Origin of the sequence: Ereboglobus luteus (assembly GCF_003096195.1) — a bacterium.
In the GTDB taxonomy this organism is placed as follows: domain Bacteria; phylum Verrucomicrobiota; class Verrucomicrobiia; order Opitutales; family Opitutaceae; genus Ereboglobus; species Ereboglobus luteus.
Map to the genome: position 1 here is coordinate 3371037 of NZ_CP023004.1, position 115343 is coordinate 3486379.

Genomic DNA, 115343 nt, shown 5'->3' on the forward strand with positions numbered 1-115343 from the left:
GACCCAGCCGACGAGTCCGTCGATCGAGCTTTGCGTGGCCCCGCCTTTTTCACCGATGCCGGCGACGGCGACGCGGTTTTCAATTTCCTCGTCAACTTGCTCGAAGATGAGGTCCTTGGCGCGGTCGGCGTGGATGGCGGCGTTGCGGATGTCGTAGACAACCTGGCGCTGGAGGTTGAGGACGTCGTCGTATTGGAGGAGGCGTTTGCGGGCGGAGAAGTTTTGCTGCTCGACTTTTTTCTGCGCGCTTTCGATGGAGCGGTTGAGGAGCGGGTGCTGGAGCTCCTCGCCCTCCTTCATCGTGCCTTCCATGAGGCGCGAGGCGAGGTTGCCCTGAAGGAAGAGGCGCATGAGCTCGTCCTCGAGCGAGAGGAAGAACTTGGTGAGACCGGGGTCGCCCTGGCGCGAGCAGCGCCCGCGGAGCTGGCGGTCGACGCGGCGTGATTGATGGCGCTCGGTGCCGATGACGTAGAGGCCGCCGGTTTCCTTTGTGCTTGGCGTCAGGCAGAGGTCGTAGGCCTCGTCGCTGTCGGAGTCGTATTTTTTGACCTCGCCGGTCTTGGGTTCGGTGAGCGTGTATTGGAAGATTTTCTTCGAGGCTTTCTCGGGGTCTTCGTGCGGGCCGTAGGTGACGTTGAAACGGACGCCCTCGCCGAGTTTGATGTCGGTGCCGCGGCCGGCCATGTTGGTGGCGATGGTGACGGCGCCGCGCTGTCCGGCGCGGGCGACGATGTCGGCCTCCTGCGCGTGGAACTTGGCATTGAGCACGGTGTGCACGATGTTCGTGCGCTTGAGCATGCGCGAAAGGACCTCGGAGGATTCGACCGAGGCGGTGCCGACGAGGACGGGCTGGCCGCGTTTGTGGGCGGCCTCAATTTCGCGGACGACGGCGTTGTATTTGTCGCGGCGGGTTTTGTAGATGGAGTCGTTTTTGTCGATGCGGATGCAGGGTCTGTTTGTCGGGATAACCTGCACGGAAAGTTTGTAGATGTCGTTGAACTCGGTGGCCTCGGTCTCGGCGGTGCCGGTCATGCCCGCGAGTTTTTCATACATGCGGAAGTAGTTCTGAATGGTGATCGTCGCGTAGGTGCGGGTTTCGTTTTCGATGGCGACGTTTTCCTTGGCCTCGATGGCTTGGTGGAGCCCGTCGGACCAGCGACGGCCGGGCATGACGCGACCGGTGTTTTCGTCGACGATCATGACCTTGCCCTCCTGCACAACGTATTCGACGTCCTTTTCGTAAAGCGAGTAGGCGCGGAGCAGTTGCGAGATGGCGTGGATGTCCTCGGAAATGACGGCGTATTCGGCCTCGGCCTTGCGCTTGATGTCCTCGCGTTGCTCGGGCGTGTATTGCTCGTCCTTTTCGAGGAGGGCGAACTGGGTCGCGAGGTCGGGGAGGACGAAGGCGTCGGGGTTGTCGGGGCGGAGATAGTTGCGCCCCTTGAGAGAGAGGTCGGCCTGGTGCTGGCGCTCGTCGATGGAGTAATAGAGGTCCTCCTTCAGGGCGTAGAGTTGCGATTTTTGGAAATCGGAGTGGAGCTCGGTTTCGACCTTGTCGAGGAGCTTGCGCCATTCGGGTTGCTCGAGGAGGCGGAGGAGTTGCTTGTTGTTGGGCGCGCCGAACTTGACCTGGAGCATCTTGAGGCTGGCGGCGTGGATGTCGTCCTTGGACGCGTCGGTTTTTTCGAGGAGTTCCCTGGCCTCGGCGACGAGGTTGTTGCAAAGGCGGGTTTGCGCGGATGCGAGGCGCTCGATGCCGGGCTTGAGGCGGGTGAAGGGTTGCTCGCGCTCGATGGGCGCGGGGCCGGAAATGATGAGCGGCGTGCGCGCCTCGTCCACGAGGATCGAGTCGATTTCGTCAACAATGCAATACCAGTGCTCGCGCTGGACCTGGTCCTCCTTGCGGGTGGCCATGCCGTTGTCGCGGAGGTAGTCGAAGCCGAACTCGGAGGCGGTGCCGTAGGTGATGTCGCGCGAATACATTTCGCGGCGCACGTCGTTTGGCATTTGCTGCTGGATGCAGCCGACGGTGAGGCCGAGGAAGTTGTAGAGGTAGCCCATCCACTCGGAGTCGCGGCGGGCGAGGTAGTCGTTGACGGTGACGAGCTGGGCGTTGCGGCCGTTGAGGGCGTTGAGGTAGAGGGGGAGGGTGGAGACGAGGGTTTTGCCCTCGCCGGTGGCCATTTCGGCGATGCGGCCCTCGTGGATGGCCATGCCGCCGATGAGCTGCACGTCGAAGTGCACCATGTTCCATTCGAGCTCGTGCTCGCAAACGACGAGTTTCTGGCCGCAGAGGCGGCGGGCGGCGTTCTTGACGGCGGCAAATGCCTCGGGGAGGAGCGCGTCGAGGGTTTCGCCGGCTTTGACGCGGTCGCGGAATTCGTCGGTTTTGGCGCGGAGCTGCTCGTCAGTGAGCGACTGGTAGGAAACTTCGATTTCGTTGATGCGCGCAACGACGGGACGGCAGCGTTCGAGGAACTTGCGATAATGGCGGCCGGAAAACTTTTTAATGAGCCAGGAAATCATTTGGAATGCGGAATGATGAAAAAGACTGAATGACTGAAGAGCTGAAAGGCTGAAGGATGCGGAATGGTTGGGAAAATTGAAAAAGAAAAAAATATGCAGAGCCGCGGCGTCCGTTGCAACGGAAGAATTTTGCGGCCAAAACCGAAAAATGGAGGCGTTGCCCGGTGCGATTTTTAGCGCCGTCGCAACAGAAACGCGCACGCGCCATCGTGGCCGTCCATCCACGGGAACGATTGCACTGATTTTTCCAGGGCAAACCGTCCGTGTCCGCCGGGGCCGTGCGGGCGTTCGAGAAACGCGGTGACGACGTGCTCGTTTTCCTCGGCATCAATGCTGCACGTGCTGTAAATCAGCCGTCCGCCGTGGCGAACGCGTCGCGCCGCGGCTTCGAGCAAGGCCAGTTGCTGGCGCGCGTGCTTCGTGAAATCGTTCGGCTGCAGGCGCCACTTCACGTCCACTCGGTGGCGCATCACGCCTGTGTTTGAGCAGGGCGCGTCGAGCAGCACCGCGTTGTATTCCGCGGGCAGGTTGTGCTCGTCGAAGAGCGGCGGGCGCGCCGCGATCAAGTCGCCCTGCACCAGCGCCACGTTCATTCCCTCCGGCGCGCGCGACAGGTTTTCCTTCAATCGATCAACGCGCGCGCCCGGCAAATCCATCGCCACAAGCAGCGTTTTTTCCAGTTTTTCGGCGTCCGCGTTCGCGCGTATCGCGTCGGCAATGGCGAGGCATTTCCCGCCCGGGGCGGCGCACGCGTCGAGAATGCTCTCGCCCGCCTGCGGCGCGAGCAGCCCGACCGCGAGGCGCGTCGAGGGATCCTGCAAATACAAATTGCCCGCGATGATCGCCGCCTCCACGGAGGGCCAGTTGCCCGCCTTCACCTCATAAAATTGCTCCCATCGCGACGGTGCCAGCCATGCCAGCTCCGTCTCGGACGGCGCGCGCGAGGCCCGCCAGCGCGCATGCACCGGCGCGGGTTTCTGGTTCCACTCAAGCAATGCGCGCGCGCCCGCCGCGCCGAATTGCGCGAGCCAGCGTTGCACGAGCCAGGCGGGGTGCGAGAACCACGCGGCGAGTTGTTCCGCGCCCGCCAGTTTTGCGGGAGGTTTTTCCTCCGCAAGCGCCGCGGCGAGTTTGCGCACCACGGCGTTCACCATCCGCGCCTCGGGTTGGCTTGCGAGCGTCTTGGTTTGTTCCACCGCATGGTGCACGACGCGCGCCGCGTGCCCCTCGTCGCCGCCCTCGATCAACTCAAAGCCCGCCACCAGCAGGACGGCGCTCAATCGCGGACGCGGCGCGCGCGCGACCAGCCGCTGCAGATGCGAGTCGACGCGCCCCTTGTGCCGCAACGCGCCGAACAGCAAATGCTGGCAGCGCGCGCGTTCCACGCCGGCCACCTCGCGGGGCAGCGAGTCGAGCAGCGCGTCGGCGCGCTCGGATTTTTCGAGCCAGCGCGTGATCAGCATCACTGCGAGCGACCAGGGAGTCGTGGGCTGTTCGTTTGTGGACATTGCGCAAAGTTCGCCGCCCTTGTTCCGCAAATCAAAGAAAATCGCCACGACGGGTGAGATAAGCCGATCCATCCCGCGCCTTCCGCCCAAAACAATAATAAACAATAAAAAGGATTTTTTAAATTCCACATAAATACATCCCCATAAGAGGCCTTTTTTATCGCAATAATCTAACTTTATCTTGAGGCTGTGGGCGATGAAATCAAATTTCGCCCGGGCACTGCGCTCCGCCGTTTTTCTTGCATCTGGAATTTTCGCACTGCCGTCCCTTGCCATCGCGCAGGCCACTCCCACCGCCATTGTCGCCATAGCCGCCGGTGACAACCACAGCATGTATGTGACCAATGACGGCAGCCTTTGGGCCATGGGTAACAACCATGACGGGCAGCTGGGCGATGACACTTTCACAAGTCGGGGATCTCCCACGCTTGTCACTAACGCCCCCAATTTCACCGCACTGGCTGCGGGATCCATGCACGGACTGTGCATGACCGGCGACGGCAAACTTTACATCATACGGGGAACCTCCCCATCAACCCAATTGGAGGACGGCACCTACATCAACGGAGTCATCCCTTCGCTTGTCACCGAGGCTTCCAATGTTATCGGGGTGGCCGCCGGACATGATCACAGCTTGTATGTGACCGCCGGTGGCGAGCTTTATGCCATGGGTGGCAACCCCTATGGTCAATTGGGCCTCAGCGACACTGAGAACCGGGATTCACCCGTGCTCGTGCCCTCCGATTCCAGTGTCACTGCCGTTGCCACGGGGTATAATCACAGTTTGTTCACAACCGCCGACGGCAAACTCTATGCCATGGGAGGCAACTTCTTCGGCCAGTTGGGTGTCAGCGACACCACAAACCGACTCACACCTGTGCTCGTGCCGTCCGCTTCCAACGTCGTTGCGATGGCCTCGGGTTATAATCACAGCCTGTATGTGACCGCCGATGGCGAGCTCTATGCCATGGGGGACAATGACAGCGGCCAGTTGGGCGATGGCACCACTACGGATCGAAGCACGCCCGTGCTCGTCACCTCCAACGTCAGCACCGTGGCTGCCGGGGGTGGTCACAGCCTGTATTTGACCACTGATGGCAAGCTCTACGCCATGGGGGCCAACTACTCCGGCCAGTTGGGTGTTGGCGACACCACGAGGCGACTTTCGCCCGTGCTCGTTGCCACCAATGTCACTGCGATGGCCGCCGGGATGAATCACAGCCTGTATGCAACTACCGATGGCAAGCTCTATGCCATGGGAGACAATCACGATGGACAGTTGGGTGATGGCACCGTTACGAATCGCAACACGCCTGTGCTTGTTCTTGATCTTTCAAATCTCCAGAACACCGCGCCCGCTATTGTCACACAACCCGTCAATCAGGTTGCTCCCGCCGGGGGAACCGCAACCTTTACCATGACGGCGTCCGGCAATCCGACTCCAAGCTACCAGTGGTATCATTACTCGAATTTTGATTGGAGAGCGCTTACCGACACCGCGCCTTACAGCGGTGCGACCACCGACACGCTTGTCATCACCAACTGCCCCGCTTCGATGCACAACTATCTATATCGCTGCGTGGTAACAAATGCGGCTGGCAACGCTGGCAGTAACGCGGTCACCCTTACGGTTGGGACTGGTTCGGCACCCAAATTCCAGAAACATCCTGTCAGCAGAACTCTAACCATCGGGCAAGATACCTATTTCACTGCCGAAGCATATGGTTATCCCAATCCAACCTACCAGTGGCAGTATTCCGCGGACGGCCTGCTGTGGGCCAATCTTTCCAACGATGGCATCCACGGTGGCGTCACCACCCGCATACTCACGGTGACCGACGCTCCTGTCGCGCTGGATCACATGCGATACCGCTGCATCGCCACCAACACCAAGGGCACCGCCACGAGCGAAATGGCCATTCTTTTGGTTGATCCTGAAAACCCGTCTCCCAGCTCTGTATCCATCAGCATGTTGGCCGCCGGTTGCAATCACTCCCTGTATGTGACCGATGATGGTAAGTTATGGGCGCAAGGAGATAACTCCGAGGGGCAGTTGGGCCTCGGTAGCACAACATACCAATACGCACCCGTTATTGTTCCATCTGCTTCCAATGTCGTCGCCGTGGCTACTGGTCGTTATTCTTGGGGGCACACCCTGTATCTGACCGACGAAGGCAAACTCTATGCCATGGGAAGTAATTTTGCGGGCCAGTTGGGCGTCAGCGACACCACAAATCGATTTGCCCCCGTGCAGGTCACGGACGATGAGACCAATGTCATCGCCATGGCTGCCGGCTGGAGCCACAGCCTGTTTGTGACTAGCGACGGCAAGCTCTACGCAATGGGACAAAATCAATTCGGCCAGTTGGGTGTCAGTGACACCACGAATCGACTTGCCCCCGTGCAAGTCACTTCCGCCACCAATGTCGTCGCCGTAGCGGCCGGTGGCGGTCACAGTCTATATGTGACCGCTGACGGCAAACTTTATGCCATGGGAAGCAACGGTTCCGGCCAGTTGGGCAACAGTGGCACCACGACGACTCGACTCGCTCCCGTGCAAATCACCTCCGCCACCAACGTCATTGCCGTGGCCGCCGGAAGCGCTCACAGTCTGTATCTGACCGGCGATGGCAAACTCTACGCAATGGGTGAAAATAGTTCGGGGCAGCTAGGCACCGGCGGTATTTCTGATCGAACCACACCCACGCTTGTCACCTCCGCCACCAATGTTACCGCTGTGTTCGCGGGTGCCTCCCACAGCTTATGGCTGACAAGCGACGGTGATCTTTGGGCCATGGGCTATGAGGTGGGATCGGGAGCCGTGTATACTCAATACAGTCCCATGCGAGTTCTTTCCGCCGTCAACGTCACTGCGGCGGCTGCCGGGGCAAACCACAGCCTGTATGTGAGTGGCGGCAACAGGCTTTGGTCCATGGGAAACTGGCTGCGTAATGACGGCCTGCTGGGAGTTGAATACGCGCCGGACATCGTTTTTGATTTTTCGAACGATGCAAATGCCGCGCCAGCCATTGTCACGCAGCCCGTCAATCAAGTCTTGGAAATTGGACAAAGCGCAACCTTTTCCGTCGAGGCAACCGGCACTCCCGAACCCACCTATCAATGGATGTATTCCATATATGATGCCTCCGGATGGTATCCGCTCACCGATACCGCGCCCTATAGCGGCGTCACCACCGGCACGCTCACCATCACCAATGCCACCGGGGCAATAGATAATTTTTACTATCGCTGCATGGTGAAAAACCAAGTCGCTAGTGCATTCAGCGATTACGCCATCCTCAGAATTGGAACCCCGCCTGTTGTCACCACGCAGCCAACCAGTCAAATCGTCAAAGCTGGCGGAAGCGTGAATTTTTCCGTTGGGGCAAGCAGCTCCCATCCTCGGGGCTATCAGTGGCAATGCTCCACGGATGGCGGCGCCACATGGAATGACCTCTCATCCGACTCCATGTATAGCGGCGTTACCGAAATTTCGCTCTATGTGCGAAACACCACCGCAGCCATGGATGGCGCGCAATATCGTTGTGTTGTGACCACTGTTATCGGCTCAACAACCAGCGCTCCCGCAACTCTCACCGTCGGCACCGCGCCATCGTTCACCACGCAACCAGTCAACGCCACTATCAATGCGGGACAAGATACAACATTCACCGCCGAGGCAAACGGCTATCCGTCGCCCGCCTACCAGTGGCAGTATTCCACCGATGGCGCCACATGGAACAACCTCTCCAACGACTCCATTTACTCTGGGGCAAAAACCACAACGCTCACAATAACCGCCGCCACCGCAGCCATGAACGGCATGCGATATCGCTGCACCGCCACCAACGGCATTTACGTGAACTACAGCAGCCTGTTCGCCAACAGTAATGCTGCCACGCTCACCGTCGAATTTGCGCCGACCATCACCACGCATCCCTCAACTCGAACTGTCACTGCCGGCCAAAACACCACTTTTAGCGTTTCGACAACAGGCAATCCCGCTCCCACCTACCAATGGCAGTATTCCACTGATGGCAATACATGGGAAAACCTGACCAGCGGCGCGCCCTACAGCGGCGTCACCTACCACAGCCTCACCATCACGGCCATTCCCGCCAGAGTGAACGGGACGCACTATCGCTGCGTCGTGACCAATTCGCTGGGCACGCTTACCAGCAATGCGGCCATTCTCACCGTCAAGTCGCCGCCAACCATCCTCACACAACCTGAAAGTGCCAGTATCATGGCCGGCCAAAACGCCACCTTCACGATCGCGGCAACCGGCAATCCTCAACCTACTTACCGGTGGCAATCTTCGTCCAACGGCACCACGTGGACAAACCTCTCCAACACCGCGCCCTATGCCGGAGTCGCCACGGACACGCTCACGATAACCGAAGCCCCAGTCTCCCTTAACGGCATGCAGTATCGCTGTATCGCCAGCAATGGCGTTGGCACAAACGCCACCAGCACCGCCGCCACGCTCTCCGTCAATACCCTGCCCGCCATCACAACCCAACCTTCGGGGCAGACAGTCATCGCAGGTCAAGGCACGGTTCTTTCCGTCACCTCCACCGGTGTCCCCGCGCCCGCGTATCAGTGGCAAATCCTCGGCACTGACAGCATGTGGACATCGCTCGTCAACAACGCCACCTACAGCGGTGTTGGCACCGCCAATCTTTCCATTGCAAATATCACCGCCGCCATGTCCGGCGCTCAATACCGCTGCATTGTCTCCAACGATGTCGGTAATGTTACCAGCGACACTGTCACCCTCACCGTCGCTGTCGCACCCGGCATCACCACACAACCTGCCAACCAAACGACTCAACCCGGTCAAAACGCCACCTTCACTATCACGGCAACCGGTGTTCCCGAGCCCGAATATCAATGGCAAATTCTCGGCACAGACAGCTTGTGGACGTCGCTCGCCAATAACGCCATCTACAGCGGTGTGACAACCGCGAGCCTCGCCATTGCCAATGCCACTGCGGGCATGTCCGGCGCGCAATATCGCTGCGTCCTCAACAACATGGCCGGTGATGCCACCAGCAACCCCGCCACGCTCACCGTCGGTGCCGCGCCCGCCGCGCCTGTCATTACCACGCAACCCGCAAACCAAAGCGTCACCGCCGGCCAAAATGCCACCTTTGCCATTGCTGCCAGCGGCAATCCGACGCCGGCCTATCAGTGGCAATCCTCGACCGACGGCGGCGCATGGACGGACGTCACCGGCAACGCCACCGCAACCACTGACACACTCACCCTCACTGCCGTCACCATCGCCATGAACGGCACACAATACCGCTGTCTCGCGAGCAACAGCGTCGCCTCAAATATCACCAGCAACGCCGCCACGCTCACCGTCGCGCCCAGCCCGACGGATTTGGCGCAACAATTCAAAACGCAAGCCGAGTCCCCCGGTGTCGCGACCATCACCGTGACCGGCGCGCTCGACCTTTCCCTAGTCGATGGCGTCACTGTTGCCAGCGGTAAGACCATCGTTGGCGAGGACGCCGCCGCCACGGTTTCCGGGGCGCTCACCCTCCCGGCGGGCGTGAACAACGTCCTTGTTCTCGGCGTCAATTTCACCACCGGCGCGCTCACCATCACCGGCGCGCACGACGTTGATATTTCCCATTGCACGTTCACCGACGCGCCCGTCGTCATCAATGGCAACTCGGACAACATCGCCTTCTCGTGGAATAAATTCACCGCCACACCCGCATCCTCCGGCTCCGCCATGCGCATCGACAACTCCGGCGAGGACACCGGAATCCTCCTCTCCCATAATTATTTCGCAGACGGGCTCAAGGCCGACATTCCCGCAGCGACCAACTCCCGTGTCGTCATGTTTAACAACTACATCGCCGCCACCGGCAACACCACGGCGACCATTGCCGGCGCCAGCGCGCAAATCCTCTCCGAGCGCAATATCTACCAGGGCACCCACAACCCGCTCGCGAAACAGGGCACCGGAAAACTTCGCTCGCTCAACAACTTCACCAACGCCACCACAGGCACGCTCGACCCCGGCGCGGACACCGTGTTTGTCCCCGCCTACTCGCGCCTCATGTATCCCGCCGGCTCCGCCGCGCCGTTTGACGCCGCCGCAGTCGCCGCGCTCATCACCGGCAACGCCGGCAATACCAACGGCAAAAACTCCCCCGCGCCCGACACCACTCCCAACGCCGATGCGCGCATCACCGCCATCGTGAGCGGCGCCGGCTCGGGCACGAGCGCCAACGCGGCCAACGTCCCCGCCGTCAGCGGAGGGTTCACGCTCACGGCCGGCGCGGACAATTTTATCCCCGCCGCCAGTCAGTGGTATCGTGACAACTTCACCATTCCCGGCGCGACGGCAAACACCTACACCGTCACAAGCGCGAGCGCCGCGCACGCGGGCGCGTATGCCGTGGCGTTGACGACCCCCGCCGGCGAGATTGTGGCGTCGGGCGCGTTCATGGTAACGGTTGGCGCGCTCGCCGCGCCGGTCATCACCACGCATCCCGCGTCGCAAACGGTGACGGTTGGCGGCAATGCCACATTCCACGTCGCCGCCACCGGGGAAAGCCTGTCGTATGAATGGCGAAAGGACGGCGCGCCCATTTCCGGAGCCACGGGAGCCAGTTTCACAATCACTAATGCGCAGCAATCCCATGCCGGCGCCTATAATGTCGTCGTGCGCAATCCAGCCGGATCGGCATCCAGCAACGCCGCCGCGCTTACCGTTAACGCCGCGTTCACACCGCCGGCGATTACCACGCAGCCTGTGTCAAAAACCGTCACGGTCGGCGGCAATGTGACATTCACCGTCGTCGCCACCGGCAACCCTGCGCCCACTTTTCAATGGATGTTGAACGGTAACTCCATTCCCCGCGCAACCAATGCCAGCCACACAATAAACAATGTTCAGAAATCCCATGAGGGCGGCTACACCGTGCGCGTGAGCAACACCGCCGGCAACGTCACCAGCTCCGTTGCCACACTCACCGTTAACACTGGGGGAAATGGCGGTGACAATAATTCCGGTGGCGGTGGCGGCGGGGGAGGCGCGCCAAGCTTGTGGTATGCGGCGCTGCTCGCCGGGCTTGTCGCATTGCGCGCCGCCAAGAGGCGCGGGTGATTGTCAAGGTGGCGCAGGCATTTCTGTCCGTGCCACATTGCGCGCACATAAAAGGATGCGGGACGCCTCGGCTGCGGTTCCGGAATTCTGCCCTCTATCTTTTTGCGGGACATTTGCTGGATGCCGTCCAACCTTTCGGCAAAACATGAACGACATATCGAAACCTTTTGTTTATCTGGTCATTGGCGCCACGGGGTCGGGGCGGCGCGGGATGCTGGCGGATATTCTTGCCGAGGGGCTTGATGCCGGGGATCGCCCGCTTGTCATGCTCGCCGAAAACGAGGCGGCGGACGCAGCGGACGCCTCGCTGGGCGAGATCGCGCGCTGGCAATGGCGCGCGCAGGGCGGCGGACCGGAGGGCCTGGACGGACGCATCGAGGCGGAGGGCGTCGATATCGCGGGGCGGACGCATGTGTTTTTCGTGACTGACGGAAGGCGCAATCCGATCGACCAGATTGAGGCGTTGAAACCGTGGCTGACCGAGGCGGGCGGCGAGCTGGCGCGCGTTGTGTGCGTGGTGAACTGCCAATTGGCCGAGCAAAACCGATCGCTGATGACGTGGTATGACGCGTGCATCCATTTTTCGGACATCGTGCTGCTGGCGAGGCGCGACGGGGTGACCAACAAGTGGGTGTCCGATTTTCAGGCGCGGTATAAGAATAAATTTTATCCGTGCCTGTTTGAGTTTGTGAAAGACGGGCGCGTGCGGAATCCGTCGCTGGTGCTGGAGCCCGAGGCGCGGCGCATGTCGCATTATTTCGAGGAGGCGGATTATGAGCTCGCCGGCGGAGGCGACATCGAGGAGGGCATTGACGATGATGACAAGCCGCGCAAACGGCAAAGCGACGAGGAGATCGAGGTCACCGAGCAGCTTGACGAATACCTCGCGCGGCGCGCGGGCGGACGCCGGGTGAAGGAGATTCCGGATATCGCGAAATTTCTGGACGCAGACTAACGCTCGGCGTTGATGCGGGATGGGAACTCGGTGGGGTCGGAGGGGCGGACTTTTATCTGGAAGGGCGAGTCGAGTTTTTTCTTGGGATCGGCCATGTGGGCGACGAGGCGGTTGTTAAACTCCTCGGCGGAGTGGATGCCGACGCGCTTGAGCGCCTGGGTGAGGGCGGCGACCTCGATGAGGCGGGCCATGTCGCGCCCGGGGCGGACGTAGAGGGTGATGTGCGGGATTTTTTGTCCGAGGATTTCGTAATAGTTGTCGGCAAGGCCGGTGCGCTCCTCGATGGCGTCGGGGGTCCATTCATACATGGAGACGACGAGATCGATGCGCTTTTCGGGGCGCACGGCGCGCACGCCGAACATTTCGACGATGTTGATGATTCCGATGCCGCGGCATTCGAGGTAGCCGAAGTTGAGCTCGCGGCTGGATGCGGTGAGCTCGCGCTCGTCGAGGAGGCGGAGCACGGTGTAGTCGTCGGCGACGAGCGAGTGGCCGCGCTCGATGAGGGCGAGGGCGCATTCGCTTTTGCCGACGCCGGAGCCGCCGCGAATCATGACGCCGATGCCGCGAACATCGACCGTGGTGGCGTGCTCGGTGATGGGGCTGTGAAACTCGTTGTCGATGAAGTGCGTCGCCTGGTTGATGAACTTCATCGTGATGAGCGGCGTGCGGAAGAGGGGCAGGTTGCACTCCTTGGCGACGGCGAGCAGCTCGGGGGTGGGGTGAAAACTGCGCGTGAGGATGAGGCAGGGAATCTGGTGCTTGAACATGCCCCGGAAAATCTCGACCTGGCGCTCGGGGTTGAGCGTCTTGATAAATGTCATCTCGGCGGCGCCGAGGACTTGGATGCGCTTGTTGGCGAAGTAGCGGAAGAAGCCGGTGAGGGCGAGCGAGGGGCGGTTGATGCTGCCCTCGCGAATGACCCGGTGCAGCCCGCCCGTGCCTGTGACGATTTCCATTTTGAGTTTCGCGCCGTAGGTTTGGAAAAAGTGCGCGACTGTGATGCCGTTGATGGTGTTGGCTTTGCTCATGGGGAAGGGCGGTGGTGTGTGGTGAGGTGTGAGTGGGAACTGATTGTGACGGCCGCGCCGGCTGGCTTTACATGTTGAAGTCCTTGCCGAGGTAGAATTCGCGGGCCTGGGGGTCGTTGATGAGGTGCTCGCTGGTGCCGCTGGTGAGGACTTTGCCCTGGTGTATGAGGTAGGCGCGGTCGACGACGCGGAGGGTTTCGCGGACGTTGTGGTCGGTGATGATGACGCCGATGCCGCGCGATTTTAGTTCGAGCACGATGCGCTGCACTTCGGCGACGGAGATGGGGTCGATGGCGGCGAAGGGTTCGTCCATGAGGAGAAACTTTGGCTCGGTGACGAGCGCGCGCGCGATTTCGAGACGGCGGCGTTCGCCACCGGAGAGGGTGTAGGCTTTTTGCTTGGCGACGTGGGTGAGGTGCAGCTCCTCGAGATGGCGTTGCACGCGGGCGGGACGCTCCTTGCGGGGAATGGGCAGCAGCTCGACGATGGCGAGGATGTTTTCCTCGACGGTGAGTTTGCGGAAGGTGGACGCCTCCTGCGGCAGGTAGCCGAGGCCAAGGCGGGCGCGCTCGTGCATGCGGAGCGGGGTGGCGTCGACGCCGTTCAGGTAAACGCGGCCCGATGTCGCGGGCACGAGGCCGACGATCATGTAGAAGGTGGTGGTTTTGCCGGCGCCGTTGGGCCCGAGGAGCCCGACGATTTCGCCGGCGCGCGCGTTGATGTCGACTCCGTTGACGACGTTGCGCTGGCCATAGGTTTTGACGAGCGCCTGCGTGGTGATTTCCGCGGGCGTCGGGGTTGCGGTGGTGTCGGCTTGGGCGCTCATTATTTTGTTAACGCGAAAAAGAGTCTGGAAAGGTTTGAGGATGACAACAGGAATATGACGAAAATTGAGCGTGGCGCGCGCGTCGCGCCGGGAGTTTTTTATTTGCGTTTTCCGCATTGCGGAGCGGTGGCGTTTGCGCGTTTCATTGGCGGCAACATGCGCATTTTGATTGTCGATGATGATGCCGGCATCCGGAAAACGACGGGGATGGCGGTGGAGCTTATGGGGCACCAAGTCGAGCTGGCCCCGGGCGGCGCGCGCGCACTCAAAATAATCGGGGAGGAGCCGTGCGACGTGTGTTTTCTCGATGTGAACCTGGTCGGCGAGAACGGGCTCGATTTGCTGGAAAAAATCCAGAAGGCGCAGCCGGGAATCGTGCCCGTGATGTTCACCGCGTATGCAAACATCAGCACTGCGGTGGAGGCGATGCGCCGGGGGGCGTTTGATTTTATTCCGAAGCCGTTCACGCCGGACCAGATCCGGCAGGTGCTCGGCAAGATCGAGCGCGAGCGAAAACTCGAGCAGCGCGTGAGGCAGCTCGAGTCGCAGCTCACCGCCGGGGCTCCCGAGATCGATTTTGAGTCAACGGAGCCCGCGATGCAGCGCGCGTTGCAGATTGTGTTCAAGGCGGCGGAAACCCAGGCCACGATTTTGCTGCTCGGGCCGAGCGGCACGGGCAAGAGCGTGCTGGCGCGCGAGGCGCACCGGCGCGGCGCGCAACGCGACGGCGCGTTTGTGACGGTGAACTGCCCGAGCCTGTCGCGCGAGTTGCTCGAGAGCGAATTGTTCGGCCATGTGCGGGGCGCGTTCACCGGCGCGGTCGGCGACACGACGGGCAAGGTGGCCGCCGCGGAGGGCGGGACATTGTTTCTCGACGAGATCGGCGAGCTGCCGCTGGAGATCCAGCCGAAGTTGCTGCGCCTGCTCCAGGAGCGCGAATACGAGCGCGTCGGCGAGCCGAAGGTGCGCCGCGCCAATGTGCGCGTGATTGCGGCGACAAACCGCGATCTCGAGGCCGAGGTGAAGGCGGGGCGCTTCCGAGAGGATTTGTTTTACCGGCTCAACGTCATCAATGTGGCACTGCCGCCGTTGCGCGGGCGTCCGGGCGACTTGACGCGGCTGGCGGACGCGGCGCTGCAATTTTTCGGCGCGGGCATGGGCAAGCGCGTCAAGGGCTTTTCGCCGGAGGTGGTCGAGGCGTTCGCGCGCTACGAGTGGCCGGGCAATTTGCGCGAGCTGCGCAATGTGATTGAGCGCGCCGTGATTCTTTCGTCGGGGGAGGAAATTGCGATGGCGGATTTGCCGGAACAGTTTTCGAGTTGCGGCGGCTCCGCGGTGCAGGTGGGCTCGCCGGTGACAATCGAGCAGTTGGAAAACGAGCACATCCGCCGCATCGTCGCGTCGGCGAAAAGTCTCGAACTGGCGGCGCGCACGCTGGGGATTGATCCGGCGACGCTGTATCGCAAACGGCAGAAGATGGCGGGCGGGCAGGGGAGCGCTGAATAGGGATGGCGCGCGAATCCCATAAACACCATGTTGCGCAATAAACTTTATCTCGGACTGCTGCCGTTGCTGGCGCTGTTGATTTTGGTCGGCGTTGCGGGGATTCTCGTCAACCGCGATCTGGCGCGTTCGAGCTCGGAAAAAATCGATCGCGGTTACTCGATGGTGATGGGCGAGCATGAAATGCGCGGCGCGGCGCTCGGCATGGTCACCGCAATGCACTCGGCGCTCCGTGGCAACGTGCTGGAGGTGCGCGGCGCGTATGAGGAGCAGCGCGGCCTGTTCAAGCAGACGCTGATGGCGCAGTCGTTTTCCGCCGCGGGCACGGAGCGCGAGAAGGCGGTCAGGCAGGTTTCGCGCGCGTTTGGCCGGTTTGAAAACATAGGCGATTCGCTGATGGTGATCGGCGGCAGTTTCCAGGATGCGGGGTATGAGGATGTGGAGCGGGCGTATTTTGGCGTGCTGCATTCGCTGGATGAATTGCTGCGGACGGACTCGCGCGTCATGCAGGTCGAGTCGGAGCGCGTGGCCGGCATTGCGCGCGTGAGCATCGGCGTGCTCGTGGTGGTGATTGTGATCGGCATTGCTCTGTCGGTGCTGCTGGCGTTCAGGCTTGCGCGCATGTTCATCGGGCCGATCAGCGCATTGACGGAGTCGTCCCGCGCGCTTGGCGAGGGCAACTTGGAAAAGGACGTGCCCGTGACTTCGCGCGACGAGCTCGGCGTGCTCGCGCAGTCCTTCAACGCGATGGCGGCGAGCCTGCGCGAATATCGCGACGCGATGGCGGCGCGCGTGCTGCGGGCGCAACGCACGATGGAGGCCACGCTCACCTCGACGCCCGATCCGCTCTTTGTGGTTTCGCCGGACGGCAAGTCCGACATTCGCAACCCCGCCGCGGAGAGGCTCGCCGCGCTGCCGGAATTTGCCGACGGATTTCCCGAGCCGCTCGACGCGCACGTGCGGGAGGTGCTGCGCACGCGCGAGCATTTTCTGCCGACGGGCTACGACCAGGTGATTCCGGTGAGCATCGACCACGACGAGCGTTTTTACCTGCCGCGCATCCTTTCGGTCAGCGACAAGCTCACGGGGCGGGAGGGCGGCGCGGCGATTTTGTTGCAGGACGTGACCAAGTTTCGGCTGCTCGACGACGCGAAAAACAATCTCGTTGGGACCGTAAGCCACGAGCTGAAAACGCCGCTCACGAGCCTTCGCATGGCTGTCTACCTGCTGCTCGAGCAAAACACCGGCGCGCTGACGCCCGCGCAACGCGACTTGCTCGAAACCGCGCGCGATGACGCCGACCGGCTCCTGCGCATTCTGAACGACATTCTCGACCTCGCGCGCATCGAAAGCGGCACCGCGGCGCTCAGCCGTTGCGAGGTCGAGCCGGCGGCGCTCCTTGAGGAAATGGCGCGCGAAATGCGCCCGCTCATCGAGGATGCGGGGCAACGCTTGGAAGTGTGCGTCGCGCCGGGCGCTGGTGTTGACGGTAAGGTGTTCCTCGACCCCGACCGCATCCGGCACGTGTTTGTGAACCTGCTGGGCAACGCGTCGAAATACACGCCGGAGGGCGGTCGGATTGAGCTTTACGCCGAACCCGACGCCGAGCCGGGCGCGGTGCGCTTTGGCGTGCGCGACACCGGCGCGGGCATCGCCGAGACAGACCTGCCCTGCGTGTTTCAAAAATTCTACCGCGCGCCGGGCCAAAAACGCCGGGGCGCCGGGCTCGGCCTGAGCATCGCTCGCGAAGTCGTGCTTGCGCACGGCGGCACTATCGCATGCGCGAGCAAGGCGGGGGCGGGCAGCGATTTTTATTTCACCATCCCTCCGCGCCGCCCCGAAAACGCCGCGGCTTCTTAAAACCCAAAAATGTAAATTAGAGTTGTCACGGGCGCGGTTCCTGATGAGAACAACACCCGACCACACCCACACAACCAAGCAATATTGATGGCAAATTCGTTCCCTTACGCCGGTCCAAGACGCGGCCCATACCAACGACGCACGAACAACGATCCGTTCGCGAGCATTCGCCGTAATCAACGCATCAGAGCCGCCCAGGCCCGCGTTATCAGCCCCGAGGGCAAGCAGCTCGGCATCATGCCAACCGAGAAGGCGCTGCAACTCGCCATCCAAGTGGGCCTCGATCTCGTGGAGATCGCGCCCAATGCCCAGCCGCCCGTCTGCCGCATCATGGACTTCGGCAAATATGTTTACGAGGAGCAGAAAAAAAGTTCCCACGCCAAGGCCACCGCGGGCAAGGTCAAGGAGGTCGAGTTCACCGCGCGCATCGCCGACAACGACTTTATGACCAAGCTCCGCCGCACGGAGCAATTTCTCAACATGGGCAGCAAGGTGAAGCTTCGCCTCAAGTTTCGCGGGCGCGAACTCGCGCATCCCGAGATCGGCTTCGGCGTCATCAACAAGGCGCTCGCCGAATTGACGGAGATGGGGCATCCCGACTCGCCCCCCAAGCTTCTTGGCAAACACATCAACGTGATGCTCACGCCGCTGCCCGCAAACAAACGCAAGCCCAAGTTCCTGCGGCCCGACGACGAAGATGAGGACGATATCCCCGACGATTCTGCATCCGACGCCGACAATCCCGGCGATGGAGAAGGGGATAAATAAGACGCCCGCGCGCATGTTGCGCGGATTGCTCGCGTGCGCCTTGTTCGCGGCGGCGCACATCGCCGCGGATGCGCAGGATGCCAGCCGTCCGCTAAGCTCGCCCACGCGCCCCGGCGCGGCCTCGAGCCAGCATTCGAATATTCCGCTTTCGAAACCAACCGTCCCCGCGGCTTCCAGCGCAAGTGGCGCGAAGGCGTCTTCCAAGCCGGCAAACACCGGCGCGAAAAAGAAATCGTCCGCCTCCGGAACCGTCGTCAGCCTGGGCGGGTTGAACCACATCGACTTGGTGCCGTTTGCAAAGACGATGGGCTATTCCGCGACATGGCAAAACGACGGCAAGCAGCTTACCCTGAAAAAAGGAGGCACCCGAATCGAGATCACGGGCGAGTCGCGCGAATTCCTGCTCAACGGCACGCGGGTTTTTGCGGGCTCGGCGTTCAGAATCTATCGCCGCAGCCTGTGGGTCAGCCGCATCGACGCCGACACTCTTTTGGCGCCGATCATGGACCCGAGGCGCGGACGCAGCACCGTGATGCAGCTGAAAGTTATCGCAATCGACGCCGGGCATGGGGGCATTGACAAGGGCAAGATCAACGAGCGCCTGAAAATCTACGAGAAGGACATGGTGCTCGACACGGCCAAGCGCCTCAAAACCCTTCTCGAAAAACGCGGCTACAAGGTCGTGATGACGCGCACGGCCGACAAAAAAGTCGAGCTCGGCGATCGTCCCGAGGTCGCGGCCAAGGCAGGCGCGGATTTGTTCATCAGCATCCATTACAATTCCGTCGCGTCGAGGCCGCAGAGTGTTTCCGGCGCGGAGGTCTATCGTTTCACGCCTCGCTACCAGGTGCCGATGCGCCGCGAAAAATCGCAGCCGTCCGACGCGCTTTGGAATCCCGGCGATGCGCACGGCTTTTGGAGTTCCGTGGCGGGGATTAAAATCCAGCAGGCGCTGCTCTCGTCGCTGAAAGTTTCCGACCGCGGCTTCAAGCATGACAAGCTGGCCGTCCTGCGTCTTGCGAAGTGTCCGGCGGTTTTGGTCGAGGCGGGTTTTCTCTCGCACAATGCCGAGGCGCGCAAAATCGCCACGCCCGCCTACCGCCAGCAAATCGCCGAGGCCATCGCCAAGGGCGTTGATGCTTACGCCACCGCCGTGGCCGCTGCGCGGAAGTAGGGGGCGCGCCAGCGCGTCCCCGTGTCCGCTTGCGTTCAATGTCTCGGAGCCCGCTCTGTTTTTTGCCTAAATCCTTGGGGGAAAACATTCACGGCAGGCAAAGAATCTGGAAGAATCCGTCCGATGGAAAATATTTTGCAACAAGGATGGTCTTATTTTTCATTACTTTTTGCAAGGCAATTAATTACGTGATATATACGGCATCTGTGCATATTGAAAAACAGCTTGCGCTTTCCGGCTTACCTCCCTGCTTTTAGATGCCCATTTTTCTTATTTTCATCAACTGCATAGCACAAACGTAAAAAACATATGAATAACAAACCCTCGGACTCACCGGTTCAGCGTGAAATCAAGAATTTCCGCTCAAAGCCTTCCCGGCTTTCTACGATAAAAAGATCGCCGTTCATTTGTGGCACGTTTGCCGCCGTGGCTGCGTTGATAATGGGCGTGATGGCTCCTTTGGAGGCCGAGAATCATTATGATAACGTCGCGCCCGCCGGGACGCAGTATGTATCAATAAACAGCGCGCCCAGCACCACCACCACAGGTCAATATGTATATAGCAGCGGCACCGATGGCGGGGGCACATGGCATTATTACTACCGTGATTACCTGAACCTCGACGCCACCCTGAACGGTATCACCGGCGCGGGAACCGCCAACATCACCCACGATAACAGCGGTTTTGGCAACGCCACGGGCAATCTCAACGTCACCACCTCCGGCAACAACAGCGGCTATGCGCTGAACCTGACCAACCAGAGCCTCGACGGCACCACCACCGTCAATCTCAACAATGCCTCCTTTGTCGGCACCACCAATGGCATTCGCCTCACCACCCCGTCCACGGGCGCCAGCTCCATCACCCTGAGATCCAATGTCACTGTGAATGCAGCCACGGCATTGTATTTTAGCTCCCCGAATGGCGCGACGACAATCAACAACGCCGGCACGATTACTGGCGCCGATTCAGCCATCCAGAACACCAGCGGCGGCACCGCCGCGGTGCGCCTCGTCAACACCGGCAACCTCATTTCGCAAGGGCTTAGCGGCCTCTCCTCGGCGGTCGAGCTCTACTCGGACTCAGGCGCCATCACGGTCGAGCACAACGCCGGCACCATTGTCGCCCAGAACCAGGCCTCCACGGGCCACGCCATCGACCTCTACTCGACCTCCGGCAACCTCACCGTCACCACGGCGGCGGGCGCCACGGTCACGGCGGCGGGCAGCGGACGCGGCATCGAGGCCATTTCCTCAACCGGTGACATCAATATTACCACGCGCGGTGCCGTGACCACCGCAAACGGCGACGGCATTTATGCCGGCAGCGCGGGCGCGATCGACATCACCACCACCGGCAACGTCATCGCCACCGGCAATGGCCGCGGCATCGTTGCCGCTGGCACCGGAACCGAGGACATCAAAATTACCGCCAACGGCGGCGTCATCAGGACGGCCAATAATTCAGGCATCGTGGCCACAAACAATGCCGCCGGCGCGGGTGATATCACCATCGACACCACCGGTGCCACGCTCGACATCAATGTCAGCGGCTCCCAGGGCATCCAGGCTTCGTTCACCAATGCCGCGGCCACGGGCGACATCTCCGTCACCACCGGCGCGGGCACCATCAGGCTGGACGTCAACGGCGACGACGGCATTCAGGCCCTCAACTACGGCTCCGGCAAAGTCACCGTGGACAACAGCGCCGGCATTTACAACCAGGGCCAGCTCGCCCACCACTACGGCATTGTTGCGATTTCCGGATACAATTCCGCCACCGACGGCGGCGCGGTCTCCGTGACCAACAGCGGCCGGATCGAGACCAATGCCGGTCCCGCCATCATGGCCGGGGCGCGGAACAACGCGGACGGCGACGCCGTCACCGTTGTCAACAACGGCGTGCTCAAGAGCGAGAACCACAGCGGCATCGTCGCCACAAACGTCGGCGGGGCGGGCGCGGTCAACGTCACCAATTCCAGCACCATCGACACTTACAGCCACGGCATTGATGCCGCCGTCGCCACTGGCACGGCCACAATCACCAACGCCGGCGTCATCACCACCGAAAACGGCTCGGGTGTGCGTGTCAATGCCGGCTCCGGGCTGGCGGTCGTGCAAAACCAGAACATAATTCTCGCCCAGGGCATCGGCATGCACGGCGTCGAAATCAACGGCTCCGGCACCGTCACCAACACCGGCGTCATTGAAAGCGAAAACGTCGACGGCGACGGCGTGCGCATCACCGGCGCGGGCTACGTGGACAACCAGCTCAGTGCCGTCATCAAATCTGGCGGCGGCAACGGCATCCACATCGGCTCGGGCACGGTCTCCAACTCAGGTCGCGTCGATGCCGCGGACGGCACGGGCGTGCTCATCGACGCCGCGGGACTCGTGGTGAACACCGGCAGCGTCAACGCCGCCAGCGGCGTGTTCGTGGGCGGCGTCGCCCGCGTGGACAACTCCGGACGCATCAAGGCGACCGACGGCCACGGCGTGCGTGTCAATTCCGGCCTTGTGCAAAACCTCGGTGCGACCAGCAGCATTGAGGCGGCCGGAGCGAACTACCACGGCGTGTTCATCGACACAACCGGCACCCTCATCAACCAGGGCCTCGTCCAGGCTTCCGGCGCCAACGGCCACGGCGTGAACATTGGCGGCGACGGCGCGGTCGGCAACACCGGCGCGATCACCGCGATCGACGGCATTGGCGTGAACATCGGCGGCGACGGACTCGTCGAAAACATCGGCGCGGGCAGCAGCATCGAGTCCCGCGGCAACAACCACAGCGCGGTTGTGATCGCCGGCACCGGCACCGTCACCAACCAGGGCCTGATTCAGGCCAATGGCGCCAACAGCCACGGCGTGGACATCGGCGGCAACGGCGAAGTCGGCAACACCGGCGCGATCACCGCGATCAACGGCCACGGCGTGACCATTGGCGGCGACGGACTCGTCGAAAACATTGGCGCGGGCAGCAGCATCCAGGCCGGCGGCGCGGATCATCACGGCGTGTTCATAGCCGGTTCCGGCACCGTCATCAACGAAGGCTCCATCAAGGCCACCGGCGCCAACGGCGACGGCATCAACATCGGCTCCGGCCTCGTTAAAAACGACAACCTCATCGAAGCCAACCACAGCGGCATCGTCATCAACGGCTCGGGCACAGTTTTTAACACGGCTGCCGGAAACATCTTCGCAGGAAACGGCAACGGCATCCAAATCAACGACGCTGGCGCTGACTCAAACCGCGTCGAAAACGCGGGCAACATCTCCCTCGGCGTCAACACCGGCGCGCGCGGCATCGAAGTCACATCCCAAGGCGGCAACATCGACATCATCAACACGGGCAAGGTCGCCAACCTCCACGGCACCGGCGGGGCCGGCGTCTACGCCACCACCACCGCCGCCGGCGAAATCAACATCACGCAAACCGGCGCGGGCGCCGAAATCCGCACCGGGCACGCCACGGGCATCTTCGCCGAGGCGGAGGATGGCGAGATCAACATCGTTCTTGATGGAGGCATCCTGAGGACCACCGACGCCGCGGGCATCGTGGCGCGCACCCGGGATGGCGACATCCTCATCGACACCACCGGCGCCACCGTCCAAATCAGCGCCATTGCCGCCAACGAGCACGGCATCGAAGGCGCCGCCTCCGGCGTGGGCAGCGTCCAAATCGTCACAGGCGACCCCGCCACAGTCATTTCAACCATTGGCACCGGCGCCAACGGCATCCGAGCCACCAGCGATACCGGCGCGGCCGTCACGGTTGACATGCAGGGCGGCTCAATCACGACCGCCGATCCCGACGCCACGGGCATTTACGCCGCGCTCACCGGCGCCGCCGCCACCGGCGATGTGGGCGTCCGCCTGGCCGGCTCCATCACGACCGGCGGCAATGCCTCCCACGGCATTTCCGCCACCAACGCCGGCTCCGGCGATGTCATCGTCGAGCTGACCGACACCGCCGCGATCACCACCTCCAACGGCTCGGCAGTCCACGCCACCACGGTTGACGGCGACATCGCCATCACCGGCACCAAGGCCGCCATCAACGCCGTCACCCACAACGACGCACTGCACGCCCTCAACGCAGTCTCCACCGGCACGGGCAACATCCAAGTCCTTGCCACTGGCAACTATGCCACCACGGGCGACGGCTCGCATGGCTGGAACCTCCAGTCCGACGGCGGCAACATCACCGCGATTCACAACAACGGCGCGATCAAGACCTCCGGCGAAGTTTCGCACGCCGTCAACGCCGAGACCACCGGCGCGGGCAGCGTCACGATCGGCCTTTCCGACGACACCGTGATCAGCACGGTTGACGGCTCGGCTGTCAATGCGCTCTCCGAGGACGGAGACATCATCATTTCCGCCACCGGCGCGACCATCACCGCGAACACTGTCACCGACGGCCTCGCCGCGCTCAACGCGGTCGCCACTGGCACGGGCAATGTGTATGTTAAGACACAAGGCGACTACACCACCGCGGGCGACGGCGCGCACGGCTGGAATCTCCAATCCAATGGCGGCGCTATCGAGGCAATTCACGGCGGTGGCGCAATCACCACGACCGGCGAAATTTCGCACGCCATCAACGCCGAGACCAGCGGCGCGGGCTCGGTTGTCGTTTCCATATCCGACGACACCGTGATCAGCACGGCGGACGGCTCGGCGGTCAATGCGCTCTCCGGGGACGGAGACATCACGATCGTCTCCGGCACCGCCACGAGCATCACCGCGAACACCGTGACCGACGGCATCCACGGCCTCAGCGCGGTCGCCACCGGCACTGGCGGCATCCTCGTTGCGACGCAAGGCGACTACACCACCGCGGGCGACGGCGCGCACGGCTGGAACCTTGAATCCAACGGCGGCAACATTGTCGCCTATTATGGCGGCGGCGCGCTTACGACGACCGGCGAAATTTCGCACGCCATCAACGCCGAGACCAGCGGCGCGGGCTCGGTTGTCGTTTCCATATCCGATGACACCGTGATCAGCACGGCGGACGGCTCGGCGGTCAACGCGATCTCCGGGGACGGCGACATCATCATCTCCGCCACCGCCGCGAGCATCGTTGCGAACACCGTGACCGATGGCATCCACGGCCTCAGCGCGGTCGCCACCGGCACCGGCAGCATCCTCGTTGTGACGCAAGGCGACTACACCACCGCGGGCGACGGCGCGCACGGCTGGAACCTTGAGTCCAACGGCGGCAACATTGTCGCCTATTATGGCGGCGGCACGCTTACGACGACCGGCGAGATTTCCCACGCGATCAACGCCACGACCAACGGCAACGGCGGGGCTGGGATTTATCTTTCCGATGACACCGTGATCAGCACGGCGGACGGCTCGGCGGTCAACGCGGTCTCCGGGAACGGCGACATCATCATCTCCGCCACCGCCGCGAGCATCGTTGCGAACACCGTGACCGATGGCATCCACGGCCTCAGCGCGGTTGCCACCGGCACCGGCAGCATCCTTGTTGCGACCCAAGGCGACTACACCACCGCCGGCGACAACGCGCACGGTTGGAACCTCCAAACCGACGGCGGTGCGATCACCGCGAACTACCTCGACGGCGCGATTTCCACCAATGGCGACAACTCCCACGGCATTTACGCCGAGACTAATTCCGTGGCCGACGGGGACATCACAATCAGGCACGGTGGCTCGATCACGACCGGCGGCCTATATTCCCACGGCATTTTTGCCGACGCCTATGCGGGCAGCTCTGTCGATATCGGCCTGATCGACGGTTCCAGCATCACCACCGCCGACGGCTCCGCGATTGTCGCCTACACCGATGACGGAGACCTCCTCATCCGCGGCGACGACGTGACAATCAACGCCAACACCATCACTGACAATGTTCACGGTCTTGATGCAACCTCCTACGAGGCGGGCAATGTGTCCGTCATCACCAGGGGCAACTACACCACCGCCGGCACCGACGCGCACGGCTGGAACCTCGTTTCCCACGACGGCGGCAATGTTTACGCCGAAATGCTCTCCGGCACAATCAAAACCGCTGGCGCGGGCGCCATCGGCATCAACGCCCAAAGCCTCTCCGGCACGGGCGATGTCACCGTCGTCTCCAATGCCGTCATAAACACCACGGGTTCCGGCGCGCACGGCATCGTGGCCGGATCCGCCGATGGCGTTTCGACTATCATCAGCAAGGGTGCCGTCACGACCACCGGCGACTACGCCAATGCGCTCGTGGCCGCGTGCCGCATCGCTGTTGTCCAGCTTGAGGCCAATGCCAACGCATCCGGATTCAACGCTTCCGCCATCGTTGTCGAGCCCTCGTTCAGCTCGACGGTCAACATCCTCGCCGGCATCTCGGCGCACGGCGGCTGGGGCGCCGGCGCGGCGGGCATCATCCTCGACGACACCGGCCCCGTCACGGGCGGGCACACCGTCACCAACGCCGGCTACATCGGCGCGTCCTCCGACAACGCCATCACCATCCTCGGCAACAGCGACGTGACCGTGGTCAACACCGGCACCATCGTCGGCACCATCACTGGCGGCACCGGCCACCACACCATCGTCAACACCGGCGAATGGCACCACCGCAGCCACGCCGACACCACCGGCGCCTCCGGACGCGACACACTCGGCGTTGCTGTCTCCCACCTTGGCGACGGCATCAACACCATCATCAACACCGGCACGATGCACGTCGTCGGCGCTGATGAAAGCGATGTCGTCACCGTGGATGACACCGGCAGCTACCATCCCTTCCTGCACACCCAGCACGCCCTCGCCGCCAGCGGGGCCGCCCACGCGCACGTCCTCCGTGTCGCCTCCTTCCACAACCAGGGCGTCCTCAACCTCGCCAACGGAATCACCGGGGACATCCTCCTCCTTTCCGAAAGCGCCGTCGCGGGCGACGCCGGCTCCGGCGTTTACATCTCCGACAACGGACGCCTCACCATCGACTTCGTTTACAACGAAGGCGGCGCGAACTCGCTCGTTGACATGCTCGTTGTTGACAGCACGCAAGTCGCCGGTGGCGCCACCATCATCACCGCCAATCCCGTCGGCGGCCCCGGCGCCCTCACCACGGGCAACGGCATTCCCGTCGTCGAGGTGCTCGGCGGCATGGGCGTCTCCGCCCGCGACGCCTTCGCCCTCGACAGCCGCCACTTCATCGGCCCCTTCGAATACCGCCTCTACCACGGCGCGAAAGGCGGCAATCCCGCGAACGACGGCAACTGGTATCTGCGCTCGCACTACCGCCCCTCGGTCAGCGGGCACCTCGCCAACTGGTATGAAGGCGCGGTCATGTTCAACCACACGCACCACGAGCGCGTGAGCAACGACCTCTCCGCCGCCTCCGCGACCGACGCCTCCGCCACCGGCAACGACAAGAAAAACAACGGCTGGCTGCGCATCTCCGGACGCATGAACCTCGGCGACAGCGTCGCCAAGACGCACCGCGTGAACACGACAAACTACGTTGTCCATGCCGGCTACGACATGCTCGCCACCGAGGGTGCCATCCTTGCCGGCGACCTCATTCGGGTCGGCGTCATGGGCGGCTACGGCAACTCCCAGACCGACGTCAAGGTTGACGACATCTCCATCAAGGGCTCTTCCCGCATCGACGGATTCAACATCGGCGTTTACGGAAGCTGGTTTGCCGACAAGGCCGGCAAGCGTGGCTGGTATGCCGACGCATGGCTCTCGTTTGCGACCTACGACAACCAGGTCGATGACGACGGTATGCGCCGCCTCAAGTATGACTCGCACGGCATGAGCCTCAGCGTCGAGGGTGGCTACGCATGGTATCCGAAAAAGACCGGCATGGTCTTCGAGCCCCAGGCGCAACTCATCTACAACCGCCACAGCACGGACACGCACACCGACGAAGTCGGCATGACCGTCCGCTCGCGCTCGTCGGAATACATGCGCTCGCGCCTCGGCCTCCGCGTCTATCCGCAGCGCCGGCACTTCTTCCAGCCCTTCGTCGAGGCCAGCTGGTGGCACGCCTACCAGTATGCCGAGCTTCGCTTCGACAGCCATCGCGTGAAATACAGCGTGCCGCGCGACATGTTCGGCTTCAAGTTCGGCGCCCAGGCTGATCTGGGCCGCGGCTGGACGATTTGGGGCGACGCCGGCGCGCACATTGGCACGAACTACAACTACATGGACGTGCGCGCCATGTTCGGAATCCGCTACGGCTGGTAAGCCCCGCGCAATTCCGAGGCAATCCCGCGCCTGCCATTTCGACGCCCCCGGAACCCCCGGGGGCGTTTTTTGGGGAATGCGCCGGGGCGCGATTCGGCCGGACAACAATGAAGGCTCCTTCTCTCCTTGTGCCTCGTTGTGCCAGTTCCGAATGTTGGAAACCCGACCATCAACGCCCAGGCCGTGGCCGCCGCGCGGAAGTAGGGGCGCGCACCTTACATGCGCCCAAGTATGCTAATGGCAGGGCGGTTGGCGAACTGTCGCCAACGCTCGAACCGTCGTTACCGAGCACAGGCGTCATCTGTCAACCGCAGTGTTCATCTCCCGTATTTCTCGGCGCGCTCGGCGAGCGCGCCCCACCCAAAACTAGGGCTGTTTCGGTTTAAATTGTCGCGAGGAAACGCCTTTTGGTAGGGCGAACCGTCCCGGTGAGCCACAACATCTCCGGCTTACCGGGACGGTTCGCCCTACCTCAAATGCGACAGAATAAACCAAAAAAGCTCTGGCTCATGAATGGCCTCACTTTGCGAGGATGGGCGCGAGCCAGTCGGGAGGGGGAGGGGCGTAGGGACCGTCGAGTTTTTCTTTCCACATTTTGTCGGTGAGACGTTTGGTCAGGGCCCATTCCTCGTAATAGGAAAGCACCGCGCCGGTGCAGAGCAGCTCGCGTCCGCGCCAGGGATAAAGGACAAACAATGCTCGCGCGCGTCCGGTGGCGACGCCGAGGGATTCATCGACGTTTGGATCATGCGCGACCTCCGCCCACCGCGGGGCGTTGTCGCGGGGTTTTTCCTCAGTGGATGAATGAAAATAACCCATCGCGTTGGCGAGTGTGTAGCCGAATTGAACGAGCGTGGCTCGTTCGGATTTGGTGAGTTCGATTTCGTCGAGCTGCTTGGCGAGAATGGTTTCCAACTGGCGTGAAAGGGTGGCGAGCTTGTTCCATCGGTTTTGCACACGCTCGCTACCGCCGCCGAATCCGGGTTTGTATTCTAGGGATTCACTTGTGTCGGCGTTTTCGTTCTCAAGCGGAGTAAAAACGCCATGCTGTTCGAGCAGTGCAATCGTGCGCTCAACAAAACGCACGTATTCGCGCCAGAATGCGAGGTTGGGTTCGACGAAACCGGGCGGAGGCGGACGGAGATCGCCGACGCCAGTAATGCGCATCACGGAAAGTTTTGCCTGCAATGTATAGGTGTGCCGGATTTGCGCCCAGCTCGCGAGTTGGGTCTGGCAGGTTTTTCTTTGCCAGGGGAGGCTGCCCATGAACGCCGGTGCTTCCTTGACCGGCGGCGCGTTGAGTGCGCGGAGCACGTCGATGTAATCGGCGTAGAGGCTGCGCGGTTCGCCTCCCTGCGAGAGTGTGATTTGTCGGGCTCGTTTGCACCACGACGCCCACTCTGCGCCATCGGGATCGTCCTTGATTTTGGGCATGCGCTCATGCGCGAACGCAGAGCCGAGGAACGCGGCAACGGTGAGGCCGTTAGGGCGCATATTATCTTTGAGACACGAGGAAATGATTTCGGCGTCGGGAAGCGCGTGCGTGGGCATCACGCGGAAACGGATGTCGGAAAGCGGCGAATGATTCGCTTGGGGCTCAATGCGGTTTTCGTCGTTGATGGCGGAGCGTGGCGGATTCTGGCGCGCGTCCTGAAGGAGTATTTCGCGTAGGCGGTCGAGTCTAAGCGTTGCGGGCTGGACTTTGTTCTTAACAATATCCGAAGAGGGATGGCAGGCGGATCGAATGTCGGAATTGTTGACGATGATTGTGCGGTCGGCGATGGGCCCGGCAAAGATGCTCAGGCTGGTAAAGCTGGTTATGAACTCGGGATTCCCCCTCTCATTATACCATTTCCAAGTGTTGGAAACCCTGACCATGTTCGCCCATGCCGCGAGCTCGGCGTCGTTGGTTGCCCTCATGGGGACGAGTTGCAGCCAGCGGACGGCGCGATGGTAGTCGGCGAGCGCGTCGTCATCGGCGTAGAAACTCACCGGTTCGCAGCGGCGGTAGTCGATTCTGAAAAACCGATCATCTTCGCTGTAATCGAGCCATGGAGGGCATTCCAAAACTTCGGCGTCGCGAATGAGCGCGACTTGCCGATTGATTTCAGGGAGCAGGGATTCAGAGAAATTTTCGGTGGTAGCGGGAGTGCCGAGAATCACCATCGCGGGGCCGAGGATGTGTTGAATGAGCGTGGATGGATAAACCGGTTTCTTCTTTTGGGAGGAGAAGGGTTTGCATGCATTGTAAAGGCCTTCCAAGTCGACGCGCAGACGGGTGGCGCGGCGCAGTTCGAGTTCGCGGAACGAATCCTCGAACAATGCGTGATAGGCGGCGAGGGCGGCGTCGCTGGTGATGAAACGAATGGATTCGGGCGCTTTGCCGAGTTTCAGATAGGGCTCAAAAATTTGCTTATAATCTTTTGCTCCGATGATGAGTTTGTCGCGCTGGAGTTGTTCGTGTTGCGCGGGGGTAAGTTCGGAAGCGGGAAGTTTGTCGCGCTGGGCGCTGGCGAAAGGTGAAAGCGCAAATGCGGCGGCGAGGGCAATCAGGGTTGGGCGAAGCATGGCGCGCAGTCTCCGATTTTCCCGCGGTCGATGCAAGCCGTGAGCGCGCGGTTTCGGGAAGCTCTCAGAGCTGCGTTTACTTTGCGAGGATGGGTGCGAGCCAGTCGGGCGGGGGAGGGGCGTCGGGGCTGTCGAGTTTTTCTTTCCATTCGGCATCGGTGAGGCGTTTGGTCGGCGCCCATTCCTCGTAATAAGAAAGCACCGCGCCGGTGCAGAGCAGCTCGCGTCCGCGCCAGGGATAAAGGACAAACAATGCCCGCGCGCGTCCGGTGGCGACGCCGAGGGATTCATCGACGTTTGGATCATGCGCGACCTCCGCCCAGCGCGGGGCGTTGTCGCGGGGGTTGTCGCCGGCTGCTGCGAGGTAGCCCATTGCGTTGGCGACTGTATAACCATATTCAATTAAAATGGAACGCTCGGAATTCGTGATCTCGATGTCACTGAGTTGTTTTGCAAGAATGGTTTCAATTTGGCGCGATAGAATGGCGAGGGTGTTCCAGCGTTCTGATAGGCTATCAGTGGTATCCTTATATTGAGGTTTCATTTCACCGCGTTCCATTTTGTCAGCATAAGTGCGGAGCAATGCGATGGCATGTTTGCAAGCTGTGCGCATTTCTTCCGATGTGGCAAATGCAGGACCTGATAATGCATCAACGAGTTTCTGGGTCTGTAGCTCCTTATCCATCCACATCAGCTGGCTTGCTTTGCGAAGAAGGGCCTCGTTCTTATGTGATTTCAAAATATCCAACCTGGCATCATCTTGGGTGAACCCGGACGTTTCGATTTCGTCCGCTGTTGCGCGGAGGTATTGCACGAATGCAATTACGGATGGCTCAAACACGGTTTCTGCATCAAGTAACGTGATTGTGCGTTCAACCAAACGCACATATTCACGCCAGAATGCGGGGTTGGGCTCGACAAAACCGGGCGGCGGTGGGGGGCATGCTCTATGCCACCGTAGGTTAATCCGAGTTTTGATTGTAGCACATATGTGTGCCGGATTTGCGCCCAACTGGCGAGTTGGGTTTGGCATGCTTTGATTTGCCAGGGAATGCTACTCATGAATGAGGGCGCCTCTTTGACGGGCGGAGCATTCAGAGTGCGAAGCACATCAATGTAATTGGCGTAAAGACTACGCGGCTGTCCGTCCTGTGGAAAGGTAAGGAGCCGGGCACGTTTATTTGTGGAAACCCATTTGCCAGTGTCGACTTGAGGCATTCGTTCATATGCGAAGGACGAGCCGAGAAATGCCGCGACAGTGAGGCCGTTGGGATGGATTTCGTCGGAGAGAAAAGCGGATAAAATTTCGGCGTCAGGGAGCGCGTGTGTAGGTATCACGCGAAAACGGATTTCGGAAAGGGGCGACGTATCTTTTGGGGATTTGTCCCGGATTTCATCGTTGATGGTGGTGTGCACTGAATTTTGACGGGCATTTGCGAGGAGGACTTCCCTCAACCGGGTGCACTTTTTAGATTTCTCCCGGGGACCCAAGACGGCGGCGCAGGCACGCAGGATATCCAAATTATTCACTATAATAGTGCGGTCTGCAATCGGGCCAAGGAAAGCGCTTAATCCAGTGAAACTGACTATGAAGTCGGGCAGGGTGGTCACGAATAGTGTTCTTGATGCAATGACCATGTGCGCCCACGCTTCGAGCTCGGCGTCGTTGGTTGCCCTCATGGGGATGAGTTGCAACCAGCGGACGGCACGGTGGTAGTCGGCGAGCGCGTCGTCGTCGGCATAGAAACTCACCGGCTTGCAGCGACGGTAGTCGATTCTGAAAAACCGATCATCTTCGCTGTAATCGAGCCATGGAGGGCATTCCATTTTGTCGGCAGTGCGTATGAGCGCGGCTTGACGTGTAATTTCGGGAATCAGTTTTTTTGAAAAATTATCCGTGGTCGCGGGAGTGCCGAGAATCACCATCGCGGGGCCGAGAATATGCTGGATAAGGTCGGGCGGATAGGTCGGCTTGTTGGAAGAGTGGGGTTTGCATGCATTGTAAAGGCCTTCCACGTCGCCGCGCAGGCGGGTGGCGCGGCGCAGTTCGAGTTCGCGGAACGAATCTTCGAATAGCGCGTGATAGGCGGCGAGGGCGGCGTCGCTGGTGATGAAACGAATGGATTCGGGCGCTTTGCCGAGTTTCAGATAGGGCTCGAAAATTTGGTTATAATCTGTTCTGCCGATGATGAGTTTGTCGCGCTGGAGTTGTTCGTGTTGCGCGGGGGTAAGTTCGTCGGCGGGAAGTTTGTCGCGCTGGGCGCTGGCGAAAGGTGAAATCGCGAATACGGCGGCGAGGGCAATCAGGGTTGGGCGAAGCATGGCGCGCAGTCTCCGATTTTCCCGCGGGCGAGGCAAGCCGTGAGCGCGCGGTTTCGGGCTGGGTTGCGCAATCGCGGGCTTGCGCCTTGGCGCGCGGATCGTCGTAGTGTGGGCATGACTCTTCAACGCACACCTCTTTACGACTTTCATGTGGCGCATGGCGGCCGCATGGTGGACTTCGCCGGTTGGGAAATGCCCGTCCAATACAAGAGCATTCTTGAGGAGCATAAAACCGTGCGCCGCGCCGCGGGTCTTTTTGATGTGAGCCACATGGGCGAATTCGATGTGAGCGGCGCGGACGCGTTTGCGTTTTTGCAGCGCCTCCTGACAAACGATCTTTCGAAAATGACGCCGGGGCGTATCGTGTATTCGCCGATGTGCTATCCGAGCGGCGGCGTTGTGGACGACCTGCTTGTTTACAAGCGCGGCGACGGGGATTATCTTCTCTGCGTCAACGCGGGCAATATCGCCAAGGACCTCGATTGGATCGGCGAGCAACTGGTTGCGTTGCGCAAGCCCGACGGGGCGCGTTATGACGTGACGGTCTCCAATCGTTCCGCTGACTACGCGCTGCTGGCGATTCAAGGCCCGCGCGCGCTTGAGATCGTGCAGTCGCTTGCGCCCGCCGCCGGACTTGGCGAGATCAAGTATTATCATTTTAAGGACGGCATCGAGGTTGCCGGAGTGCGGTGTCTTGTGAGTCGCACGGGATACACGGGCGAGGACGGTTTCGAGCTTTACCATGCGCCCGCCGACGCGCGCGCGCTGGCCGACGCGCTTTTCGCCGCGGGCGCGCCGCTCGGCATGGAGCTCGCCGGGCTTGGCGCGCGCGACAGCCTGCGGCTCGAGGCCGGATTCCCCCTCTACGGGCATGAGATCACGGCGGATATTTCCCCGCTCACCGCGGGGCTCGACTGGACGGTGAAGTTGAAAAAAGAAGGAGGCTTTGTCGGCAGCGAGCCGCTCGCGGCGGAGATGGAGTCGCGCGCCTCCACCGCGCCGCAAGCACAGGCGGCGTTGCGGAAGGTTGTGTTTTTCAAGACCGGCGACCGGCGCATCGTGCGCGCCGGGGCGCAGGTGCTCAATGGGGCGGGGGAGCAAATCGGCGAGGTGCTTTCGGGCACGCTTTCGCCGGTGCTCAACGAGGCCATCGGCTCGGCGATTGTTCCGGCGGCCGCGGCGCCGCATCCGTTGCTCACCGACATCCGCGGAACAAAAATCGCTTTGCAACTCGTCAAACCTCCATTTGTTCAACTAAAGAAATAAACAAACCATGAGCAACCTCCCCCAAGATATCAAATACACCGAGTCCCACGAATGGCTCAAAATTGACGCCGACGGCATCGCGACCATCGGCATCACCGACTATGCGCAAGGCAGCCTCGGCGACATCACGTATGTGCAACTACCCAAGGCCGGCGCCGCGTTCAAGGTTGGCGAGAGTTTTGGCGTTGTTGAATCCGTGAAGGCCGCGTCCGACCTTTACGCGCCGGTGGCCGGCACGGTTGTCGAGGTCAACGCCGCGCTCGACGCATCGCCCGACTTGGTGAACACGGCGCCGTTCACCGATGGATGGATGCTGAAGATCCGCATGGATTCACCCGCAAGCACCGCCGCGCTTCTCGACGCGGAGGCATACGCAAAACTGACCGCCTGACAAGGCGGTCCGCGACAAACCCGGAGCACATGATCCGTTCCCTCATATTCAGCGAAGGCAAGCTCGTGGGCCGCGACCTGGAGGTCGAGGCGCTCCGGCTTGTGCGCGCCGACAAGGGGCTTGTGATCTGGGTTGATCTTGAGGACCCGACGGACGATGAAACCAAGGCCATCCTCGAGGGCGTCTTCCAGTTTCACCCGCTCGCAATCGAGGACTGCGTGGCGCCCAGCTCGCTTCCAAAAATCGAGGATTACGACGACTACTTCTTCCTGGTCGCGCACTGCGTCGATCCCACGCGTATTGAAAAATTCAATACAACCGAGATCAATCTCTTCCTCGGGCGCGACTTCATGGTCACGTTTCACCGCGCCAGGATGCACGTCGTCCAGTCGGTGCTTGAGCGTTGCGCCCGTTTTATCGGCGGCGTGATCGCGCGCGGCCCGGACCGGCTCGCGCACCTTTTGCTCGACGCGCTCATCGACAACTTCAAGCCGGTCACGGACGAGTTGCGCAACGAGCTCGACCTGATCGAGGAGAACGTTCTCTCCGAGGAAACGGACGGACGGCGCGCCACGACCCTCATCCCCAAGCTCATCGAGGTGCGTTCGGAGATAAACCATTTGCGCCAGATTATCCGGCCGCTGCGCGAGGTTGTCGGGCGCCTGACGATGGGCGGCAGCAAAAACATACGCGCCGCCACGCTGCCTTATTTCCGCGACCTTCGAGACAACCTGATTCGCATTGATGAAACGGCCGCCACTTACGCCGACCAGCTGTTGATCTCGTTTGATCTCTACCTGAACAAATCGGACTTTCAGGCAAACGAAGGCATTAAGACGCTCACTGCCCTCACCGCGCTCACGCTCCCCGCGACGCTTGTCGGCACTTGGTATGGCATGAACTTTGAAAACATGCCCGAGCTGAAAACGCCGTTTGGCTATCCAATCGCAATCGGCGTCACCCTGGTGATTACCGCCGTGATTTGGTTTTGGTGCAAACGCCGCCGCTGGATATGACGCGCGCCGCGCGCTCTAATGAAAAATGGAGAATGTGGAATGATCACCTCGCTCGTATATCGCGGAAACAAATTCTCGGCGCTCAATCCCGCGCCGGAGACGCTTGCCGCGGTGCGCGAGGAGCCCGGCGCGCTTCTGTGGGTTGATCTCTCGAATCCGACCGACGAGGAGATCAAATTCATTCTCGACTCAACCTTCCACTTTCACCCGCTTGCGATCGAGGACTGCGTGAGCGACGCGCCCGTCCCCAAGGTCGAAATGTATGACGACTGCATGCACCTCGTCATGCACGCGGTCACTTGCGACGACGAGGAGCTTTTTAAGACGAACGAAATCGACCTGTTTGTGGGGAGGAACTTTCTCGTTTCCTACCATCGCGCCCCGCAGCCCGTGATCGAGTCCGTGCTCGAGCGCATGTCGAAGACCTCCTCCGCGCTGGTGCGCGGCCCGGATCGTTTTGCGCACACGATTCTCGACGGCATGGTTGACGGCTACAAACCGTTCCTTGAGACGCTTCGCCTTCAAGTCGAGGGGCTCGCGCAGCGCGTGATCCAGCGCATCGACGCCGAGGAGCTTTTCCCGCGCATCGTGGCGTTGCGCAAGCAACTCTCGCAATTGCGCCAGATCGTGCGCCCGCAGCGCGCCGTCGCGCTTGAGCTCGCGCAGGGCAAAAACAGATACATTCGCAACGTGATGCTGCCGTATATGCGCGACTTGGAGGAGGAACTCGGGCGCATCGAGACGCAGGCCGCGTCGCTTTCCGACCAGTTAATTTTGTCGTTCCGGATTTTTCTCAACAAAACCAACCACGAGGCGAACGCCGGCATTCGCGTGATGACCGCGATCACCGCGCTCACGTTTCCCACGATCCTCATCGGCGGCTGGTATGGCATGAATTTTCTCGACGACATGCCCGAGCTGAAAATGCGCTACGGTTATCTATGCGCGGCCGTGGCGGCGTTGCTGGGCACGGTTGGCGTATGGATTTTCATGCGCTGCAAGAAGTGGTTGTGAACGAGGCGAACCGCGGGGAAGCGCCTTGCGCGCAAGCGGTTTTTCGCATGCAAAACGCCCCCGAAACTCGTGTCTTTGCAAAACGCGCGGCCGATTACGTTTGCTTATAGGTGAAAATGACGTGCATCTTTTTTGAGGAAACGGAGTCAGACTCTGCAACCAACCCGCGCATCACATGAAAACGCCCAAACTTCTCGTTGTTCTGTGCCTCCTGTTAGCATGTCCACTCGCGGCGAATACCGTGCAAGTCGATGTGCCAAAGTTAACGCCGGCCGAAGTCGAGACGCTGGTCGGCCCCATCGCACTCTATCCCGACGCGTTAATCGGCGTCATATTGCCCGCGTCCACATACGCGACCGAAATCGTGCTTGCCGCGCGTTATTTCGAAAACGGCGGAACCCTGGATCAGGTCGAAAAACAATTTTGGGATGAAAGCGTGCGCACGCTCGCGCATTATCCCGAAGTGTTGAACTGGATGGATGAAAACCTCGAATGGACGCGGCAGCTCGGCGTGACCTTTGTCGCGCAATCCGAGGACGTGATGTCTGCGATTCAACGCCTTCGCGCGCGCGCCCATGCGCTCGGCAACCTGAAATCGACCTCGCAGCTCACCGTCATCAAGGAACCCAATTACATCCGCATCATCCCGACCGTGGCGGAGACAATCTACATACCGCGCTACGATCCCGATGTGATCTATGTGTCGCGTTATTATTGGGGTTTTGGCCCCGCCTGGTCGTGCGGCCCGTGGCTCCGATACGATTGCAACTGGGCGCTGGGCGGCGTATGGGTCGGCGCGTGGAGCCCGACCCATTTTCATCGTCCACCCTGGATTCACCACGCCGGACGGCCGCATCCGCCGCGCTATGTCCATCAGCACACATGGCGCCCGAAACCCGGGCATGGAATCGCGCACAACAGGCCGCCTCCGCACCGCCCCGGCCACGTCGAGCGCCCGCGCCGCGTCATCAGCGATCCGCACTTCAAGGATTCCGTCAAGCCATCCTCCGGAAAACGTCCGTCGCGGCATGCCGGCAATTACACGGAGCGCCGCCCGTCGTCCGGAAAAAAAGGCCCGCCTTCCGTAAACAAATCCGACGACCGCCGCCGTCCATCCCAGCCCAAGGCGGGCACGTCGACACGCCCGTCTTCAAAACAAAGGCCGGCCCGTGTCACCAACAATCGCGGCAGCTCGCGGACGGATCTCACCACAACAACAACCGCGCCTGAAAACACAGGCAGCACGCGCGTGACGCGCCAGCGCCGGCCCCGCAATACGGATGTGGACGGACGCCAGTCAACCCAGCCGCGCCAGTCTCGCGAAGTTTCGAGAACGCATGCGGACCGCGGCAACAGGGATGCCACGTCCTCGCGCAATTCCGGCGCCACGCGCAGGCCGTCGCCGCCACCGCAGCAGCAGACCGACACACCGCGCTCGTCGTCTTCTTCCTCATCCTCGTCTTCAAGATCGACGTCGTCCTCGAGCAGCAGTTCGGAGACGCAAAGCACCACCACCACGTCCAGCTCCAGCAGCAGAAACAGTTCGCGTAGCGACAACAGCAGCAGCCGGAGTTCGAGCAGTTCGGACCGCGGCTCGAGCCGTGGTTCCGAGGCAAGATCCTCATCGTCGTCATCCAGGTTTTCATCCTACCAACAGCGCTCCTCATCGGGCCCGTCGCAACGCAGCGCGCCGTCCCCGACGCCGCGTTCATCCGGGGGATCGAGTTCCCGCGGAGGCCGGCGGTAAAAAACAAAGACGTTTTTCCTGACGCAGTTTTTCAATTTGGAGCGGCGACTTGAAAATCGCCGTTCCGGCGCAAGCGCCCTGTTTGGGTATTGCCAAGATTAGGGATGCGCCATCCACGCCATGGTGCGCTTTTTTGGATTTGTCGCGAACGAGCGGCTCATCCATGAGTGTCGGATATCATGGAGTCGCACCCAAACACACGCTGGCTTGAGTGGAGCAAGCGGCTTCAAGCCATCGCCCAAACCGGACTCACTTTTACCCAGGATTTCTACGACATTGAACGCTACAAGGCGATTCGCCAGTTGGCCGCCGAGATGCTCGCCGAGGGTTCAGGCATGGAGCAGTCCGCCATACTTGGTTTGCTGGAGAACGAAACGGGTTACGCCACGCCCAAGGTGGATGTTCGAGGCGTTGTTTTTCGCGACGACAAATTGTTGCTGGTGCGCGAGCGTGAGGATGGCAAATGGACGCTGCCGGGAGGGTGGGCGGATGTCTGCGCGTCTCCGGCGGAGAATGTCGTGCGCGAGATTCATGAGGAGTCCGGGTTGCTGACCCGCGCGTTGAAAATTCTGGCGGTGTTTGATCGCGAAAAGCATGCGCACGAACCGCCGTATGCCTTTCACATTTATAAAATGTTCATGCTGTGCGCCATTGTGGGCGGAACGGAAACGGCCGGCGAGGAGACTGATTCGGTTGGTTTTTTTGGCGAACAGGAGATCCCTGAACTGTCAATCAGCCGGGTTACAACGGCGCAAATCGCCAGAATGTTTGAGCATCATCGCAATCCGGATTTGCCGGCGGATTTTGATCGGGACTGAAATGAGTGCGGCGCGTTCGAGGCGCGTCCGAATCTCATTGTCCGTCAACCGGAGCCACCTGCTCCGGCGGTGGCGACGCATGATGGCGCTGGGCTTGGTAGAGTTTTTTCTGTGCCTGGTTCACGACCATGCACACGCCGAAGATGATCACGATGATGGCGGCGATCATATTTAGCCTGCGCAGGAATCCGTGACCGAGCAGGCGCGACACCGTGTGCGCGCACATGCAAAGAAGCACCCACCAGCCCATTGAGGCGACGAAGATTCCCGAGACCAGCATCGCCGCGTGCATGTGGTTTGTGTCGGGGCCGCCCATGCCTGTCGCGGCGATGATCGTGGTCATACTGAACAGCGTGATGGGGTTCGACAAGGTGAGCACGCATGTCGAGAAGTAGGCGACAATCAGGTTGCGCTCATGCACGGGGCGCTTGACCTCCTTGATGCGCGGCGGAGTGCAAAGCAGGAAGATGCCCATCGAGATGACCACGCCGCCGCCGACGAACTGCACCGCGGTGTTGTGCGCGTCGAGAATCGGGAGTATCCACGAAAGAAAGAGCGCGCCGATCGCCCCGATGATGGCATCCGCCGTTGCCGCGCCGAAGCCCGACACGAGGCCGGCGAGCCGGCCGTCCGCCATCGTGCGGCGCAGGATTAAAATCGCGATGGGCCCGATCGCCACGCACACCGCAATGCCGGCTCCCAAACCTTGGGCGAAAGGTGTCAGGTCCATCATGGCGCCGGTTACAATAAAAACAGGCCAGCAGTGTGTTTTCTGTTGGCCTGCGGAACTAGGGAGTGCTGGGTCGTGTTACTTGGCATCCACGTAGCGTGAGATGGCGGTAACGGTGTAGGTTTCCTCGGCGTTGCCGATTTTTACGGTGATGGTGTCGCCAACTTTTTTGGAAAGAAGGGCAAGGCCGAGCGGCGTTTTGTAGGCAATGATGTTTTGCTCGGGGATGCTGTCCCATGCGCCGAGGATCGTGTAGCTCGCATTTTTGCCGGAGGCAGTCTTGACGTCCACGACGCTGCCGACGCTGACCTGGTCGGTGGTGGCCTCGGTGAAGTCGGTGATGCGCGCGCGGCCGATTTCCTTTTCGAGCTGCGCCTTCTGGGCCATGAGCACCTGCTGGTCCTGCTTGGCCATTTTGTATTCGGAGTTTTCCTTGAGATCGCCGTGCTCGCGGGCGGCGGCGATGGCGCGGGAGTTTTCCGGAATCTTCTTCGATTTGATGGTTTCGTATTCCTCGCGCTTGCGCTCGTAGCTTTCGCGGGAAACGAGGAGCTGCTCCTCCTTGCTTTCGGCATCGCTGGCGACGAGCGACTGGATGGCCGGGAAGATTTTGATGAAACGGGCGAGGAGCGACTTCTTGGTGAGCTCCTCGAAACCTTGGTTGAGGAGAAGCGCGCTGGCGAGGTCTCGGGCGGTTTCGGGGTCGGCCTCGCGGAGGAGATCGCCGATGAGCTCAAGGTCGTCGCTGAGCATTTCCGCCAGCGGAATGCGGCGGGCTGACGCGGCTTGAAGCGCCTCGTAATCGATCGCGTAGAAAATGGAGCTCAGGAGGCGGGGAGCGATGAGGTCCTGAAGGAGCTTGGCAAATTTCTTCGAGTTGCGGTTCTTGATGATCCATTGGAGAACCGGCGCGCGAAGGTTTTGCTCGGTCTGCCAGCGCTTGAGCGTCTCGGCGAGTTTTTGCGACTGCTCGTTCTCCACAAGGAAGTTGATGCATTCGGTGGTGAACTTGCCCTGGCTGTTTTTGAGGAGGCCGAAGGTGATTTCAATGTAATCGCCCGGATGGGTTTCCTTGACGAGGTCGAGGAACTTGCCCTGGAACTGGACGGGGATTTTTTCGGCGATGGAGCCGAGTTCGCGCTGGTTTGCAACGAGCGCGCCTTGCGAGGGTTCAAGCGTGGTCACGTCGACACCGGCATGGCGTGCGAGCGAGTCGCGGATGTGCGCGCCGTAGAGTTTTTGCGCGGAGTCAAGCTGGTTGCTGCTTTTTACGGCCTCGGTGACCGCGTCGAGAACCTTGCTGACATCCTTCTTGGTGTTTTTGGAGGCGGTAAGCGTGTGCAGGAGTTCCTCGGCGAGCGCGATGCGGCGGCGGGCGGAACGGGTGGCGTTAAAATCGTCCTCAATCTCATCCTCGGCGGCGATGGGCACCTCGCGAAGAATGTAGCACTCGGTTTTTTTCTCGGGAATGACGATGCGCGGGTCGCGGGCGATGGCTTTTTTGGCGGCGGTCCACCATTTTTTAAACGCGGGCTGGCCGACGACTTGCGCGAGGGTGAGCTCGAGGTCGATGGCGGTCGTGGCGTGGTTGGGGTAGGATTTCAGCGCCTCGACAATAAGCTCCGCGGGCGCCTCGGTGATAAGTTTGTTGATCGTGGCGGCTTCCGTCTGTTTGCGAACGAGGAGGTGTTTCTCGTTAAGCACCTGCATGGTGTTCACGCAAAAGGCGGGGTCCATGGAGTGGCCTTTTTTCTCAAGGAAATCGATGATGAGGCGTTGCGAGCCCTCGTTGTAGGACTTGATCTGGCCGAAACCCCAGCTGTTGTGGATAACGTAGCTGCCGGCTTTCATGGCCTCGAGCTTGGCTTTGGACGCTTTGAGCGTGGGATTTTTTGCGATGAGCGCGTTGACAGCTTCCGAATTCATAATGGTCAGTTCAGTTTTGAGAATCTGAGAGTCAAACGCTACTGCGGCGCACATGTCAACCCAGCGGCTCCAGTTCGTGAAATTTGGACGAGTTCTTGAGTTTTTTGTTTTTCAAACCCGTCGTTTTTTGACATTAGAGCGCGCGCCGTCCGGAGAAACAATGCGGGGAAAAGCGGGAATGCGTTCGGCAACACCTCATGGCGTTCGCCCGATATTGGCCAGGCTTCGGTCAACATCGCGCTCCCATTCGGTTATCTCGCGGGTTAGCCGTTCCACAATCGCCGGCTCGGTTTTTGCCAGATTGCGAGTTTCCCCCGGGTCTTGGTCCAGCCTGAACAGCGCGGGCGCATTTTCCTTGGAAAGGTGGAGCTTCCACGGTCCGGAACGCACGGCCCGCCGTCCGCGGAAACGCCAGAAAACCGACCGTTCGGGCAATGCATCTTCTTTTTGCAAGTGTTTCACCAAGCTGACTCCATCAGGATGCAGGACCTTGGTTTCGGGCAGAGGCACACCCGCGAGCTCCAGCGCAGTCGGGACAATGTCCATGGTCATCGCCACTGCCGCACTCGTCCGGCCGGCGGGGATTTGTCCGGGCCAGCGGGCGATTGCAGGCACCCGATGCCCGCCTTCGAAAAGGGACATTTTGCCGCCTTGATATGCTCCATGGTTGGAAATCTCCCCGCGATACCGCCCTTGATACTCAAGGTAACCGCCATTGTCGGAGGTAAAAATCACCAGCGTGTCACCTTCCAGTCCCAGCTGTCGCAGGGGGTCCAGTATTCGTCCGGTGCTGCGGTCCACATCGCCAATCATCTCCTGCACGACTTCGCGCAACTCCGGCCCGCCCACATGCGGCCCGAGCCGACTGTCGGCGGGATTGGTTATGCCGTAATAGCCTTTGCCCAGCTTGCGATGGGGCTCGTCGCTGGAGCGCATCCAGGGAAAATGGATGGCCGCGTGCGAAACAAAGAGAAAAAACGGACGGGCCTTGTTCCGTTGGATGAATTGAATGGAATAGTCGGTGATGAGGCGCGTGGTGTTGCCGGGCTGCTTCTCCGGCTTCAGCACTTCGTTTTCCCACCAATCGGGGAGGCCCGCGCGATTGATTTGGGCCGAGTAATCGCCTTCGCTGCAAATGAGCCCGCGGAATTCACCGAACCCGAAACGCACCGGATTCTCGTCGGGATGATGTCCGAGATGCCATTTGCCAAACAGTCCTGTCTCATACCCGGCCGCGCGCAAATGCTGCGCCAGCGTGACTGTCTTCGCGGGCAACCCATGCCGCTCCGCTGGAAATTCCATGATCGGCAATGCGGACTCAATGCCAACGCGCTGGGGATAGCGTCCCGTGAGAAATGCCGCGCGAGTCGGCGAGCACATCGGGCCGTTGGCATGAAAGTCGGTGAAACGCATTCCCTCGCGGGCCATTTTATCCAGGCGCGGTGTCGGCTTGCCGGGGTTTCCGTAGCAGCCGAGGTCGGCATAACCCAAGTCGTCCGCCAATATCACCACAATATTGGGCGGACGTTTGAGGGCAGGCGGGGAAGCGGCGCCGGCGGCCGAGGCGGCGCTTCCCGCCAATCCGGCGAGCGAGGCAATAATCAATCGGCGGCGGTGCGTCATTTGTTAATTTAGAAACGCCCGCTGATGCCCATGTTCAGGCGCGCTCCATAGACTTCGGTGACATAAGTGCGGGAGCGATCCCCCACATACCAATCGGGCGAATGATTAAAGGCATTCAGGTAATCCACAAAAAAGTTGAGCCTCGAGTTGAGCCGGTATTGGACGTTGAAATCCCAGGTCGGGTCGTCCGTCTTGTAGGTGCCTGCTGTTGCCGCCGCCGAGAAGCGGAAATAATAACTGCCCTTGAAGTGATGGGTGGCACGGAGTGTGAGCTTGCCGATTTTATATACAATTCCGGCATTATAGGTGGTGGGCACAAATTCGACCAGCGGACTTTCCTCGCCCGCGGCATTGGTGCCCGAAGTGTTGAGCCGGGTGTAGTTGGCCCAGAGTGTCAGGCCCTTGAACGGCTTCGGAAGGAAGTGAAGCGATTGATTATAATTAAGCTCCAGGCCGTCGATGCGCGCGTCTCCCATGTTGTCCCTGGTGGTGAAGGTAAAGCCCTCATAGCGTCCGTCGAACCCGTTGCCCGGACCTTCCCCGATGATGCGATGGGTCGTGGCGATGAAATCGGTAATGTCCTTGCGAAAAACACCGGCGGAAATAACGCCGGCCGGCTCCAGGTAATACTCAATGCTAAGGTCGTAGTTTTTGCTGTATTGCGGCTTCAGACTTGGATTCGAGGAAACCACGGTGCCGTCATCATCGACCCCGCCCCGGTAGGTCACGGTTGTGTAGGGAATCAATTCCTTGATTTCCGGACGTCCGCACGAGGTCGAGTAACTGGCGCGCAGCACGAAATTGCGCACCACATTGTAGGTGACATGCACGCTCGGGAAAACCTTGGAGTAGCTTCCCCTTCGCTCAATTGTTGTTTGGTCGGGATTGTATGGATCGGAAAGCGAGCCCCGCGCCTTCACGCGCGTTTCCTCGGCGCGCACTCCGGCCAGAATGGTAAGCGGTCCGATACTTGAAGTGGCCTGAATGTATCCGGCGTTAACCAGTTCCCGCGATTCGCCGGGAATCGCCTTTTTTGAAACCGTGGTGCCGTTTTCGGAAAACTGCTCCGGATGTGTCTTGAAGTGGCTCCGAAACCGATCGAAATCGAGTTGATCCATTCCCTCGTAATGCCCGTCAAAAAGGCCGTAGCTTTTCGAGCCTTTCAGAAAACCGGACAGGTTGTCGTCATTGATGCTGGTGTCGGGATTGACGCCCTGCACTCCGTCAACGCCGACGTAATACCATTTTGGCCGATAGGTGTTGAGCATCCAGCGGGTTTGGTGGCGCATGTCGAAACCGCTCTTTAGTTTCACCGGATTATTAAATACACGCAGTGTTTTTTCCGCATCAATGCGATAGTTTGTGATGTCGTCCTTGGTGCGGTCGGGTTGCTCAATCCACTCGGCCTTGTATAAATTAAAATTGCTGCCGTATGCGATGGAGGGACCTATGGTTTGCGTATACTTGGGGCGGTCGCGGTCTGTTGTGTCGATCGCCATGCCGATGCCGGGCAACGTTGCGTTAAGGGCAAGGTAATTGTTGGTTGCCCGCCCGGGATTGTAGGAAAACTCAGTGGTCACAAGACCATCCGTGAATTTTTTCTCACCGCCAAGGGCCGCCTTGAATGTTCTTTGGTAACGCCGCTCTTCCGCCGCGCACGATGTGAAGGTGGCGTTTAACAATTCCGTGAAGGTCCCGGTGTATCCGGGGGCGATGCCGGCTGTCTGATTACTCGCGGTCCGAGGGGTTTTTCCTGCTTCAATGTCGGCGCGACTGACTTTGTTATAATCGGCAACCCGGCGGCTGCCGGTTGCGTTTGTGTTAAAGCTCAGGCGTTCAGTATGGAAATTATAATAGGTTCCGGCGAGCTTCACCCAAGTGCGCAGCGTTTTGTTGAAACGGTATTCAAAGTTGGCGCTTATGCCGCCGCGTCTCCTCGTGTTGGTGTCGTCAAGATAGCGCGCGCGACTGTTGATGGGCTGGCCTTTCACGAGATACGCGCCTTGCACACGGTCGCGATGGCTCACCGTCTCGGTATAGCTCGCCGAAAAGGCGATACCGAGCCGCCTGCCGAAAAAGGTGTCCATATAGCTGATCGCGGCAGTCGGCGTAACCGGTGTGCTGGAGCGATAGGTGTTGAGGTTCGCGCCCGCGCGATAATCGATGACCCGGTTGCGATAATCGAAGGCGGATTTTGTCACGAGATTCACCGAGCCGCCCAATGAGTCCGCGGGCATGTCGGGACGGTTTCCTTTTGTGATTTCAATTTCCTTGATTGAGTCCGAGGGAATCTGGTCGACAAGCATCGCGCGGTCGCCTTGTGGCATCACACCGATGGTCGGCGAGGATGAGCGCGTGCCGTCAAGTGTCACCGAATTCATATCTGGAGGCGTGCCGCGCACACTGACGCCAATGACATCGCCCGCTTCGATATTTACCGCGAGGCCGGGTAGGTTTTGGAGGAAATTTCCCACATTGCCGTCGGCCACATTTCCGTAGGCATCCATTGAAATCACGCTGACGACATTCTCCGCGTTGCGCTGCCGTGTGATTGACGCCGCGTTTCCCTCGCGCTCGCCGGTGACGACGATTTTTTCCAAGCGCACAATCTCGTCCGCGTCCTTTAGCTCGATTGGCAAATCCACCATCGCCCCCGCAGTCACATTAACCGTCTTCGACCAAGGCATGAGGCCCGTGTAATAAACCTCGATCACGTGCGTGCCCTCGGGAATCCGATAAAATGAAAACTCTCCCTCTCGCGAGGTTGTGGTTCGCAGATTCAGCGCCCGGACGCTGACTGTCGCGCCCTCAAGATACGCGCCGGTCGCCTCGTTGGAAACTCGGCCCGTCATGGTGCCACTGCCCGAGCCGGCCGGCTGTGCCGGGATGCGCGGCAGTAGAACAAATAATATTGCAAAAAGAGTCAGCGCCGCGCGGGCCGCGGACAAAGAGAATATAGACGGTATTGGCGACTGTGGGTGCGGGGATTTCATGGTAAGAATCGGGTTTTGGGAGGGGGATTTGATTGCCGGGCGTTGAATCGATTTGCCTAGTTCGGTAATTACGCTTGTTTTTATCCAGCATTTGATTTTTATTTTCAAGCAGTGACAAACGTCCGAATATAGAATGCCCAGCCCCGCATATATTATTGTTTGATTTCGCATATTTTTAAAAACTATAAGGCGAAAATATTTTACAGTTATGACAGACGACGAACTTCGCAGACTCTCATCGCTCCGATCCCTGATCGAGGGCTTCGGCTCGCGCTGTGCCGCGGTGCAACTGGCGGGCAAGCACGAGCAGATCGACGCATTGCATGAAATTGCGAAACGCCTGAACAAGGCGGCGCGCAAGCGTGATTACGAGGGCTTCCGCAATGCGGACGCGCAATTGCACGAAACAATAATGGAGGCAGCCGGCGTTCCCTTTTTGCGCGAAGTCTGGAAAATTGTGTGGAACGGGCTCTCCGAATTTCACGAGCGCGGCTTCAAGGAATATGTCACCGACCCGCGCACGCTCATTGGCGAACATGAGTATTTGCTCGAAACAATCGCCCGCAGCGATGCCGCCGCCGCCGAGGATGCGGCGCGCTGCCATGCCGAGGCCAACTGGGCGCGGTTGGCGGCGCGCAAGCAAAAAACCAGCAAGGGCACCGAGCCGTTTCATTTCGCGGAGGCGCACATAGCCGCGCATTTGCATTGCCCGCTGCGCTTGGAGGAGGTTGCGGCAAAAATCGCCTTCACCAGCCCGGGAAATCTCTCCCGTTTGTTCAGGCAGCATTACGGTCTCAGCTTCAAGGCGCATTTGCAAAAATTGCGCATGGCAAAAGCAGCGGAACTGCTTGCATCGACCGGCCTTCCGGTCGCGACAATCGCCCGGCGCGTGGGATATCGTGATGTGTCGCGTTTCGCGCAGCATTTCCGCAGGCATTATAAAATGCTGCCCCGGGAATGGCGAAGCACGACGGCGGACGGGCGCGCGCAAGGAAACACGGTATTCTGATCACCCAGGCGCGATTGTGACTGGACCGGAGGGTAGGGCGGTTGCCAGACTGTCGCAATTCGCGGCGCCCGCAGGGCCGCTTATTATTCGCTCAACGCGGGATGAATTTCTGCACACGCCAGTTTACTATCTCGGCGATGTATATATTTCCGCTTGGAGCCACGGCGATCTGGTGCGCATAACCGAATTCTCCCGGCATTTTTCCAGGAACCCCGAATGTGCCTTCGAGTTTGCCGTCGAGTGTCAATTTCACAACGCGGTTGGCGTGTCCGTCGCACATGAAGAGGTAATCGTCGGGAGTTATGCACATGCCCCACGGCGAGCCGTATTGATCCCATTGTGTTATATATTCGCCTTCGCGTGTGAAAACTTGAATGCGATAGTTTTCGCGGTCGCCTATATAAACGCGCCCCGTGCGATCCACCACGACGGAATGCGGCATGTCGAACTCGCCGGGGCCGGTTCCCTTGCGGCCCCACGCATTTATGAAGCGCCCCTCTTTTGTATAACGCACCACGCGCGAGTTTCCGTAACCATCGGTCACGTAGATGTCGCCGTGCGGACCAAATCCGACATCGGTGGGCTGGTTGAAATTTTCCTCGGTTTCACCGGGGGTTTGCTTGCGCCCGAGCACCATGCGAACTTGGCCGGCGGGATCAATTTTAACAATCATGTGGCCGCCGCCATCGACCGCCCAGATGTTGCCCTCGGGGTCAAGTTTGACACTGTGCGGCCAGACAAACATGCGGTTGCCCCACGCGCGTCGCAAAGTGCCGTCGGGCGCAAACTCCATGAGGGGATTTTCCCCGCGGTGAAAAACATAAGCGTGCTCGCGGGAGTCGACGGCGATCCCCGGGGTTTCCTCGAAAGTGGTGTTGTCGGGAAGTCTTGGCCACAACGGATCCGGTTTATAATTCAGGCGGGGCCATTTGCTGCCGTCGACGATTCGCGCGTTTTGATAAATTTGACCAATTGCTGTTGTCGTTTCGCTCATGATAAATTTTATAATAAAATCGAAGTCTTGAAAATATGAGAGGTTTAATGGGTTGTGATCTCATGGCGCGCCACGCGCGTAACTATGTCGCGTTTTACAAAAACCAGGCCCGCGAGAATCAAAAGAACCGCGCCGACGAGATAAACAACCGAGCCGAACGCGATCGCCTCGCTCATGTTTGCCACCGGATCGGCGTGGCGGCCGTATTTTGTGGCCAGCCCGACCGCAAGCGGGCCGAGCGCGCCGCCACCCCAGCCGACCATGTTCATCAGTCCCGCGGCGCTGGCGCGGGCTCGTGGCTCGACCACATCGTAAACGGATGCGAAAACATTCGAGTCATAAAAACCCTTGCACATGCCGAAGCACGCCATCGCAACGAGGAGCAGCGTGACATTGTTTGTCAGCCCGACAAGCCCCACAAAAACAATCCCGCAGACAAGCCCGGTTGCCTGCACCAGCATGCGCCCGCCGGGATGTCGCGCCGCCCACCGATCCGCAAGAATGCCGGCGAATGGCACGCTTATCGCGCTTGCCAGATGGATGAACACACTGCCTGAAAGGCCGGCGTTTGTCAGTCGGAAGTGAAACTTTTCAACCAAGAAATAGGGCGTCCATGTGAGGAAAATTGTCGCGACAAAATTCGCCGCCATGAATCCGCCCAGAAGCAGCCACACGGTGGGTTTGCGCAATATAATCCTGGCCGTTTCGAACACGGTTGGCGGAGTCTCGTCAACCGCGGCCTGCGCTGGTTGCGGCTGCTCCGGCTGCCGGTCTTTTTCAGCTTTTAATGTTTCGGCTTCCTCGCGTTCCGCCGCACCGCGCGCGCGGTCATGCAGGAAGCGATAGAGCACGAGCGCGAGCAGCATGCCCGCCGCGCCGAACAGATAAAATCCCCAGCGCCAGCCGTGGTGTTCGGCGAACCACGCGCCGAGCCAGCCACCGCCAATGGTGCCGGCGTAAACGCTCGACTGGTGCAGCGAGAACGCGCGCGACCGCGTCTTCCGGTTGTGATAGTCGCCCATCAGTGACATGGCCGATGGAAAATAAAACGTTTCGCCGACTCCCTCGAGCGCGCGCACCGTGACAAAATGCCAGAGCTTGCTGCACCAGCCGGTCATCACCGTGATTGCGCTCCAGAACAGGCACCCGCCGAGAATGAGGTGCTTGCGTGAAACGCGATCGGCAATGAATCCGGCAAACGGCGAGCCGAATGCATACACCCACATGAACGCCGACCCAATCAAGCCGAGCTGCACCGCATCGAAGCCGAATTCTGTTTTGAGCGCCGGAAAAACGGCGTAGATCGCCTGGCGATCCGCGTAGTTAAAAAAACAAATGCACCAAAACATCGCCACCACGGCCCATTTATAATTCGGGCCGACGACACGTTGGGGTTTGCTTGGTTTTTCAGGGGACATGCGGGGATGTGTTTAAAAGGGTGGGGTGGCGCGGTTGCTTATTTGCGTTCGAGCACCACATGTTTTATGCGCGCGCGGTTCCACGTGTAGGTGATATGCACGCGTCCGTCCTGTGCCTGGATGATCGCGGGATAGGCGTAACCGTTGCGCACGGGGACATTCTCAAGTGTGATTGCGCGCTCCCATGCCTCTCCGTCCATGGAGTAATCGACGACGAGCGGACACCGCGCGCCCCATTTCGATTTGTCCGAGGCGACTCGCGGATTATACACAAGCAGCATGCCGCCTTCCCTCAGGGCAATCGCATCAATGCCGGAGTTTATCGATGCGATGCCGGTGCCGGAAAGGGGCGTCCAAGTCTTGCCTCCGTCACGCGACCACGTGCGCGATATTTCACGGTTCGCACTGCGCGAAAGCGCCATGAGTGAGCCGTCCGGTTGGATTAAAATAGTTGGTTGGATCGAGCGGAATTTTTTCGGGTCGGCGACATCATCGCTCTTTTTCCAATCGACGAGCGAGTCATCGGTTCGCTCAAAACAGATTGCCCAATCGTTCTTGTTGTATTCCCGCGCGCTCGGGCAAAGCAGCGTGCCGTCCTTGAGGCGCACCGGCTTGTTTTTGACAGGCCCCACCAGATTTTTCGGAAGGCGCGAGCGATTTCCCCATGTTGCGCCGCCGTCCCTCGAAACCAGCAACTCACCCCACCAATCCGTTGGCGAGGGGCCGACTTTGAAGAACAAAATAACGCGCCCGTCTGCCGCCCGGTAAAGAACCGGATTCCAAGTCGGGTGACGTTTGCCGTCGGATTGCACGCCGTTGGCAACCGAAACGCCTGGTGTCCATGCGCCGTTTTCATAGCGGGACACCCATATCTCCACGTCATCATGTCCCTCTTTGCTGCCGCCAAACCAAGTGGCGATGAATTTGCCGGGCGCAATTTCCACGATTGAGGACGAGTGCACCTCGGCCACGGGCGGCGCCGGTTCAATGAAACCACTCTTGACGATCTCCCATCGCGGAGCGGCGCATGCGGCGGAGAGCATCGCGATGCAATAAAAGGCGGCAAGCCGGAAGGTTTTTAACGATGTCATGGAAGGGTGCCTGTGAGTTTTGGGTTTAATTATGCAATCTGCCCGCGAATCGATCTGACATGATTTCACGATCATTAATCATGCTTATTCAAAAAGAATCCGACTGTTGCAAGCAGCGACAGGCACCAAGACCGAGAATGCTTTTCCGCGCATAAATTGATGTTCGATTTCACATATTCGCCACACCCTTGGTCGGGACAAACATCCTGTTTTGTTTGAGATAAAACATAGCCGCAATGTGTAAACTCGATCACCGCGAGCGCCCTGACGATGGCATCGTCTTTGTCATGTGCCGAGGCAATACGCTGTCTTGAGTCCATGGTTTTGCGCTGCCTAGATGCGGGCGAAACACACGGCGGCCGGCCTTACCGTTTCATGGCCAGGATTCGTTCCAGTCGCGCCGCGAGCTTGAGCACGGATTGTTCGAGTTCGGCTTGGTCCCGATGGATATAAACGTCGTGGCGCAGCAATAGCGCCACCGCGAGGCGCGGCGGATTCACAAGCGGCTCGCGCACGATGGCGGCAATGGACACATGGTCCTTGCTGCTCTCGCGGATATTCCATGCAAAACCCTTTTCACGCGCCTGCCGCAGCTGCGCGTAGAAGCGCTCGGGCGAAAGATTGGTATGGGGCGTGGTCGCCTCGTCCCCCTCGCGGGGCGCGTATTTGGGCCACTCGGACTCGGGCATTTGCGCAACGAGAACTTTTCCCGGCGACGATGAATGAATCAGGCTGTTTTGCCCGAGGCGCATGGTGTTGCCCTCGTCCCCGGCCGCGCAGACGACATAGGCGTAACGTCCGCCGAGCATGTCGACATACACGCTCGCATCGAGCGCCGCGGCGGTTTTGCGCAGCTCGGCGTCAAGGCGCATATTGTGGGCGAAGTGCGCGGCCACTTCATGCACAAACTCAAAGATGCGCGCATCCACGCCATAGCGATAATTGCGCGGGTTTTGTTGAAGAAAACCGATTTGGCAAAGCGTCTTGAGCAACCGGTGCAGGGACGACTTTGGCATGCCGAGCTCATTGGCGATCTGCGTGACGCCAAGCGCGTAGCCTCGTTGAAGCAAGAGGCGGACAACCGCTATGCCTTGCGTCAATGGTGTCGCTGTTCGTTCGTGCCGGGGTGGGGACTGGCTCATCTTGGCACTAGAGAAAGTGCTTCGCCGGATGGCGGGCAATCTTTATCCTTCCGTTCCATTGGTGGAATCCATCCGCGCGCCAACGGCGGTCCGTGCTCGTTGTCATTCGAAAAAGCGCCCCATATCTGCGGGCATGGAATCCCAACCCTGTGATTTTACCACCCCGTGCCTTGTTGTTGGCGGAGGCCCCGCCGGTTATGGCGCGGCGCTCGCCGCCGCGCGAAACGGCTGCAAGGTCATGCTCGTCGAGCGCCACGGTTTTCTCGGAGGCATGGGGGCCGCGGCGAATCTCAGTTGCTACATCAACTACCGCAGCGGCGAGGAGGATTTGAGCGAGGCGGCATACCGCGAGCTCATCGGGCAGCTGAGGGCCTCCGGGCTTTCGTATCCCGTGCGCTATGCACACACAGATTACATCGATCCCGAATTCACAAAGGTGGTGATGGAAAAAACACTCATCGGCGCGGGCGTGACGCTGTTGTATCATAGCTTGTTTGAGCGCGCCGCGCGCGCGGCGGACGGAGGCTGGTTGGTCGAGTTCGTCGCGAAAAACGCGCGCATCCGCGTGCGCGCCGATTATGTGATCGACGCCACCGGTGACGCGGATGTGTGCGCCTCCGCCGGGGCGGCGATGACACACGGGCGCAAGAGCGACGGGCGCGCGCAACCCATGTCGATGGTCACGCAACTTTCCGGTTTTGATCCCGGGGCCTGGGAGCGCGCGGGCGAGCCCATCGAGGCCGGGCGTTATGCGGTGAAATGCGATTGCTTCGCCGATCTCATCGCCCGGGCGCGCGCCGAGGGTGAGTGGACAATTCCACGCGAAAACATTGCCATGCTCTGGGCAGCCCCCGGCGATCCGACTTCTGTGACCATCAACGGCACGCGCATCAACGGGCTGAGCGCGTGCGACCCGCTTGATGTCACGCGCGCGGAGATCGAGGGCCGCCGTCAGGCGGACGAACTGGCGCGGTTTTTCAAAAAATACGTGCCCGGTTTTGAGCGCTCGCATTTGTCCCGCACCGGACCGCAAATCGGCGTGCGCGAGAGCCGGCGCATCACCGGGCGCGCCTTGCTCACCGAGGATGATGTGCGCGAAAGCCGACATCCCGATGATTCCATTACACGCTGCGCCTATCCGATCGATGTGCACAGCCCGGACAGCGCCTCCACCCAGTTTGAATCGATACCGGGCAAGCATTCCTACGGCATACCGTGGGGTTGCCTGCTGCCCGCCAGTCTCGAAAACATGGCCGCCGCCGGGCGCTGCATCAGCGCGACACATGAGGCCGCGGGCAGTTTTCGCGTCATGCCCACCTGCATGGGGCTTGGCGAGGCGGCCGGTTCGGGGGTGGCAATCGCAGCGGAGCGCGGAGCCGTTTTGTCATCAGTGCCGGCGCAGGCAGTCCGTGCCATGATGGACGGGAATCTGCGGCGCCGCGAGGCATCCGAATCCATAATCAACAAATAACTGACATGATTCCGGCTAGTAACATAAGCGGATTGGATTCCCCTGATTTTTTGATCGAGGAAACATCCTTCGACCGCGCGTCCATAGCCACAAACGGCTGCAAGTTCATGATCGGAAACGGTCGCATGGGAGTGCGCGGCACGCTTGAGGAATTTTCCAAGGAGCAGCTTGCCGCCTGCACGCTGGCGGGCGTTTACGACCAGCTTCCGGGCAAGTGGAGGGAGCCGGTCAACGCGCCAAATCCTTTTTATGTCCGCGCGTTTCACGAGGGAGTCCTTCTCTCCGCGGAATCGTTGCAACCTGTGTCGCATCGGCAGTGGATCGATATGCGCACGGCCCGGCATGGGCGCGAAACAGTTTTTCGACTGGACGGCGGACTCGAGGTTTCCATCAAGGCGGTGCGCTTTTTGAGCGCGGCGGAAACGCATGCCGGAGTCATGCGCTACTCCATTGAGGCGAGCCGCGATTGCGAACTGGTGATTGAAGCCGGGATCGACGGGGATGTGTGGGACTTGAACGGTCCCCACCTTGGGGACTTCGCGGCCTCCGAGCAGGACGGCGTGCTCGTCCTCGGGGCCCGGACGCATGAACAGGGCAGGGCGCTGGCCGTGGGCGTGGCGTATGAGGAAACACTTCCGGCGGGGAACACGCGCCCCGCGGAAATCGCGGCGCGCGCGACTTCGATCACAAGGCGCGTGACGGTGCGCGCGAGGGCCGGCGCGGCGTATTCATTTTCAGGATACATCTCGTTTTTTTGCGATACGGAAAATGCCGCCGCCAGGGTCGTCGAATGCTGCCGCGGTTCGCTGGCGACGGGCTGCGACGCGATGTTTGCCGCGCATTGCGACGTGTGGGACGGGCGTTGGAGGCGCTCCGACGTGGAGATCGACGGCGACCCGGGGGCGCAACTTGCGCTCCGGCACGGCATCTACCAGTTGCTTATCGTCGCGCCCTCGCACACGGACCGGGTGTCGATCCCGGCGCGCGGTTTGTCAGGCCAAGTTTACAAGGGCGGCGTGTTCTGGGATACCGAGATTTTCATGCTGCCGTTTTTCACCCATACGCAGCCCGAAACGGCGCGCCGGCTGCTTTCCTACCGGAGTCACACGCTGGACGGCGCCCGGCGCAAGGCGGCGGACCTCGGGTTTCGCGGAGCTTTTTACGCGTGGGAAAGTCAGGAGACTGGCGATGATGCGTGCACGTATTTCAACGTCACCGACGTTTTCACGGGGCGGCCCCTGCGCACCTATTTTCGCGACAAGCAAGTGCATGTCAGCGCCGACGTGGCCGTGGCGATCTGGAACTACTACCGGCAGACGGGCGACACGGAGTTTATTGTCGAGGGCGGAGCGGAAGTGATTCTGGAATGCGCGCGCTTTTTTCTGTCGCGCGCGTGCATAGATCCGGACACGGGGCGGCACGAGATTCGCGACGTGGTCGGCCCTGACGAGTATCATGAGCGAGTGGACAACAACGCGTTCACAAACGCCATGGTGGCGGCGACGCTGCGCATCGCGATCGACACACTGGAGCTGATGCGGAATCACGATGCGCGCGCGCTGGCGACGCTTGTCGCGCGGCTTGATTATGCGAACGATGCGAGACGCCTCGGGGAAATGGCCGCGCGCCTTTACCGTCCCTCGCCATCGCCCGATTCCGGCGTGATTGAACAGTTCGACGGCTATCATCGCATGGAGGACGCGAGTTTGGTCGAGGTGACGAAGCGTGTCATCCAGCCCAGCGAGTATTGGGGGGCGACGCACGGTGTTGCCGCGAACACGAAGATCATCAAGCAAGCCGATGTCGTGTTGATGCTCCACCTGTTTCGCGACGAGTTTTCGGAGGACGTCAAGCGCGCGAATTGGGAATACTACGAACCGCGCACCGAGCATGGTTCGAGCCTTAGCCCATGTGTGTATGCGCTCGTGGCGGCGGACATTGGCAAGACGGACTGGGCGTATCGTTACTTTCTCAAAACCGCCACCATCGATTTGACGGGCGATTCGAAGCAATACGTTGGCCCGCTCTACATCGGAGGCACGCATCCGGCGGCAAATGGAGGCGCGTGGATGGCGGCCGTGCTTGGTTTCGGAGGACTGCGCGTGTGCGACGGCTTTGTGCGCCTTGACCCGGTTTTGCCGGAGGGCTGGGAGTCGCTGGCATTTTCTTTTTGCGCGCGTGGCGACTGGTTTCGCGCGCGAATCACGCGCGGCGGAATTTCGGTGACCGCGGATGCCGCGAATCGCGCGGGCGTCGAGTTCAGGTTCGCCGGCGGCGCGGGCGCGGTGTGCGCACCGGGAGCAACCCTTTCAACGGACGTTTTGTCATGACCATGATCGCACACGATTTTATTTCCGAGGCGCGCGGGATGATTTTTGACCTGGACGGTGTCATTGTGGACACGGCCAAGTATCATTATCTCGCATGGAAACGGCTCGCGGAGGAGCTCGGGTTTGCGTTCAGCGAGACGGACAATGAGCGGCTCAAGGGCGTCAGTCGCATGCGGTCGCTGGATATTCTTTTGAAGATTGGAGGCATGGTCTTTGACGACGACGCCAGGCGGCGGCTCGCCGAAAAAAAGAACCTCTGGTATGTCGAGTATATCTCCCGGATGGACAAGTCGGAGATTCTGCCCGGGGCGGGTGATTATCTCGGGTATCTGCGCGGCCGCGGAAAACGCATCGCGCTCGGTTCCGCGAGCAAGAACGCGCCCATGATTCTTGAGCGACTCGGCATCGCCCCTCTGTTTGACGCGGTCATCGACGGCAACAAGGTGGCAAACGCCAAGCCCGATCCCGAGGTGTTTCTCACGGCTGCGCGGGCGCTCGCGCTTGATCCGTCCGAGTGCGTCGTTTTCGAGGATGCCGGGGCGGGTGTGGAGGCTGCGGTGCGCGCGGGCATGCGCGTGGTGGGCATTGGCGATCCCGCCGTCTTGAATTCGGCAAACTGCGTGGTCGGCGGACTCGACGCATTGCTGCCCAAAAATCTCCACAATAAATAGGCAACTCCTTTTCCATTCCAAAATTATGAACGCGACAGAATACCCTCACTCCACTCACCCTTGGCTCCGAATGTTTCGCTTCATTTTCACTGTGCTTCCGTTCGCGGCCGGCTTCGTCATGTTTTTCCCGGCGGTTCCCTCGCATTGCGCGGAACCGTTGGAAAACGCGGCGGCATACTCATTGTTGCGCAACGAGGACGGGAGCTCGAAACCGGGCGCGTTTCCCATGGGGTTTGTGCGCGGGGAAACGGCCCAAACAGTGCAGCTTGGCTTTAGCCAGGTGCAGGACGTGGCGATGTTTGATTCATTGGTCAAGGGCGAGAAATATCCGGAGCCGTCCGCTTATTTGCAATCGAGGGAGGGCATTGAGTATTACAGCCTGGCGCTGCCCGCGGACAGCCTGGGGCCGCTGCATCTCAGCGCGGCGGGTGAAAATGCCATCGGCACGAAACCCGTGCCCGGCATCGGACCTTTGCTCCTCGCGCACGGGCCGGATGGCAAACCGTATTCGCATCCCAAGCACAAGACGCGCGCGCTGGCGAAGAGCATCGACCTTTGCGACGTTTTCGACCGCAACACGCGCCGGTATCTGGTCAGTTATGTGCGGGAGCATGTGCGCTCCCGGGTCGGCTCGCCGATTGACAACCGCATCGCGCGATGGGGACTCGACAACGAGTGGGAGGCCCGCCCGAACTATTCCCCGGAAGCGTGCCGCTTGTTTGTCGAGTGGCTGAAACGCGCCTACCAGAATAACATCACCGAGCTGAACAGGGCGTGGGGCTCGTCGTTCACCGCGTTCGACGCGGAGCTGACCAAGGAGCTGCCGCGCGAGGATGATTACCTGCGGAAACCCGGACGGTTTCTCGACTGGTGCGATTTTCAATCCGAATATTTCATGCACGTGCTCGGCGAGCAGATGGCCGCGATGCGCGAGGCCGATCCGCGCAAGCGGGGTGTCGTGCACAAATCGACACAGATCACGCTCGAAATGCCTGCGACGAGCCGGACGCGCATGATAAACCACGGGCGTTTTGGCGACATTGCGCGGCCCCACAGCGGAGGGCTCTATGGCATCGACATGTATGGCGCCGGAGACAGGCAGGCGTATGAAATCAACTATATTTTTAATTGCATTCGCCCGCATGATCGCGCGCCGGGATTCGGTGTGATGTTGTGCGAGGCCAACAACCACGGAGGGCCGGGGCACCAGTTCGCGGGCACAATGTGGCGGCTGCTTGCGAACGGATTGAAGTCCATGATGTTTTTCACGCCCGGCTACGTGGGCGCGCCGGTGAAGAGCGACTGGGATCATTTCTCTTTCATCGACCGCGACACGGGCCGTCCGAAGGACAAGTTTTTCTACGCCGCGCGCTGGGCAAACATGGTCCGCCGCACGGAGGAATTTTGGAGCGCCGCCGTGCCCGCGCCGGGAATGCCCCGCATTGCGATGCTCGTGCCGAAACGCGATGTGCTTCTGAGCGAACGCTCCGAGCGGAACCAGAACACCGGCATGTTTTCCTACGCGCGGAACCATCGCTGGATGGTTTTCCGCTGGTTGCGCGAGCAAGGTTATTGGGTCGATGTGCTGCCCTACGAAAAACTGGGCGACGATTACCTTTCCGCTTACGATGCGCTTGTGCTCGTCGGCGCCGAACACCTCTCGCCCACGGAATGCGAGACAATCGCCCGCCACGTCGCCTCGGGGCGCGTCCTTGTCGCCGACACGATGCCGGGCTACTTCGACCAGCATCATCGCGTGCTGAATGCCTTCGCGAAAGTCGCGGGAGTCGAGGCCTCGCGCCTGCCGGATCTGGGCGAGGTGCATTTTGATATCAATGGCCGCAAGGTGTCCGCGAAAACGCCGGTTGCGGTCAACCTGCGCGCAGACGGCAACGCAAAGGTGCTTGCACGGGATGCCGCCGGAAAACCGCTCGCCTTGGTGAGCCCGTTTCACGGTGGCCGCATTTTGCTCATGCCGTTTGAACTCGGCTCACTTGAGCATGTCGAGAAAGGCAAGTCGCTCGACTCGCTGCAATCGGGCAACGCCCCCACGGCGGGCAGCGAGCCCTACGCATCATTCCCGGGCGAGTTCGACATCGGCGCGTGGCTGGGCGGATTGTTGAGAACCGCGGGGGTGAGGCCGGCATGTGCGATTTCGGGCGAAAACAGCGACAACGCGCGCATCATTCGCATCGAGCAGCCGTATGTCGATGCGAACGGAAACGTCGCCGTTGTCATTACAAATCGCGCCCAGATCGAACCGCGGGAAATAATGCGGGCGTGCGAAATCGAGCTGCCGCTGCCCGGCGGCGCATGGGCGGCGGGGCTCTGGGGCTCGGCGGAGTCGGACGAACTGCACCCCGTCTCCGTCGCGCAGGTTTCCGGCGCGTTGCATCGCGTGTCCCTGCCGGAGATCGCCAGCGCCGGGGTGCTTTATTTTTTCCGCAAACACGAGCCGCTGATCGGGATCACGAGCATCGAAGCGGAAGGCGGGGCGGTGGCGGTTGACGGCGTCACTCCCAAAATCGCACCGGGTGCCGCGCTCAAGGTGACAGCGCGTTTGTTTAACACGACGGGCGCGACGCTTTCATCGGGCGAAATGGCGTTGCGCGCGCCTTCCGGCTGGACAATCGGCGCGGAGCGCGTGCGCACCAAGGAGCTCGCCGCCGGCGAATCCGTTTCGGTGGAGTTTTCCATCATCCCCGAAAAAGACGGCAAGCGCATGAAGCCGGATTGGATTTACCCGCTGGTCGCGCGCTGGGGCACTGATGGCAAAGACCGCTCCATCGCGGCAACCCATGTCGAAAGCGCGCCGTTGCCGGAGGACATTGCCTGGCTGCTCACCGACAACGCGAACTATCCCGAGACCCATCCCTACAAAAAGAAAACCGGCGCCACCTACGCGTATTCGAAAAGCGCCATGGCCGAGGCGGACCCCATAAGCAAGGCGGGCAAGACGCCGCCCGGGCGCGCGCTACTCGGCGGTTTCGGAAGCATAGCCGGCGAACGCAACAGCTTTAACCGGGGTGGTTACGTGAAAACTTTTTATGCGCGTTACAACACGCCCAAGGTCGAGGTGACGTTCGACCTGAAGGATGTGCGCACCGTGCGCCGCGTGAACATTGTTTCCGGCCCCGAGCCGGTGCGGCCCCAGGGCATTGAGGTGTTCACAAGCGAGGATGGCAAAACCTTCGCGCTGCAAAAAACGATCACTCCCGGCGAGCCATCGCTGGAACATGTCGCCGCGCTGGATGATATTCGCGCCCGCCATGTGAAGCTGGTCGTCACCTGGCCCAAGGCGGGCGGGACTCTCGACGAAGTCGAGATATGGGGACGTTGATAAAAGGAGGGTTCCGACGTTCCGCTAATGGAATCGCTTGTTTGATAATTTGAATCATCTCCTTGTCCCGTCCCGCGACATAATAAAAATTCCGTTTATAGTAACTCCCTTCCGCTCGTTCCCCATTTTATACATCAACCCCGAATATCACTATGATTATGCCCAACCCAAAAAAAATACTCGCCGCGTTGCTGATTTTTCCATGCGCCGTATTCGCACAGGAAGCCCCCGTCGTTCCGGATGATGACGATGATATTGTCGTGTTATCCCCCTTCGAGGTAAGGGAGGACGCCAATGGGGGCTACGCCGCCACCAACGCGGTCTCCGGCACGCGCCTTAACACCAATCTGCTGGAGCTTCCCAAGACAGTCGATGTGGTGACGTCCGATTTTATCAAGGACATTGGCGCAATAGACATGGCAGGCGCCCTGCAATATACTCCCGGTGTTGTTCTTGCGGATGACAATGTGGGCTCGGACGATGCCTACGGCGGGCGTTTCTCAATTCGCGGCATACAGACCAACACATCCTATCGAAACGGTTTCCCCTCATCCTTTATTGTCGATCCCGTTCTCATCGACCGCATCGAAATAATCAAGGGGCCGTCCTCCACTTTTTCCGGCCCCATTGAGCCGGGCGGCACGCGCAATTATATAACACGCAAACCACCCGGAAAGAGCACGACATCATTGTTCAGCCGTTATGAAAGCTTTAGCCGTTTTCGCGCGCAAATAGTCAACGGCGGTCCGCTGAAAACCGACAAGTCGCTTTCCTATCGCATTGCCGGTGTGTATGAGGATTTCGACAGCTATCAGGATTTCGCCAACCGGAAGCGCCATGTCGGGGCGGGCACCCTGCTCTGGAAAATATCGTCCAAGGCCACGCTTCAAACCGATTTCCAATACGTTCGCAGCGAGGTTATTCCGAGCACCCACACGGGCATCTTCACCCTTGTAAACGGCGAGCGCACCTATCAGGACGACATCCCGCGCGAATTCAACCGCCAGGGACCGGAGGCCTTTGCCAACACCACGCAAATTTCCTCGCTGACCGACTTCACCTACAGAATAAATCACACGTGGACCGTTCGCGCCGGCCTTATATATACAAACCAGGATGTCGCCCGCCTCCTGCCCGGCACCGGCTCGCAAATAGTCATGGTCAACGGAAGGCGCGCAGTCTCGCGCACCGAGGTCACTTACATGAAGGACGCGATCAGCACCGCCGTGAATCCCCAGGTTTACGCGGTGGGCGAATTCAAATACGGAAAGATCTCGCACAAGCTGATGCTTGGCGCCGATTTTTATCATTTCGACACAAAAAACGACATATACAGAAAAACCGAGCTCACGCGCCTTTTTATAGACGACCGGGCCAATAATGATTACAGCCTCGGCAATCCGGCGGACTACGACGAGTTCAACCTGCGCCGCACACTGCACCGCTACAAGGCGCTCTCGATGAATAATATTATTCAGTTCTTTGGCAAACGCCTCACCATCATGCAGGCGCTCCGTTACACTCATCTTGATGATATTGCCAAAAACGACATGGTCACGGCCGCCAATCCCCGCGTGCAGGACACGCAATCCAACTGGGTGCAATCCTATGGGGCGTCCTTGAAAATCCTGCCCGACATGTCGGTTTTCCTCAGCTACAGCCAGTCATTCAATCCGCAGGCTCTCTTTTTCACTTATGAAGGCAACATGCTCAAGCCGCTCAAGGGCAGGGGCTGGGATGTCGGTGTGAAATACGACATTATAAAGAACAAGCTTTCGAGCACGCTCACGGCCTACGATTTGAAGCAAAACAACGCCATGATCGCCGACTTTGATCATTCGGGATATTATCTAAACAGTGGTGAAACGAAAAGCCGCGGCGTGGAGTTCACACTCCAGGCGCACCCGGTGAAACCCTGGCAGGCCACGCTCGGCTACTCGTATATTGACGCCGAGATAGTAACCGCGCCCGCGTCCCGCCCCGAGCGTCTCGGACGCGTGGCCAACATCCCCAAGCACCAGCTCACCCTGTGGAATCATTATCGCATTTCGAATGGCGCGCTCAAGGGACTGGCCGGCGGGCTCGGCGTCGTTTACATGTCCGCCCGGCGCACCCACGCCACGCTTGCCGACCAGCCCGGAATCGAGGCGCCGGGTTATACAAAATTGGACCTGAGCATTTCATACTCATTTAAACTCCGCAGGATGCCCGTCACCTTGCGCGGAGAGGTTAACAACCTCACCGACGAGAAGTATTTCTCCGCTTACAACTACTACGGCATGCCGCGCACCTATTCGGGCTCGCTGGAGCTTCGGTTCTAAGCGGGGTCGTTTACACAGTTAATTTCTCCCATGACCGCCGTTCCCGCACCCAAAGAGAAACCGCTCTCGCCGAATTACCGGTGGCTGATTCTGGGCATGCTGATTGTCATCGGCTACCTGAACCAGTTTGACCGGCAGACCGTCTCCGTCCTCAAGACGACAATCAAGGCGGCGTTTGAAATCGACGACTCCGGGTATGCGCTGCTCGTGAACGCGTTCACGGCGTGCTACGCGATCGCCTACATCGGAAGCGGCTGGGTCGTGGATCGCATCGGCCCGCGCAAGGCGCTGGCGCTGTTTGTGGCGGGCTGGTCGCTCGTGACCGTGGGTTGCGGCATGGCGCACGCATTGTGGCTGATGGTGATTTTGCGCGGCCTGCTCGGGTTTGCGGAGCCGGGACTTTTTCCCGTCACGATGCGCGTCTCCACGGTATGGGCGCCCGACAAGAACCGCGGCGTTTTCATGGCGTTCGCCACGATTGGCACGAGCATCGGCAGCATCACAGCCGTGCCGATCATCGCATGGCTGACGATTCACTTTCACTGGCGGCTCTCGTTTGTCGTGCCCGGTGTGATCGGCATTGTTTTGGCGTGGATGTGGTGGCGGTGGTATCGAGAGCCGAAGGCCCAGGCGCAAGGCGCGCCGGCGACACCCGCGGAGGCGGCGCCCGTTGCCAAACCCGCCGCGCTGCCATGGACGACACTGTGGCGGCAGCGCCCGCTTTGGGGCGTGATACTCGTGCGCCTGATCAGCGATCCGGTGTGGTATTTTTGCCTGTTCTGGATGCCGGGCTATTTGCAGGAATCGAAACATGTTTCCATCGGCATGCTCGGCGTGATCGGCTGGATTCCGTTTTTGTGCGCGACAATCGGCGGGCTGGCGTTCACCGCGCTGTCCGACTATCGCGCAAAGCTCGCCGGCTTGCGCGGCCGAAAATTCCTCGTCATGGCGACGGCCGTGCTCGGGCCGCTATGCTGGCTGATTCCGCACACGTCCGTGATGCCTACAATCGTGCTGTTCTGCGTTGTCGCGGTGTTGTGCAACGCCTGGCTCGGCTCCATCGCCCCGATCATTGCGCAAGTGTTCCCCGTGGGCAATGTCGCGAGCGTTTACGGCATAGCAGGCGCATTCGGCGCCACGGGCGCGATTGTGTTCAACTGGCTCATCGGCCAGGCCGCCACGCTTTGGGGCATGGACACACTCTTCATCGTGATGGGCTGCCTGCACCCGTGCGCGGCGCTCGTGATGGCATTTTTCATACGCAGCGGGGACATGATAAAAACATCCCGCTGAAACGCGCCCCATTTCCAACAATAACAAAACCTCATAGAGCATCATGAATATAAAACAAACCCCGAGAACGATCTGGTTAACAGTGGTCGCCGCATTATGCGCGGGCACAATCGCGCCCCTCGCCGCCGACCCCGTCCAGGCTGTCCAGGCCGACGCGTTTGTGGCGTCCACCGCCGTCGCCACGCATTGGCGCAAGGGCGGCAGCGCCACCAATCCGTTTCCGGATGTTTACATGACCAAGTTCGACGAACTCTCCAGCCTGGTGATAGATTCTGGCATTCGCCACATTCGCGACACGGGCAGCACGCCCGACTTTATTAAAAAGATACAAATGCTTTCCGACGCGGGCGTGAAGAGCATCATCACAATCCATCCCGCGGCGGGCATCCGTCCGAATTCCCTCTACTGGGCCGCCGGCGCCGCATACAGCGTCGATGACTACGTGCGCGTCGTGGGGCGCGACGTGATAGCCTATCTCGAAATGAACAACGAGCTCGACATGGCCAGCCAGCGCTCCGCCACATACTGGCGCCCGAACGACACAGTGACACTTTCGGACGACCCGGAATCGGCGAATTATTATATTAATTATATCAAGGCCGCGACCGCGGATGCGAAAGCCTCCCTCGCCGCCTCCGGCGACGGTTCAATCGCCAGCGTGCCTCTCATCGGGCCTTCTTTTGCGACGACTGAAAAGGGCCCGAACTCAAGTTACACAAGGGCGGGCGACCTGAGCCAGCATGTCGATTTCAGCAATATTCATCATTATTACCTGGGAAGGGAGCCCGAGACCTCCACGATCCGCGGCATTGATTATGTCGTGGAAAACTGCGCGCGCGAGCAGGCTCCCGGCAAGGGCATGATCGCGACCGAGGGCGGCGAAAGCACGATAGCCGGAACATCGAAGCAGATCTGGCCCGCCGTGATCCAGGGGCGCTACATGCCGCGTTATTTTCTCACCCACTTCCTGAAGGGGTTCACCGTGACGGCCGCATACGAACTCGTGGACGAAAGCAGGGGCGCGAGCGTTCCCAACACAAACAAAGAGGACAACTTCGGCCTCATTAAAAACGACCTTACGCCCAAGCCCGCGTATCACGCGGTGAAGAACATGCTTTCAGTCCTGAAAGACCCCGGCCCGTCGTTTGAGCCGGCGACACTTGACTACGCGATGAGCGGCGGAACTGACAATGTGAACACCGCGTTTTTCCAAAAGCGAAACGGCGATTTTTACCTGTGCCTCTGGCTTGGCGTTTCCAGTTATGATTCCACCGGGGATGGCTCGATTTTTGACAATCCGCCGCAGTCGGTCACCCTCGCTTTGCCCGCCGAAATCCAAAGCGCGCGCATTTTCATCCTGGACGACACCGGCGCGATGACTTCCGCCGCGGCAAGCATCGCGGGCAACGCCATCACTGTGAGCGTCACCGATCGCGTTACGATTGTCCGCCTTAGCGCGACAAGCAATGGCGGTGAGGCATCGATGCCCACGGGGCTGCGCGCGGCTCCCGCAAGCGGGCAGATCGCGCTCAAGTGGGCTCCCGTTTTTGAAGCCACATCCTATACAGTCAAACGCGCTTCCTCCGCCTCCGGTCCGTTCACCGTGGTCGCCTCCGGGCTTGCGTCGCCCGAGTATACGGACACCGGCCTCACGGATGGAACCACCGTGTATTATAAAGTCACGGCGACTGCTCCCGGCGGTGAAAGTGTCGAATCCGTGCACATCGCCGCGACGCCGTTCAAGCCTATTATCGACAACGCCGACGGTTTGCCGGAAGTGACGCTTAACGGCGCATGGACGGCCTCCACCGCCGCCCCATTTGGAAATAATAATTTCCCCGTCGATTATTATAATACCAATTTTATCCACGACGGAAATACTGCCAAGGGAACTAAGAGCGTTGTATTTACTCCGACAATCACGACCGCCGGCAATTATAATGTGTATATTCGCTGGACCGCCACGAGCGGCCGCTCCAACAACACGCCGGTTGAAGTCACAGACAGCGAGGGGACGCACCAATATACCGTGAACCAGCGCATCAACAGCGGCACTTGGGTGCTGCTCGGCACTTTCAAATTTGCCGCGGGCGCGACTGGCAATGTCACAATTAAAAACGACAGCACCAACGGGCACGTCATTGCCGACGCCGTCCGCCTCGTGCTCGACATGCCGCGTTCGCCGGCCGGTTTGACCGCCTCGACAGACGCGCCGCCGGTTGCGCTGTCATGGACTGCCGTCACGGGCGCCACGGGTTACACCGTGCGCCGCGCGACTTCGCAACACGGGCCATGGACACTGCTTGCTGACAACGTGCCCGGCACCAGCTACAGCGACGCCGGCACCGAGGCCGACACCGTTTATTATTACACGGTCTCGACCGTGGGCGGCACGGGCGAGGGCGCGCCGGGTTATCCGGTTGCGGGCGCGAGCATGCGCCCGGTCATCACCAGCGCGGCCACGAAAAACGGCGTCGTCGGCGAGCCGTTCTCCTATCAGATCATCGCCCAATATTCGCCAACGGCCTACGATGCGACTGGGCTTCCGTCGGGTTTGGCTGTCAACCAAACCTCCGGTATGATTTCCGGCACCGCCGCGACATCCGGCACCTATAATGTCGTCCTGTCCGCAAGCAATGCCGCGGGCTCCGGCACGGCGGCGCTTCTGCTGGACATCGCCTCGGAGCTCTTCGCGCCGGTCATCACAAGCGCGACAACCGCCGTCGCCCACGAGGGTGAGCAATTCCTCTACGAACTCACGGCAAGCCAGCAGCCGGACACCCTGACTGCGACGCCGATGCCCGCGGGCCTGGATTACGATCCGGCCACGTCGATGATCAGCGGCATACCGACCGCAAGCGGCACATACAACATCATGCTCTCGGCAACGAATCGCAAGGGCACCGGCACGGCCAGTCTTGAGCTCGTCGTCGAACCCGTGCGCTACCCCCCGTCGATATCCAGCCCGACGTCGGCCTCGGGCGCCGTGGGCTCCGCGTTTTCCTACCAGATTGACGCAAATTATCTCCCGTCGGGTTTTGCCGCGACCGGTTTGCCCGAAGGGTTGAGCATCGATGCTTCGACCGGCGCGATTACTGGAACACCACTCACGAGCGGCAAGTTCACCGTCACGCTCTCCGCGACCAATGGCGCCGGCGACGGCCAGGCGCAACTCGTCATCACCATCGACGGCCACGTGGAGACGGAGTCCGTGGTGAGCACGGGATTGACCGCCCCGGTTTCGGGCGTGTGCGACAGCGCGGGCAACCTTTATGTGGTCGATGGCGGCGCCATCAAAAAAATCGCCGCCGCCAACAATGCGGTTTCAACGCATGCAACCGTTCCCCAGGCGACCTGCATCGCAAGCAGCCCCGGCGAGCCGGGCGTGTTTTACGTCGGCGGCAGCGGCGGCGCGGTTAATAGGATTCTCGCCGACGGCACAGTTGTCACGCCTTCGCTTGCATCCGGTCTCGACGCCATCAACGGCATCGCCGTCGATGCCCAGGGCGCCGTTTACGTTTCCAGCGGCGACACGGTCAAAAAAATCTCCCCCGCGGGCGAAGTTTCCACGCTGGTCGACACGGGGCTCAATGCGCCCGGCGGTCTTGCGATCAATGAAAGCACGGGCAGGCTGTATGTTGCCGACACGGGTAACAATGCCGTCAAGGAAATCAACACCGAGACCGGCGCAGTCACCGCCACCGCCACGGGATTCAACACGCCCGAGGCCCTCGCGATTGATGACGCCGGACTCATTTATGTGACCGACACGGGCAGCGGCAAGGTGCTCGTCCACGATGCGGTTTCCAAAAAAACGAGCACCGTCCTCGACACGACCGCAGGGCTCAATGCCCCCGCGGGCATCGCGATTGACGGCGACGGATTTGTTTACGTGGTCGACACCGGCAACGCCTCCGTAAGCGCAATCCTCGCGAGTCCCATGACAACGGTTGAGCTTCAAAACACGTCAGCGGCGACACGCTCACGCGTCACCCTTGACGGAGCCGTGCGCGCCTCGCCTGGAGCCACCTATCAATGGTTCAAGGATGGCGTCGCGATCCCCGGCGCAACGGGCTCGACGTATGAAATCGCCTACGTGCTGCACGCCGATGCCGGGGTCTACTCCGTCATCGCGAGCAATCCTCTGGGGAAAAGCAGTGACAGCATGGTGCTGCTCGTGACCGGAGTGGAACCGCCGCTAAGCGACGATAGTTTCGAGAAGGGCGGCGGCGCGACAAGCCTCTGGATGCTTGGCGCACTGGCGCTGCTTATGGGGCTGCGCCGGATCGTTTCGCGCCGCTTCCGCTGACGATTCGCGTCGCCAATGCTGCCTCGCACCTTTCTGACGCAACTCATCCCTGCGCGCATCGACGAGGCGGCGCGGCGATTGCAGTCCCGGATATGGACGCCGCTTCCCGACGCCGTGATCGAGGTTGCTGGGACGGAAAGTTTTCGCGATCCGGACTTCCGCACGCCCGGGCAACTGACAGGGGCCGATTTCACCCCTGTTTCCCCCAATGTCGATATCCATTGGGGCCCAAAATATTCGCAACGCTGGTTCCGGCTTGTGCTTCCCGACGCGCCCGCGGGAGACAAAAGCACGCGCTACCTCGAATGGCGCGACCAGGCGGAGGCGACCTTATACATCGATGGCATTCCCTACTCGGGGCTCGATCTTGCGCATCGCTATTGCCCGCTTCCGGATGGAACGCGCGAGGCGCTGGTCGAGTCGGTGTGCATCCGCTCGGGCATCTGGCTCGACGGCACCGCCTCGCATCTGGAGGAGCAAGGCAGTCGTTACACGCCGCCGCGTCTTTTCACACGCAATGACGCAGCTTGGAACGCCTATCACGATTTGAAAGTCCTGCTCGATCTTCTCGAGGTCGAGCACCGGGACTATCAGCCGCCATCGCCCGTCGGGCCGCCGCCAAAAGTGTTTACCGATCCGGTGCGCAACACGCCGCCGGTCTTCCGGGCCAGCCCGTTGTTTCGCCGGTTGTCGCACAGACTCGATGTCGCCGTGCACGTCTTCGACCGCAAGGGACTGAATGCGTTTGCGCAGGAGCTTCGGAAAATCTACCGCGATTTTCCGGCGGACCTCGATGCGCTCCATGCCGTGCTGACCGGCCATGCGCATATTGATCTGGTGTGGTTGTGGCCGGAGCGTGTCGGCGAATTCAAGGCCGTCCATAGCTGGGCCACGCAAGTCCGCCTCCTCACCGAGTATCCCGAGTTTCGTTTCGGATATTCGCAACCCGCGAGCTACCGCGCCGTCGAACGCATCGCGCCCGCGCTGCACGAACAAGTGCGCGGGCTCATCGCGCAAAATCGCTGGGAGGCGACGGGCGCGAGCTATGTCGAAAGCGACACACAAATTCCGTGCGGCGAGGCGCTGTGGCGAAGCCTGCGCATGGGGCAGGACGAGTTCAGCCGCCTGCGGGGAACCCCCGCGAGCGTTTTCTGGCTGCCGGATGTCTTCGGCTACAGCGGCTGCGTGCCGCAATTGTTGCGCGCCTGCGGAGTCACGGGATTTTTCACGACAAAACTTTCCTGGAGTTCCATAAACCGTCCGCCTCACACATCTTTCATGTGGCGCGGTAATGACGGAACCGAAGTCGCCTCGCACCTCGTGTTGTTGCACGACTATAACGAGGCCGCCAACCTGCGCCGGCTTCGCGAAGACGCGCTGCATCACCAGCAGGCCGCCGTGCACGGCGAGTTTCTTGTCCCCACCGGTTATGGCGACGGCGGCGGCGGTCCGACCGAGGAGATGTGCGAGCGCGTGCGCCGTCTCAATAATCTCGCGGGCGCGCCTCGCGCGCAATGGGGCGGAATCGAGGAGTTTTATGAAAAACTCAATTCAATCTCGCAAAGCCTCCCCGTGTGCGCGGGCGAGTTGATGCTCGAAATTCACAGGGGCGTTTACACGACGCATGGGCGGCTGAAAACAGCGTTTCGCTCACTGGAGCGCGCCCTGCAAATCCAAGAGGCCGCGCATGTGGCCGCCGGCATGGGGCCGGTTGATTTGCATGCGTGGGAGCGGTTGGTTTTTGCGCAATTCCACGATTACATTCCCGGCAGTTCAATCTGGGAGGTTTATGAAAAGGGCATTCCCGAAATCGAGCGGCTTGCCGTCGAGGCACTCACCGCAGCGAAGCATGCGTTAATGAAAAATTGCGGCACGGAAAACCAGACGGACAAATGCTGGTTCAATCCCCTGCCTCAACCGCGCAACTGGATCGACGGCGATGCATGCTATCGCATGCAACCATTGAGCGGAGGTTCCGTGATGGCACTCGAATGCGTTAACGCATCCAATCCATGCGCTTCGTCCACGGAACTGGCGAGCGACCGGGTGCGCGCGACATTTGACGCGACGGGCGGACTGCTCTCGCTTGCGATTGACGGCGAGGCAGTCGCGCTGCGCGGCACCGGCCACCGTTTGCTCGCCTACCCGGATCATCCCGCATCGTTTGAGGCGTGGGACATAGACCGCAACACACTCGTTGATGGTTTGCCCGCGCAACCCGTCGGCGAACCGGACGTCATCAAAAACGGACTGTCGTCGGGCGTGCGATTTACCTACCGCGTGGCGGAAACAAGCACGGCTCGCGTTTTTTATCACGTGCGTGCCGCCGAGCCGGTCTTGCGCATCGACTACGAAATCGACTGGCGTGATGCGGAGTTTCTCCTGAAGGCTGTATTCGAAACCGGATACGACGGACGCATGGCGCGTTTTGGCGCGCCCTTCGGGAGCACGTTGCGAGGACAATGGCCCGGATACCCTCGCGAGGAAGCGTTGTGGGAGGTTCCCTTTAGCCGCTGGTTGACGGTTACCGACGATGCCCAGGCGAAAGGCCTCTCCGTGATCACACGGGATCGTTATGGCGCCAGCGTGCGCGACGGCGCCGTGGGTGTGACACTGGTGCGGAGCGCGTTTGTCACCGAGGCGGACCATCACCCGCAGATTCGTGAAACACCGAATCGCCCCGTTCACTCGGACATTGGCGTGCAAAGCGTGAGTCTCGCCATCGGGCGTTATCATCACGCCCAGCCCGCGAACGATCAGGCCCCGGCACTGGCCGATTCGCTATTCACACCGTGTGTGCGGTTTGATGCAGATGCGCCATGCGCGGTAGAATGCGGACTAGTGGGTATCCAAAATACAAATACACTTCAACCTTGCTGGGCTGAGCCAGGACGCGACGGAATCTGGGCCCTGCGAGTGCACGAAACAGGCGGCGAGTCCGGGGAGGCTCGGCTCGAAATCGCCAAGGACTGGTGCGCGTCTGCCTGCGCATTGGGAACACCTCTTGAAGCCATCACGGATGAAAGCTGGCACGCCGGTTCACTTGAGGTTCCTTACCGCGCCTACGAGGTAAAAACTGTGTGGTTTAAGCCAGTTGGCGGACGATCCATCCCGCAACGACGCTCCCATCAATAATCACCGCTTCTGGTCCACGCCGGTTAAAAATCGGACTAAATGATATTCCCTTATCATTTCCATCTTTTCCAACACCGTTTTCTCCAACGCATTGGGGAAAGGTGTTAAGAAGTTCAAAACTTCTCATAAATGGCTGCCCGGGCTGGGATTGAACCAGCGACCAAGTGATTAACAGTCACCTGCTCTGCCACTGAGCTACCGGGCATCAGTTTCTTCCGCCGTCCTTTTCAGAACAGCCGGTGAAGGGGCGTCATTACGGAGGGTTTGATTTTTGGCGCAAGTAGAAAAATCATTTTTTGTCACTTATCGGTTTTCACAACTGAACCAGCCCGGTTTCGCCTCAGGCCGGTTTTTTATCAGATCGGGACGTAGTCGGGGGTTTGCTCGGGCTCCACGACTTCGGCTGTCGTGAGTTGCACCAGTTCGTGGAGGGTTTTGAAGTGCGCGGCGAGGTCGTTTCCTTCGGTGCCGCCAACGAGGCGCTCAAAGAGGCCGCGTTTGCTGTCCTTCAGGCTTTGGATGCGTTCCTCGATTGTTCCGGCTGTCACCATGCGGTAAACGAAAACAGTGTTCGACTGACCGATGCGGTGGACTCGGTCAACGGCCTGCGCCTCGACGGCGGGGTTCCACCACGGGTCGAGGAGAAAAACGTAGTCCGCGGCGTGCAGCGTGATGCCGGTGCCGCCGGCCTTGAGTGAGACGAGCATCGCGGCGGCGCCTTTCGCGTTTTGGAAGGCCTGCACGGGCTTGAGGCGATCCTTGGTCATGCCCGTGATTTCGTAGCGAGGCAGGTCGGGGTAGGTGAGGGCGATGGCTTCGTGGACGCGCTCAAGGAGCATCACGAATTGCGAGAAGATGACAACTTTGTGCCCGCCGCTGATGATTTCAGCGAGTTTTTCAACGAGGAGGTTTATCTTGCCGGAGTCGGCGAGCGGGGTGTCCAGCCAGGGGAGCATGTCGGGGTCGCAACAAATCTGGCGCAGGCGCGTGAGGAGGGCGAGAAACCCGAAGCTGCGCTCGCGCAGGGCGGCGTCCATATCGTCACCGAGGCGTTGCAGTCCCTCGGCGCAGACGCGGGCGTATTCGGCGCGTTGCACATCGGTGAGCGGGCAGACGAGTTCCATTTCAACTTTCGGCGGAAGCTCGGTGGCGACTTCGCTTTTGGTGCGGCGCAGGATGAAGGGGGCGAGTTGTGCGCGGAGTCGGGTGAACGCGCCTTCGCGATCGGCGGCGAGCGCGGCTTCAAAACCGGCGCGCGTGCCAAGCAGCCCGGGCAGGAGGAAGCGGAAAATGGACCACAGGTCGAGCTGGCGGTTTTCGAGCGGGGTGCCGGAGAGGACGATGCGATGCTGGGCGCGGATGGCGAAGCAGGTTTGCGTGGTTTTGGCGACGGGGTTTTTGATGAACTGGCCCTCGTCGAGGATGGCGTAGCCGAAGCGCGCGGTGTCAAGGCGGGCGCGGTGTTTGCGGAGTTGCGCGTAGCTCGCGATCCAGACGATGCGCTCGGAGACGGCGGGGGCGCGGTCTGCAGTTTGCCGTTTGCGGTTCCAGCTTCGGGCTCGGCGGCGTGATTTGTTTCGGTGGCGTTGCCGACAAAGGGATTTCCGTTTTTCAGGACTTTGATGCGAATGTGCGGGGCGAATTTCGCGAATTCCTCCTGCCAGACGGGAACGACGCTGGCGGGGCAAACGATGAGCGTGGGGAGCGCGGGATCGTTGGCGGGGCGGACGGAGAGGAGCGAGATTGTCTGAAGGGTTTTGCCGAGGCCCATTTCGTCCGCGAGGAGTCCGTGGCAGCCGGTGTCGCACAGGTGGTGCATCCATTCAACGCCGTGGCGTTGATAGGGACGGAGGATTTCGGGGAGTTGCTTGGTGAAGGGCGCGGGGGTGGTGACGGCCCGGCGCCATGCCTCGATTTCGGGCGAAAGAGTCAGCTTGAGGCGCGCGTCATTGAATAGGGAGAAAATGAGATACGGGGGAAGCTCGCCGTCGGGGTTTTCCGCCTCGGAGATGTTGCGTCTCCAGTTTTCCAGCGTTTCGAGCCGGTCGGCGGGGAGTGTGACGATGCCCACGCCGGGGAGCAGGGTGGGCGAGGCGCCGCGCTTGGTGACGAGTGCGACCTCCTCGTCGGTGAGGAGGCGTTCGCCGGATTTGAATATCCAGCGCAAGTCGAGGGCGGCATCGTTGTCGCCGCCCCCGGCGGTTTTAGATTTCAAATTCGAAATTTCAGAATCACTGGTCGCGTTTTTTTTGCGAGCGCGCCGGGTGGCGATGGCGCTGACTTCGAGGGTTTGCGCGTTCTGGAGGAGTTTTTCCGTTTCGGGGGCGAGTTCGATTTCGTAGGCGCGCCGCCATGCGGGGAGGGTATTTTTCAGATAAGATGGAATCTCGATGATGTTCGAGAGGAGGTAGTGGCCGGTTTGTGCGTTGTAGGCGAAATGCGATTTGCGCGCGAGGGCGGCGAGTCCGATGAGCTTGGCGCGTTCCGCCCGCGTGGTTGCGGGGCGGGCGGACGAGGCGGTGTTGCCCGGTGTGAAGGCCGGGGCGCGGGGCGCGCGGGCATTGGCCGGGTCTTTCCAGAACGCCTCGAACGAGAGTCCGTTGTGGCTGGTGGCGAAGGTGAGGACGAGTGTGCGCGGAGGCGGCGCATCGGAGGTTGCCGGGACGGTTTTGCCGTTGGTTGCCGCGCCGGAGGATTGCGGCGCGGGCGCGTTGGCACCGTTGCCGTTGCCGTTGGCGGATGGCTCGGCGGGCAGGGGAGGGAGTTCGTCGCAAAGGAGTTCCTCGATTTCGTGAATGCCGGCGACCGCGATGGCGCGGGCTTTTTCGGTGTCGTCAGTCGATGCGCGGATGTTGAGCTCGCCATTTTCCCATTCGATGACGGCGTATTCATCGCGTTTTTCAATGCGGCGGTGAATGATGGCGTCCTTGTTGGTGAGCTCGAGTTCGCGGATTTCGCTGTCGCGGTAAATGCGGCGGCCCTGTTCGAGCTGGCTGTCCGTGAACACGGCGAACCAATCGCCTTCGAGTTTCTCAAACCAAAACTCGAGCGATTGCGGACTGTAGATGCGTTTTGCGGCGTGCTTTTGCATGACGCGAAAAGGTTCAACGCTAGAATCGCATGAGTGTTGAGCAATCCCTTTTTCAAGTGTCATTGTTTTTTGGGTGATAGCGAAGGCATACCCTCGGACGGAGGCGGGCGACGCGACTAAATTCATTGTAAAGCCGACGTTAATATACCGTTGCCAAGGTTTCCGCCCGACATTTGCGTTTGGGTTTCATTTTCCCAAATTATTTTTAATCTCATGCAATGGTATTATGTTTTAAACGGCGAGCGCGTCGGACCCGTTTCACAGGAGCAATTCGACCAGCTTGTGCAGGCGGGCACGATCACGGGCGAGACGCTTGTCTGGCACGCGGGCATGACGGAGTGGCTGTCGTGGACGCAGACGGCGGCGCGGATCGCCGCTGAAAGCGACTCGGCCGTGTGCGCGGTGAGCGGCCGTCTTTACCCGAAGCGCGAGATGCTTGAATACCAAGGGCGCTGGGTGAGCGCCGAGCACAAGGACGAGTTTTTCCAGCGCATTCGCGAGGGCGTGCAGCACCACACTGCGATGCCGGGCGAAGTGCGCTATGCGGGATTTTGGATTCGGTTCGCGGCGGTCATTATCGACATGATGTGCCTGTGGGCGATCAACATGGTTTTCAGCGTGGGTTTCATGTTTGTGATGATGGCGCTTGGCGGCCTCGCGTCCGCGTCTGGACGCGGTGGAATGACACCGGTCGTCGTGATTCTGCAATTGTCCCTCTATGTTGTGCAAATTGCCGTGGCGCTGGCCTATGACGTGTTTTTTATCCGAAAATATGACGCGACTCCCGGCAAACTTGCGTTGGGCTTGAAGATTCTGCGCGCCGATGGCGACAAGCTTTCGGTGGGCCGGATTATCGGGCGCAATTTTGCAAAAGGTGTCAGCGCGTTGATCCTGTGCATCGGCTACATAATGGCCGGCTGGGACGATCAAAAACGCGCCTTGCACGACATCATGTGCGACACGCGCGTGGTGCGCAAATAATCGCAACCGCCGGGGCGCGTTTAATCTTTCCACGCTTTTTTTGATTCCGTGAGCAACAAATCTCCAACACTGAACGGCCCCTGTTCTTGCGGCGGACGCTATTTGCTCACGCCGGGGCGCGCGCAATGCGAGGTGTGCAAGGATGACTACCAGTTTGTGGAGTTTCCGGCGTTTCGAGCGGAGCGCGTGGTGACGAAACCGCACGAGTTGACGGGCGGTGACGACGCGACTTGTTTCTTCCACGCGCAAAACCAGGCTGAGGCCGTGTGCTCGTCGTGCGGACGGTTTTTATGCCCCGTGTGCGCGGTCAATTTCGGCGGACGCATTTTGTGCCCGACATGCATCTCAAGCGGAAAAACATCACCGTCGAAGGTTGATCGTGAGAAATGGATGGCGGACACCACCGCGTTTTGGCTTGCGGCGCTGCCGCTGATTGCCTGGCCGCTCACGATTGTGACGGCCCCGGCGGCGTTTGTGCTGGTGTTGTTGAACTGGAACAAACCCGCAAGCATCGTGAAGCGCTTTCGCTGGCAGCGCTGGGTGGCGGGCGTGCTTTCGCTGGTGCAAATCGCCGGATGGGTGTGGTTGTTTGTGGAGATGTTTTCAGAATGAGCGCGAACGACGGCAATAATCCGCGATACAAATATCTGCACTGTCAAAATGGCGGGCTGTTTTCGCGCGGGAGCCTGTGGCTCGCGGACGACCATGTGCTGCAAATCACCTCGGTCGGACTGCATGAGCGCTACCGGCGTTTTTATTTGCGCGACATCAAGGCGATCATGGTTGGCGAAGCTTTCTCGTCCAAAGTCGGCGGTTTTATCTGCGGGGTCATCGCATTTGTCTTTGGAGTGATTTCATTTTTGACGATACTGCCGCCTGGCCCTGGAGCAGGCGCAATAGTGATTTGGTTATTTTTTGCGATTACCCTTGGACTGATGCTTTTTTTCCTATGGCGCGGGCGCACGGTGACAGTTTATGTGGTGACGGAATTGCAAACAGTGCTGTGGCGCTCCGTAGCGCGGAAATGGCAGGCGGACAAATTGATCGCGCAACTCACGCCGTTGATCAATGCGTCGCAGGCGGATTTGACGCGCGCGCAACCGACGATGGCGGAACAGGTGTCGGACGCGGTCGATGCCGCCGTTGAGCAAACGGCGATGGAGAATCAGGCCGCCGCGCAACAATCGCCAATGCCCGAACTGCCCGCGCAACCCGAGTTGCCCTCGCAGCCGGAGCTGCCGCAAATGCAACCGCGGCAAACTTCGGACTCGCAAAATCCGGACGGAGGCCCGGGCGCGGCATGAGCACGGCGGAAAATCCACCTTTGCCGTCGCGGGCCGGCGGACCGATGCGCAGGCTGCGCTGCACGCGGCACTCGGAGCGCGAGGCGGCGGCGTGTTGCGCGGAGTGCGGGCTGCCGTTTTGCCGCGAGTGCGTCTCGGAATACGAGGGGCGCTTGTTGTGCGCGGCGTGCCTGGAGAAAATCGTTGCGAACGCGAAGGCGGATGCGGACGGGAGCAATCGCGGTCTTTTCGCGCTGACGGCGAACTCGGTGAAACGCGCGGCGTCGCTCGCGGCGGGTGTGGCGTGGCTCTGGTTGTGTTTTTACCTGGCGGGTTTGCTGATCGAAAAACTGCCGCAGTCGGTGCATGAAGGCACGGTGTGGGCGCAGGCGGCGGAGGAGGCGCTGGGCGAGGAATGACGCGCAAGGGCACCACCGCACGCCGTCGCGAGACGGAGCCGTCCGCGCTGGCATTGATCGAGGAATCCGTGCACCTGCTCCGTCGCGCGCCGGCGGGCGTGTTTGTGTTTCACCTTCTCGGCGCGGGGGCGTGGGCGCTGGCGCTTTTGTTCGCGTGGGCTTACGTCTCGTGGTTCAGGCCGTCGCGCGACGAGCTTGCGCTGGGCGCGTGCGCGCTCGTGCTGCTGTATGCGTGGATGAAGGTCGCCCAGGCGGAAATGTGCGCGCGGTTGCTGGCGTTTCGCCTTGGCGCGAAGCCGGAGAAATTCACATGGCGCAGGGCGGCGCGTCTGGCGGTTTCGCAATTCAAAATCCACGCGTGGGGACCGGCGGCGCTGGCGGTGTCGGGTGTGCTGCTGCTGCCATTCGGTTATGTGTGGCTGTATTTTCAAACGGCGACGGCGCTTGGCTCCGCTCAAGTCCCGGAGCAACACGGCGCGGCTGAGGCGGATGCGCGGCAGCTTGCGAAACTCTGGCCGCGGCAGGGGCATGTGGGGCTGCTCGTGATCAGTGCGCTTTCGCTTGTGGTTTTTGCAAACGTGGCGGCGTTGTTTTACATGCTGCCTTGGCTGGCGCGCACGTTGCTCGGAATGGAAAACTTCATGTCACTGAGCGGCTGGTCGATGCTCAACACCACATTCCTCATGTGTGTGACGGCGCTCACGTGGCTCGCGATCGATCCGCTTGCGAAGGCGTTTTGCGTGCTGCGTGTTTTTCGCGGGCGCGCCCTGCGCACCGGCGCGGATTTGCGCATCGAAATCGCCGCTGTTCGAAAAACAGGACGCGCCAAAACAGGTTTCGCCCTCGTCGCGTTGGTCGCAAGCACGCTGATGTTTTCGGGTGACGCGACGGCAGCCGGGCGGGACTCCGCTTCCGATCAACAACAGCAGCAACAAGTCCAGCCTGCCGAGCTCGACCAAGCCATCGACGAAGTGCTGGCGCGCCGCGATTTTCAATGGCAGTTGCACCCGGATGAAAAGGCACGGTCTTCGGATGACGAGGCGAGCGCAATCGAGCGTTTTTTCAACTGGATGGGGAGCGGGGTGAAATCAGTTTTTCGCGCACTGGCGGATTTTATCGGATGGCTGGCGGAGTTGCTTTCGCGCGACAATGAAAGCGCCTGGCCGGTTGTTACAAAGGAACGCTCGGGCATGGGGGACCTGTCGCTGTTGAAGTTTTTCCTCTACTCGCTTCTCGCGGTGCTGGTGGGGCTGCTCGTTTGGGTGATTTTTATCACGGTGCGCGGCGGCGGGCGCAAGATCGTGGAGGCGGCGGCGGGCGGCGCGGAGATCGGGGAAAAACCGGATTTGCGCGATGAAAACGTGCAGGCGGCGCAACTGCCCTGGGATGAGTGGCTGCATCTCGCGCGCGAGCAGGTCGCGCTCGGCGAGTGGCGCCTGGCGCTGCGCGCGCTCTACCTCGCGCAACTCGCGCGCCTCGGCGCGGAGGGATTGCTGACGCTGCGGCGGCACAAGACGAATCTCGATTACGAGCGCGAACTGCGTCGCCGCGCGCTGCAGCGCGCGGGACTGCCGGAATGGTTTGCCGCGAGGCGGCGCGAGTTCGAGGCGGCGTGGTATGGCCGCGAGCAGACGGACGAGGCGCGCGTGCGCGCGTGGTTCGACGAGCTGGAGAAAGGAGCGAAAATATGAAGCGCCGAGCCTCGATGATTCTGCTCGCCGCGCTGGTCGTGCTGTTGCTCGGCGGCATCGCCGAATTGCTGCGCATGAGGATTTCGCGCGGCGATGTGTATCCGCTTTACTCGACCTATCGCGCTGACCCGCTCGGCACAAAGGCGTTTTATGAAAGCCTGGAGCTTGTGCCCGGCGCGCGCGCGCAACGGTGGCTGCGCGAGCCGGAAAAATTGCCGGCCGGCATGCGCGGGACGATTGTGTTTGCGGGGGTGAATTCCGCCGGGTGGTTGCGGACGGACCGCGTCACCGCAAAAAAACTCGACTCGCTCGCTCGCGGCGGCGCGCGCGTGGTCGTGACGTTCAAGGCGGGTTTCGGCGAGCGCGAGTTGAAGCGCTGGCGCGATTCGCGCACCGATGACGATTATTCAAAATACAATTTCGCGGGCGCGCCGGATTTTGCCGCGCATGCCTTGGAGAAGCGCGACGCACCCGAGGTCGCGCCCGAAGAAAAACCGGAGCCCCCTGAGAAAAAAGGCAGTCGCAAGAAACAGGTGTTTGTCGATGCGGGCGAGCAATGGGGCGTGAAAATCGTGACGCGCATCATCAAACCCGACGACGACGGCAGGCTGCCCCCCGCGGTGCGCTCGGAAGGACAACCGGGCGAATGGCCGGGAAGACTCGACTGGATGAGCGAGTTGTATTTCGACACGGACAAAAGCGCGGACTGGCGCGTGCTTTACACGCGCGAGGGGCGCCCCGTGATGATTGAGCGCGCGATTGGCACAGGCTCTATCGTGCTGGCGGCGGATTCGTTTTTCCTGAGCAACGAGGCGCTGCAACGCGCGCGCGCGACCTCATTGCTCGCGTGGCTCGTGACCGCGCCGGGCGGCGACGGTGTTGTTGTTTTCGACGAATACCATCTCGGCATGACTGAGGATCACGGCGTGGCCGCGCTTGCGCGGCGCTATGGGCTGACGGGGGCTGCGTGCCTGGCGATGTTGCTGGCGGTGTTGTGGGTGTGGCATCGCATGGCGCTGTTCGTGCCGCCGCCCGCCGACGAGGATGATGAGCACGCGGGTTACGAGCCGACGGCGGGCTTGGAGGCGTTGCTGCGCCGCTCGGTGCCCCGCGCGCAAGTGGCGCGTGTGTGCCTCGACGAATGGAAAAAAACGGCTTCGCCCGCCGACATTGCGCGTGTGGACAAGGCGCTCGCGACGCTGGAGCGAAACGCGTCGCCGTGGAAAATCTACACAACCGCGCGGGAAGCGCTGCGAAAATCAGGAGGGGTTTTGCCCCGCCCAAAATAGAAACCAATTTTATGAACCCAACCATTGAATCGTTTACGGAAAAACTAACTGCCGCCCGTGCCGAGGTGGCGAAAGTCGTCATCGGCCAGCAGGAGGCGGTCGAGCTTTCGCTCATCACTTTGCTGTCGCGCCAGCACGCGCTCATCGAGGGCGTGCCGGGCGTGGCGAAGACGCTGCTCGTGCGCACGCTCGCGCACGTGCTCGGCGTGCCGAGCGGGCGCGTGCAGTTCACACCCGACCTCATGCCGTCCGACATCACGGGCACGAATGTGTTTAATTTGCAGACAAACTCATTCACGCTGATTCGCGGGCCGGTGTTCACGTCGTTCCTTCTCGCCGACGAAATCAATCGCGCGCCCGCGAAAACCCAGGCTGCGCTTTTGCAGGCGATGCAGGAGCGCGTGGTGTCGATCGACCGCGAGACCTACGCGCTTGATGAGAACTTCACCGTGTTCGCCACGCAAAATCCGGCGGATTCCGAGGGCACTTATCCGCTGCCCGAGGCCCAGAAGGATCGCTTCATGCTCAAGATCAAAATGGAGCCGCCGGCGCGCGACGAGGAACTTTCGCTGGCGCGGCGCATGGTCGGAAACAACACGCCGGAGGGCGCGCTTGCCGCGGGCGAAGTGCGCGCTGTGCTTGGCGCGGGCGAACTGGCCTCAATGCGCGCCGCGCTCGACACGGTGACCTTGCGCGAGGAGCTGACGAGCTACGTGGTCGATCTTGTGCGCGCGACGCGCAGCCACGAGAGCATGCTGGTCGGCGCGGGGCCGCGCGCCACGCAGGCGTTGCTGCTTGGCAGCCGCGCGCGCGCCGCGCTCGACGGTCGCGACTATGTGACGCCGGACGATGTGCGCGGCCTTGCAAGCGCGGTGCTCGGACACCGCCTGATATTGCGCCCCGAGTTCGAAATAGAGGGACTGACAATCGACGAAGTGCTCTCGCGGATACTTGAACAAGTGGCGGTGCCAAGATGAAGAAATTGGGGCTTTCCGATTGCGCGCCACCGCGCGGTCTCGAAGTCGAAAATGGAGCGGTAACTCCCAATCGAAAATCGGAAATCCAAAATCGAAAATAACAACATGACCTTCCTCCCCTCAACACGCTTGCTCTGGCTTGTCTTCGCCGTGGTGCTGCTTGCGGTGCCGGCGGGGCCGATGCCCGGGTTGATGCCGGTGTGCTTCGCCGCGCTGGCGATCGTGGTGTTGCTGGCGTTGCTTGATTTGGCGTTGAGTTTGCGGGGAGTGCGGATGCCCGGGGTGTCGATCCCGGATGTCGTGCGGTTTTCGAAGGACCGGCCCGGCGTGATCCCGGTGAGTTTTTCCAATGAGACAGGGCGCGCGATGGAGCTGCGTTTTGCGCTCGGACTGCCGAAAGTTTTTGCGGCAAAGGACAATGAGTTGTGGGTGCGCCTGCCGGCGGGCGCAAAAAAATCGCGCGCGCAAATCGAGTGGGCGTGCACGCCTTCGCGGCGCGGGCGTTTTGCGAATGCGGCGCTGGCGTGCTGCGAGGCGGGATCGCGAATGGGTTTGTGGCGGTTGCGCGCGCGGGCGCGGCTGGAGTGCGAGTTGCGCGTGTATCCGAATTTGTTTTCCGAGCGGCGTCAGCTCGCGGCGGTTTTTCTGGATCGCGGCCAGTTTGGCGCGAAGCTGCAGCGCACGGTCGGGCGCGGGCGTGAGTTTGAAAAAATGCGCGAGTATTTGCCGGGCGACGGGTTTGACGAAATCCACTGGAAGGCGACGGCGAAGCGCGGACATCCGGTGACAAAGGTTTTCCAAGCCGAGCGCACGCAGGAGATTTATGTGGTGATCGACATGTCGCGTTTGTCGGGGCGGCTCGTCACGCACGAGGGTGTCACGCAAACGGTGCTCGAACGCTACCTGACCTCGGCGCTGGTTTTGTTTCTCGCGGCGCAGCGGCAGGGGGACCGCTTCGGCGTGATCGCCTACGATGATCGCGTGCGCGTGAGTTTGCGCGCGGGCAACGGCGCAGCGCATTACGCGGCATGCCGCGAGGCTTTGCACACGCTCCAACCGGGCGAGGTGACACCCGACATGGCCGAGGTGGCGCGTCACATTCGGTTGCGGCAACGCCAGCGCGCGCTGTTGTTTTTCCTGACCGACCTGAGCGATCCCGTGCTGGCGGAGGATTTCGCGAGGCACGCTCCATTGCTGGCACGCCAGCATTTGATGCTGGTGAGCCAGTTGCGCGGGCCGGGCGTGGAGCCGCTTTTCGCAAACAAGGGCGCGGAGGGACGCGGCGATCTTTACGCGAGGCTTGCGGGCCACATGCGCTGGGAGGAAATGCAGGCGCTGATCCGCACGCTCAAGCAGAACAACATCACGGCGGCAGTGCTTGATGACGATGCGTTCGTGGCGAACTTGGTGACGCAATATTTGCAGGTGAAGCGGAGGCAGTTGCTATGAAGGCCGACCCTCGAACAGACGGAGCACGGGGAACGGGACGGGCCGCATTGGCCCCTGTGGTTCTTCGCGCATTCTGCGTTCCTTTTTTGGAGGATTTTTCATGATCGTAAACTTGGACCAGTTTATCGAGGCGGAGCGGCCGAAATGGGAGCGGCTCGACAAAATCTTGAACCGCCTGGCGAACGATCCCTGGCGCAAGCTGCCGCTTGAGGAAGTGCGCGAGATGGAGCATTTATATCAAAGAGCCTCGGCGGACCTGGCGCGCCTGGCCACGTTTTCCGCGGAGCCGGAGACGCGCGCGTATCTGGAGAATCTTGTCGCGCGCGGTTACGCGGAAATCCACGGCGGCGCGGGCGGGCGTTCCGTCGCGCACTGGCGCCCGGGGAAATGGTTCTCGGTCACGCTGCCCGGTGTATTCAGGAAACGAATACGTGCGTTCTGGTTCGCGCTGGCGTTGATGCTGGGAGGCGCGGTTTTCGGGGGCTTCGCGGTGGCGCTTGATCCCGAAGCCAAGCAGGTGTTGATGCCGTTTTCGCACTTGCTCGGCGACCCGGCGGAGCGCGTTGCGAAGGAGGAGGCGGGCGCAGATTACAATAGGCTGGACGGCTCGAAGGGCACGTTTGCCGGTTATTTGATGACGCACAACATCCGCGTGACCTTGCTCGTGATGGCGCTCGGCATGACGTGGGGCGCGGGGACGCTGGTGCTGTTGTTCTACAACGGCGTGATTCTCGGCGCGGTGGTCGCGGACTACGTGCTGGCGGGGCAGACGACGTTCTTGTTCGGCTGGCTGCTGCCGCACGGCATGATTGAAATCCCCGCGATTCTCGTGGGCGGGCAGGCCGGGTTTGTGCTGGCGGGCGCGCTGATTGGGCGCGGCCAGAACAAGGGGCTTGCGATGCGCCTGCGGGCGGCCGCGCCGGATGTGGTGACGTTGTGCGCGGGCGCGGCGTTGATGCTTGTGTGGGCGGGCGTCGTGGAGGCGTTCATTTCGCAATACCACGCGCCGGTGCTGCCGTATTGGATCAAGATTGCCTTCGGCGTGATCGAAGGCGCGGTGCTGTTGTGGTATTTCGGATTTTGCGGGCGCAAAAGGGAAGGGGATGAAAATCAATGAGCGGCGCGAACGGTATTGAAAGACTGGATACAATCCGCGTGCGCACGCCGGAGGGCGCGGTGTTTTCCCACCGGCTGGCGAGCCCGGTGATGCGGATGCTCGCGCTGCTGGCCGACTGGATGATCGTGAGCGCGGGGTGGGGGATTGTGAGCGTGGCGATCAGCCTGCTGGCGCTTGTGAGCGTGGACGCGATGCGCGCGGTGAGCGTGATCGGATATTTTGTGGTGTCGCAGGGCTACTCGATTTTTTTCGAGTGGCGGTGGCGCGGCCTCACGCCGGGCAAGCGGATGCTGCGGTTGCGCGTGATCGACGAACGCGGCTTGCGCCTGTCCCTGTGGCAGGTGGTGCTGCGCAATTTGCTGCGGGCGATTGACGCGCTCCCGCTCGGATATTTCGCGGGCGGCGCGACGGCGTTGCTGAGCCGCCGCTGCCAGCGGCTCGGCGACCTGGCGGCGGGAACGCTCGTGATTTGGGAGGCCCCGGAACCGGCGCCTGATCCGGCGTTGCTGGGGAGCGAAAAATACAACACGCTGCGCGGCCACGCGCCTGTGGTGGCGCGTTTGCGGCAGGCAGTTTCACCGGGCGAGGCGCGCGTGGCGTGGCTGGCGCTGGCCCGGCGCGACAAGCTCGATGACGCGGCGCGCGTGGAGTTGTTTGCCGACCTCGCGGACCATTTCAAATCGCTGACCGACTTTCCCGAGGGCGTGACGGACGGCGTGAGCAACGAGCAGTTCGTGCGCAACGTGGTGGATGTGCTGTTCGTTGAGCGGCGTTCATCCGGGGCTGCGCGGTGAGCATGGAGCCGGGCCTGGCGGCATGGCCGAATATTTTGTGTTCGACCGCTTCAACGTGAATGCGAGCCCCGGGCGTTTTTGCGCGATCAAAACTTCAGATGCTTCACCGTTAAGCCCCGGTTGATGAGCTGGTTTAGTGAATCAATGCCGATCCGGATGTGCGGCTCGACATGGTCGGCGTCAACGCGCCGGTCGCTTTCCGTGGTTTTCACACCCTCGGGTGTCATCGGATGATCGCTCACGAGGAGGAGCGCGCCGGTGGGGATGTCGTTAAAAAAGCCGACGGTGAAGATCGTCGCCGTTTCCATGTCCACGCACATGACGCGGATTTTTTGCAGGTATTTTTTGAATTCCTCGTCATGTTCCCACACGCGGCGGTTGGTCGTGTAAACAGTGCCCGTCCAGTAGTCGCGCGCATAGTCGCGGATCGTGGTCGAGATGGCCTTTTGCAGCGCGAAGGAGGGCAGGGCGGGAACCTCGGGCGGGAAGTAGTCGTTGCTTGTGCCCTCGCCGCGGACGGCCGCGATGGGCAGGATGAGCTGGCCGACTTCGGCGCGGTGTTTCACGCCGCCGCATTTGCCGAGGAAGAGCACCGCCTTGGGGCGGATGGCGCCGAGCAGGTCCATGATGGTCGCGGCGGTGGCGCTGCCCATGCCGAAGTTGATCATCGTGATGCGCCCGGCGGTGGCGCTGGACATGGGTTTGTCGAGCCCGCGCACGGGGACGCCGTGCCATTCGGCAAAGAGTTGCACGTAACGCTGAAAGTTGGTGAGCAGGATGTGGTCTCCAAATTCGTTGAGCGGCACGCCCGTGTAGCGCGGCAGCCAGTTTTCGACGATTTCTTGGCGTGTTTTCATAAGGCGAGTGACGGCGGAGAAAATGGGTTGCTGTTGCGACGCAGCATGGAGGCGGGGAGATTGGTTGGAAAGGATGAAAGCGCGGCGCCCGGCGCGTCCATGCGGGCGCGCAATTTGTCATCAATAAGAATTGCGTTTTGGCGTTGCTGGAAATGGATTTGTGCATCCTTTTAAAATCCATCGCCTCGAATCCCACCCACCACTGAACCAAACCCACCCACCATCATGGCCAGAAAAAAGAAGAATCCCGTTACCGCCCCCTCACATTTGATTTGCCGGTGTCGTTGATTGCCAAAATTGACGCCAATCAGAAAAAATACGGATTCCGCTTCACAAGCGAAGTGGTGCGCGAGGCGGTCGCGAGTTTTGACATTGATCGTTGTGTTTCCGCCGGCGAGCCGCACAGGCAGATTTCCGTCCGTTTGCCCGCCGAGATGAAGACCAAACTCACCAAGGCGGCCAAAAAGAAAAAGGTCAGCATCGGTGAAATTTTGCGTCTTGCGCTCGAATCCTACGCGCCCAAGGCCGCGGCCAAAAAAGGCCGTCGCAGCTAGCAGTTTTTCGGCATAAATTGTCGCGAGGAAATGCCTTTGGGGGAGGGTTCGACCTGCCAACAAGAATTTCCCGCGCCAATGTCATGTGAACGATTTTCTCACTCCCACCGCGTGTAAATGCGCGCGGTTTCCTTGCCGTCGTTTTCGCGGGTGAGAACATGCCAGAAGGCTTTTCCGTGACCGGACTGTTCCTCGTGGACGGACATGGTGAGCTTGTCCTTTGCAAAGCACTCGTTCTTGAAGGTGATCACCAATTCCTTGAGCGCGCGGCTGGAGGCGATTTCCGGCGGCGTGCTTTCGAGCGCCCATGCGGTGAAGTGGGTGTTGTTCACATGGGCGTTGCTGTCGATGTCCTCGTTGCGCACGATGATTGGAAGTGTCGCCGCCGGTTGGACTCCGCTGAAATCGGGCATCTTGGGATTGTTTTCCTCGACGACGAACTCCGGGGTTGGCGGGTTCATGTCGATGAGCATTTGCGGTGTGCGCGCGATCCGGCGCGTGGCAATGTCGATCAACAGCCACCACGTTGCCCCCTTCAAAACGGTTTCTCCTTTTCCGTTGGTTATATAAAATTCCCTCCGGCTCATGAGTCGCTCGGAACGGCTGTGCCATGTGTGCACGGTGAGAGTGTCGCCGCCCGCGGCCTTGGCGGGGCAAAGCGGGGTGAGTTGCATGCGCGTGAGCACCCATGTCAGCCCGGCGGCGTCACCGAGGTCTTCGCTGCCGAAGGCGAGGGTGTGCGCGTCGATGCCGGCCGCGTCCTGAAAATAATCGCAGAGCTTGTGCAGGGGGATGGCTCCATCGGGGCCAAGTTCGTAATAACGGACGCGGAATTCTTCGTGTGTCATGAATGTGGTGATTTTATTTGTGGTTCAAAAGTTCAGGTCAATGCCGAGATGCGACGCGAGCGCTTGTTTTCGAATGCCGTAGAAACGGGCAAGGTCGCGCAGTTTGCGCAGTGTGGCCTCATCGCCCGCGGGGCGGGTTTTGATTGCGGCGATCATGAGATTTTTCGCGGTGTGCTCGGTCGAAATAAACTCGAACACCTTGGCGCGGTAGCCGGCGTGTTCGAGAAGCTGGGCGCGCAGGGCGTCGGTTACAAACTCGGCCTGCCGCTCCTGAAAAATGCCGTGGCGGAGCGCCTCGGCAAGGACGGGCGGCGCGGTCAGTTGCGGGCGGAGTTCTTTTTGGCAGCAGGGGGAAACGACGATCAGGCGCGCGCCGGATTGGATTCCCCTGGCAATGGCGTCGTCGGTCGCCGTGTCACAGGCGTGAAGCGCGATGAGGATGTCGAGTGTGTTTTGCGGCGCGTCGTGCGCGAGTTCCTCTTTCGCGTCCAGTTGCGCATCCGCGATGGTTCCCTGGACAAATTTCAAATTGGAAAATCCAGTTTCCCGCGCGATGCGGTTGCAAAACGAAACGAGTTCAGGGCGGGCCTCGATGCCTTGAATGCGTGCGCGCGGCCCGAGGAGCGCGGCGGTGGCAAACGTAAGGTAACCCTTGCCGCAACCCATGTCGGCAATGCGCAACGCGGAGGCGGCGTCGCGATGCGTTTTTTCATCAAGCCCCGGAATGATTGCTGGCGCTTCGATGAGCCCGGCCTCCGTTGCGAGGTGCGAAAGCAGCTCGGCGAATTTGTTTATCTGGCGAAGTTTCGCCGACATGCCCTCGCGCGGCTTTCCGTATTTGTTTGTGATGCCGAGCGCGTGCAGCCAGGGCGCGTCGAGCGGAATGGCCTGCCGTCGCGCGCGATCATGCGCGGCGGGAATGCCGCCGATGGCGGATGCCGGCGCGTTCGGAGCGGCGTCCGTTTTTTTGACGCGAAGGCGCGCGACTCCGTTTGAATCGTGCGAGAGCTGCGCGGATTGCGCGGCGGTGAAAAGGTGCGCGTCGAGAAACTCGGCGCCGATGAGTTTTTCAAGAAGGGCGAGCGCCTCGTCCGGCTGATGGTTTTTGGTTATGTCGCGCGTGGCATGGCGATAAACGAAACTGAGGTGCGGGCCGCTTTTGAGGGAAACGGGGCGGACGAAAACATTTCGCAGCGAGGCGTCGGCTCCACGATACTTGCCGAGCGTCAGTTTCGAAAGCGCGCCTTCGGAAATGGACGCGCGCAGCAGGTCGAAAAATTGTTCGCGGGCGGCTGGTTGGGACATGGGAAGTGCATTGGCACAGTGAAAAGGGAAACGCAATGCTTGACCTGAGCGCGGCAATGCGCACTGTTCTGTGTTCTTGCAGAGCAAACGCCCTCATCGTCTATCGGTTAGGACGGAAGATTCTCATTCTTCAAAGCGGGGTTCGATTCCCCGTGAGGGCGCCAATTCTGACCCTGTCATAGGGGAGTAATTACCTTGAAATGCCTTTAAATACTCTCTTAATGTGTGGACTTGTATTGATTATCCGATGCTCGGGAATGTGGCGCTGAAAATCTACCGTCAACGACATAGGCGCTCGCGCACGGGCTGGGTTTACTCCATTGCCACAAAGAGCAACGACGGGAAAAGGAAACTCATCCAGATACCCGACGAAAATGCGGCACTCAAAAAAGCGACCGAAATCGCCACCGCTCTCGCCCAAGGGGAAATCGACACCGCACTCATGCCACGGTCGGATTTGCGCGAGCTCGCGGACGCACGCAAGATATGCAGCGGCTTGGCGAAGTTGTAGGATGCGCGGCGGGCGCAGGCGGCGGCTTCGACGGGGGCGGCGACTTCGTCGACAAATCCCCATTGCTTCGCCTCGTCGGCGGTGAACCATGTTTCGGCATCCATGTGGTGCCGGCGAGGCGGGCTTCGAGATCGGTGATGGCGGAGGTGATGCGGGACTCCCGGGCTTTGAGTCGGGAGAGGGCGATTTCGGTGGTGACGTTGCCCTGGAGGTTGACGGTGGCGCCGTTGTTGAGGGAGCGCTTGATGGTGGCGCGGACATCGGCGAGATCCCCGCGCAGGCGGGCGAGGCGCTGGCCTATGGCTCCGGATTTCGTGGCGTCGGATGCGGGCACGGGTGTTCATAAATAGGGGAAGGGGCGGAACCGGGCGGCGCGACGCGCGACGCCCGAAAGGGTGAAGAGTGAAAGATGAAGGGTGAAAACGGAACTATGGCTGCGGACGGGGGATGGCGGGGCGCGAAAAGCCCGTGCCGGGTGGAGCGAACGAAACAAGTGACTTGACAATGATAGTGAGTTGTTGAAAATGATTGGCAAATGCAGCAGTGCTCTCCTAAAACCTCCTCATGTACTTCTGGTCGGCTCTACAGTCGATTGCTCGCCGTGTATGGTAGGTTGCGCGTGTCCCAGATACCACTGCCGCTTATTCGTCCAAAACCTCAGTTTTTAAAATTTTATGAAATTACTATATCTTTCAAGAAGCGTGGATCTTGGATAGACTTTGATTGCCTCCAGATATTTTCTCGTTTAGCCATCGATCCTTATCGTCGTGATTGTCTGAGGAAACAGATGGACGAAATTTTATACTATAGTTTCAGGTCTTTCACAATAAAGGAGCTACGTGCTGCATGCACCCGATACGGATTTGTCAGAGAAATCTGCAATAAGAACATAAACAAAAAAGAATTCTTTTCGCCGCGGTCTGCCGAAGCGCGGAGAGATGTTGGGTTATTAAGCCCGCAATTAACTACTATAGGGAATATTAGTAGTGGCGTGCTGGATAGGCATAGATGCCATTTAAACCCAAAACATCTCTCCAATGAAAACTGTCTTTTACTATATCATAAGTATCATTCTAAATTTCGAGAACGGCATTACCGGCCTGAATGCCGTTTGCAACAATGAGGCCCCTAGCAGCGCTGGACCATTGTTCATTATGATTGGCGCATTTGCATTAGCTGTTGCTGCAACTCGCTCCAAAAAACGCAAACTGACTCGGAAAAAAATACGGGTTCGTGTTGTATGCAAGTCATTAGGGATAGAGGTGATTCGAGAATCAGATACCTCAGATAAATATGATGATGATGGATGAGTTGCCAAACCGTCATCTCTTAATATGGACGGCTAGCTACCGCAAGAAGTAGGGGGCGGGGGGCAAGCCTTCGGCCCCGAAAATGTTTTTGAGAAAACCCGAGTTGTGGATTTTGAGCTTTCCTCAGGGCAACGATGGACAATAATCGAACCATGTATAAGGCGTTTAACCTGACAGATATTGACTACTCAAAATTCAATGGCCTTGGAGGCAGTGAATCTCATTGCCTGCGAACTCAGGACTTTGATGGCGAAATCAAAGCCTTTTTTGAAGATGGAGGATTCGATGGGTCTGGAATACAACAGGACTGGTTCCCAAAAGTGCATGCTGATATTTTCATTTCCCATGCTCACAAGGACATGGATCAAGCGACAGGATTAGCCAACTGGCTTTTTGATAATTTTGGGCTTACATCTTTTATTGATTCTCAGGTATGGGGGCATGCAGATAAGTTGATTAAAAAATTGAACGATCACTACAAAGAGCCTGATAGCAAAAACTACAGTTATGAGGCCACAAAAAAAACAAGTAGCCATGTGCATGTGATGCTAAGCACGGCTTTGAGTAAAATGATTGATGCTTGCGAGTGCGTGTTTTTCATGAATACCCCCAATTCACTTTCGGCGTCACAGATCGATGAGAAAACATTTTCCCCGTGGATTTTTTATGAAGTGACAACCGTGAACTTGATCCGCAAAAAAAAGCCGAAAGAGCATCGCTTGAAGGGAAAAAACTTTTCAGAAGCCAGGATACGGGAATCGTTGCCACAAATCAGTGTGCGCTATAATTTAGATGTCAGTAGCCAAATGGTTAAATTAACAGGTCAGGATTTGGCGGACTGGAAGGTCTGTGCAGCATACTCCGTTACATTTCGGCGGGCTCCTGAGAAAACGCACCCTTTGGATAAATTATATAAGAAAAAAGGGATACCCTTATGCTAACTATCCATCATAATACACATGCTTTCAACCATGATAGTGTTTTTCGTTGCGGTTGAGGTTGGAGGGGGCGGAGGAAAGGGCTGAAGGGCTGGATCGGAGGGCGCGGGATGACCCGATGGCGTCGAGGGCGGCTTGGGCGTGAGCGTTCCACGTAGAGCTTTATTTCAGGTGGAACAGTTGTAAATGACCATCCGGGGACCTCGTGGCAGTCGGGAGGAAAACCCGGTAAGCTGGGAGGTATGGAAACAATCAGCACGGAAGTGGTGGAGGATAAAAAAGTCGGCGCGATTCGCGAGGCCGGCGCATAGTGGACGCGAGGAGGCGGGAGGAGCTGCTCGCGCGCTTTGATGCAAGCGGCATGACACAAAAGGCCTTTGCGAAACGAGAGGGCGTAAACATCCACACGTTTGTCGCGTGGCTGGCACAATACCGGCGCGAGAATGACGGCGGCATGTCGCAATCGCGCAGGGCCCGGACGCAGGCGCGTTTCGTCGAGTTGAGCGCGCCCGCCTCATGCGTGATGGGCGCGACAACACTGGAGGTCGTGTTGCGCGACGGGCGCATCGTGCGCGGCGCCGACGCCGCTTCACTCGCCGGGCTGGCGCGGCTCTTGGAAAGCTAAGGGCGCATGCTGGCGTTTCCCGCAGGCTTCAAAATCTACCTGGCGCTCGCGCCGGTGGACATGAGAAAACAGTTTAACGGGCTGTGGCTGGCGGCAGAGCAGACGCTGCGCATCGACCCGGGGGGCGGCGCGGTGTTTGTCTTTGCCAACAAAAGGCGAGACCGGATCAAATTATTATATTGGGACGGCACCGAAGTGTGGGTGCTGGCCAAGCGCCTTGAAAAAGGGCGCTTCAACTGGCCGCGCGGCTCGGACGCGTCCCGGCTCGCGCTCACGCCCGAGGCGCTCACGATGCTCCTGTCCGGGATCGACCTGAGGGACGGCGTGCGCAGGGCGTGGTATGAGGCTAAAAACGCCGGCGAATCATAATATATAATAATCACGGAAAACGATTATTATATATAATGTCCGCCCGTGAAAAAATCATTGTCCTTTTTGTGTCGATAATATGAACACAAGCCATGCCGCCCGCCGAGCAATTATACGCCGAAAACATCGAGCTGAAACTCGAGCTGGCGAGGCTGCGCGCGCAAATCGAATATTACAGGCGCAAGCTCTTCGGCGGCGGGCAAAGCGAGAGGCTTGATCGCGCGCAAATGCTCCTTGAGCTCGGCGAGCTGGAAAACGCGGTGCAAAAGGCGGCCGAGCTCGAAACGATCACCTACAGCCGCGAAAAAAACCTCCGCGCAAAACAAACGCGAACGGTATCGCGAAGCCTTCGAAAAACTGCCCGTCACCGAGACGCTCGTCATCGAGCCCGACGAAGTGAAAGCCGAGCCCGCCGCCTATGAAAAAATCTCCGAGGAACACACCGTCGAACTGGACATCACCCCGCCCAAACTCGTCAAACGCCTTTACATACGCCCGAAGTATCGGCGCCGTGGCAACCGCGCGCACCCGCCGGTGGTTGCGCCCGCCCCGGCCCGGCCGGTTCCCGGCGGCTACGCCTCCGCGGGACTCATCGCTTATATAATCATCGCCAAATACGTTGATCATCTTCCGCTGCGCAGGCTTGAGCGCATGTCGGCGCACTGGGGCATGCAAATCCTGGCGCAAAACATGGTCGAATGGATGCGCATCGCCGCCGAGTGGTTCTCGCCAATATACAATAAAATGCGCGAGGGCCTGCTGGGTTGCAGATATATACAAATGGACGAAACGCCCGTGCGCTGCAACGACCCCGGCGCAAAAAACAACGGCACGGTGCAAACCTACCTCTGGGTGATGGGAACACCCGGCGGCGACGTCGTCTACACGCACAAACCCAGCCGCGCGCACGAGCACGCCGGGGCGCTTTTGGGCGAAAACTACAAGGGCATCCTGCAATCGGACGCATACCCGTGTTATCAAAAATACGCCCGCGAGTCACGACGAGGTGACGGCCTTTGGCTGTTTTGCGCACGCGCGGGGAAAGTTTTTCGAGGCGCAGGCTGAGCGCTCGAAACTCGCGCGCGTGGCGCTCAAACTCATCGCGCGACTCTATCGTTATGAAAACGAATGGGACGAGCAAGGCGTGCCCCGCGACCATGCGCGCGCATGGCTTCGCACGCGCCACTACACGCGCACGCTTCGCTGGCTCAAAACCCTTGCGCTGGCCCACCGTGACAAAGTGCTGCCCCAGTCGCAATGCGGCAAGGCCATCAACCTCCCTGCTCAACCAATGGGACACGCTCGCTGCGGTTACACGCGGCTCGACACCAACCTGATCGAGAACTCGATACGACCCAGCGCCGTGGGAAAGAAGAACTGGCTGTTCATCGGCCACCCCGAGGTCGGCCAGCGCACGGCGATCCTTTACTCGATCGTCATCTCCTGCCGGCGCCATGGCAAGGATCCGCTCGCTTATCTTCGCGACGTGCTCTCGCGCCTGCCGGCTATGACCAACCAGGACGACCTCGCGCCACTGCTGCCGTCCAACTGGACCGCGCTCTTTGCGAAGTGATAAGCAGGCATCCATAGAAATGGTCACCATTAATAGATACAAATGGTAACCATTGTTATTGATCACATCTATCCGTCAACATCCCGCCCGTAGGCTCTCGGCCGGTCACTTACGAACAGTTGCGCGGCGGTGAGGTGGGGGAGGATGTGCTTCCAGCTTTGGCATCCGCAGCGGGCGCCGTGGAGGATCTGTCTCAGGGAGCTGCGACCGAGGCGCGCGGCGGGCAAGGTCGGGGATGCTGCTCCCAGCAGCGCTGAGGGTGCGAAGGAAATCCGTGAGGCGTGGGTCGCGGGTGATGAAGGAGGAGCGGCGCATGGGATTTCGTGATTGAGGAGGTTTCGCTTTCGCTCGGATCAGATTTCAGAGGGGCAAATGGCGGCGATGTCGGAGCGCTGGGAAAGCGCGGCAAGGCAGAGTGCGCGGGCAAGACGACGGAGAATCGCATTGCCGATCTGGTTAGGGTCTCTTTCTTTGATATTGCAAGGTAACGGTATCATGCGCTCAACTAATCCATGAGAAAAATGACGGAGACAGAGCGACAAAAGCTGAAAGAAGAGATTTCGATTAAGGTTCAGCACAGCGAAGCAGAGGTCGAAAACGCGTGTGCGTTCGGCCACCCTGAAGAAGATTCCATAAGAATGGTTGATTTCGTGATTATCTCTGAAACCGACGACGAGGTTATTGGATATGCCATCGTAATATTTAAAGAACGCGTTGAGGAAGGGTGCGATAACAACGAGAAACTCACACCTCGCACGACATGCGTTGATTTTTCTAAAAATCGAAAAAACGGTAGTGTTAAACTCAGAGTCGATTCGCAACGTAGAGAGCTTGACCGTGGCAATCCCGAGTTTTGAAAAACGTATTTCGACGAGGTCCGTGGACATTCTGTCGACTCCGCAAAAGAGACCGGCGAGGTGAATATCGCGGATCATCGGGAGACCTTTCCGTCTTGATGAAAATCTGGCGCTTCGATTGATTGCGGTCAATGAGCCATAACGACATCATCGCCTTTGTTACCCTTATCGTCGCCATTGCCGGTGCTGTTTTCGGCTTTCTTGCCTATCGTCGTGGACGAACCCGCATTGGCATCGAAACGAAAATCTCCACCAAGTATGGTAGTGGCAATTATTCTGAATCTATCGAGGTCACAGTCACAAACCTCAATGATCACCCTATAACTATTACAGAGTTTTTTATAGGACCTCGCGACAAAAAGATAACTGCTGATAACAATCTTGCACTCGGCAGTCTGGGGAATCCACCCTTCCGGATTGAACCACGAGACTTTGTTGTCTCCTCGATTGGAGTCTGTGAAGCTAGGCCTCTTTTCAAGGCCAACCGTGTAATAATCAAGACAGCTTGCGGTCGGATTTTTATTAAAAAAGGCTGCGCCGTGCGAGAGTATATTAAACTCGTTAAGCAATGCACTGAAGAAGCCGAAAAAAAAAGAGCTGCGTATTTCGAGGCAGCGCAAAAACGTGCCGACGCTGAGTTTGCCGCATCCCAGCGTTATAGTATTGATAATCGTGCTCCATTTAGGTGACGCGGACGTCTGTAGTGACGGCTTGCCACCGAATCGCGCCCATCCCGCTACCTTCACCGCGAAAGTCTCGCTGGTCTGGGTGCCGGAGAGCTGGTCCAGGTTATCGTTCATGTGTTCCAGCTCCTTTCCTTGTTGCAATCCCACGCCAGAAAAGCGCGGAACGAGCTGAAGCAATCGGCAACTTCGAGGTAGCGCTTGTATCGTTGCTGTGAGCGCGTGAGCTCTGGCGGCTTCGGACTCTGCAATGCAACAGCATCGATTCCAGCCTGCGTTACCGCAAACCAGTGCATCCCTCCGGCCAGTTTTCGCGGGCCGTGGTCAATCATGAGGCCGGCGTCAACCAGCGCAACCAGATCAGCAACCCCATCACATTCAGGGCCGATTATATAACGGTTCCTATATTGCTTACCGCGCCCGTATTGATCGACTCCATGCGAGTGTTGCAGTATGTGGATTTGCTCCGGTGTTAGTTTCATTTTAACAATAGGACGGATAGGACCAGTAAGACTGAACGGGGCAGTTAACGGGTTGGTGAATGTTGCACGCAGCGCCTGTGTTTGTATCGGTCGAGGCTCATCGCGAATCGCAGCGACATGGCGGCACATTGTATGGCTTCTTTTCGCATAGCCTCGGGGCTGCTTTTGTGCGGCTCATAGGTGAGTTGAAGGGCTTCTTTTGTGAGCTCACCAAACTCTTCTCCAATGACGGCGAGGGCGTGGAGTGGATCATCTGGCCATGTGGGGAACTTTTGCGTGGCGCGCGTCACTTCGGCCATAATTTCGTCCACAACATTGATTTCGTTTTTGCTGTTTTTATTTTTAGTTTTCATGGGAAAAAGGGGCAGGTTTTTTTAATTTCGATGGCCTGACGGTCCGCGGCGTGGCGCGCGGCTTTGCGCTCGGTATAGGCGCGTGATCGCGGCGGCGCCGGTTATGGCGACGCCGGCGCGCAGGGTGCTGGATGCGGACGATGGCGGCTTCATGTGGCGGATGGGACTATGGGCGCCGATGGCGTGAGCGCGGGGGATGACGCGTCCGCGGTGACAGGCGTAGGTTGCGTGGCGATGGGGTGCGACCCCCCGTTCATTTCGCAGTGAGCGACGAGAGCGTCATCTGTGATGTAAAGCAATTCGAGCCCGAGGCGTTTCGTCGTCATGACGCACACTCCTTTCCATGCGAATCGCGAGCCCCGCTGGCCTCGTCATCCGCCCGGCGCAAGGCGGTCATCGCCTCGCGTGCGGCTTTCATCCTCGCCGCCTTTTTGGCCGCCTCATGTTCCTTCCACCGTCTCATTCCAGCGGTGTCATATTTGCAAATTCGCACGCGACCTATATTTGGAAGGTCCGCCCGATGCCATAATTCTGCGCGTGTGCCCCAGCCGCGCCCAAGGTGGGCGGCGCCGGATGCGGCCGTGGTATCTGAAAAATTCGCGGTTTTCTGTTTGGCCGGATCTCTGACCTAAAAATTGTTGAGTTGAAAGGTATGAAATGCCACTCTGGATGCAAGTCCGCACCACGCATGATCCGTTTCACACTATCCGCAATCGCCCTTGTTCTGCTCATTCTTACAGGCTGCGACTCCGCGAGCAACAAGCGGATTGCAGCCATCAAAGCCGACACCGTCCAAATCCATCAAAGCATCCCCGATCAAGCGGCGCTGATAACAAACTGGGACGAGCGCCAAGCTGCGATCCGCAGAATCGAGGCGATGGAAGCCGAGGTTGCCGCCGCGATAAGCAAAGCCGTTGGAGAGGAGCAAACGGCGTTAAAAGAAAAGCAGCAAGCCATCTGGAAATTGCGAGGTGCCATCGGCGGTCTGAGCCAATCTGAGATGGCCGAAAACAAGAAACGCAAAGCAGCCAATGAAGAAGCTAAACGCATTCAAAGTCGCCAGTCGGCCAGCGCCCAATAATTGACTCTGTATTGAGATATTGAATACAGCTAAAAGCAATTTTGTATGGATTAAGTGTGAATTTTAACAATCCCCCTATGAAAGCGCATCCCCGTGAGGGCGCCAATTTTTACCCCCGTCAAGGGATGCGGGGAGCTTGGGAGTAACTCAATGCCCCGTTGCTGCATGAAATTCGCCAACCGGCTTTTTCGTTTTCACGGAAACGGCTGGCATTGCTTTGAAGCACAATATGTTGTGATTTTTTGCGTTTCTAACATTGCCTTTTGCTAAATGGCGCAACACGTTGCGTTATTTAATGCCGCAATGAGTAGCTTCGATCCAAACAACCCATCCGATTCCGACGACGACGATGTTGGCGGCGTGGCTTGGAATGAGTTCGACTGGGAGCATTACTTGCGCGAACAGGACGACACGATTCATCGCTATATCGGCTTTTACGAGTTGCTGCTTCGCGATGAGAACCGGCTCGAAAAAGCAGCCGCGCACATGGGCTGGCGGCTCAGCTCAAACGAGGCGGATGATGACGATGACGACGACGAGGACGATGACCAGGGGCCCTACACTGTTCACAAAAATTACATTTACGTGGCGCTCAGGGCCATCCACCTGAAACTCACGCGTGAATGGGAGCGCATTGCCATGAATCCGGCGTCCGTGCCGCAACCGCTGGCCGTCGCGTTTTCAGGCGCGCTGCACCGTGGCGAATCGCACGCCGTGCTCGCCGTGCACGCGCTGGACTTCGGGGATTTCGCCATGGCGGTCAGCTTGTTCAAGCGTATGTTCGGCGAAATAAACAGGGCCATTGCCATCCTCGACGAAAAGGCGGCGAGGCATTCGACCGTGCTGGCCAAATATCGCACCGAGGCGTTGTGCATGCTTTTTGATCTGCGCGAGATTTCGCTTCGCATGATGGAGGACTGCCGCGGGGCCATAGAGTTGCCCGCCGAGGACGATTTTGATTGAGCCTGTCCGGCTGCCTCGCACCACGCCGCATTTTTCTGCGCACTGAATTGCAAAAAACAATTTTCCCTTCAAAAAAATACCAACCATGAGCACGACACCAACCAACCTTCTCGACAACTCAATCGCCGCAACCGCGCGTTGCATCGAATCGCTCAAGGAAATCCGCGCCGAAATCGACCGCGCTGCGGAACTGATCCTCAAGACCGTGCGTTCGGGCAACAAACTGCTCATTTGCGGCAACGGCGGCAGCGCGGCGGAGGCGCAGCATTTCTCAACGGAACTCGTCGGTCGTTATTTCAAGAACAGGCGCTCGCTCCCGTCCGTCGCGTTGAGCTCGGACGGTTCGCTGATCACGTGCATCGGCAACGATTACGGTTTTGACGCCGCGTTCTCGCGCCAAATCGAGGGGCTCGCGAAACCGGGCGATGTTGTGATTGGGATCACCTCGAGCGGCAACTCCGCCAACATCCTCGCCGCCCTCGAAACGGCCAAAAAGCTCGGCCTCGAAAGCATCAGCTTCCTCGGCAGGGGCGGCGGCAAGGCCAGGGGAATGGCGACGGTCGACCTGATCATCCCCGGCGACTCGGGACGCTGCGCGCAGGAAGCGCACCTGTTTCTCGTCCATCATTTCTGCGACCTGATCGACGCGGCGGTCGAGTAACGCAGTCCAAAATTCTTCCGAGGGCGCGCGCCCTTCGATCCGCATTTCTGTTTATTCCGCATGGCATACGATTGGCTTAAAGGAGTCGCTGATGAATATGACGTCATTGTTATCGGCAGCGGTTTGGGTGGCTTGACCGGGGCAAACGTCCTCGCGAAGGCCGGGCATCGCGTGCTCCTGCTCGAGCACCATTACCAATTCGGCGGGCTCGCCACCTGGTTCACGCGCAAGGGCGGGCACATCTTCGACATCTCGCTCCACGGCTTCCCGTCCGGCATGATCAAATCCTGCCGCCGCTACTGGACCAGGGAAATCGCCGACTCCATCGAGCAGCTCAAGGACGTGCGTTTCGTGAATCCGCAAATGGACGTGTGGACGACGTTCACCCGCGAGGACTACACGCGCGTGCTCGTCGAGCAGTTCAAGCTCCCGCGCGCCCAGATCGAGGCGTTCTACGACCACCTGCGCGCGATGAATTACTACGACAACAACACCGAGACGACCGGCCAGATGTTCGAGCGCTTCTTCCCCGGCCGCCCCGATGTGCACCGCCTTCTCATGGAGCCGATCTCCTACGCCAACGGCTCCAACTTCGACGACCCCGCGATCACTTACGGCATCGTCTTTTCGAACTTCATGGGCGCGGGCGTGTTCACCTTCCGCGGCGGCTCCGACGTGCTCATCGAAAAAATGTGCGCCGAGCTCCGCAAAAACGGAGTCGAGCTGCGCAAAAAAGTTCTCGTCGAAAAAATCCTCGTCGAGGAAAAAACCGGCGCGGACGGCGTGAAACGCAAAACCGCCTGCGGCATCGTCGCCTCCAGCGGACGCGTCATCCGCGCCAAGGCGGTCCTCTCCAACGCCAACATCCACAACACCATCTTCAAGCTCGCGGGCGCGGAAAACTTCCCCGCCGATTTTGTCGGGCAGGCCCGCGCCGTGCGCATCAACACGAGCTCGTGCCAGGTGTATCTCGGCATTCGCAAGGGCGAAACGATTCCGCGCATCGGCGACCTTATCTTCACGTCCGACTCACCCGAATACGACAGCGCCGCGCTCACCGACCTGCGCACGACCAGCCGCACCTTTTCCGTCTATTACCCTGAAACGCGCCCCCTCGCGCCCGAGCCGCGCTACACCGTCGTCGCTTCGCTCAACGGCCGCTACCCCGACTGGGAGAAAATGGACGACGCCACTTACGAGGAAAATAAAACGCGCCTCATCGACGAGGCCGTCACCGCGCTCGAACGCTTCATCCCCGGCGTGCGCGAAAAGATCGACTGGACCGAGGCTGCCACGCCGCGCACGGTCGAGCGTTACACGCGGCATTACCAAGGCGCGTCGTTCGGCACGAAATTCGAGGGGCTGCCCGTGTCGATGCATCTCAGCGAAAAACTCCCCGGCCTTTTTCACGCCGGCAGCGTTGGCATCATCATGTCCGGCTGGCTCGGCACGATCAACTACGGCGTGATCACCGCCAACAAAATCGACAGCTACCTGCACGGGTTGAAAAAATAGGCGCGCCAAACAATCCGCGATTGCCGGTTCGATGATTGCGCATCCGCGCATTGATCAAAGCCGGGGCGGGGGATGGCGGGCGCATTCGGAAAACAAAAAAATATTTTTTCATAATTTTGACAACAGCGTGATTGCGCGGGGGTTGCGCGGCGCGGCACGATGCCGTTTTGATGCGCCGACGAAAACCGCCGCTTGACACGAAAACCGGAAATTGCAACGTGCGTTTCAAACAACTGTTTCAAATGACTGATAGAAATAAATCCCAGACCGCCGAGACAGAGCGCGACACCAAGTCGCGCATCCTCGACGTCGCCGAGCGCATGATCGCGGGGCGGGGGTTCAGCAGGTTTCCATACGCGAGATCACCCAGGAGGCGGGGGTCAATCTCGCCGCGATCAATTACCACTTCGGCTCCAAGGAGCGGCTCATCGCCGAGGTGCTCGCGCACCGGATCACCGCTCTCAACGAGGAGCGCATGGCGCTGCTCAAGGTCCTCGAGGACTCCTCGGGCGGCCGCGCGCCGACAGTCGAGGCGATTTTGGAGGCGGCGATCAGGCCGTTGCTGCACACGGACCAGGACGAGCGCAACAAATACGCGCACACCGCCAAGATGATCAGCCGCTTTTTTCTCGATCCCGATGACGAGATCACGGCGTTCCTGACTCCGTTCATCCTGCCGTTCAAGGAACGCATCCTGAAAATGCTCGCCCACGCGCTGCCCGACCTGAACAAGGATGAGCTGGAGTGGCGCACCACCCAGGTGTTCGCCATTCTGCACCACCACATGCTTTTCGCCGACCTGCGCTGCCACAAGCTCGGCAAAAACCTCAGCGTGAAAAAGGAGCTGCGCCGGCTGCTGGCGTTTTGCTCGGCGGGCATGAGGGCGTCGCTGGACGGAGCGTGCGCGCATTAGGCGTCCGCATGTTTCAAACGCCGTTTATGCGCCAAGCCCGACCGTCCGGCATCCCCGTCGACCATCCATGTTTTTTTTACTGCGAAACGGAACATCTCACATCAAAAAACGAACAAACATCCATTTTTTAATCCTACAATGAAGCCTAGCAAAAACTCCCGAGACGGCCGTTCCGTTTCCCGTGTTATTCTCCCGCTCCTCGCGGTATTCGTCGCCACGGCATTCGCCGCGGGTTGCTCAAAGAAAGCCCAGCAGGGCGGACGTCAAATGGCCGCCTTGGAAGTCGGTGTTTACACAGTCAAGGCGGAGCCGGTCACGCTCACGCGCAAACTGCCCGGACGCACGTCCCCCTATCGGGTCGCCGAGGTGCGCGCCCGCGTCAACGGCATCGTGCAGAAGCGCCTCTTCAAGGAAGGCACCGAGGTCAAGGAGGGCCAGCAGCTCTACCAGATCGACGACGCGCCCTACGTGGCCACGCTCGAAAGCGCCAAGGCGACCCTCGCCCGCGCGCAGGCCAGCCTCGTTTCCTCGCAGGCGATGGCCGATCGCTACTCGGAACTGATCAAGACCAACTCGGTCAGCAAGCAGGATTACGACAACGTCGTCGCGCAAGCGAAGGCCGCCGTCGCCGACGTCAAGGCCGCCGAGGCCGCGGTGACAAACGCCGAGATCAATCTTTCCTACACGAAAGTGTATTCGCCGATCACCGGCCGCATCGGAAAATCCGAGGTCACCGAGGGCGCTTATGTGCAGGCGGCCACGGCCACGCTTCTGGCAACCGTGCAGCAGCTCGACCCGATCTATGTGGACATCACGCAGCCGGCGGGGCAGGCGCTCCAGCTCGAGGAGTATCGCGAGTCGGGTCTGCTTCAGTCGCCAAAGGAAGGTTTCAACAAGGCGGTGCTCCACATGTTCACCGGGAAAAAATACGACAAGGACGGCACGATCCAGTTCTCCGACATTTCCGTGAATCCCTCGACGTCGTCGATCCTGTTGCGCGCCGAGTTTCCCAATTCATACAAGGGCGGCGTGCCCGAGCTGCTGCCGGGTTTGTTTGTCCACGTTGAAATCGTCGAGGGCGTCGCGCCCCAGGCGATTCTCGTTCCCCAGCAGGGCGTCTCGCGCAACACCAAGGGACAGCCCATCGCCTACGTCGTCACCAAGGGCAAGGACGGCGGCGACACCGTCGAGCTGCGCGTGCTCAAGGCCGACCGCACCATCGGCGCCAAGTGGCTCATCACCGATGGCATCAAGGCCGGCGAGCAAGTCGTCGTCGAGGGTCTCCAATACATCCGCCAGCCCGGCATCCCGGTCAAGCCCGTGCCCGCCGGCCAGTCGCCCGGCGCCATGCCCATCGAATAATCACAGCGACCGCGCCGCAATACTCACACCGTTTTTCTAAACCTCCGAGGAGGATTCTCTCATGGCCAAATTTTTTATCGACCGCCCCGTGTTCGCATGGGTTATCGCTATCTTCATGATGCTGGCGGGCCTGTTGTCCATCAACACGCTTTCCGTCTCGCAATATCCCGACGTCTCGCCGCCCGCGATTTCGATCAGCGCGATGTATCCCGGCGCCTCCGCAAAAACCGTGCAGGACAGCGTCGCCCAGATCATCGAGCAACAGATGACGGGCATCGACAACATGCGCTACATGGAATCGACGAGCAACAGCGACGGCTCGCTCTCGATGACCATCACCTTCGAGGTCGGCACCGACCCCGACATCGCGCAAATGCAGGTGCAAAACAAGATGCAACTCGCCCTCCCGCTCCTGCCCGACGAAGTGCAGGACCAGGGCGTGACCGTGCAAAAAGCCACGCGCAACTTCCTCATGATGGTGTCCTTCTACTCGACGGACAACTCCATGTCGGACTCCGACATCGCCGACTATGTCGAGACACAGGTGCGCGACCCTCTCAGCCGCGTGGCCGGCGTCGGTGACGTGCAGTTCTTCGGCGCCAAGTATGCCATGCGCATCTGGGTCAACCCGCACGCCCTCACCAACTACAACATGAGCATATCCGAGGTGCTCGCCGCCATCTCGGCGCAAAACGCCCAGGTCTCCGTCGGCGAGCTCAGCGGCACGCCCTCGCCCAAGGGCCAGCGCCTCACCGCCACCATCACCGCGCAGACCTACCTCACCACCGCCGAGGAATTTGAAAACATCATGGTGCGCGTCAACCCCGACGGCTCGCAAGTGCTCCTCAAGGACGTCGCCCGCATCGAGAAGGACAAGCAGAGCTACTACTTCGAGGCGCGCTACAAGGGCCAGCCCTCCGCCGGTTGCGGCATCAAACTCGCCTCCGGCGCCAACGCGCTCGCCACCTCCGATCGCATCCACGCCGAGGTCGAAAACCTTTCCAAGTTTTTCCCGCCCAGCCTCGCCGCCATCTACCCGATGGACACCGCGCCCTTCGTGCGCATCTCGATCGAGGAGGTCGTCAAGACCCTCATCGAGGCGATCGTGCTCGTGTTCCTCGTCATGTTCCTCTTCCTGCAAAACATCCGCGCCACGATCATCCCCACGATCGCCGTGCCCGTGGTGTTGCTCGGCACGTTCGCCGTGCTCGGAGTCTTCGGGTTCACCATCAACACGCTCACCATGTTCGGCCTCGTGCTCGCCATCGGCCTGCTGGTTGACGACGCCATCGTCGTCGTCGAAAACGTCGAGCGCGTCATGTCCGAGGAAGGATTGTCGCCGAAGGAGGCGACGAAAAAATCAATGGGCCAGATCACCGGCGCGCTCGTCGGCATCGCCATGGTGCTCGCCGCGGTGTTCACCCCGATGGCGTTCTTCGGCGGATCGACCGGCGTCATTTACCGGCAGTTCTCGATCACCATCGCCTCGGCCATGATCCTCTCGGTGGTCATCGCCATCGTGCTCACGCCCGCCCTCTGCGCCACCATGCTCAAGCCCGTCAAGACCGGCGCCCATGGCGAAAAGAAGCGCGGCTTCTTCGGCTGGTTCAACAAGGTCTTCGAGCGCGGCACCAACGGTTACGAGCGCAGCGTCGCGGGCATCGTCAAGCGCCCCCTGCGCATCATGCTCATCTACGTCGGCATCACCGTCGCCATGGGCCTCATCTTCGTGCGCCTCCCGAAATCATTCCTTCCCTCGGAGGACCAGGGCTACGCCGTCATGCAGGCCATCCTGCCCCCCGGCTCCACCCAGGAGCAGACCGTCAACGTGCTCAAGGAGGTGGAACGCTACTTCCTTGAGGAGGAAAAGGACGCCGTCGAAACCATCTTCACCATTTGCGGATTCAGCTTCGGCGGCCGCGGCCAGAACGCCTCCCTCGGCTTCATCAAACTGTATGACTGGGACGAGCGCATAGATAGCAGCTTCTCCGCCAAGGTGCGCAAACTGTTCGGCATAAAGAGCGACAAAAAAGACAACAGCGTCGACGCCGTCGTCGGCCGCGCCATGGCGCACTTCAGCAAGATCAAAGTCGCGCTCACCTTCGCCTTCACGCCCCCCGCCATCGCCGAGCTCGGCGTTGCCGGCGGCTTCGAAATGCGACTCCTCGACCGCGAGGGCATGGGGCACGACGCGCTCACCGCCGCGCGCCAGCAACTCATCTATTCCGCGAACATGGATCCCGCCTACAACCAGAATCTGGCCGCGGTGCGCCTCAACGGCATGGACGACACCCCGCAATTCCACCTCAACATTGACCTCGAAAAAGTCAGCGCCCTCGGCCTCTCCATCGCCGAGGTGAACCAGACCCTCTCCATCGGCTGGGCCTCGCGCTACATCGGCGACTTTATCGACCGCGGACGCGTCAAGAAAATCTACATCCAGGGCGACGCCCCATACCGCATGATGCCCGAGGACATCGGCCTCTGGTATGCGCGCAACAACAAGGGTGAAATGGTGCCCTTCTCGGACTTCACCACCACCCACTGGGAATACGGCTCCACCGCGCTCGACCGCTTCAACGGCTTTCCCTCCGTCACCATCCAGGGCAGCGAATTCCCCGGCAAAAGCACCGGCCTCGCCATGGACACCATGGAGCAAATCGTAAGCGAAAAACTCCCCGCCGGCGTCAGCGTCGCCTGGAGCGGACTCTCCTACGAGGAAAAGCAGTCCGGCGCGCAAGCCGGCCCGCTCTACGCCATCTCGCTCATCGTCGTGTTCCTCTGTCTTGCCGCGCTCTATGAAAGCTGGACGGTGCCCATCTCCGTCATCCTCGTCGTGCCGCTCGGCCTCATCGGCGCCGTGCTCGCCGTATGGTCGCGCAACATGACCAACGACGTTTATTTCCAAGTCGGCATGATCACCACCGTCGGTCTCTCTTGTAAGAACGCGATTCTGATCGTCGAATTTGCGAAGGACGCCTTTGACGAGGGCATGGGGCTGCTCGAAGCCACCGTGCACGCCGCCAAGCTCCGCTTGCGCCCGATTCTGATGACCTCGCTCGCCTTCGGCTGCGGCGTCGTCCCGCTCGCCATCTCCACCGGCGCGGGCGCCGGCTCGCAAAACGCCATCGGCACCAGCGTGCTCGGCGGTGTTGTCACCGGCACCATCCTCGCGCTCTTCTTCGTTCCGGTGCTCTTCGTCGTCGTCACGAAACTCTTCCGCAGCAAGCCGAACAAGATCGAAAAAGCGAACTCCTGACCAAACAAACAATGAATTAACCACGGAGCACACGGCGAACGCGGAGAAACATGAACATATAAAACAATGTCCTCCTCCGTGCTCCCCAGTGAACTCCGTGGTTAAAAAATAAACCAATTTTAGAATTTTTCCAAAACGCTCAATGAAGACGAAAACTTTAACCCTTGGCGCCATCGCGCTCGTGCTCCTCGCCGGCTGCACCATGGCGCCGAAATACGAGCAGCCGTCCCTGCCCGTCGAGACCGCCTACGCCGGCGCGACCGACGAGCCCGCCGCGGTGAAGGACATCGCGTGGCAGGATTTCTTCGGCGATCCGCGCCTGCAATCAATCATCAAGCTCACGCTCGAAAACAACCGCGACCTGCGCGTCGCCGCGCTCCGCGTCGAGCAGGCTGCCGCGCAATACCGCATCGAACGCGCCGCGCTCCTGCCCACCGTCGCCGGCTCGGGCGGCTACACCCGCTCGCGCACACCCGCGGAGTTTTCCATGAGCAGGCAGCCCTCGACGGGCAACCAGTTCACCGTCGGCGTAGGCATCGCGTCCTACGAACTCGATTTCTTCGGACGCGTTCGCAGCCTCAAGGACGCCGCGCTCGAAACCTACCTCGCCACCGAGGAGGCGCGCCGCAGCTCCGAGATCACGCTCATCGCCGGCGTGGCCTCGCAATACCTCGCCGAGCGAGCGCTCGACGAGCAGCTCGTCATCGCGGAGGACACGCTCAAAACTGTCGAGGACTCTTACGACCTCATCAAAAAAATGTATGACGGCGAAGTGGTTTCGGAGCTCGACCTGAAGACCGCCGAGACGCAAGTCCACAGCACGCGCGCCAGCGTGGCCGACATCAAGCGCCAGCTCGCGCAAGCCCGCAACGCGCTCGTGCTCCTCGTCGGCGCGCCGCTTCCCGCCGACCTCCCCGCGCCGCTCCCGCTCGGACGGCAGGGCATCATCGCCGAGCTTCCCGCCGGCGTGCCCTCCGACCTGCTCACGCGCCGCCCCGACATCCTCCAGGCCGAGCACACGCTCCGCAGCGCCAACGCCAGCATCGGCGCCGCGCGCGCCGCGTTCTTCCCGTCGATCTCGCTCACCGGCAACGGTGGCTTCGGCAGCGTCGAACTCGACAACCTCTTCAAAAGCGACTCCTTCATGTGGAGCTTCGCGCCGAGCATAAACGTGCCCATCTTCACCGGCGGAAGGCTCAAGGCCAACCTCGCCGTCACCGAGGCCAACCAGAAAATCATGCTCGCGCAGTATGAGAAAACGATCCAGACGGCCTTCAAGGAAGTGTCCGACGCGCTCGTGGCGCGCACGACCTACGTCGATCAAATTAAGGCGCAGGAATTGCGCGTCGCCTCGGAGCAACGCCGCTACGACCTTTCCGACACCCGCTACAAGCAGGGCGTCGACAGCTACCTCACGGTGCTGACCGCGCAGCAAGGCCTCTTCTCCGCGCAGCAAGGCCTCGTGCAGGCCCGCCTCGCGCAACTGGCCAACTACGTCACGCTCTACAAGTCACTCGGCGGAGGCTGGGTCCAGCAACAGCAACAATAACAATTAACAATTTTTTGAGTTTTCGTTTTCGGATTCGGGGCATATAAAACGCTTGCGGAAATCCCACGGCGCGGAAGCGCCCAATCGAAAATCCAAAATCGAAAATCGAAAATTCCCACATGAGCACATATCTACAAAACACATTGCGAATGCTGCGCGAGTGCCAGTCACGCTCCGCGCGCGAGCAGCAGATCCTTTCGGGCCGCGATTGGTTGTTCGCCACCGCCCTTGTGCAGTTTATCTCGGCGCTGTTTCCCATTTACCGGTGCGTCAACTACGCCATGGCCATAACGGACATCAATCCGGCCATAGAAAAAGACCTCGGCATGGCCATCGGAATGGTTGTCGTCGGCACCGTGCTCGCGATCCTGTGGGTGTGGGGCAAATACGCGCCGTTCCGCGCCTCCGTTTCCGCGTTTGTGTTTTATGTGACCCTCCAGGTGCTCATCGGAATCTTTTATCCGCTGCACATGTTCGACGGCATCGTGCCGAAGGTCCTCATCATGCTCGGCCTGATAATCGCCGTGCGCACGGGCTACCGCCGCCGCCACTCGGGTTGAGCAAGGAAGCGCGAAACACAAACACCGAAACCGACATGAACACCCAAGACTCAAACATTCTTTATACCGAAACGCCCGACCGCACACCCGACGCGGGCCCGATCCGGCGCGGCGGCACCGCCGTGTGGTTCTGGACCATCGTCGCCGGCCTCGCCGCCATCGTCCTCACGGTGGCGGGCGTGCAAGTGGAGGGCTGCAGGCCCTGGGCCTGGATGCCCGCTGTGGCGCTGGGCGCGCCCTGCGTCTACGGCATCTGGGGCATTTACCGAAGCTACCGCGACCGGGTGGACGTGCCCAAGTCGCACAACGTGCTCGCCGGCGAGCTCGGCTTCGACCTGCTCGCCACCTGCCGCGGCGTGGCGGCCACGGCGTTTTTTGTTCCCGACACGCTGGTGCGCTCGGGTGAGACGACATTATTTCTCTTTCTCGAAAACTACCGCTCGCGCCAAAGCGTGGTGACCGTGCGCCTCGGACATCTTCCCGACATCGGACGCCCCGAGGCCACCTACACGAAGTTCCACCTCGCCGCGGGGCAGGCCGCGGTTTACATGCTGCCCGTGCGCACGAACGCCAACATTGTCACGGGCCACCATCGCCTCTCGGTGCAACTCACGGTCGAACGCCCCACGGGCTTCGGGCAAAAGCTGGAAGGCACGCGTTCGCGCATTCACAGCATGAGAAAACTGCGCATGGCCGTGCCCTTCGAACTCGCCGCGGGACGCCCCGAGGAGGCGAATACGCATGCCGAGCTTCCCAAGCCGCGCTACGTCTCGCTCGCCTCGATCAGCGAAAAAGAACCGACCGTCGAGCGCCTGCAAGAGCTGCTTGGAAAAGCGTGAGGAATTTCCCCTCGCTCATTTTTCGGCGCAACGCGGACTGTGTTGCGCCATCTTTCGGCTAGCGCAGGGAGGATTTTTGCGTCACGGTGTGAGGCATGTTTAATCCTGTTGAAAAACTGAAAGAGTTCATTCGTTGCGCGAGTATTTCCACGGATTCGTCCGCCAAGGCCGGCATGGCGGCGGCGCGCGATCTGGTGGTCGATTTGCTGAAATCGTCCGGTTTCAAGGTCGATGTTGTTTCGATTCCGTCGGGAGTGCATCCTGTCATTTACGCGCACCGCGGCGGCGATGAAAGCTGGCCGCACGTGATTGTTTACGGGCACTACGACGTGCAGCCCGCCGATCCGCTCAACCTGTGGGAGAGTCCGGCGTTTGAGCCGGAGATTCGCGGCGAGCGCATCTACGGGCGCGGCGCGGCGGACAACAAGGGGCCGCTGCTCGTGCACATCGCGGCGATCACAAAACTGCTGGAGCGCGAGCCGGACCTGCCGCTGCAAATCACTTTTGTCATCGAGGGCGAGGAGGAGATGGGCAGCCCGAGTTTCCTGCCGTTCCTTGAGCAATACAAGGACCGCCTCGGCAAGGCCGACTGCGTGATTTTGTCCGACACGGGCAGCCCCCGCGAGGACCAGCTCGTCGTGACGTGCGGATTGCGCGGGTTGATGCTGCTCGACCTGATTGTGACGGGGCCGAAAATGGACCTGCACTCGGGGCTTCACGGCGGTGTATTGAGAAACCCAATACAAGCGCTGACCGAGGTGTGCGCGTCGCTGCACTCGCCCGACGGGCGCGTGAACGTGCCCGGCTTCTACGACGACGTGCTGCCCGTGGAGCAGTGGGAGCGCGACGAGCTGACGAAGCTCGGACAGAGCGAGGAGGAGTATCGCGAGTTTCTCGGCATCCCGGCGTTTCACCCGGCGAAGGATTACACACCGTTCGAGGCCACGCGCTACGGACCCACGCTCGAGTTCAACGGCATCGGCGGCGGTTATCAGGGCGAGGGCACGAAGACTGTTATTCCGAGCAAGGCGTTCGTGAAGATTAGCTGCCGCCTGGTGTCGAATCAGGACCCGGTAAAAATCCGCGAGCTGGTTTACAACACGATCAAGGAGCGCATGCCGAAGGATGTGACGTTTGAGCTGGTCAACCAGCACGACGCGCAGGCCTATGTCGTGGTGCCGCCCGGCCGGAGCAACACGCCGAAGGACCAGTCGCCGGTGCTTGCGCGCGCGTTTCGCGCCACCGACTCGGCGGTGACCGAGGTGTTCGGCAACGCGCCGCTGTATTTGCGCGAGGGCGGCAGCGTGCCGATCATCGCGGACATCAAGCGCGTGCTCGGCCTCGACTCGATGCTGCTCGGCCTGTTTCTGCCCGAGGACAACCTGCACGCGCCGAACGAAAGCTTTCACCTCGGCGTAATGGAGAAGGGCATCCTGGCCGTTGAAAAGGTTTACGAAAAAATCGCGCGCGGATGAAACACGTTTTTCAAAAAACGTGTTTCGACGAAGGTGGCACAGACATTCCTGTCTGTGCCGTGATTTGCGCGAACTCTCCGCACAGACAGAAATGTCTGTGCTACCTTGGCTAAGCCATGCCGCCTGAAACCGGTCCATCATCGCAGCCAGTTCCATCCCCGTCGCGGCACAACGCGGAGCAGGAGTTGATCGAGGACATCCTCCGCGTGATGCTCGAATGCGAATACCAAAATCACGCGCCGTCGGGCGAGCACCTGGCGGGCGTGTCGGGGATTCCTTTGCAGGATGTCTTGCGCGCGCTGGGCAAGGCGCGCGAGGCCGGGCTGGTGACGGTTTCCGAATCGGGCAACTGGACGCTTGCGCCGCAAGGGCGCGAAATTGGCCTGCTCATCATGCGCGCGCACCGGTTGACGGAAACACGGCTTGCCCGCCAATCGGGCGTCAAGCCCGAGCGCTGGCACGAGATTGCGCACGAGGAGGAGCACCAGCTTTCGCGCGACGAGGTCAACCGCCTTTCGGACCAGCTGGACAATCCCCGCTTCGATCCGCACGGCGATCCCATACCGACCCGCGAGGGCACCTGGCCGGCGCACAAGGGGCAGTCGCTGCTCGCGTTTCGCCCGGGCGATTGCGGAGTGATCGAGCACGTCGAGGACGAACCGCCGGCTTTGTTTTCGCGACTGGTTGAGGCGGGCGTTTATGCCGGAATGCGTTTCTCCCTGTTGGAAGCAAACGCCGCCGCCTGCCGGCTTTCCGTCGAGGCGCGAGAGATATCGCTTCCGTCCGAACTCGCCACAATGATTCGCGCGCGCCCGCCGGTTGCCGCGGACGAGCGCGTGCCCGAGGGCGCGCGCCGGCTCTCCGATCTCACCATTGGCAAAAGCGCGGACGTGCTGCTTTTGCTGCCCGGCTGCATCGGCGTGGAGCGCTCGCGGCTGCTCGACCTCGGTTTCGTGCCCGGCAGCCGTATCGAATACGCGATGCAAAGCCCGTTTCACGGTCCGGCGGCGTTCAGTGTGCGCGGCACGTTGATCGCGCTCCGCCGTGAGCAGGCGGAGCAGGTCTTGATTTGTCCGCTGCCCGAAACCGCCCCTGCCGCGCAAAATTAGAATCATTTCTCCCGATGTCCGACGCCTGTCCTCCGTCCTCCTGCTCAACTTGCCCTTCCGCTCCGCGCGAAGGGCTGGAGCGGCTCGGCGTGCGCATCGACCAGTGGGATTGTGTCATCGCGCTCGCGGGAAATCCGAACACCGGCAAGAGCACCGTCTTCAACAGCCTCACGGGATTGCGCCAGCACACCGGCAACTGGCCCGGCAAAACAATCGCGCGCGCCGAGGGCGGTTTTTCCTATCAGGGCAAACGCTACAAAATCGTCGATCTGCCCGGCACGTATTCACTGCGCTCGGCGAGTCCCGACGAAACCGTCGCGCGCGAATTTATTTTGTTCGGCCAGCCCGATGTTTCGGTGATCGTGGCCGACGCATCCTCGCTCGAGCGAAACCTCAATCTCGTTTTGCAGGTGTTGCAGATCACCGACAAGGCCGTGCTCTGCCTGAACCTCATGGACGAGGCGCGCGCCAACAATCTTGTGATCGACGCGCGCCGCCTTTCCGCCGACTTGGGCATTCCCGTCGTGCCGTGCGCGGCGAGGCGAGGGGAGGGGATCGATAAACTGCTCGCCGAAATCCACGCCGTCGCCACGGGCGCGGTGGTGTGCAAACCCCGCCGCCTTCAACTCGATGTGCCCGGCCTCCGCGAGGCGCTTCCGCTCATCGTGGAGCGCTTGAAAAAAACATTTCCCGCGCTCGCGCATCCCGACTGGATTGCGCTGCGCCTGCTCGAGGGCGACCGCTCCATTGCCGACTTGGTGCGAAACGGGCGCATCGGCACGCTCGCCGGCGATCATGCCGCCACCGCGAACACAGGCTCCGAATCCGCCGCCAATTCGCCCGCCGCGGACAATCCCGAGGGCGTGTCGATTGTCGAGACTGCCCTGCACATGCGCTGGAAGCTGCCGTCAAATTATCGCGACCGGCTCACCGAGGCCATTTACGCGGAGTCCTCGCGCATCGTTTCGCGCTCGGTTGCGCGCAAGGGCGCGTCGCGCCGCGTCGATTTGCAAAACAAACTCGACGCGCTCCTCACCGGGCCGTGGACGGGTTTCCCGATCATGGGCCTGGCATTCGCCGTCGTGTTGTGGATCACAATCAGCGGGGCGAATTATCCCAGCGAATTGCTCAACACGCTTCTGCTCGGCAAAATCTATCCATTCCTGCACGACCTGGCGCACGCGCACCTCTGGCCGTGGCTGGCGGGACTGCTGATCGACGGCGTTTACCTCGCCGCCGCGTGGGTGATCAGCGTGATGCTGCCGCCCATGGCGATCTTCTTTCCACTGTTTACAATACTGGAGGATTTTGGCTACCTGCCGCGCGTGGCGTTCAACCTCGACCGGCTTTTCCAGCGAGTCGGCGCGCACGGCAAACAATCGCTCACCATGGCGATGGGCTACGGTTGCAACGCCGCCGGAATCATCGCCGCGCGCGTGATCGACTCGCCGCGCGAACGCCTGATCGCAATCATCACGAACAATTTTGCCATCTGCAACGGACGCTGGCCCGCGCAAATCCTCATCGCCACGATTTTTCTCGGCGCGCTCGCGCCCGCCGCGCTCGCGGGCGTGACGGCGACCCTCGCGGTTTTCCTGATCGCGGTGCTCGGCTTTGCGCTGACGCTGCTCACCTCGTGGGCGCTAAGCCGCACGGTGCTGCGAGGCGAGGCGTCCACGTTCAGCCTGGAACTGCCGCCGTATCGCCCGCCGAATATTTTGCGCACGCTCTACACCTCGCTCATTGACCGCACGCTCTTTGTCCTGTGGCGCGCCATCGTGTTTGCGGCCCCGGCGGGCGCGGTCATCTGGCTTGTCGCCAACGTCACCATCGGCGGCACCAGCCTCGCCGGGTGGATTGTCGGCGGGCTTGATCCGCTCGCGTGGTTCATCGGACTCAACGGCGTCATCCTGCTCGCTTACATTATCGCGATACCCGCCAACGAAATCGTCATCCCGACAGTCCTGATGTTGACGGTGCTGCTGACCGGCCACGTCGTGCCCGGAAGCGAAGCCGGCGTGATTTTTGAAACCGACAACGCCAGTGTGAAAACGCTCCTGACCCAGGGCGGCTGGACGCTCCTCACGGGAATAAACCTGATGCTTTTCAGCCTCTGCCACAACCCCTGCAGCACGACGATCTACACGATCTACAAGGAAACGCGCTCGGCCAAATGGACGGCGCTTGCCACCTTCATGCCCATCGCCATCGGCGTCGCCCTCTGCAGCCTCGTCGCGTTTGTATGGCGCATGGCCGCCGGATGATTGAACGAACCTTGTGCTCCAACGCGCCGCAAATGCTGATGTATCTGCCCGCATCTATCCCAAAGCGACGATTCTCGGCGGAGACACGGTGATCGGCGAAAACTCAATCGTCGGCTCGAACGTGTGGCTGATGCAATCGATGCCCGCCAACAGCATCGCCTATTACCAAGGCGACGCCGCCTCAGTCATCCGCCCGCGCAACACAAAGGAAACGATTTTGGAGTAATCGCCGGGCTCGCCGCTCATTCCCCTTCATTCCCTCCACACTTCCGCACCAAGCGGCAATTCGTTTAATTCCGCCCGCGCTTCGCGCCAAGAGGGGTAGTGTGTTTCCATTATGGATATGAAACGCTCGCTGTGGGTTGGCTCGATCAGGTGAATCATCTCGTGGACAAGCACGTATTCGAGCAGGTCTCTGGGTTTCTTCACGAGTTCCGTGTTGAGGCGGATGTGCCCGGCACGGTGGTTGCAGCTTCCCCATTTGGTTTTCATCCGTTGGAGAAAGTAAGCCGCCACCCTCACTTTCAGTCTCGGTTCCCATTGCCGTATAAGCGCAGGAACCACGGCATGAAGCAGAGACTTGTGCCACTCATGGATTATTTGGGACCGCTTGGCGGCAGCGCTGCCGGGGCGCACGGTCAGGGTGATGCGTTTGTGGTCGAGCACCACGGAAGGTTTGGCGTCGCGGTGTCTGATGGTCATCAGATGCCGCCGCCCCCAGAGGTAATGGCTTTCCCGTTCCACGAATTGGCGGGGTGTTTCGCGTGCTTGTCTGTTCAGTTTTTCCTGTTGGTTCCGAATCCAGCCGAGCTTGGAAATCGCATACGCGCGCGCCACCTCGAGGCGCGTTGTTTTCGGAGTGACCAGCGTGACGCGGCCATCGGGCGGATGAACAGAGAGATGGACGTTCTTGATGTCCTTTCGGGTCACCTGAATCGAAATCTCCCCGAGTTTGACCGTCTCACTCATCGGCAGCCCGTTGGTTCTTGATGATCTCGAAAATAGCCTGCGTTGCCTGCCGGTCGCGGCCCATGATGGGATAAAGCGCATTAAGCACCTGCTTCTCCCGCGTCTCATCGCCTCGCCATCCAGCCGGGGCGTGTTCGCGCATGGCTTGGTCGAGATTCAGCGCGAGTTGCGCTTTTCCGTCATTATCCGACGGGCATTTGAAGGTGGTCGCCGGGATGCTGTCCAGATTGTTGTAAATTACAACAGCCCTCGGTTTGCCGTGCAAAACAGTCGGCACGCCGGCGGTCGCATCCTTCTTTACTATGCGCCTTGCGAGTTCCTCGGTTTTCCGAAGGAACGCTTCATAGCCTTCGGCATCCTCACGGCTTTGCTGGATGAGGTCATCAAGCAACTTCGACATCTGCTCGTAGAATTGAGGATCAGTGAGCTGGTCGCGGATGATGGTTTTGCGGACGTTGTTGATGATGCCCTCGGCGATGGCGTTCTTCGAGAGCTTGCCCTTGTCGTTGAGTTTCTTGGCGATGGCGTCGTGGATGCCGCTCTCAACAATCAACTCCATAAGTGACAGCTCGTTAAGATTGCCCACATCCGTCGCCGGGTCGGCCTGCACGTAGGTGTTGAGCAAGTGGCGCATGTCGGCCTCGAAGGGTTTGATATCCAGCTCTTCGCCGGAGTGTTTTTTGATGGCGGAACGGATGTCGCTGTAGAAGCCCACCTCGGTCTGTAATGCCGTAGCCTCTGTGGTGCTGTAACCGGCTTCGGCGAGGTCTTGCGCGATGTTGGCATAGGCGCGGACGAACGTCGCCACCGCTTTGTAAAATGAAATGCGCAACGGCTCGGTGTCGGCAAGCGCCTGCGGGTTGGCGGCATCCCCGCAGAAGTAGCGCAAAAACTGCTCCATCTCACGCGGCGGCGGCACGGGTTCGCACAGGTGGTGGAGTGCTTCGCGGGCGGTGTCGAGCCGCGTCTTGCCTTCTTTGAGCCAGTCTTTCAGTTCGATGTTGTTCGAGCCGCCATTGCCCGCGTCAATGTCGAGTTCGTCCGAGCTATAGATGGCGATGGCTTCCTGAACATCCTTAAACAGCCTTTTGAAGTCCACGATGTAACCGTAATCCTTGTCGTCGCCGTCGAGGCGGTTGGTGCGGCAGATCGCCTGGAAAAGGTTGTGGTCGTGGAGTTCGTTATCGAGGTAGATGTAGGAGCAACTCGGCGCGTCAAAGCCGGTGAGGAGTTTGCTCACCACAATCAGCAGCTTCATGTTGGCCGGCTCTTCGATGAATTGCCGCTTGGCTTCATCCTCGTAGGCCTTGGTGGTCTGGCCGTCTTTGAGAACATGTTGGGTGTAGGTTTCGAACTTGTAGCGCTCGTCGCTGTTGGCCGGTTCTCTGGAAATCGCGTTGTGGTTCGGCTCGAACGAGGTGATGACGCCGCAGTATCGGCCGAAGGCTTTGCCCTGGAAAATCCGATAGTAATGGCACGCATCGTAGATGCTCGCGGCGACAAGGATCGCCGTCCCGCGGTCGTTGTTGAGGCGCGGCTTGGTGTCAAAATCATGGATGATGCTGGCAACGATGCGCGCCTTTCGCTCCTCGGCGCTCATCAGCTCCTCCATCGTGGCCCAGCGTTTGCGGATGATGGCCTTCTGAAAATTATTCAGCGCCTTGGTTTTTTGCTCGAAATAGGCCTCGATGGCCTGCGGCGAGGTGAGGCGTTGCGGCACATCGCGTGCCTCGTATTTCAGGTCGAGAATCACACCGTCCGCCACGCCTTCGTGAAACTTGTAGGTGTGGATGTAGGTGCCGAAAACGTCCCTCGTGGTCTGCCTGTCCTTTTTCAGAAGCGGCGTGCCGGTGAAGCCGATAAAAATCGCATTTTCCAGCCAACGCTTCATCTGCCGGTTCATGTCGCCGCCTTGCGTGCGGTGGCATTCATCCACGAAGACATAGAAACGGCCATGCACGGCGGGCGGCGGACCATTCAGGTCGGCGGGGTCAAACTTGTGGATCAGCGCGCAGAGCAGCCGGGGGGCGGGCGTGCCG

Annotated in this window: 81 protein-coding genes, 2 tRNA genes and 3 pseudogenes (2 of these 86 cut by a window edge); 56 read left to right on the forward strand and 30 right to left on the reverse strand. The window is 60.2% G+C overall.

Annotated elements, in window-relative coordinates:
- Together secA and CKA38_RS12345 are read right to left on the reverse strand one after the other, a co-directional pair.
- Positions 1-2526, reverse strand: the 5' portion of a protein-coding gene (secA, locus tag CKA38_RS12340) for a preprotein translocase subunit SecA (protein WP_108826577.1). Its footprint begins 621 nt before the window's first position; 2526 of the gene's 3147 nt are visible here — the first part of the coding sequence; the start codon lies at positions 2524-2526; the stop codon falls past the left edge of the window.
- Between the two features lie 173 nt (positions 2527-2699).
- On the reverse strand, positions 2700-4034 hold the full coding sequence (locus tag CKA38_RS12345) for an RsmB/NOP family class I SAM-dependent RNA methyltransferase (protein WP_108826578.1): 1335 nt from the start codon (positions 4032-4034) through the stop codon (positions 2700-2702).
- Positions 4035-4230: 196 nt separating this feature from the next.
- Between CKA38_RS12345 and CKA38_RS12350 the strand changes: the two genes are divergently transcribed.
- Both CKA38_RS12350 and CKA38_RS12355 read left to right on the forward strand, forming a co-directional pair.
- Positions 4231-11163, forward strand: a complete 6933-nt coding sequence (locus tag CKA38_RS12350; protein WP_108825748.1) for an RCC1 domain-containing protein — start codon at positions 4231-4233, stop codon at positions 11161-11163.
- A gap of 145 nt (positions 11164-11308) precedes the next feature.
- Positions 11309-12118: a hypothetical protein gene (locus tag CKA38_RS12355; RefSeq protein ID WP_108825749.1), complete on the forward strand. Its 810-nt coding sequence runs from the start codon at positions 11309-11311 to the stop codon at positions 12116-12118.
- On the opposite strand, the gene hprK is transcribed toward CKA38_RS12355, so the two are convergent.
- Positions 12115-13149 carry an HPr(Ser) kinase/phosphatase gene (gene hprK / locus CKA38_RS12360; RefSeq protein WP_108825750.1) on the reverse strand — a complete coding sequence of 345 codons (1035 nt, stop codon included), beginning with the start codon at positions 13147-13149 and terminating at the stop codon, positions 12115-12117. The genes CKA38_RS12355 and hprK overlap by 4 nt on opposite strands.
- A gap of 67 nt (positions 13150-13216) precedes the next feature.
- Positions 13217-13975: an LPS export ABC transporter ATP-binding protein gene (lptB, locus tag CKA38_RS12365; protein ID WP_108826579.1), complete on the reverse strand. Its 759-nt coding sequence runs from the start codon at positions 13973-13975 to the stop codon at positions 13217-13219.
- Between the two features lie 156 nt (positions 13976-14131).
- On the opposite strand from lptB, the gene CKA38_RS12370 reads away from it, so the two are divergent.
- The 5 genes from CKA38_RS12370 to CKA38_RS12390 all read left to right on the forward strand — a co-directional run bounded on the left by CKA38_RS12370 (position 14132) and on the right by CKA38_RS12390 (position 27491).
- A complete protein-coding gene (locus CKA38_RS12370; RefSeq protein WP_108826580.1) occupies positions 14132-15481 on the forward strand; it encodes a sigma-54-dependent transcriptional regulator in 1350 nt (449 codons plus the stop codon).
- A gap of 27 nt (positions 15482-15508) precedes the next feature.
- Positions 15509-17338 (forward strand): HAMP domain-containing sensor histidine kinase, encoded by a 1830-nt coding sequence (locus CKA38_RS12375; protein WP_108825751.1) that lies wholly within the window; start codon positions 15509-15511, stop codon positions 17336-17338.
- Positions 17339-17425: 87 nt separating this feature from the next.
- A complete protein-coding gene (gene infC / locus CKA38_RS12380; protein WP_108825752.1) occupies positions 17426-18106 on the forward strand; it encodes a translation initiation factor IF-3 in 681 nt (226 codons plus the stop codon).
- Positions 18036-19280 (forward strand): N-acetylmuramoyl-L-alanine amidase, encoded by a 1245-nt coding sequence (locus CKA38_RS12385; protein WP_108825753.1) that lies wholly within the window; start codon positions 18036-18038, stop codon positions 19278-19280. The genes infC and CKA38_RS12385 overlap by 71 nt, the downstream gene beginning before the upstream one ends.
- A gap of 426 nt (positions 19281-19706) precedes the next feature.
- Complete coding sequence (locus tag CKA38_RS12390; RefSeq protein ID WP_152032848.1) at positions 19707-27491, forward strand: autotransporter outer membrane beta-barrel domain-containing protein; 7785 nt, start codon at positions 19707-19709, stop codon at positions 27489-27491.
- Between the two features lie 519 nt (positions 27492-28010).
- On the opposite strand, the gene CKA38_RS12395 is transcribed toward CKA38_RS12390, so the two are convergent.
- The 3 genes from CKA38_RS12395 to CKA38_RS12405 form a co-directional block, all read right to left on the reverse strand.
- Positions 28011-30059, reverse strand: coding sequence for a DUF3160 domain-containing protein (locus tag CKA38_RS12395; RefSeq protein WP_161554889.1), 2049 nt, complete (start codon positions 30057-30059; stop codon positions 28011-28013).
- A 76-nt stretch (positions 30060-30135) separates the two neighbouring features.
- Entirely contained in the window at positions 30136-30873 is a 738-nt protein-coding gene (locus CKA38_RS12400; protein ID WP_161554890.1) for a DUF3160 domain-containing protein, read from the reverse strand.
- A gap of 8 nt (positions 30874-30881) precedes the next feature.
- Complete coding sequence (locus CKA38_RS12405; protein ID WP_161554891.1) at positions 30882-32381, reverse strand: DUF3160 domain-containing protein; 1500 nt, start codon at positions 32379-32381, stop codon at positions 30882-30884.
- Positions 32382-32495: 114 nt separating this feature from the next.
- Here CKA38_RS12405 and gcvT point away from each other — a divergent pair, with 114 nt between their 5' ends.
- The 6 genes from gcvT (at position 32496) to CKA38_RS12435 (ending at position 38633) form a co-directional block, all read left to right on the forward strand.
- Entirely contained in the window at positions 32496-33647 is a 1152-nt protein-coding gene (gcvT, locus tag CKA38_RS12410; protein ID WP_108825757.1) for a glycine cleavage system aminomethyltransferase GcvT, read from the forward strand.
- Positions 33648-33654: 7 nt separating this feature from the next.
- Positions 33655-34038, forward strand: a complete 384-nt coding sequence (gcvH, locus tag CKA38_RS12415) for a glycine cleavage system protein GcvH (RefSeq protein ID WP_108825758.1) — start codon at positions 33655-33657, stop codon at positions 34036-34038.
- A 29-nt stretch (positions 34039-34067) separates the two neighbouring features.
- Positions 34068-35054, forward strand: coding sequence for a magnesium/cobalt transporter CorA (corA, locus tag CKA38_RS12420; RefSeq protein WP_108825759.1), 987 nt, complete (start codon positions 34068-34070; stop codon positions 35052-35054).
- Between the two features lie 39 nt (positions 35055-35093).
- Positions 35094-36068 (forward strand): magnesium transporter CorA family protein, encoded by a 975-nt coding sequence (locus CKA38_RS12425; protein ID WP_161554892.1) that lies wholly within the window; start codon positions 35094-35096, stop codon positions 36066-36068.
- Between the two features lie 175 nt (positions 36069-36243).
- Entirely contained in the window at positions 36244-37815 is a 1572-nt protein-coding gene (locus tag CKA38_RS12430; protein WP_108825761.1) for a DUF3300 domain-containing protein, read from the forward strand.
- A gap of 179 nt (positions 37816-37994) precedes the next feature.
- Positions 37995-38633 carry an NUDIX hydrolase gene (locus CKA38_RS12435; protein ID WP_108826582.1) on the forward strand — a complete coding sequence of 213 codons (639 nt, stop codon included), beginning with the start codon at positions 37995-37997 and terminating at the stop codon, positions 38631-38633.
- A gap of 34 nt (positions 38634-38667) precedes the next feature.
- Here CKA38_RS12435 and CKA38_RS12440 read toward each other — a convergent pair whose 3' ends face one another.
- From CKA38_RS12440 to CKA38_RS12455, 4 genes are all read right to left on the reverse strand, one after another.
- Positions 38668-39366: a LysE family translocator gene (locus CKA38_RS12440; RefSeq protein WP_108825762.1), complete on the reverse strand. Its 699-nt coding sequence runs from the start codon at positions 39364-39366 to the stop codon at positions 38668-38670.
- 75 nt (positions 39367-39441) lie between these two features.
- A complete protein-coding gene (greA, locus tag CKA38_RS12445; protein WP_108825763.1) occupies positions 39442-41289 on the reverse strand; it encodes a transcription elongation factor GreA in 1848 nt (615 codons plus the stop codon).
- A gap of 195 nt (positions 41290-41484) precedes the next feature.
- Positions 41485-42912 (reverse strand): sulfatase-like hydrolase/transferase, encoded by a 1428-nt coding sequence (locus tag CKA38_RS12450; RefSeq protein ID WP_108825764.1) that lies wholly within the window; start codon positions 42910-42912, stop codon positions 41485-41487.
- An 8-nt stretch (positions 42913-42920) separates the two neighbouring features.
- Positions 42921-45764, reverse strand: coding sequence for a TonB-dependent receptor (locus tag CKA38_RS12455; RefSeq protein WP_161554893.1), 2844 nt, complete (start codon positions 45762-45764; stop codon positions 42921-42923).
- A gap of 349 nt (positions 45765-46113) precedes the next feature.
- Here CKA38_RS12455 and CKA38_RS12460 point away from each other — a divergent pair, with 349 nt between their 5' ends.
- Complete coding sequence (locus CKA38_RS12460; protein WP_108825766.1) at positions 46114-46914, forward strand: helix-turn-helix domain-containing protein; 801 nt, start codon at positions 46114-46116, stop codon at positions 46912-46914.
- 91 nt (positions 46915-47005) lie between these two features.
- Here the strand turns inward: CKA38_RS12460 and CKA38_RS12465 are convergent, their stop codons facing one another.
- The 5 genes from CKA38_RS12465 to CKA38_RS12480 form a co-directional block, all read right to left on the reverse strand.
- Positions 47006-47908: a peptidyl-alpha-hydroxyglycine alpha-amidating lyase family protein gene (locus CKA38_RS12465; RefSeq protein ID WP_108825767.1), complete on the reverse strand. Its 903-nt coding sequence runs from the start codon at positions 47906-47908 to the stop codon at positions 47006-47008.
- 44 nt (positions 47909-47952) lie between these two features.
- On the reverse strand, positions 47953-49326 hold the full coding sequence (locus CKA38_RS12470) for an MFS transporter (protein WP_108825768.1): 1374 nt from the start codon (positions 49324-49326) through the stop codon (positions 47953-47955).
- A gap of 38 nt (positions 49327-49364) precedes the next feature.
- Positions 49365-50417, reverse strand: a complete 1053-nt coding sequence (locus CKA38_RS12475) for a sialidase family protein (RefSeq protein WP_161554894.1) — start codon at positions 50415-50417, stop codon at positions 49365-49367.
- Positions 50418-50491: 74 nt separating this feature from the next.
- Positions 50492-50737 (reverse strand): hypothetical protein, encoded by a 246-nt coding sequence (locus CKA38_RS15520; RefSeq protein WP_152032850.1) that lies wholly within the window; start codon positions 50735-50737, stop codon positions 50492-50494.
- A 45-nt stretch (positions 50738-50782) separates the two neighbouring features.
- Positions 50783-51559 carry an IclR family transcriptional regulator gene (locus CKA38_RS12480; protein WP_108825770.1) on the reverse strand — a complete coding sequence of 259 codons (777 nt, stop codon included), beginning with the start codon at positions 51557-51559 and terminating at the stop codon, positions 50783-50785.
- A gap of 133 nt (positions 51560-51692) precedes the next feature.
- Here CKA38_RS12480 and CKA38_RS12485 point away from each other — a divergent pair, with 133 nt between their 5' ends.
- The 8 genes from CKA38_RS12485 to CKA38_RS12520 all read left to right on the forward strand — a co-directional run bounded on the left by CKA38_RS12485 (position 51693) and on the right by CKA38_RS12520 (position 70429).
- A complete protein-coding gene (locus tag CKA38_RS12485; RefSeq protein WP_108825771.1) occupies positions 51693-53030 on the forward strand; it encodes an FAD-dependent oxidoreductase in 1338 nt (445 codons plus the stop codon).
- Positions 53031-53035: 5 nt separating this feature from the next.
- Positions 53036-55360, forward strand: coding sequence for a glycoside hydrolase family 65 protein (locus CKA38_RS12490; protein WP_108825772.1), 2325 nt, complete (start codon positions 53036-53038; stop codon positions 55358-55360).
- A complete protein-coding gene (gene pgmB / locus CKA38_RS12495; protein WP_108825773.1) occupies positions 55357-56031 on the forward strand; it encodes a beta-phosphoglucomutase in 675 nt (224 codons plus the stop codon). The genes CKA38_RS12490 and pgmB overlap by 4 nt, the downstream gene beginning before the upstream one ends.
- Before the next feature lie 91 nt (positions 56032-56122).
- Complete coding sequence (locus CKA38_RS12500) at positions 56123-59371, forward strand: beta-galactosidase (protein ID WP_161554895.1); 3249 nt, start codon at positions 56123-56125, stop codon at positions 59369-59371.
- Between the two features lie 158 nt (positions 59372-59529).
- Positions 59530-61692, forward strand: coding sequence for a TonB-dependent siderophore receptor (locus CKA38_RS12505; RefSeq protein ID WP_161554896.1), 2163 nt, complete (start codon positions 59530-59532; stop codon positions 61690-61692).
- Between the two features lie 30 nt (positions 61693-61722).
- Positions 61723-62985, forward strand: coding sequence for an MFS transporter (locus tag CKA38_RS12510; RefSeq protein WP_108825776.1), 1263 nt, complete (start codon positions 61723-61725; stop codon positions 62983-62985).
- Between the two features lie 43 nt (positions 62986-63028).
- Positions 63029-67294 carry a golvesin C-terminal-like domain-containing protein gene (locus tag CKA38_RS12515; RefSeq protein WP_108825777.1) on the forward strand — a complete coding sequence of 1422 codons (4266 nt, stop codon included), beginning with the start codon at positions 63029-63031 and terminating at the stop codon, positions 67292-67294.
- A 15-nt stretch (positions 67295-67309) separates the two neighbouring features.
- Positions 67310-70429, forward strand: a complete 3120-nt coding sequence (locus CKA38_RS12520) for an alpha-mannosidase (RefSeq protein ID WP_108825778.1) — start codon at positions 67310-67312, stop codon at positions 70427-70429.
- Positions 70430-70559: 130 nt separating this feature from the next.
- Here the strand turns inward: CKA38_RS12520 and CKA38_RS12525 are convergent.
- The 4 genes and pseudogenes from CKA38_RS12525 to CKA38_RS16835 all read right to left on the reverse strand — a co-directional run.
- Positions 70560-70634, reverse strand: a tRNA-Asn gene (locus tag CKA38_RS12525).
- 151 nt (positions 70635-70785) lie between these two features.
- On the reverse strand, positions 70786-71385 hold the full coding sequence (locus CKA38_RS16540; protein WP_236919030.1) for a DEAD/DEAH box helicase: 600 nt from the start codon (positions 71383-71385) through the stop codon (positions 70786-70788).
- 57 nt (positions 71386-71442) lie between these two features.
- Positions 71443-72117, reverse strand: a pseudogene (locus CKA38_RS16685) (SNF2-related protein); the annotation flags it as partial.
- Positions 72096-73646: pseudogene (locus tag CKA38_RS16835) on the reverse strand (SNF2-related protein); the annotation flags it as partial. The pseudogenes CKA38_RS16685 and CKA38_RS16835, both read right to left, overlap by 22 nt.
- Before the next feature lie 87 nt (positions 73647-73733).
- On the opposite strand from CKA38_RS16835, the gene CKA38_RS12535 reads away from it, so the two are divergent.
- The 10 genes from CKA38_RS12535 (at position 73734) to CKA38_RS12580 (ending at position 83520) form a co-directional block, all read left to right on the forward strand.
- Complete coding sequence (locus CKA38_RS12535) at positions 73734-74501, forward strand: RDD family protein (RefSeq protein ID WP_108825779.1); 768 nt, start codon at positions 73734-73736, stop codon at positions 74499-74501.
- Between the two features lie 48 nt (positions 74502-74549).
- Positions 74550-75113: a hypothetical protein gene (locus CKA38_RS12540; protein ID WP_108825780.1), complete on the forward strand. Its 564-nt coding sequence runs from the start codon at positions 74550-74552 to the stop codon at positions 75111-75113.
- Between the two features lie 146 nt (positions 75114-75259).
- Positions 75260-75805, forward strand: coding sequence for a hypothetical protein (locus tag CKA38_RS12545; RefSeq protein WP_152032851.1), 546 nt, complete (start codon positions 75260-75262; stop codon positions 75803-75805).
- On the forward strand, positions 75802-76203 hold the full coding sequence (locus CKA38_RS12550) for a rhomboid family protein (RefSeq protein WP_152032852.1): 402 nt from the start codon (positions 75802-75804) through the stop codon (positions 76201-76203). The genes CKA38_RS12545 and CKA38_RS12550 overlap by 4 nt, the downstream gene beginning before the upstream one ends.
- The gene (locus CKA38_RS12555) at positions 76200-77894 is read left to right on the forward strand and encodes a hypothetical protein (RefSeq protein ID WP_108825783.1); all 1695 of its coding nucleotides are present in this window, start codon (positions 76200-76202) and stop codon (positions 77892-77894) included. Before CKA38_RS12550 ends, CKA38_RS12555 begins: the two co-directional genes overlap by 4 nt.
- Positions 77891-79183, forward strand: coding sequence for a DUF4350 domain-containing protein (locus CKA38_RS12560; protein ID WP_152032853.1), 1293 nt, complete (start codon positions 77891-77893; stop codon positions 79181-79183). The genes CKA38_RS12555 and CKA38_RS12560 overlap by 4 nt, the downstream gene beginning before the upstream one ends.
- 11 nt (positions 79184-79194) lie before the next feature.
- Complete coding sequence (locus tag CKA38_RS12565; protein ID WP_108825785.1) at positions 79195-80160, forward strand: AAA family ATPase; 966 nt, start codon at positions 79195-79197, stop codon at positions 80158-80160.
- A 105-nt stretch (positions 80161-80265) separates the two neighbouring features.
- Positions 80266-81609 carry a DUF58 domain-containing protein gene (locus tag CKA38_RS12570; RefSeq protein WP_108825786.1) on the forward strand — a complete coding sequence of 448 codons (1344 nt, stop codon included), beginning with the start codon at positions 80266-80268 and terminating at the stop codon, positions 81607-81609.
- Positions 81610-81709: 100 nt separating this feature from the next.
- Entirely contained in the window at positions 81710-82726 is a 1017-nt protein-coding gene (locus CKA38_RS12575) for a stage II sporulation protein M (RefSeq protein ID WP_108825787.1), read from the forward strand.
- Positions 82723-83520: an RDD family protein gene (locus CKA38_RS12580; RefSeq protein WP_108825788.1), complete on the forward strand. Its 798-nt coding sequence runs from the start codon at positions 82723-82725 to the stop codon at positions 83518-83520. The genes CKA38_RS12575 and CKA38_RS12580 overlap by 4 nt, the downstream gene beginning before the upstream one ends.
- An 86-nt stretch (positions 83521-83606) precedes the next feature.
- Here CKA38_RS12580 and CKA38_RS12585 read toward each other — a convergent pair whose 3' ends face one another.
- Entirely contained in the window at positions 83607-84377 is a 771-nt protein-coding gene (locus CKA38_RS12585; protein ID WP_108825789.1) for an AMP nucleosidase, read from the reverse strand.
- 278 nt (positions 84378-84655) lie between these two features.
- Between CKA38_RS12585 and CKA38_RS12590 the strand changes: the two genes are divergently transcribed.
- The gene (locus tag CKA38_RS12590; RefSeq protein ID WP_236919032.1) at positions 84656-84931 is read left to right on the forward strand and encodes a ribbon-helix-helix protein, CopG family; all 276 of its coding nucleotides are present in this window, start codon (positions 84656-84658) and stop codon (positions 84929-84931) included.
- 98 nt (positions 84932-85029) lie between these two features.
- On the opposite strand, the gene CKA38_RS12595 is transcribed toward CKA38_RS12590, so the two are convergent.
- A complete protein-coding gene (locus CKA38_RS12595; RefSeq protein WP_108825791.1) occupies positions 85030-85779 on the reverse strand; it encodes an acyl-[acyl-carrier-protein] thioesterase in 750 nt (249 codons plus the stop codon).
- Positions 85780-85803: 24 nt separating this feature from the next.
- A complete protein-coding gene (locus CKA38_RS12600) occupies positions 85804-87084 on the reverse strand; it encodes a class I SAM-dependent methyltransferase (protein WP_108825792.1) in 1281 nt (426 codons plus the stop codon).
- 89 nt (positions 87085-87173) lie between these two features.
- Between CKA38_RS12600 and CKA38_RS12605 the strand changes: the two genes are divergently transcribed.
- Positions 87174-87248 (forward strand) — tRNA-Glu (locus tag CKA38_RS12605).
- 276 nt (positions 87249-87524) lie between these two features.
- On the opposite strand, the gene CKA38_RS15525 is transcribed toward CKA38_RS12605, so the two are convergent.
- The gene (locus CKA38_RS15525) at positions 87525-87929 is read right to left on the reverse strand and encodes a hypothetical protein (protein WP_152032854.1); all 405 of its coding nucleotides are present in this window, start codon (positions 87927-87929) and stop codon (positions 87525-87527) included.
- A gap of 703 nt (positions 87930-88632) precedes the next feature.
- Here CKA38_RS15525 and CKA38_RS15530 point away from each other — a divergent pair.
- From CKA38_RS15530 to CKA38_RS16700, 6 genes are all read left to right on the forward strand, one after another.
- Positions 88633-88905, forward strand: a complete 273-nt coding sequence (locus tag CKA38_RS15530) for a hypothetical protein (protein ID WP_152032855.1) — start codon at positions 88633-88635, stop codon at positions 88903-88905.
- A gap of 152 nt (positions 88906-89057) precedes the next feature.
- The gene (locus CKA38_RS12620; protein WP_152032856.1) at positions 89058-89846 is read left to right on the forward strand and encodes a hypothetical protein; all 789 of its coding nucleotides are present in this window, start codon (positions 89058-89060) and stop codon (positions 89844-89846) included.
- A 307-nt stretch (positions 89847-90153) separates the two neighbouring features.
- Positions 90154-90468 (forward strand): IS66 family insertion sequence element accessory protein TnpA, encoded by a 315-nt coding sequence (tnpA, locus tag CKA38_RS12625; RefSeq protein ID WP_425482470.1) that lies wholly within the window; start codon positions 90154-90156, stop codon positions 90466-90468.
- A gap of 6 nt (positions 90469-90474) precedes the next feature.
- A complete protein-coding gene (tnpB, locus tag CKA38_RS12630) occupies positions 90475-90837 on the forward strand; it encodes an IS66 family insertion sequence element accessory protein TnpB (RefSeq protein ID WP_108825797.1) in 363 nt (120 codons plus the stop codon).
- A 234-nt stretch (positions 90838-91071) separates the two neighbouring features.
- Positions 91072-91902 (forward strand): IS66 family transposase, encoded by an 831-nt coding sequence (locus tag CKA38_RS16695; RefSeq protein WP_161554899.1) that lies wholly within the window; start codon positions 91072-91074, stop codon positions 91900-91902.
- Positions 91844-92410 carry an IS66 family transposase gene (locus CKA38_RS16700; RefSeq protein ID WP_108825799.1) on the forward strand — a complete coding sequence of 189 codons (567 nt, stop codon included), beginning with the start codon at positions 91844-91846 and terminating at the stop codon, positions 92408-92410. The genes CKA38_RS16695 and CKA38_RS16700 overlap by 59 nt, the downstream gene beginning before the upstream one ends.
- A 353-nt stretch (positions 92411-92763) precedes the next feature.
- Here the strand turns inward: CKA38_RS16700 and CKA38_RS12645 are convergent, their stop codons facing one another.
- Positions 92764-93297, reverse strand: coding sequence for a hypothetical protein (locus CKA38_RS12645; RefSeq protein WP_152032858.1), 534 nt, complete (start codon positions 93295-93297; stop codon positions 92764-92766).
- A gap of 101 nt (positions 93298-93398) precedes the next feature.
- On the opposite strand from CKA38_RS12645, the gene CKA38_RS15535 reads away from it, so the two are divergent.
- Complete coding sequence (locus CKA38_RS15535; RefSeq protein ID WP_152032859.1) at positions 93399-93956, forward strand: hypothetical protein; 558 nt, start codon at positions 93399-93401, stop codon at positions 93954-93956.
- Positions 93957-94063: 107 nt separating this feature from the next.
- Here CKA38_RS15535 and CKA38_RS12655 read toward each other — a convergent pair whose 3' ends face one another.
- The 3 genes from CKA38_RS12655 to CKA38_RS16555 all read right to left on the reverse strand — a co-directional run bounded on the left by CKA38_RS12655 (position 94064) and on the right by CKA38_RS16555 (position 95111).
- On the reverse strand, positions 94064-94432 hold the full coding sequence (locus CKA38_RS12655) for a hypothetical protein (protein ID WP_108825802.1): 369 nt from the start codon (positions 94430-94432) through the stop codon (positions 94064-94066).
- Positions 94433-94476: 44 nt separating this feature from the next.
- Entirely contained in the window at positions 94477-94785 is a 309-nt protein-coding gene (locus CKA38_RS12660) for a hypothetical protein (protein ID WP_108825803.1), read from the reverse strand.
- Between the two features lie 149 nt (positions 94786-94934).
- Positions 94935-95111, reverse strand: coding sequence for a hypothetical protein (locus tag CKA38_RS16555; RefSeq protein WP_236919033.1), 177 nt, complete (start codon positions 95109-95111; stop codon positions 94935-94937).
- Positions 95112-95473: 362 nt separating this feature from the next.
- On the opposite strand from CKA38_RS16555, the gene CKA38_RS12665 reads away from it, so the two are divergent.
- The 15 genes and pseudogenes from CKA38_RS12665 (at position 95474) to CKA38_RS15900 (ending at position 112561) form a co-directional block, all read left to right on the forward strand.
- Positions 95474-95866 (forward strand): hypothetical protein, encoded by a 393-nt coding sequence (locus tag CKA38_RS12665; protein WP_108825804.1) that lies wholly within the window; start codon positions 95474-95476, stop codon positions 95864-95866.
- A gap of 303 nt (positions 95867-96169) precedes the next feature.
- Positions 96170-96829 carry a hypothetical protein gene (locus tag CKA38_RS12670; protein WP_152032860.1) on the forward strand — a complete coding sequence of 220 codons (660 nt, stop codon included), beginning with the start codon at positions 96170-96172 and terminating at the stop codon, positions 96827-96829.
- Positions 96830-96914: 85 nt separating this feature from the next.
- Positions 96915-97490 carry a D-sedoheptulose-7-phosphate isomerase gene (locus tag CKA38_RS12675; protein WP_108825806.1) on the forward strand — a complete coding sequence of 192 codons (576 nt, stop codon included), beginning with the start codon at positions 96915-96917 and terminating at the stop codon, positions 97488-97490.
- A 60-nt stretch (positions 97491-97550) separates the two neighbouring features.
- Positions 97551-99005, forward strand: coding sequence for a phytoene desaturase family protein (locus tag CKA38_RS12680; protein WP_108825807.1), 1455 nt, complete (start codon positions 97551-97553; stop codon positions 99003-99005).
- 259 nt (positions 99006-99264) lie between these two features.
- A pseudogene (locus CKA38_RS16990) lies at positions 99265-99432 on the forward strand (TetR family transcriptional regulator); the annotation flags it as partial.
- Positions 99433-99441: 9 nt separating this feature from the next.
- A complete protein-coding gene (locus CKA38_RS12690) occupies positions 99442-99918 on the forward strand; it encodes a hypothetical protein (protein ID WP_161554900.1) in 477 nt (158 codons plus the stop codon).
- Positions 99919-100056: 138 nt separating this feature from the next.
- The gene (locus CKA38_RS12695; RefSeq protein ID WP_108825810.1) at positions 100057-101280 is read left to right on the forward strand and encodes an efflux RND transporter periplasmic adaptor subunit; all 1224 of its coding nucleotides are present in this window, start codon (positions 100057-100059) and stop codon (positions 101278-101280) included.
- Between the two features lie 61 nt (positions 101281-101341).
- The gene (locus tag CKA38_RS12700; protein WP_108825811.1) at positions 101342-104539 is read left to right on the forward strand and encodes an efflux RND transporter permease subunit; all 3198 of its coding nucleotides are present in this window, start codon (positions 101342-101344) and stop codon (positions 104537-104539) included.
- A 142-nt stretch (positions 104540-104681) separates the two neighbouring features.
- Positions 104682-106088 (forward strand): efflux transporter outer membrane subunit, encoded by a 1407-nt coding sequence (locus CKA38_RS12705; RefSeq protein WP_108825812.1) that lies wholly within the window; start codon positions 104682-104684, stop codon positions 106086-106088.
- A gap of 119 nt (positions 106089-106207) precedes the next feature.
- Positions 106208-106648 (forward strand): hypothetical protein, encoded by a 441-nt coding sequence (locus tag CKA38_RS12710; RefSeq protein ID WP_108825813.1) that lies wholly within the window; start codon positions 106208-106210, stop codon positions 106646-106648.
- 35 nt (positions 106649-106683) lie between these two features.
- Entirely contained in the window at positions 106684-107487 is an 804-nt protein-coding gene (locus CKA38_RS12715; RefSeq protein ID WP_152032861.1) for a hypothetical protein, read from the forward strand.
- A 95-nt stretch (positions 107488-107582) separates the two neighbouring features.
- Positions 107583-108962, forward strand: coding sequence for a M20/M25/M40 family metallo-hydrolase (locus CKA38_RS12720; protein WP_108825815.1), 1380 nt, complete (start codon positions 107583-107585; stop codon positions 108960-108962).
- A gap of 116 nt (positions 108963-109078) precedes the next feature.
- Positions 109079-110071 (forward strand): metal-dependent transcriptional regulator, encoded by a 993-nt coding sequence (locus tag CKA38_RS12725; protein ID WP_108825816.1) that lies wholly within the window; start codon positions 109079-109081, stop codon positions 110069-110071.
- A gap of 14 nt (positions 110072-110085) precedes the next feature.
- Positions 110086-112335, forward strand: a complete 2250-nt coding sequence (feoB, locus tag CKA38_RS12730) for a ferrous iron transport protein B (RefSeq protein ID WP_108825817.1) — start codon at positions 110086-110088, stop codon at positions 112333-112335.
- A gap of 13 nt (positions 112336-112348) precedes the next feature.
- Entirely contained in the window at positions 112349-112561 is a 213-nt protein-coding gene (locus tag CKA38_RS15900) for an LbetaH domain-containing protein (protein ID WP_192881137.1), read from the forward strand.
- 26 nt (positions 112562-112587) lie between these two features.
- Here the strand turns inward: CKA38_RS15900 and CKA38_RS12740 are convergent, their stop codons facing one another.
- Both CKA38_RS12740 and CKA38_RS12745 read right to left on the reverse strand, forming a co-directional pair.
- Positions 112588-113304: a M48 family metallopeptidase gene (locus tag CKA38_RS12740; protein ID WP_108825818.1), complete on the reverse strand. Its 717-nt coding sequence runs from the start codon at positions 113302-113304 to the stop codon at positions 112588-112590.
- A protein-coding gene (locus tag CKA38_RS12745; RefSeq protein ID WP_108825819.1) for a type I restriction endonuclease subunit R crosses the window boundary here: on the reverse strand, positions 113297-115343 show its 3' portion. 1049 nt of this gene lie beyond the right edge of the window; 2047 of the gene's 3096 nt are visible here — the last part of the coding sequence; the start codon falls outside the window, past its right edge; its stop codon occupies positions 113297-113299. The genes CKA38_RS12740 and CKA38_RS12745 overlap by 8 nt, the downstream gene beginning before the upstream one ends.

What these genes read in the sequence shown, in the direction of transcription:
- CKA38_RS12345 (WP_108826578.1), bottom strand. Translation starts at nt 4,034, where the DNA reads ATGTCCACAAACGAACAGCCCACGACTCCCTGGTCGCTCGCAGTGATG.
- CKA38_RS12350 (WP_108825748.1), top strand. Translation starts at nt 4,231, where the DNA reads ATGAAATCAAATTTCGCCCGGGCACTGCGCTCCGCCGTTTTTCTTGCA.
- CKA38_RS12355 (WP_108825749.1), top strand. Translation starts at nt 11,309, where the DNA reads ATGAACGACATATCGAAACCTTTTGTTTATCTGGTCATTGGCGCCACG.
- hprK (WP_108825750.1), bottom strand. Translation starts at nt 13,149, where the DNA reads ATGAGCAAAGCCAACACCATCAACGGCATCACAGTCGCGCACTTTTTC.
- lptB (WP_108826579.1), bottom strand. Translation starts at nt 13,975, where the DNA reads ATGAGCGCCCAAGCCGACACCACCGCAACCCCGACGCCCGCGGAAATC.
- CKA38_RS12370 (WP_108826580.1), top strand. Translation starts at nt 14,132, where the DNA reads ATGCGCATTTTGATTGTCGATGATGATGCCGGCATCCGGAAAACGACG.
- CKA38_RS12375 (WP_108825751.1), top strand. Translation starts at nt 15,509, where the DNA reads ATGTTGCGCAATAAACTTTATCTCGGACTGCTGCCGTTGCTGGCGCTG.
- infC (WP_108825752.1), top strand. Translation starts at nt 17,426, where the DNA reads ATGGCAAATTCGTTCCCTTACGCCGGTCCAAGACGCGGCCCATACCAA.
- CKA38_RS12385 (WP_108825753.1), top strand. Translation starts at nt 18,036, where the DNA reads ATGAGGACGATATCCCCGACGATTCTGCATCCGACGCCGACAATCCCG.
- CKA38_RS12395 (WP_161554889.1), bottom strand. Translation starts at nt 30,059, where the DNA reads ATGCTTCGCCCAACCCTGATTGCCCTCGCCGCCGCATTTGCGCTTTCA.
- CKA38_RS12405 (WP_161554891.1), bottom strand. Translation starts at nt 32,381, where the DNA reads ATGCTTCGCCCAACCCTGATTGCCCTCGCCGCCGTATTCGCGATTTCA.
- gcvT (WP_108825757.1), top strand. Translation starts at nt 32,496, where the DNA reads ATGACTCTTCAACGCACACCTCTTTACGACTTTCATGTGGCGCATGGC.
- gcvH (WP_108825758.1), top strand. Translation starts at nt 33,655, where the DNA reads ATGAGCAACCTCCCCCAAGATATCAAATACACCGAGTCCCACGAATGG.
- corA (WP_108825759.1), top strand. Translation starts at nt 34,068, where the DNA reads ATGATCCGTTCCCTCATATTCAGCGAAGGCAAGCTCGTGGGCCGCGAC.
- CKA38_RS12425 (WP_161554892.1), top strand. Translation starts at nt 35,094, where the DNA reads ATGATCACCTCGCTCGTATATCGCGGAAACAAATTCTCGGCGCTCAAT.
- CKA38_RS12430 (WP_108825761.1), top strand. Translation starts at nt 36,244, where the DNA reads ATGAAAACGCCCAAACTTCTCGTTGTTCTGTGCCTCCTGTTAGCATGT.
- CKA38_RS12435 (WP_108826582.1), top strand. Translation starts at nt 37,995, where the DNA reads ATGGAGTCGCACCCAAACACACGCTGGCTTGAGTGGAGCAAGCGGCTT.
- CKA38_RS12440 (WP_108825762.1), bottom strand. Translation starts at nt 39,366, where the DNA reads ATGATGGACCTGACACCTTTCGCCCAAGGTTTGGGAGCCGGCATTGCG.
- greA (WP_108825763.1), bottom strand. Translation starts at nt 41,289, where the DNA reads ATGAATTCGGAAGCTGTCAACGCGCTCATCGCAAAAAATCCCACGCTC.
- CKA38_RS12450 (WP_108825764.1), bottom strand. Translation starts at nt 42,912, where the DNA reads ATGACGCACCGCCGCCGATTGATTATTGCCTCGCTCGCCGGATTGGCG.
- CKA38_RS12455 (WP_161554893.1), bottom strand. Translation starts at nt 45,764, where the DNA reads ATGACGGGCCGAGTTTCCAACGAGGCGACCGGCGCGTATCTTGAGGGC.
- CKA38_RS12460 (WP_108825766.1), top strand. Translation starts at nt 46,114, where the DNA reads ATGACAGACGACGAACTTCGCAGACTCTCATCGCTCCGATCCCTGATC.
- CKA38_RS12465 (WP_108825767.1), bottom strand. Translation starts at nt 47,908, where the DNA reads ATGAGCGAAACGACAACAGCAATTGGTCAAATTTATCAAAACGCGCGA.
- CKA38_RS12470 (WP_108825768.1), bottom strand. Translation starts at nt 49,326, where the DNA reads ATGTCCCCTGAAAAACCAAGCAAACCCCAACGTGTCGTCGGCCCGAAT.
- CKA38_RS12475 (WP_161554894.1), bottom strand. Translation starts at nt 50,417, where the DNA reads ATGACATCGTTAAAAACCTTCCGGCTTGCCGCCTTTTATTGCATCGCG.
- CKA38_RS15520 (WP_152032850.1), bottom strand. Translation starts at nt 50,737, where the DNA reads ATGGACTCAAGACAGCGTATTGCCTCGGCACATGACAAAGACGATGCC.
- CKA38_RS12480 (WP_108825770.1), bottom strand. Translation starts at nt 51,559, where the DNA reads ATGAGCCAGTCCCCACCCCGGCACGAACGAACAGCGACACCATTGACG.
- CKA38_RS12485 (WP_108825771.1), top strand. Translation starts at nt 51,693, where the DNA reads ATGGAATCCCAACCCTGTGATTTTACCACCCCGTGCCTTGTTGTTGGC.
- CKA38_RS12490 (WP_108825772.1), top strand. Translation starts at nt 53,036, where the DNA reads ATGATTCCGGCTAGTAACATAAGCGGATTGGATTCCCCTGATTTTTTG.
- pgmB (WP_108825773.1), top strand. Translation starts at nt 55,357, where the DNA reads ATGACCATGATCGCACACGATTTTATTTCCGAGGCGCGCGGGATGATT.
- CKA38_RS12505 (WP_161554896.1), top strand. Translation starts at nt 59,530, where the DNA reads ATGCCCAACCCAAAAAAAATACTCGCCGCGTTGCTGATTTTTCCATGC.
- CKA38_RS12510 (WP_108825776.1), top strand. Translation starts at nt 61,723, where the DNA reads ATGACCGCCGTTCCCGCACCCAAAGAGAAACCGCTCTCGCCGAATTAC.
- CKA38_RS12515 (WP_108825777.1), top strand. Translation starts at nt 63,029, where the DNA reads ATGAATATAAAACAAACCCCGAGAACGATCTGGTTAACAGTGGTCGCC.
- CKA38_RS12520 (WP_108825778.1), top strand. Translation starts at nt 67,310, where the DNA reads ATGCTGCCTCGCACCTTTCTGACGCAACTCATCCCTGCGCGCATCGAC.
- CKA38_RS16540 (WP_236919030.1), bottom strand. Translation starts at nt 71,385, where the DNA reads ATGCTCCCCTGGCTGGACACCCCGCTCGCCGACTCCGGCAAGATAAAC.
- CKA38_RS12535 (WP_108825779.1), top strand. Translation starts at nt 73,734, where the DNA reads ATGCAATGGTATTATGTTTTAAACGGCGAGCGCGTCGGACCCGTTTCA.
- CKA38_RS12550 (WP_152032852.1), top strand. Translation starts at nt 75,802, where the DNA reads ATGAGCACGGCGGAAAATCCACCTTTGCCGTCGCGGGCCGGCGGACCG.
- CKA38_RS12555 (WP_108825783.1), top strand. Translation starts at nt 76,200, where the DNA reads ATGACGCGCAAGGGCACCACCGCACGCCGTCGCGAGACGGAGCCGTCC.
- CKA38_RS12560 (WP_152032853.1), top strand. Translation starts at nt 77,891, where the DNA reads ATGAAGCGCCGAGCCTCGATGATTCTGCTCGCCGCGCTGGTCGTGCTG.
- CKA38_RS12565 (WP_108825785.1), top strand. Translation starts at nt 79,195, where the DNA reads ATGAACCCAACCATTGAATCGTTTACGGAAAAACTAACTGCCGCCCGT.
- CKA38_RS12570 (WP_108825786.1), top strand. Translation starts at nt 80,266, where the DNA reads ATGACCTTCCTCCCCTCAACACGCTTGCTCTGGCTTGTCTTCGCCGTG.
- CKA38_RS12575 (WP_108825787.1), top strand. Translation starts at nt 81,710, where the DNA reads ATGATCGTAAACTTGGACCAGTTTATCGAGGCGGAGCGGCCGAAATGG.
- CKA38_RS12580 (WP_108825788.1), top strand. Translation starts at nt 82,723, where the DNA reads ATGAGCGGCGCGAACGGTATTGAAAGACTGGATACAATCCGCGTGCGC.
- CKA38_RS12585 (WP_108825789.1), bottom strand. Translation starts at nt 84,377, where the DNA reads ATGAAAACACGCCAAGAAATCGTCGAAAACTGGCTGCCGCGCTACACG.
- CKA38_RS12595 (WP_108825791.1), bottom strand. Translation starts at nt 85,779, where the DNA reads ATGACACACGAAGAATTCCGCGTCCGTTATTACGAACTTGGCCCCGAT.
- CKA38_RS12600 (WP_108825792.1), bottom strand. Translation starts at nt 87,084, where the DNA reads ATGTCCCAACCAGCCGCCCGCGAACAATTTTTCGACCTGCTGCGCGCG.
- CKA38_RS15530 (WP_152032855.1), top strand. Translation starts at nt 88,633, where the DNA reads ATGAAAACTGTCTTTTACTATATCATAAGTATCATTCTAAATTTCGAG.
- CKA38_RS12620 (WP_152032856.1), top strand. Translation starts at nt 89,058, where the DNA reads ATGTATAAGGCGTTTAACCTGACAGATATTGACTACTCAAAATTCAAT.
- tnpB (WP_108825797.1), top strand. Translation starts at nt 90,475, where the DNA reads ATGCTGGCGTTTCCCGCAGGCTTCAAAATCTACCTGGCGCTCGCGCCG.
- CKA38_RS12645 (WP_152032858.1), bottom strand. Translation starts at nt 93,297, where the DNA reads ATGTCCACGGACCTCGTCGAAATACGTTTTTCAAAACTCGGGATTGCC.
- CKA38_RS15535 (WP_152032859.1), top strand. Translation starts at nt 93,399, where the DNA reads ATGAGCCATAACGACATCATCGCCTTTGTTACCCTTATCGTCGCCATT.
- CKA38_RS12655 (WP_108825802.1), bottom strand. Translation starts at nt 94,432, where the DNA reads ATGAAACTAACACCGGAGCAAATCCACATACTGCAACACTCGCATGGA.
- CKA38_RS12660 (WP_108825803.1), bottom strand. Translation starts at nt 94,785, where the DNA reads ATGAAAACTAAAAATAAAAACAGCAAAAACGAAATCAATGTTGTGGAC.
- CKA38_RS16555 (WP_236919033.1), bottom strand. Translation starts at nt 95,111, where the DNA reads ATGACGACGAAACGCCTCGGGCTCGAATTGCTTTACATCACAGATGAC.
- CKA38_RS12665 (WP_108825804.1), top strand. Translation starts at nt 95,474, where the DNA reads ATGATCCGTTTCACACTATCCGCAATCGCCCTTGTTCTGCTCATTCTT.
- CKA38_RS12670 (WP_152032860.1), top strand. Translation starts at nt 96,170, where the DNA reads ATGAGTAGCTTCGATCCAAACAACCCATCCGATTCCGACGACGACGAT.
- CKA38_RS12675 (WP_108825806.1), top strand. Translation starts at nt 96,915, where the DNA reads ATGAGCACGACACCAACCAACCTTCTCGACAACTCAATCGCCGCAACC.
- CKA38_RS12680 (WP_108825807.1), top strand. Translation starts at nt 97,551, where the DNA reads ATGGCATACGATTGGCTTAAAGGAGTCGCTGATGAATATGACGTCATT.
- CKA38_RS12695 (WP_108825810.1), top strand. Translation starts at nt 100,057, where the DNA reads ATGAAGCCTAGCAAAAACTCCCGAGACGGCCGTTCCGTTTCCCGTGTT.
- CKA38_RS12700 (WP_108825811.1), top strand. Translation starts at nt 101,342, where the DNA reads ATGGCCAAATTTTTTATCGACCGCCCCGTGTTCGCATGGGTTATCGCT.
- CKA38_RS12705 (WP_108825812.1), top strand. Translation starts at nt 104,682, where the DNA reads ATGAAGACGAAAACTTTAACCCTTGGCGCCATCGCGCTCGTGCTCCTC.
- CKA38_RS12710 (WP_108825813.1), top strand. Translation starts at nt 106,208, where the DNA reads ATGAGCACATATCTACAAAACACATTGCGAATGCTGCGCGAGTGCCAG.
- CKA38_RS12715 (WP_152032861.1), top strand. Translation starts at nt 106,684, where the DNA reads ATGAACACCCAAGACTCAAACATTCTTTATACCGAAACGCCCGACCGC.
- CKA38_RS12720 (WP_108825815.1), top strand. Translation starts at nt 107,583, where the DNA reads ATGTTTAATCCTGTTGAAAAACTGAAAGAGTTCATTCGTTGCGCGAGT.
- CKA38_RS12725 (WP_108825816.1), top strand. Translation starts at nt 109,079, where the DNA reads ATGCCGCCTGAAACCGGTCCATCATCGCAGCCAGTTCCATCCCCGTCG.
- feoB (WP_108825817.1), top strand. Translation starts at nt 110,086, where the DNA reads ATGTCCGACGCCTGTCCTCCGTCCTCCTGCTCAACTTGCCCTTCCGCT.
- CKA38_RS12740 (WP_108825818.1), bottom strand. Translation starts at nt 113,304, where the DNA reads ATGAGTGAGACGGTCAAACTCGGGGAGATTTCGATTCAGGTGACCCGA.